Source organism: Sinomicrobium oceani (assembly GCF_900119185.1).
GTDB classification, from domain to species: domain Bacteria; phylum Bacteroidota; class Bacteroidia; order Flavobacteriales; family Flavobacteriaceae; genus Sinomicrobium; species Sinomicrobium oceani.
In genome coordinates, this window is sequence record NZ_FPJE01000007.1 from 115,343 (window position 1) to 222,556 (window position 107,214).

Consider the following 107,214-nt stretch of genomic DNA (forward strand, 5'->3'; position numbering starts at 1 on the left):
CTGTCCAGTGAAGATGTAGCTTCATCCAGAACGAGTATTTCCGGTTGTTTATACAAAGCCCTGGCAATGGCAATACGCTGTTTTTGTCCGCCCGAAAGTGTAGCCCCGTTCTCCCCGAGATAGGTAGCAAAACCATTGGGCAGGTTTTCTACAAAAGACAGTATCCCAATACTTTTACATATCTTCATGATCCGTTCCATATCGGGCTGGAATTCCCCTACCGCTATATTTTCGACCACATTACCTCCGAAAAGGTCTATTTTTTGGGGCACTACACCGACCAGGTCACGCAAACTGGAATTCTCGATATATTTCAGGTCATATTCACCGATAAGGATCTTTCCTTTCTGGATCGGATAAATATTTTGCAGCAAGGAGATCAGTGTCGATTTTCCCGAACCACTTTCTCCTATGACCGCAGTGATCTTTCCTTTCGGAATATCCAGAGAAAAATCTTTGAAGACCTCCACACGCGTACCATACCTGAAAAATACGTTCCGAAAAGCTATATCGCCTATATTTTCGCGGGTCAGTTTTATTTTATCATCCTGTTCTTCCCGTTCGAGGTCCATGATCTCAAACAAACGGTCTGCCGCTATCCAGGCATTCTGGATTTGCTTGTTGGCCTCCACCAATTGTGCTACCGGACCGGTAAAGTAACCAATGATCGCATAAAAGGACAGTAACTCCCCCGGAGTGATTTCCCGGTCTATGACAAAATAGGAACCACTCCACAACAGGATGATCGTAAACAACTGGGAGATAAACGTGGAGGATGTGCCGGAGAAAACGGTGTTCAATGCAGATTTATACCCTATATTCAGCAGGTTGATAAACCGGGCTTCGGTCTTGATATTGGCAAACGACTCCAGGCCGAAACGTTTGATCGTGCCTACGGAATTCAGGGATTCCACCAATTGGCTTTCAAGGTCCGCAGCCCTTTCCATAACCTTGCGCTCTGCTTTTTTATTGAGTTTGTTGGTAATAATATAAATCCCGATATAAAAAGGAATAATAGCCAGCATAATCAGCGCCAGCTTCCAGTAATAAAAAAACATCAGTGCAAAAGAAAATACGAGGATCAGTACATTTACGGTAAGACTCAGGGCTACACCGTTGATAAACGTCCGTATTTTAACCGCATCGTTGATCCGGGAAATGATCTCTCCCACCCTCATGGTATCAAAAAACTGCTGTGGTAGTTTGAGCAGGTGTTTATAATACCCCAGAATGAGCCGGGCATCAATCTGCTGTCCCGTTTTAATGAGAAAAGTATCCTTAAAAACACTGACCACTATTTGCAGCACCAGCAGTATCAGCATCACTACGCTCAGAAGGTTCAGGAGTTTCGTATTACTTCCGGTAAGAACATAGTCGGTGATCTTTCCGAGGTAAATCGAAGTGGAAAAACCGAGTAATGTCACGATCAGCGCCCCGAAAAAGGCCTGTAGCAGAACAAATTTGTGCGGCCGCAGCAAAAACCAGAAACGCCGTAATGAAGATACTTTTTCATTTCCGGAAGAAAAACTCTGGTCGGGCATAAGGATAACCAGCACACCTGTCCATTCTTCCTGGAATTCTTTATGGGTTTTCTTGTGCACCTTACCATCTCCGGGGTCCATAACCACGACATGGGTTTTCGTCACCTCATAGATAACCACGTAGTGGTGCAGTACCTCCCGGACGATAACATGTGCTATCGCCGGTTTCGGAATTTTAAAAAGACTGTTGAGATCTCCACGGACGCCCTTAGCTTCGAATCCCAGCTTCTGTGCAGCTTCTATAAGCCCCAGCACATTGGTCCCTTTCTTATCCGTACTGGCATACTGCCGTATTCGTGCAATGGGTATTTGAAGGTTGTAGTGTGCGGATATGGAGGCCAGGCAGGCTGCACCACAATCGGTAATATCGTGTTGTTTTATCAGAGTTTTCTTTTTCGGCATGGTAGTACATCAGGATTTGGGAGCGCAAAGTAAGTCTGAAAACTGCAAAAAACATGCAGAAAGCCTAAAATGACCGGAAATCGCCACATCCGGAAGCTTTCACTTACCGCTGTAAACTTCTGCAATCATGGAGTGCCAAAGTAAAAACACGAAGAGCCAATCCTGTAAAGGATCGGCCCTCGTTTTAGCGATGGTATAATCGGTTATGACTCTGCTGAAACCGATATACTTCCAAGAAGATCAGAGACCAGGGAAACAGCGCTTCCGATAGTGCCGGTTAAAAAACCGAGTACATTAGAAAGTGCTCCGGAAATACTCCCTATACCTATGCTGATAGTAAGTCCCCCGTTAGTGTTGTTCATCTCTGTAGTGTTCAATTCCTGAACTCCGTAATTTTCGAGATTTTTCATAATTGGATCTAAGTTAAGTTAATAAAACGTTGTACGGTGTAATGTATTCTGATAATTAGTTATGGTTGGACCCCGGTCTTCATCACCGGGATAATACGTTCAACGTATACAAGCGATACGTAAAATTTTATTTGCCGGCCGGATGACCCTGCGTACAACAGTACCTGTTGTTCTAAAGCTCGCTAAAAGCAACCGGGTAACCGGGCAGGGATTAAAGCCCGCCGAGGACTCCCGCTACGTATTCGGCAACGGCTGTGGCAGCATCCTGTACGGCATTGACCACTATATTGAGGACACCCAATGTAAGATCGAGAACCTGGCCAAGATTAAGAGTGACTCCTCCGTTAATTTCGTTCAGCTCAGTAGCATTCAACTCCTGAACATTATAGTCTTTTAAACACTTCATAACAATCGGGTTTTACGTTTGATGGATAAAACAAAAAGAGGGTGTTGTTTGCACCCCCCTTCTTTGTTTTCGAAGCCATTAAATACCTCCGAGAAGTCCTCCTAAAAGTCCGCTGACAACGTTTACAACGCTACCGACAACACCTGTTACGGTTCCTATAACTCCCGTTACAAGCTCCAAAACTCCGTCAAGACCTCCTAAAAGTCCTCCGTTTACTTCTTTCATTTCGTTTGCGTTCATTTCCTGAACTCCGTAATTGTTTAAATTTTTCATGGTAAAAATATTAGTTAATTATACAATTGATTTTAAGATGATAGTGATTTTAAAATTTCATGGAAAAAAATCCGAATCCGGACGTTTTCAAATCAGGAGTTTACACCTTGCAGAAAATTCCCGACATACATGCTCACGGCCTGTACGGCAGCATTCATATATCCGAGTACGATATTCAGGACCCCGCCAAGAAGAGTAAGGGTATCCCCGAGGGCTAATCCCCCGTTGGTTTCATGCAGTTCAAAACTATCCAATTCCCGAACGTCATAACAGTTCAGATCTTTCATAATAATCCAATTAGGTTAAATCAAAATTTGGGGTGGGGTTGATACGGGTTATTTGGATGACGCTAAATTAACAGTATTCACTGCACAAACCTTGCAGTTAAGGTCTTTTGTAATTTTTCAGAAATAAAAAACCGGATATTTTGGTATATCCGGCTTTTATTAAAGCAATCCGATGATCCGGATTATAATCCTCCGAGCAATCCTCCGAGAAGGCCCGTAACCGTATTTACTACTGTTCCTACAACCCCTACAACAGTGTTAACCACTCCGGTAACCAGGTTGAATACACCATCAAGACCGCCGAGCAAACCACCGTTGATCTCATTCATTTCTTTTGCGTTTAATTCCTCAACGCCATAATTGTTTAAATTTTTCATGATTTAGATTTAGATTATACGAATTAAGATTCCTGTAAACAGAAAAAAACATCCCTGCTTTGAAGGAGCGAAGATAGTTTCGTACAATGCATAAACCTTGCAGTTCTCCGGATAAACACACGTAAAACCATACGGATCAACTAAACCACTACATAGGTTTGACTTCGAAGGAGACTCCTAAAAACATGTACCGGTTTTTTAGCATCACAGGCAACGTAAGTTCCATACCGAAAGAAAGTATGCTTTCGGGCGTCTCCGGCCATCACCTTCGCAGCCCTCTCCGGCAATGGCAGGGAGCCGTTAAAAAGCGTTATACTTAACAGCGTTTAGGTGATTTAAAATACAAAAAGGTAAACGAACCATGGCCTGCGCATTCCTGACTGGCCCGGAGAGACCCCGGCATACGATTTACGTTATACCACAGATAGGCGACATCGCGGATCACTTCTGTAAACCCGGAGTTTACACGGGTATGTCATCGCTGTATGACGACCGGTTATCAAGCTATTCCGACAACGACTCCCGGACGCGATCCGTAATGTAACTTTTCCGGATGCTAAAGTAGTCACATCCAGGCACATGGGAATCCCGACTTCGGGCAAGATCATTAAAAACCGAAGAATCGCGCTGTTTTTCATTACACAGACCGTTTTCCCGAAACTCGGTCAAACGGGTGATCAGTACAATCACTTTGACAGCAGACCGGGTTAATAAGTCGCAAAGGCCACCCGGTCCGGTATTAAGGGATTTATGAAGTGAGATGTTGGAAACTGTATGCCTTCGCGGTACTTTACTTACAGGCCTAATGACTCGGACCGAACCCGGGTCAACTGTTATCTTTTCTCATGCACACCTCCGCATTGCCCGTTTTTTTTTCGGTTCAAGACACCTCTCTAAATGCATCAGGACAATATCGATCCCTGCAAAAAGCCCGGCGTCTGTATTTTACCACTGATAAAATAACTCCCCCCAAAAATTTCCGTAAGCTCGTTATCCTTCAGTACAGTGACAGAAACTGTTACCTGAAGGTCAAAATCGTCTTCATAAAAATAGGTCTTATGTGCTCTGCTATAGGATACCGGGGCTTCTATATCTTTTAACTGCTCGATAAGCTGATACACTTTTCGTTCGCTTATCTGCATGAGCCTGGCCAACTGGGGCGGAGACCCCGTTGCCTCTTTGACAATCAACCGATGTAATTGTTGTAATCGTTCCAGGTTTTTCAAATTATTCATTACCTAAGGGGTATTAGATGGTTATTATTCCAGCTAAAGGTTTATTATAATTGGTTTATGCTATGTATCAATCCTGATGTGCCCTGGACGGATTAAGCCAATCGTCTACTTTATCATAAAGTAAGTCAAAAAGCGACCGTTCCGTAAGTTTAAAGTTCGCGGTAAGTGTCATTCCCTTTTTCAGATTTCCTTTAAAGCCATTCTTCAGTTGCAGATAATTTTCATTGATACTGCATCTTACCTTAAAGGCGGCCGACTGCTCATCGATAGTTTCTATATCATTCCCTATGCTCACGATGCTACCGGAAGCAAAGCCCCATTGATTATAATTAAAGGCATCGATCTGGTAGGTTATGGACTGCGCTTCCTTTATCAGTCCGATATCTGTAGGAGGTACATAACATTCGATAAGCAATTTGGTGTCGGGTGATATCTCGCCGATCTTGACCCCGGAATTGATATATCCGCCCACATCGAGACCCGCAACGTTCAACAGCGTCCCGGATACGGGAGCTATCAGCACATGGTTCTTGTTATTCGTGTTATACTGGTTAAAATCCGAGCCGAGTTCTTTCAATGTGTTTCGCAAAGCGGTATGCTCCGATTCCCACTGGTAGTATTGCTGTGTTTTATAATTGTCAAGATCGTTCAGCGCCATGTCGTACTCCAGTTTTTTGGCTTCGAATTCCGAGTTGGAGATCACTTTCCGTTTATGAAGCTTTTCATGCCTTTCAAAATCTTTCCGGGTTGTTTCCAGCCGTGTTTTTAACTCTTTTATCTTCTGGTTATACTCCATATAACCTGCCTTGTATTTTGGAGAGTGCAGCCGGGAAGGCGAAATAGGCTTTCCCGAGGCCAGCAGGGAGAGATCGTGCATAAACGTCCTGTTTTCTCCCATTTGATGGCGATACAGCGATAGTTTGTCGCTCACCTGCTCGTTATTGAGTACCAGTAGCGTATCTCCTGCCTCAACCCTCTGGTTATTCATCATATTTTTATAAGCCACTTTACCCGAGTTGATCAGGGTAAGAACCGTACGTTCGTCTTCGGGTTTTATAATACCACGGGATGTCGTATATACATCTACATATATAAAAGGTAGCGAAAACAGGAATCCCATGATACTCAGCAAAACGACAGCATAAATAATCTTACTGCGGTTACGGAGCTTAAAATGGTGTGCTTCTACTGTACTATCAATTATTTCTTTGGGGAAAATATCCATGAGCACATTGAGATTTTGAAATATAAAAATAGACAATTTATCACTAACAACTCCATTGTTTGCGATAAATTAAAGCAAAAACATCGCAAACCGAGAACTAAATGTCTGAAAAAATCTCTGAGACCCAACAAAATAAGAGGTCATATTTGTGTAAAAAAAATCTTTTTTATGTAAAAAAGATTATTGATAAAAAAAGGGGGATGCCGAACGGCATCCCCCTTTTTACATCAAAATGATGTTAAATTATACTACGCCCTGGGCCAGCATAGCATCTGCTACTTTTACAAATCCTGCAATATTGGCTCCTTTGACATAATCTACATACCCGTCTTCCTGCTTTCCGTATTTAATACAGGAATCGTGGATATCCAGCATGATCTTTTTGAGTTTTTCATCGACTTCTTCCCTGGTCCAGCCTACCCTCAGGGCATTTTGTGACATTTCCAGTCCCGAAGTAGCTACGCCACCGGCATTGGAAGCTTTTCCGGGAGCAAATAATATTTTTGCCTCATGAAATACCTCTACAGCTTCTGCGGTAGAAGGCATGTTTGCTCCTTCCGCCACGCATATACAACCGTTAGCAATGAGTTTCCTGGCATCCTCATCGTTGAGTTCGTTCTGTGTTGCACAAGGTAATGCAATATCACATGGTTCTCCCCATGGTGTTTTTCCTTCTTCATATTTTGCATTCGGATATTTCTCCAGGTATTCCTTGATTCTCCCTCTTTTTACATTTTTCAGTTCCATGATATAGGCGAGCTTTTCCTCATCTATACCTTCGGCATCATAAATATATCCGGCAGAATCCGAAAGTGTCAGTATCCTGGCTCCGAGGCTTAAGGCTTTTTCGGCTGCATATTGAGCTACATTCCCGGAACCGGAAATCACCACCTTCTTGCCATGGAAGTCTTTTCCTTGGGTTTTCAACATACTTTCTGCAAAATAAACTGTTCCGTACCCGGTGGCTTCGGGACGGATAAGCGATCCTCCCCAGGAAAGGCCTTTTCCGGTAAGTACCCCGGTAAATTCGTTTTTAAGCTTTTTGTACTGCCCGAACATAAAGCCTATTTCGCGGGCCCCAACTCCTATATCACCCGCCGGGACATCGGTATTATGCCCGATATGACGAAAAAGCTCCGCCATAAAAGCATGGCAAAAACGCATGATTTCATTGTCGGATTTCCCTTTAGGATCGAAATCAGCCCCTCCTTTTCCACCACCCATAGGCAATGTGGTAAGACTGTTTTTGAACACCTGTTCGAAGGCGAGGAATTTCAATATACTCAGGTTTACCGAAGGGTGAAAACGCAGCCCCCCTTTATAGGGTCCTATAGCCGAGTTCATCTCGATCCTGTATCCGCGGTTCACCTGTATTTCCCCGTTGTCATCTACCCAGGGCACCCGGAACATGATTACCCGTTCCGGTTCTACCATCCGCAAAAGAATATTCTTTCCGTTATAGATATCCTGTGTCTTTATATATGGGATTACTGTTTCTGCAACTTCCTTAACGGCTTGCATAAACTCAGGCTCATGCCCGTTCCGCTCTTCAACGAGCGCTAAAAATTCTTCAATTGTTTGTTTCATAAATGTGTCGTATCAAAAGAGTGTAATTGGAAAATTCTTAAAATATTGATGCAAATATACGATATGCTTAAAATTCAGGTTTTATTTTTTTAAATTATTAACGATGCTTTAACCGAGAGCCTGTTTTAGATCATCGATAAGATCGTCAGCATCTTCTATGCCTACGCTCAACCGGATCAATGCATCGGTAATTCCGAGCTCCTTTCTTTTTTCCACAGGAACACTGGCATGGGTCATGCTTGCCGGGTGTCCTGCGAGCGACTCTACACCTCCCAGGGATTCCGCAAGTGTAAACAGTTTTAGCCGTTCTACCACCCGAACGGCGTCTTGCCCGTCCCTGCCTTTTACCGTAAAAGAAACCATTCCTCCGAAATCCCGCATCTGCTTTCTGGCCACATCATGATTCGGATGATCGGAAAAACCGGGCCAGTACACTTCCCCGACCCCGGAATGATCTCTTAGAAAAAAGGCCACGTCCTTTCCGTTCTCGCAATGTCGCTGCATCCTTACATGCAGTGTTTTTATTCCGCGAAGTACCAGAAAACTGTCCATAGGCCCACAGATGGCACCGCTGGCATTCTGTATAAAATACAGGCGATCTGCAATCGCTTTATCATTCACCACCAGAGCCCCCATAACCACATCGCTGTGTCCTCCGAGATATTTGGTCGCGGAATGCATCACAATATCTGCACCGAGGTCGAGTGGCTGTTGCAGGTACGGTGTCGCAAAAGTATTGTCTACGGCCAGTAACACTCCGTATTTACGGGTTATGCCCGCTACTTTCTCAATATCTATAATATTCATCATCGGATTGGTCGGGGTTTCCAGCCATACAAGTTTCGTTGCAGGAGTTATCATACCGTCCAGTTTCTCTGCATCGGACAGCTCCGCAAAGTGAAACCTAATCCCGATATTCTCATAGATCTTCGTAAAAAGCCGGTATGTACCTCCGTAGAGATCGCCTGTCGCGATCACTTCGTCACCGGGCTTCAGCAGCTTAAGAACAGCATCTATGGCAGCGAGTCCGCTGCCGAAAGCCATTCCGTACATACCGTTCTCCAGACTGGCAAACGCGTTTTCGAGCGCCGATCGCGTCGGGTTGTGCGTCCTGGAATATTCGAACCCCTTGTGCCCCCCGGGAGTAGTCTGGGCATAGGTTGTGGTCTGGTATATAGGAGGCATTACAGCACCGAAAGCCCTGTCGTGTTCCTGCCCCCCGTGAATTGTCTTGGTATTGAACTTCATTTCACCGTATTTGTTCCGAAAAAATGGTATTGCACTATAAACCTTTGTCATACTGTGTACAACATCCGCCGACTACCTCATATACTATACAAAAGTAGCATTTACTTTTTCGTATTCATAATAAAGAAGTATCTTTAGCTTATCATTCTCTGCCTTTGCAACACGGAAAACACGGCGCAGAACTTTTATCGCAAACGGGGGATACGGGCACATCACATCAATGTAAACATCTTAATAATTTTAAGCGGACACCATGAAAATGACAGTGAAAAACATATGGTTCAGAATCGGATTATTATCGGCTTTATTGCTATGGACAGTTACGGGCTGTACCGATAAGGAAGAGCTCTCCTATACTTCCCATAAAATTGCCACAGATTCCGGAGATTGTGGACAAAACCCCTGTGCCAAGGTAAAAATAAGCTTTCCGATAGCCGAGGCCTCCACAGCCATTGCCAACCAGATCAACAAAATTATCAACAATAAAATCATAGGATATTTTATCATAGACCCGGATGCCAAAAAAGAAGAGTCCATAGAAAAAGCTGTCGAGAATTTTAAAAGCGAATATCTCAAAGACAAGAAAATGCAGCCCGATTTTGCTTTTGGCTATGAAGCAGACATCCAGGGGGAAGTACTTTTCAAAGGAGAAAAACTGCACAGCCTGGCATTTTCCGCATTCATGTATACCGGGGGAGCACACGGATACTCCAGCCTCACCTACCTGAACCTCGATCCTAAAACGGGAAAACGCTATGAGAATTCCGAATTGTTCTCGGATACCGACGGTTTTAAGAAAATCGCCGAAAAGAAGTTCAGGGAACAAGAAAAAATCCCGGAAGACTCCAATATCAACAGCACCGGGTTCTGGTTTGAAAACGACACCTACCAGCTTCCGGAAAACATAGGCATCACCAAAGACAATGTCATCCTCCATTACAATGCTTACGATATCAGTTCGTATGCCGAAGGAGGAAAGACCGTGAAAATCCCGCTGGAAGAAGTGAGGCCGTATCTCGCTATCCTATAGCCCTTTTCAGTGCCAGGATATAACCGAGATGCAACCCCTCGTGCATCGTATTATAGGCAATAGCCATATCTATATCTGCCAGGGTAACGCCCGTACTGGTCGTGATGCCCTTGTATTGTTTAAAGGCGCCCTTACGATAATCCGCTCTTAGTTTTCCTGGGTTTTCCAGAAAAATGGCCCGGAGCTTACGAAAGGTTGTTTCGGTCATCGGGTGCTGCGGATCCGGAGCGGTACCTCTGATATAGCGGGCAATAATAGCTTCCTCTACATTACATTCCAGTCCCGATAGGCGGTAACAAAGTATTTGCTGCGACACTACGAGATGTGCAAAGTTCCACGCTATATTATTATTAAATCCCACGGGGATCGTGTTGAGCTGCTCCAGGGACAACTCCCCGATAACATTTACGAGGATACGCCGGGTCTGTTCCAGAATATCGATCTGCTTTTCCTGCATGTTTGAATTTTCGGGCAAAGCTACACCATGATCAGGAATTTTGTATAGGATACATTTAAGAAAAGTATGTTATTTTTGTCATAAACCATATATAACGATGAACAAGATCTATCATCTCAGTACATGCGACACCTGCAAGCGCATTATAAAACAGCTTGGGCTTCCCGATAATTTCACTTTTCAGGACATCAAATCGGAACCTATTACCGTAAAACAGCTCGAAGAAATGAAAAAACTTTCCGGTTCCTATGAAAGTCTTTTCAGCAGAAGGGCTAAACTGTACAAAGAGCGAAACCTGGCCGAAGAGGACCTGGCCGAAGAAGATTATAAGGGGTTTATACTCGAGCACTACACCTTCCTGAAGCGTCCTGTGATTATTACCGGAGGAAAGATATTTATCGGGAACAGTAAAAAAACCGTAGAGGCTGCCGCAGCGGCCATAGCCGGATCGTAACAGGAACCATAGCTAAAAAAACAAATCGGGATTCCCGGTAGTCTGACGACCAAAGGGAATCCCGATCTTAAAAAAAGTCTTCGCCTAAAATATTTCTATAATTCCAATGCCTTTTTAGCATTGCCGTCCATCAACAGTTCTTCCGGGCTTTCCAACGCTTCTTTGATGGCTACCAGGAAACCTACGGACTCCCGTCCGTCGATGATCCTGTGATCATAGGACAGTGCCAGGTACATCATGGGATGTATTTCTACTTTCCCGTCTACCGCTATAGGACGCTCTATAATGTTGTGCATGCCGAGAATTCCGGATTGCGGAGGATTGATGATCGGTGTAGACAACATACTTCCGAAGACTCCTCCGTTGGATATCGTAAAGGTTCCTCCGGTCATTTCATCTACGGTGATCTGTCCGTCACGAGCCCTTATGGCCAAGCGTTTGATCTCTGCTTCCACGCCCCTGAAACTCAGGTTTTCTGCATTTCGAACCACGGGAACCATAAGTCCCTTAGGACCGGATACCGCCACGGATATATCACAGAAATCGTATGATATTTTATAATCTCCGTCAATCATGGAGTTCACGTCAGGATACTGCTGTAATGCACGCACCACGGCCTTGGTAAAGAAACTCATGAAACCGAGTCCTACACCATGTCTGGACTTGAACTCTTCTTTATACTGGTTTCTGAGCTTAAAGATCGGCGTCATATTCACTTCGTTAAACGTCGTGAGCATTGCCGTTTCGTTCTTCGCGGAGACCAGTCGTTCAGCTACTTTTCTGCGGAGCATGGACAGTTTTTTACGTTCCTGCCCCCTGCTTCCCGGACCGGGAGTACCCATAGACGGTGTTGCTTTTACCGCATCGTCTTTGGTTATACGTCCGTCTTTTCCGGTGCCTTTGACCTCGTTTGCGGAAACACCTTTTTCCTCGAGTATTTTCTTCGCTGCCGGAGAAGCTGTTCCGGAAGCATACGTTTCCTTTTTCTGAGGCTGTTCTTGTTTAGCCTCTTCTTTAGGAGCTTCTTTCTTTTCTTCTTCTGGCGCTTCTTTTTTCTTTTCCTCTTTTTTAGCCGAAGCATCCCCGTCGGGCTTGGCTGCACCTGTGTCTATAAGACACACGACTTCACCTACGGCAACCGCATCACCTTCTTCCGCTTTCAGCGTAATGATACCGCTTGCTTCCGCAGGTAGTTCCAGGGTGGCTTTATCCGAATCCACTTCTGCAATAGCCTGGTCTTTCTCTACATAATCTCCGTCAGAAACCAACCATTCGGCTATTTCTACTTCTGTTATAGATTCCCCCGGCGAAGGAACTTTCATTTCTAAAATCATTGTTCTATAATTTTATTTGCGTATTCTTGGTTTATCTGCATTGCCCGGCAGGATACGATATCGGCCTTCCCGAACAGCACTTTTTTAATGTCCGTAACTATTTTTCGCCCGGAAATCCCGGATGTTGTTATCCTTACTCTCATCGAAAACATAGGTTATTACTTCCTGATGTCTTTTCCTGGACCTTACGGCACTTCCTGCCGCCGGTGAAGAGTAAAATCTTCTGGAACAAACCCGGAAACTCCTCGCTTCTTCCAGGTGCATCAACAAGTGACTCCAGGCTCCCATATTGCGGGGTTCTTCCTGTGCCCAGACAATATCTTCGGCATTTTTATATGTACTGATAACTTTTTTGATCTCATCGGAAGGTACAGGGAATAACTGCTCCAGTCGCACCAGGGCCACATCTTTTTCCCTTCCTTTTTCTTCGCGGGCCTCCAGCAGGTCGTAATAGAATTTGCCGGTACAGAAAACCAGTGTTTTTACCTCATCCGCTTTCACTCCCGTATCATCTATCACAGGCCTGAACGATCCGCTGACCAGTTCTTCCACACTGGAAACCGCCTTCGGATGACGCAACAGGCTTTTTGGTGTAAATACAATCAAGGGCTTCCTGAAGTCTACCTTCATCTGTCTTCGCAACAGGTGATAAAAGTTGGCCGGGGTCGTACAGTCCGCCACATACATATTATCCTTGGCACAAAGTTGCAGGTACCGCTCCATACGGGCGGAGGAGTGCTCTGCTCCCTGACCTTCATAACCGTGAGGCAATAACATCACCAGGCCGTTCTGTATCTTCCACTTATCTTCGGCTGCCGATACATACTGATCGATCATGATCTGGGCTCCGTTACTGAAGTCTCCGAACTGTGCCTCCCAGATGGTCAGTGTTTTCGGGCTTGCCATGGCGTATCCGTAGTCAAAGCCTACAACTCCGTATTCCGAGAGCAGGGAGTTGAAAGCATAGAAATTACCCTGTTTTTCATTGAGCTGGTTCAGCAATACCACCTCTTCCTCGCTGTCTTCTACTTTCAGGACCGCATGACGGTGCGAGAACGTTCCGCGTTCTACATCCTGTCCGCTCAACCGCACATTATAACCTTCATCGAGGAGTGTTCCGTAGGCGAGCAATTCGCCCATAGCCCAGTCGAGGGTGTCGGTCTCAAAGAACATTTTGTGGCGGTCACCTATCAGTCTTTCGATCTTACGAAGGAATTTTTTGTCTTCCGGAAGCCTGGTAATAACTTCTGCAATTCTGGTAAGTTTGTCTTTGGGATACCCGGTTTCTACCGGTTTCAGCATTACATCTTCCCTGACCAGTTCATACCCTTTCCATTCATCCTGCATAAAAGGAGTGATACGGGTCGTGCTTTCTTTTCGGGAATCTTCCAGTTCCTCTTCCAACAGTGTTTTATACCTGCTTTCCAGCTCACTGACATAATCCTCATTGATAACCCCTTCTTTGATAAGCTTCTCCGCATAGATATCGCGTGCATTGTTATGCTTGGCAATAGCTTTATACAGTTTGGGCTGTGTAAATCTGGGCTCATCTCCTTCGTTATGGCCGTATTTACGGTATCCCAGCAAATCTATAAACACGTCTCTTTCGAATGTCATACGGAAGTCGAGCGCAAACAAAGCCGCATGCACCACCGCTTCCACATCATCCGCATTGACATGAAGCACCGGCGACAGGGTTACTTTCCCCACATCGGTACAATAGATAGACGACCGGGCATCGAGATAGTTTGTCGTAAATCCGATCTGGTTGTTCACCACCATATGTATGGTGCCCCCTGTCTTATAACCGTCCAGTTTGGCCATCTGTACTACTTCATAAACTATGCCCTGTCCGGCAATAGCCGCATCTCCGTGTACTACGATAGGAAGTACTTTAGAGAAGTCGTCTTCGTAATGGTTGTCCTGTTTGGCACGGGTTATACCTTCTACTACGGCCCCGACAGTCTCCAGGTGAGACGGATTGGGAGCAATGTTCATTCTTATCTCCTTGCCCGTTTTGGTCTCCCGTTCGGAAGTCCAGCCCAGGTGATATTTCACATCCCCGTCAAACGCCGGGATCTCATAGTCTTTTCCGTCAAATTCACTGAATATATCCTTGGCTGATTTCCCGAAGATATTGGTCAGCACATTGAGGCGTCCGCGGTGAGCCATTCCCATGACAAACTGCTTAACACCGAGCTCCGCCGCTTTGTCGACTATAGCATCGAGAGCAGGGATAAGAGATTCTCCTCCTTCGAGGGAAAACCGTTTCTGTCCTACGTATTTGGTATGAAGAAAACTCTCAAATGATATGGCATCATTCAACCTGCTCAGGATATGTTTCTTTTCCTCGGCAGAATACGAAGGATGATTGTCGTTGATATTGAGTTTATTCTGAATCCATTGTACTTCTTCGGGCTGTCGGATATACATATATTCCACACCGATAGAATCGCAATAGATCGCTCTGAGGTGATCGATGATCTCCCGTAATGTCTTGGTTCCTATACCGAGGATCTCCCCGGCCTTGAACGCTACATCCATGTCTGCATCCGTAAGACCGAAATTCTCCTTTTCGAGGGTAGGAGCATATTGCCTCCTTTCCCGGACAGGGTTGGTCCTGGTAAACAAATGACCCCGTGTACGGTAAGCATCGATAAGCTCAACCACACGGAATTCCTTCACCACAATTTCCGGCACTTCTGCTTTACCGGAAGTTCCGGTAGAAGAAGTGATGTCCGAAACGGTTACATCACTACCATTGGAAGTAACAAAGTCGTCCGGTGCAACGCTTTCTACTCCAAAATCGAATCCCTGAAAAAAAGCCCTCCAGCTCGGTTCTATGCTGTCGGGATTTTGTAAATACTGATCGTACAGGTCTGCAAAAAATGCTGTATGCGCCGCATTCAAAAAAGAATACTTATCCATATTATCTTTTTCAACTGTCTCGTTATGACAAATTTTTTTCAAAAGTACAATATTTCAAATACATGGTGTTAAAGTTTTGATACATTTATAGATGCTATTAGCAAGATTTTAACAAGTCATAACGAAAACACAAGCGGCCTAACTATATCCCCTTGTTTTGTGGCATTCCTGCATTGCCGGATTGTCTGTAATCCTGATCGTAAAGACAGAAAAACAAACACCTTATCTCCTGTTTTTGAACCAGACTTTCTGCCACTCCCGCTTCAGGATAAGAAACGACACTTCCGCCGATATTTCCACCGTGTCCGCCACCTGTATCGCTCTGACCTCTGTCTCGGGAACATCAATGATATAAAGCAGGTTCAGGTAATCGTTAAAACGATCTCTCATGAGCAGAAATATCGCTTCGTGCAGTATTCCTACAAGTTTTTCGGGCATCATCTCCAGCTCCAGTTCTATATGGATATTCGCGGACGAAAAATCCTTCTGCAACTGCATCACCAGCTTCGCCCATAATTTTTCCCTGACCGCAATATCCATCAGGGACTCCGTATCCTTTACCTGTGGTACCAAAACATTCTATTTACCTGTTCATCACTTAGCAAAACAGCAAATACTGTTATGCATCCTCTAATTCATCCGGTATCTTCATACCTGTAAAACAGTCTTTCCTATATCGCGAAAATCAAGTTTTGCAACATCCCTGCTGCAAAGCCATCTTTTCATTGTAGTTCCTATCAGGCCTGTTCATTACAAAAACGCAAAACAGCCCCTTTCAGGAAAATCCCGCACAGGACTGTTTTTAATGATGATCTGTTTACACCCATGTATCCAAACTACGGCAACATATACAATGGTCTGTATTTTTCGATCCGGATTTTAGCTTCTGATCTTCTTTTCCCAGGCCCAGGCAGAGCGCATCGCTTCATCGAGCGTAGATTTAGCCTCCCATCCCAACTCCCTGTTGGCCTTGGTCGTATCGGCATAAGCTGCCGTAATATCGCCAGGTCTGCGATCTACTATTTTGTAATGGAGTTTTTCCCCCGAAACACTTTCAAAACTCTTAATAACTTCCAGTACGGAGCTTCCCGTTCCGGTACCTACGTTAAACACTTCGTAGTTTTCCTTATTATCGCCATGCAAAAGCCGTTGTAAGGCCACAACATGTGCCTTGGCCAGGTCTACAACGTGGATATAATCGCGTATCCCGGTACCATCCGGGGTCGGGTAATCTCCTCCGAAAACGGAGAGTTCCTTCCGGACTCCGGCGCCGGTCTGTGTTATAAAAGGGACCAGGTTTTGCGGCACCCCCAGAGGCAGTTCCCCGATTTCTACGGTAGGGTGCGCTCCGATAGGATTAAAATAACGCAGCGAAATCGCTTTAAGTCCGTGATGCACATTACAGGTATCCGCAATGATCTCTTCTCCTATCTGTTTGGTATTGCCGTAAGGCGATTCAGCTTTTTTCACCGGGGCACTCTCCGTAATCGGCAACTCATCGGCCTGCCCGTACACCGTACAGGAAGAACTGAAAATAAAACAGGACTCTCCTTTATCGCGGAGTTCCTGAAGTATATAAATAAGCGTATTGATATTGTTCTCGTAATACAACAAAGGCTGTTCCACACTTTCCCCCACAGCTTTCGATGCTGCAAAATGAATAACCCCCGAAACATCCGGATGATTGGCAAAAAAAGCACTCACCGCTGCTTTGTCCCGCAGATCCATCTTTTCAAAAGCGGGTGTTTTGCCGGTTATACGTGTTATACCTTCCAGAACTTCCAGGGAGGAGTTGGAAAGGTTGTCTATAATAACAACTTCAAATCCTTCGTGCTGTAATTCCACTACGGTATGGGAACCTATAAATCCCAGCCCCCCGGTAACCAGTATTTTTTTCTTTTCTGCCATTTTTCAAGTAGCCCCTACGGGTATTTATTTGTTTATAAACGCTTTTATTGTGGATGTGATATACGCTATCTGTTCGTCATCAAGTTCCGTATGCATCGGAAGGGAGATCACTTCCTCCACCAGTTTGTTGGTCACGGGAAAATCTTTTTCGTCATACCTTTTATCGAGATATGCCTTTTGCCGGTGCAGCGGTATGGGATAGTAAACACCACACGGAATGTCGTGTGCTCCGAGAAATGCTACCAAAGCATCCCTGTCTGCACCCTTTACCTTTAAGGTATACTGATGATAGACATGCGAGTCGGGCTCTCCTACCAAAACAGGGGTCACGATCTTGTCTTCGCCCTCAAAAGCAGCGGTGTATTTTGTCGCAGCTTCCTTTCTCCTTTCGTTGTAGGCATCCAGAAGAGGAAGTTTTGCACGGAGTACCGCAGCTTGGATGGAGTCCAGACGCGAATTCACCCCTACCACATCGTGATGGTAACGTTCGTACATTCCGTGGTTTACGATACCTCTTATCACGTGGGCAAGATCATCATCGTTGGTAAAAATAGCCCCCCCGTCACCATAACATCCGAGATTTTTTGAAGGGAAAAAAGAGGTAGCCGCTACATCACCTATGGCTCCTGTTTTTACTTTTTTACCATGTTCAAAGGTATAGGTAGCTCCGATACCCTGGGCGTTGTCTTCTATGACGTACAGGTTGTGTTCCCTGGCGATATCCATGATCGCATCCATATTGGCACACTGTCCGAACAGGTGTACGGGAACAATGGCTTTCGTTTTGGGGGTAATGGCTTTCCTGACCGCTTCGGGGTCGATATTAAAGGTATCGGGCTCCACATCGACAAGTACCGGGGTTAACTGGAGTAAAGCGATAACCTCTACGGTAGCGGCAAATGTAAAATCTGCCGTGATCACTTCATCACCGGGCTGTAAGCCGAGCCCCATCATGGCTATCTGTAATGCATCCGTACCATTGGCACAGGGAATAACGTGCCTGACCCCGAGATAAGTTTCCAGTTCCTTTTGAAAAGCTCTTACTTCCGGGCCATTGATAAATGAGGTCGTATCAATAACCTCTGCAATAGAACGATCCACAACCTCCCTGATAGCTTCGTACTGACCCTTAAGGTCAACCATTTGTATTTTTTTCACTATACTGTATTTAAAAAATTACACCGCACACAAAATTCCTCGCTACGCATTACAAGCTGTACTACAGGAAATCCGTCTTGACGCCATTCCAATGGCTGCGGCTGAAAACACGGGTAAAAAACCAAACAATATTACGAAATTAACGAACGTCCGCCAATGAAACGGGAATGAATTTATACGACCCTAAAAACAGTATATCTCCCGGAGGTTTACGGAAAGTAATGTATTTTAGCAGCGCAAACAGAATTGTTTTCCAGCTGATCAGGTTTACGTTATGGTATCTTTTATTTATAATATTCTCATTACAATTGCAGGTTTTGCACTGAGAGGCATTGCTTTATTCAACACCAAGATCCGGCTTTTTGTACAGGGCAGAAAAGATGTGTTTACCCATTTGAAACGTCAGATAGGACCGGGGGACCGGGTGATCTGGTTTCATACGGCTTCCTTGGGAGAATTTGAACAGGGCCTGCCCGTTATCGAAAAAATAAGATCCGAATATCCGGGACACAAGGTATTGGTTACTTTTTTCTCTCCGTCGGGATACGAAGTAAAAAAGCACAGCAAAGCCGCTGATATCATCACATATCTTCCGTTAGACACCCGCAGGAACGTAACGAAGTTCCTGGACATCGTCACTCCCGAGCTGGTTGTTTTTGTCAAATACGAATTCTGGCCCAATTATCTTGCCGGGTTAAAAAAACGAAAGATCAATACGGTACTTATTTCTGCCATATTCCGGAAAAACCAGGCTTTTTTCAGGCCTTACGGAGTGTTCATGCGCCGCTCACTGCAAACATTCACACATTTCTTCGTTCAGGATGAGTACTCCGGAAACCTGCTGCGCTCTATAGGTGTAGACAACGTTACCGTATCGGGCGACACCCGTCTCGACCGTGTAGCAGAGATTCTGCAGCGGGACAATACCCTGGAATTTATGGACAGGTTCAAAGACGGACAACAGTGTTTTGTAGCCGGAAGCACCTGGCCGGAAGACGAGGAATTGCTTACGGAACTGATCAATAAAGCTCCGGGGCACCTGAAGTTTGCCATTGCCCCGCACAACATAAAACCTACACATAACCAGGCACTCCGGAAGGCCATCGGCAAAAAAACAATATTGTACTCCGAGATCCGACAGCAGAACCTCAGCAACTACGACGTCCTCATCATAGATACCATAGGCTTGCTCACCAGAATTTATAATTATGCCGACATCGCGTATGTAGGAGGCGGTATGGGGAACACCGGCCTTCATAATATCCTGGAACCGGCAGTTTTCGGTATTCCGGTGATCATAGGAAAAAACTACAGCAAGTTCAGGGAAGCCAACGAACTCGTAAAACTCGGCGGCGTCATTTCTGTTTCGGACAAAAGCCAACTTTTAGAAAAAACAACTCAACTCATTAAAAAAGAAGAACTTATAAAAAAAACAGGGCAAATCAACGCCGATTATGTTAAAAAAAACACAGGTGCTGTAATCCAAATACTCCAATTTTTACGTATATTGTTATAACAGGCAAGTAAAGAAAGGCCCTGGAAATAATATTTCCCCGGTTTTTCCAATTATTAACTCGTAAAAAAACATTCAGATTATGAAAAAAGTATTTTTAAGCATGGTTGTATTAGCTTTATTTGCAATTTCCCTCACTTCTTGCAGGGACACCAAGAAAAAAGAAGACGCCGGAGATAAAATAGAAGAAACTATGGATGAAGCCGGAGACAAGGCAGAGAAAGCCTGGGACGACACTAAAGAAGCCACAGAAGAGGCCTGGGACGATACCAAGGACGCTGCTGAAGACGCCTGGGACGAAACTAAAAAAGCTGCAGATACGGTAAAGAAAAAGGTAAAGAAAGCCGGTGAAAAAGTAGAAGAAGAAGTGGATGGCAATAAATAATCCGCTTTAATATAGCTTTACAAACCCATTGTGCCTGCACAATGGGTTTTGTTTTTTTGTACCTTTCTGAGGTATTGGTAAATCCCGAACACCATATATATATTATGACGCAAAATAACCTGAACGAATCCGTAGCCTATCTGAAAGAAAGAGGGTTCCAGGACCCGGAAATCGGCATCGTCCTGGGCACCGGACTCGGCAAACTTGCCGACGATATCACCGACTCTGTAATTGCATATTACAGCCATATTCCCCATTTCCCACTGTCAACCCTCGAGTTTCATTCGGGAAAACTCATCTTCGGGATGCTCGAAGGCAGAAAAGTGGTAGTCATGCTGGGAAGGTTCCATCGCTACGAGGGCTATGATCCTACCGACATTACCTACCCTATCCGGGTGATGCATCAACTCGGTATAAAAAAATTGCTGATCTCCAATGCCGGCGGAGCTATAAATCTCAATTTCCGGAAAGGGGAAATCATGCTCATCGAGGATCATATCAATTTGCAGGGAGACTCCCCGCTCGCATTTAAGAATGTCGCCGAATTCGGAAAACGGTTTGTCGATATGAGCAATCCTTACGACAGTTCCATGCGCAGTTTACTGCAAGACATTGCGGCGGAACACCGCATTACACTGCAAAAGGGAGTATATGCATCCCTCATAGGCCCGCAACTCGAAACCCGTGCCGAATACCGGTACCTGAAAGTTATAGGCGCGGATGCCGTTGGCATGAGTACAGTGCCCGAGGTTATCGTAGCCAATCACCTGCAGCTCCCGGTCGTAGCGGTTACCGTACTCACGGACGAGTGCAACCCGGATGATCTTTCTCCGCTCGACGTCCAGGATATTATTGCCACGGCAGCCCGGACGGAACCGGATATGATTGTTCTTTTCAAGGCCCTGATCCGGCGAATATCTGTTTAAAATCGTAGCTGCAGGTAATAACCGCCTCCTATTATCGTTTAGCTTCATGTAGTAAGAAGAAATTCCATGCCAAAGGACCAGCCCAATTCCCTGATTTCAAAATAATACGGCGGCTATGCTGCGAAAAACAGCTAAAAAAAGATATTTTTCCGTCAATATCAAAAAAATGCGGATGCAAAAGATCCGGATCGGGCAATACGCTCGTATTTAATGGCAATAATCGTTCCGGCAAACGGTAGGTTTATCGAAAAAACAAAGAATCCGGAGAAATACCGGGCTTCCCGAATACACCGAAGCCGGATCAGAAAAAGACAAAGAAATTAAACCGATGTAAATCAACACTATAAACCCAAAAAGAATAGTGCCCGGAAATATTTCGGGAACCGCAAAAGATAGTATATTTGCCGCCATTAATTTTCGGGCATTCAAAATATTATAAAGTATATAAAACAATCCAAATGGTGCTAACACTTTCATACATTGCTATTGTTATTTACAGCATAGCTCTGTTACTTATTTTCTTTTACAGCCTGGCGCAGTTGAACCTGCTGGTCAACTATCTCGGGCATAAGAAAAAAAACAATGAAGCTCCCAAATTCAATTTACTGGACCCGAGAGAAATACCACATGTTACTATACAGCTCCCTATTTATAATGAGGAGTATGTGGTAGAAAGGCTCCTGGAGAACATTGCAAAAATAGAATATCCGCAAAACAAGCTGGAAATACAGGTATTGGACGATTCTACGGACGAATCGGTATCGGAAACTGCAAGGCACATTGAAAAACTCCGGGAAACCGGGCTGGATATCCGGCATATCCGCCGGGAAAACCGGCAAGGGTATAAGGCCGGGGCACTGAAAGAAGGGCTCCGCATAGCCAAAGGAGAATTTATCGCCATTTTCGACGCCGACTTTCTGCCCGACAGCGACTGGCTCAAAAAAACGGTCATCTATTTTAAAGATCCGGAAATCGGCGTGGTGCAGACCCGTTGGGGGCACCTTAACCGCGACTATTCCCTGCTTACCAAAATCCAGGCTTTTGCCCTGGACGCTCACTTTACACTGGAACAGGTGGGACGAAACAGCAAAGGCCATTTTATCAACTTCAACGGTACCGCCGGGATATGGCGCAAGGAGTGTATTATAGATGCCGGAAACTGGGAAGGAGATACCCTGACCGAAGATCTGGACCTGAGCTATAGGGCACAGCTCAAAAACTGGAAATTCAAATACCTGGAAGACGTGGAAACCCCTGCCGAACTTCCCGTAGTGATCAGTGCTGCCCGCTCACAACAGTTCCGATGGAACAAAGGTGGTGCCGAAAATTTCCGGAAGACGGTAACCCGGGTTCTCGCAGCCAAGAATATCCCGCTAAAGACCAAACTGCACGGCGTGCTTCACCTGCTCAACAGCTCCATGTTCCTGTGCGTGTTTGTCGTAGCCCTGCTAAGTATTCCGATGCTCTATATCAAAAACACTTTCGGACATCTGGACTGGATTTTTGAGGTAACCAGCTTTTTTATAGCCAGTACGATCATACTTTTCGTATGTTACTGGTTTACTTACAAGAACATTCAGGGCAGTGGTTTTGAGAACTTTATCGATTACATCAAGATGTTCTTTACCTTTTTCTCCGTCGCCATGGGATTCTCCCTGCATAATTCCGTTGCCGTACTGGAAGGGCACATGGGAAAACGAAGCGAATTTGTAAGAACTCCGAAATTCAACATAAAAAACCTGACGGACAGCTGGAAAGGCAACAAATACCTGCACCAGAAAATATCCCCGAACACCATGCTCGAGGCCATACTGGCATTTTATTTTCTGTTCGGGATGTACAGCGCCATATCGCTCAACGATTACGGGCTCTTCCCGTTCCACTTCATGCTGTTCCTCGGTTTCGGATTTGTATTTTTCAAATCCATGACCTCGAAAGCTTAAAAAAAATAAGTATAACAAATAAGGCCGCTCAAAAAGCGGCCTTATTTGTTATACTATGTGATAATCCTATCAGAGCATTTGCAGGTTGATCACCTCCTGTTTCGACAAAGGACGCCAATGTCCCCGCGGCAAATCTTTCTTCGTGAGACCCGCAAAAATAACCCGGTCCAGCTTGATCACCTCATAACCAAGATGCTCGAATATACGCCGGACGATACGGTTTCTTCCACTGTGTATCTTTAGACCTACTTCACGTTTAGGTGCGTTTTCTATATAACTCACTTCATCTACTTCGATAAGTCCGTCTTCGAGATGCAACCCTTGCTTTATCTTGACCAGGTCCTCCTGAGTGAGGTTTTTATCGAGCTCCACATGATATATTTTACGCACACCGTGCCTGGGGTGCGTCAGCTTTTTGGCCAGATCGCCATCGTTCGTAAACAATAATAATCCGGTAGTATTTCGGTCCAGTCGACCTACCGGCAATAATTTGGACTTCGAAGCTCCGGAGATCAGTTCCATAACCGTTCTCCTCCCCCTGTCGTCTTTGGTGGTCGTGATAAATCCTTTGGGCTTGTTAAGAAGCACGTACTCTCTTTTTTCCGGCCGGATAACCTTCCCGTCAAAACGAACTTCATCGGAAAGCTTTACTTTAAATCCCAATTCGGTTACGGGCTGCCCGTTGACACTCACACTTCCCGCGGTAATATAAATGTCCGCATCCCTTCTGGAACATATTCCCGCATTTGCGATAAACTTATTCAACCGCATTTCGTCCGGATTCGTGGCTACTGGTTTTTTACGTATGGGTGCATTCCCCCTGGAATAACTTTCCTTACGGCTTCCGCCCTGTCTCCCGGATGATTTTCCTCCCCTGTTCTTATCTGTTCTGCTCATGTCCAGTTTTTTGGCAAAGATATGATATTTTAATCCTTAATACCACATCCTCTTCCCGATCCCCGGGATTATAAAATGCGGTTCAGTACCAGGTCGATATCAATGAGCAGGATACTGAATACGCCGGCAACGATAATAAATTTCAGAATATTGTGCAGCACCAGGTAATCTTTTTTGGACGAGGCCCGCCACATCAGTATCAGAAAAACGAGAAGAAGCAGAAAACAGGCATAGAAAAAGACATCCATGTGCCCTATTTCGAAAGTTGCTATGAGGAGATAGGTGGGTATCCAGGTGAGAAAGGCCAGGAAGGTGATTATTTTCTTTGACGTACGTTCTCCGTACAGTATAGGAACGGTTTTATACCCTTGGGCCATATCGCCCTTTATATTTTCCAGGTCCTTGACCATATCCCGTACCAGGATAATAAGGAAGAGGAAGATCGCATGCACGAAAATGACCAGGGCAAAGTTCTTATAATAGATAAAAACAGCAAAGAAGGGTGTAATGGCCAGGACAGATGAAACGATATTTCCCACCAGCGGAATCCGTTTCAGTTTATGCGAATAGAACCACAGCGAAAAAATATAAAGCGAAAAGAACGCTACGGCCCGGAAGGAGACATAACTGGCAAAGATCACCGAAGCGAAATTGAGAATAAAATACGCCGTTAACTTGGTACGCTGACTGATCAGTCGGTCCAGCATGGTTTTCCGGGGACGGTTAATGAGGTCCTTTTCCGCATCGTAAAAGTTGTTGATAATATATCCGGCAGCAATAGCCAGGGCAGAAGCTACCACGATAGCAAACAGGTTATCGTCGAGAACAACCTGCATCAGCGGTTTTTCCGGCGCCAGAATATAAACGGAGGTGAGGTATTGTGCGATCACAATAACCAGCACATTATATCCCCGTACTACCGAAAATATGCTCAGGAGTTTTAATAAAAGCAGTTTATTTTTCCTGGATAGCTGCACAACGCTGACTTTTTTATGGGCTGATAAAAAATAAAACCGGAAACGATAAAGGTTTCCGGGTTTGGTACTGCTAATATACGGAAAGCAACAGGCCTGTCCTATTTTTTGCCTTCCGTAACTATATTATTTCAGAAGTTGTAAACGACTTCGAGATTGTAATCCTTTAACGACTTACGGGCCCTATCGATATCCTGTGTAAAACCGAGGATATATCCGCCACCACCGGACCCACATAACTTCAGATAATATTCGTTGGTCTCTATACCGTGCTTCCAGAGTTTGTGAAATTGTGCCGGTATCATGGGCTTGAAATTATCCAGAACCACATGCGACAACTGCTTGATATTACCGAAAAGAGACTTTACATCGCCCTTAAGAAAATCTTCCACACAGGCATCGGTATGTTTAATGAACTGCTCCTTCAGCATTTTCCGGAAACCTTCCTGCTTCATATTCTCCATAAAGATCTGGATCATAGGAGCGGTTTCCCCGACAATACCGCTATCGAGTAAAAAAACAGCACCCTTACCGTCCATTTTCTGGGAAGGTATTCCCGCAGGCTCTATATTATCCTTGGAATGGATGAGTATGGGAATACTCAGGTAACTGTTCAGCGGATCGAGTCCGGATGATTTTCCGTGGAAGAAAGATTCCATCGCACCGAAAATCTCCTTTAACTTCAGCAGCTTATCCCTGGTCAGGTTTTCCAGAACCGTGATCTTGTCCTGTGCATACTTATCATAGATAGCTGCCACGAGCGCACCACTGCTACCCACACCGTATCCCTGAGGGATACTACTGTCAAAATACATTCCACCTTCTATATCTGCTCTCAGTTTTTCGAGATCAAAAGTAACCCGTTGCGGATTTTCGGTCTGTAAAGTATCGAGATAGTCTGCAAAGCGCTTCAGGCTATGATTTGAAGCGGACGCTTCCTCGGAAAAATCGCTGGCCGTTTTCAGTGCCCCGTTATAAAAATTATAAGGAATGGATAACCCCTTAGAATCCTTAATAATCCCGTACTCTCCAAAGAGCAGGATTTTCGAATAAAACAATGGTCCCTTCATTCTTTTCTTAAAATTTCGGCCTAAGCTTTATTAAAGATACACAATTTTAACGGCGTTAACAATTTTTATTGTTCTGCCCCCCGGATTTTGTAAAAATCTACCTTGTTTTCCGGGACTGTTTTCTATCATTATGGTAAAGCTACAGCTCCTCCACCAATTCGGTCGCAAATATAGTGCCCCTTTTCACAATATGCAACCAACTCATTATTAATAAATTCCATAACCGCTTCTTTTTCTGATTCCGGATACAGTACATGCACATTGGCCCCTGCATCAAGGGTAAAGCAAACCGGAACCCCGGTTTCCTTGCGGAAACTCCAGATCTTACGGATAACGTCCAATGTCGCGGGGCTCATCAGAATAAAATAAGGCTTCCCTGTCATCATCATGGCGTGCAGTGTCAGCGCCTCACGCTCTACGATGGCTATAAATGCTTCCGTATCGCCGGTTTCCAGAACCTGCTGTAATGCAGAAAGGTTCTCCGAGGCCTGTGCAAACCGTCGTTCCGCAAAGGGATGTCCGTGCATCAGACCGTGTCCTGCCGTGCTGCTCACCTGCTTTTCTCCGCGGTCCACCAGCAGTATCGTATCCTGGTAAGTACGGAATACCGGGTGCACTTTTCCGGGATAAGCCACTCCGTACAGATCGGTACTTCCTGCAATTTCCGGGTGGCTTCCCCACACCACAAGTTCTCCCCTTATACTCCGACATGCACTTCCCGAACCCAAACGGGCTATAAAGGAGGCTTTACGGAAAAAATCTTCTTCTGTGATATTCCCGGATATTTCCTGCTCCAGGGACATCAGGCATAGTGCCAACGCACTCATCCCGCTTGCCGAAGATGCTATCCCGCTGCTGTGAGGAAAAGAATTGGACGTTTCTATGGTAAAGTGATAATGTTTCAGGAAAGGCATATATTTCCCGATCCGGTGAAAGAAATCATTGATCTTGGGCTTAAAACTATCCTTCACTGCTCCGTCGAGATACAGTTCAAAACCAAAATCGTCATCCGGATACTCCCGTTTTTTGTAACGCAGCGTCGTCGTTGTGGCACAGGCGTCCAGGGTAAAGCTTACCGATGGATTGGCCGGCAATTGTTCTCCGCGTTTTCCCCAGTACTTGACCAACGCAATATTACTCGGAGCACGCCAGGTAAAACTTCCCGATGTTGCCGTTGCCTCGTACCCGGAGGGTATAAAATCCTGTTCTGTCATCAATCCGTAAATTTGTGCAAAGATAATGGTTTCCACAGTTTATTTCGCCTCCCTGCACAGTTTACAAAACGGATATATGACGGCGTTAAGTTCCTGTTAAATCGCGAATAATTTTGTATGCCCTTCATAATTATTGTAGTTTGGACCCGTATAACACATTAAAATTCCTACAAATTATGAAGTTTACAGGTCAATTAAAAACTGCTTTGATATGCTTTCTGACTATGGGAGTGACTGCTATTGCACAGAATACGGAGCAGAAAAAAGTAGAAGTATCCGATGCGGAATTGGGTAAAATAGCCGCCGCCTTCCAAGGTGTGCAGGAAATTAATGTGAAAGCCCAGCAAAAGATGGTAAAAACCGTAGAAGACAAGGGTTTTGACATAGACCGTTTCAACGAGCTGTACCAGGCTTCACAAACTCCGGAACAGGACGTGGAGGCCAGTACGGATGAAAAAGAAAAGTTCGGTCAGGTGATGAATGAAATGCAGAAGATGCAATCGGGCTTTCAGAAAGAAATGGAAGATGCGATTACCAAAGAGGGAATTTCCCTGGACCGATACCAGGAGGTTGCCGTAGCATTGCAGACCGACACCGATCTGCAACAGCGCCTGCAGGCCCTGTTGGTACCGCAACAACCGTAAGCGGGTCTTTTATAGTATAACAACAATAAAACAAACTGTCTGAAAAATTTATCCGGCTACTTTCCCGGACACAGGTTCAACACACTTTCAGGCAGTTTTTTTATGGTGTTTCCCGAAGCTTGCTGCTAATGGCCCGGGCAGCCATATATCCGCCCGTCCAGGCATTCTGAAAATTAAATCCCCCGGTTACGGCATCTATATTCAACACTTCCCCGGCAAAAAACAGATTTTCCCTGATCCTGCTTTCAAACGTCCTGAAATCGATCTCCCTGAGGTCCACTCCACCGGCAGTGACGAATTCTTCTTTAAACGTACTTTTACCCTGGACGCGGAATACGCTCTTTGTAAGTTGTGCCGCGAGGTTTTCCAGCAATTCTTTACGCACTTCAGCCCAACGATCCTCATCGGCAATCCCCGCAGATGCTGCAAGTTTCACCCATAACCGTCTCGGCAGGTCAAAAGGGCCCGAAGTCATTATGTTTTTCTTGCCGCACACTTCCCGCTGTGTCCTGAGCACATCCAGTGCCTCCCCGAAGGTAACGGAATGCAGCCAGTTGACCTCGATCGGAAACCGGTAATTACGGTCGTATAACTCCCTGGCTTTCCAGGCCGACAGTTTTAAAACAGCCGGTCCGCTCATTCCCCAATGGGTAATAAGCAATGGTCCTTCGAAAATCATATGATCCTGCGCTGTACCGGAAAGCCGTACGGAAACCGTAGCGGAAAGCCCCATAAGCCCTGAAATACGCGGATCTTTGATATGAAAGGTAAACAGCGAGGGCACAGGCGGCACGATGGTGTGTCCCAACTGCCGGATAACATCCCACATTTTCGGACTGCTTCCGGTAGCTATCAGAAGCTTATCACAGGTCAGGCTTCCCTTGGCCGTAATCACTTCCCAACCCGTCCCGCGCACATTTATTTCGCGAATACCATAGCCGGTAAACACCCGGACCCCTCGTTGCGTAGTTTCCCGCAACAGGCAATCGATAATCGTTTGTGAAGCGTCGGTTTCCGGAAACATACGTCCGTCCTCTTCTGTTTTCAGGGCTACGCCCCGGTTTTCAAAGAATGCTATCGTATCGCCACTGCAAAACGAATGGAAAGGACCGAGTAATTCTTTCTGTCCCCTCGGGTAATACGAAGCCAGTTCACGGGGCACAAATTCGGCATGGGTAACATTACATCGCCCACCCCCGGAGACCCGTACTTTGGCCAATACTTCGGCACTCTTTTCCAATATGATCACCCTGGCACCGGGCGAGGCCTCTGCGATATGTGCCGCAGCAAAAAAACCGGCAGCACCTCCCCCGGCTATGATAACATCCGCGTGTTCTGACATCCTTGTTCTGACAAAAAGTTAATTGAGTTTATAGACCAGGTCTCTTTTGCTCAGCGCTGTCAGTAACTCATTGGATATTCTGACTTTCTTCTTACGGCTCGGCATATACAGCTTGAGTTTTTCATCCATTTTATAGACGGTAAAACTCAACGCATGGTCCCCGGTATGCTCCCGGATAATCTCCTTCAGCACTTCTATCCTGGAACTTTCCAGATCTTCTATATTGATATGTATGGTCAGTTTTCTCGCATAGGCTTCCATGACGTCCTGTAACAATTGCATGCTGTTGAACTGCAGCCTTGGGTCGCCACGCTGCCCGGTATCCCGGTTCACCCAGCCTTCACGGACAAAAACTTTCATATACACAAAAGAGTTTACCATAAGAAAATGTCTGAACTTCAGGTATTCCTCCCCGAAGATCTTAAACTCGTACGAATCGGTATAATCTTCTACGATAAAAGCGGCCCATCCTTTACCGTTTTTGGAGGTCCGGTGCTGCACATCTGCGATCACTCCGGCCAGCGAAAGTTCCCGGTTGGTATAATTTTCCATCTCATTGAGCAATCCTATACTGCCGTTACAGAAATATTTCATCTCCGTTTTAAAGTCGTCCAGCGGATGGCCGGATATATAAATCCCTACGACTTCTTTTTCCCTTCGGAGTTTTTCCATGGTCCCCCATTCTTCACAGGGCGGTACTACCGGTTCGGGGATCTGCACTTCACTGGCTTCCCCGAAAAGGCTGACCTGTGCAGAATTTTCATTTTCCTGGTATTTCGCCGCGTACCTCATCACCTTTTCAAGAAAAACGATCCCGTCACCTTCGTCGTGAAAATACTGGGCACGATGCGTTTCTTCAAAAGAGTCGAAGCCACCGGCAAGCGCAAGGTTTTCAAACGCCTTTTTGTTGGCGGCACGCAGGTCGACCCGTTTGGCCAGGTCGAATACGGAGCGATAAGGCCCCGATTCCCGGTTTTCCACGATGGTCTCTACAGCTCCGCGCCCCACACCTTTGATAGCTCCCATTCCGAAGCGTATGGCGTTGTCCTTGTTTACCGTAAACTTATAGTACGATTCGTTGACATCCGGCCCCAGTACATCGAGCCCCATCCGCTTACATTCTTCCAGAAAGAAGGAAACAGATTTGATATCGTTCATGTTATTGGAAAGCACTGCCGCCATATATTCTGCCGGGTAATTTGCTTTCAGATAAGCGGTCTGGTATCCGATCCAGGCATAGCAGGTAGAGTGACTCTTGTTAAAGGCATAACTCGCAAAGGCCTCCCAGTCTTTCCATACTTTCTCCAGTACCGTCCGGTCGTGACCGTTGTTTTCTCCACCGTCGAGAAACTTGGGCTTGAGTTGCTCCAGCAGTGCAAATATCTTTTTACCCATCGCTTTCCGCAACACATCAGCTTCACCTTTCGTAAACCCGGCCAGTTTTTGCGACAGGAGCATCACCTGCTCCTGGTAAACGGTGATACCGTAGGTTTCCTGGAGGTATTCTTCCATGGCTTCGAGATCATAGGTAATCTCTTCCTTACCGTGTTTACGGTTAATGAAGCTTGGAATATATTCCAGTGGCCCCGGACGATACAAAGCATTCATAGCAATGAGATCGGCAAATACCGTAGGCTTCAGTTCCTTCATGTATTTCTGCATCCCGGGCGATTCGTACTGGAATATCCCGACGGTCTCACCACGCTGAAAAAGCTCGTATGTCTTCTCGTCGTCCAGCGGAAAATCATCCGGGTTCAAGTCTATATCGTGCTTGTATTTGACGAGCTTTACCGTGTCTTTAATCAGGGTAAGCGTCTTCAGCCCCAGGAAGTCCATCTTGAGCAGGCCTGCACTTTCCACAACAGAGTTATCGAACTGTGTGACATACAGATCGGAATCTTTGGCAATAGATACAGGGACAAAATTCGTAATATCATCCGGGGTGATAATAACTCCACAGGCATGGATCCCGGTATTACGTACGGACCCCTCGAGTATCTGTGCCTGTTGTATGGTCTGGGCCTCCAGGTCTACGCCTTCGGCCAGGTTTTTCAGTTCGTTGACCTTGAGGAGTTCTTCCGCACGAAGGCTGGATTTCAGCTTATTGTCGTCGAGCGAGAAGATCTTGGCCAGCTTCATATTCGGGATAAGCTTGGCTATACGGTCAGCGTCTCCGAGGGGAAGATCCAGTACCCTGGCCGTATCCCGAATGGAAGACTTTGCAGCCATGGTACCGTAGGTAATGATCTGGGCTACCTGGTTGGCCCCGTACTTGTCAATCACATAGTCCATAACCCTGCTCCTTCCTTCATCATCAAAATCGATATCGATATCGGGCATAGACACCCGGTCAGGATTGAGAAAACGCTCAAACAGGAGATCGTAGGCTACCGGGTCGAGATTGGTAATCCCGAGACAATAGGCAACGGCCGATCCGGCAGCAGACCCACGTCCGGGCCCTACCGAAACCCCCATGTCGCGGGCAGCAGCGATAAAATCCTGAACAATAAGGAAGTATCCGGGATATCCCGTACGCTCGATAACGCTAAGCTCAAAGTCCAGACGCTCCCGTATCTCTTCTGTGATTTCCGGATATCTTTTTTTGGCACCTTCGTAAGTGAGGTGCCTTAGAAAGGCATTTTCACCTCGTTTACCGCCATCATCCAGGTCCTGTGCATCCTGAAACTGTTCCGGTATATCAAATTTAGGGAGGAGAACATCCCTGGCCAGTTCGTAGGGCTCTATTTTATCGACTACCTCCTGTATATTGGATATCGCTTCCGGCAGATCGGCAAAAAGCGTTTTCATCTCTTCGCCCGATTTAAAATAGTACTCCTGGTTGGGCAGTCCGTAACGATATCCCCGTCCCCGGCCTATCGGTGTAGCCTGTTTTTCTCCATCCTTTACGCAAAGCAGAATGTCGTGCGCATTTGCATCTTCTTTCGTGATGTAAAAAGTATTATTGGTGGCTACCATTTTCACATCGTGTTTCCTGGCAAGCTGTATGAGCACATCATTAACACGGTCCTCATCCTCCTGTCCGTGACGCATCAGTTCCACATACAGGTCTTCACCAAATTCTTCTTTCCACCATAGCAGCGCTTCCTCGGCCTGGTTCTCACCTACATTCAGTATCTTCCCGGGAACTTCCCCGTAAAGGTTACCGGTAAGCACAATAATATCTTCCTTGTATTTTCGGACCACTTCCTTGTCTATCCTCGGAACGTAATAAAATCCTTGTGTGTAGGCCACCGACGACATTTTGGCCAGATTGTGATAGCCTTTTTTATTCTTGGCCAGCATTACGATCTGGTAACCGTTGTCTTTACGGCTTTTGTCCAGATGGTTTTCACAGACGTAAAACTCGCACCCCACAATGGGTTTGATCTCCACGCCTGCAGGTTCTTCACCTTTTTCTGCGGCTTCGGCATTTTTGGCTTTTATCCCCTTGTTATAATTCCCGACTTCCTTGACAAAGTGAAAGGCTCCCATCATATTTCCGTGATCGGTCAGGGCTACCGCCGGCATTTTTTCCCGTCCGGCAGCTCCCACGAGGTCCGGCAGACTCGAGGTGGCCTGCAATACCGAAAACTGGGTGTGGTTGTGCAGGTGTACAAAATCGAGTTTTTTAAGTTCTTCCTTGTTTTCTTCCAGTTCTTTTCTGGAAATATCGCCACCCTGTGCCTTTTGTATCCGCTTGCGGATAGCGTCGGAAGCCGCTTTAAGATTGATATGTTCAAGTCCTATAAGCTCAATCTCCCTGGGGTTGGCCTCCCTGAACCGTTCGAAATATCCCGGAAGGGCATCCAGCTGTTCTTCGGTAAAGCCTTCGCCGATACGTATAAGCTCAAAAAAACACCGGGTTGTTGCCTCCACGTCGGCCGTAGCATTATGCGCCTCGGCAAAAGCCTCTCCGAACAGCTTTTCGTGAAGTTCTGTCAGCGTAGGTAATTTATATTTTCCTCCTCGCCCTCCGGGAATCTGACAAAATTCGGCAGTAACCTCGGTACAGGTATCGAGTACGGGAAGCGAGGTCAGGGACGATTCCATCCCGGCTCGGTAAAACTCACACCCCATGATATTCACATCAAACCCCACATTCTGGCCAACGATAAACTTGGTCTTGCCCAGGGCGACATTAAATTTTTCGAGCATTTCCCGAAGCGCTATACCTTCCTCTTCTGCGAGTTCCGTAGAAATACCATGCACCCGTTCGGCATCGAAAGGAATATTAAACCCTTCCGGTTTCACCAGGTAATCACCGTGTTCTACAAGGTTGCCCATATCGTCGTGCAATTGCCATGCAATCTGCACACAGCGCGGCCAGTTGTCCGTATCGGTTAACGGAGCGTCCCAGCGTTTTGGTAATCCGGTGGTTTCGGTATCGAAAATAAGGTACATAAGGGTTGCGGTTTGTGTGTGGACTGCCCGGGGCAGTGTTTATTTATGGTGTGGCGCGGCATCCCGGTTAAAAGCTCCGGAATATACAGAAACATCTGTCCGGCACCGCAGGGAACCCGATAAAAACAACGGTTCTTCCCAAAAAAAATACGGGGTAAAATTACGGAATATTTGGCACAGGTAAAAGCAGCCTCGGAAGGAGTTATCAACGGAAAGACAAATCGCTACCCGACGTACCCTTTGTCTTCATTAAACCGCCTTAACTGATCGCCGATCACCTGTTTTGCCTTGGCTTTCAGCCCCGCCCGGTCGTCTGCAGTGAGCCCTTCGGTATCCAGAAACCGATGTATTTTAACCCGCATAATCCCGGGACTACCACTCAGAAACGTATACGAAAACCGCTTTTTATTATCGGCAAAGGTCATAGGCACCACCGGGATCTGGTATGTTATAGCCAAACGGAACGCCCCGTCCTTAAACGCATCGAGAAAAATATCTTCTTCGGGAACTCCGCCTTCGGGAAAAATACATATACTCAACCCCTGAGCCAGTCGTTTTTTCGCCCGGTCATAGACCTCAGTCCTGCTCTTTACATTGTTCCGGTCTACCATAATACAGGCTCTTTTATAAAAGAAACCGAATATCGGTATTTTGGCGAGCTCTTTCTTCCCTACAAATACAAAAGGATTTTCGGATGCCCTCAGCATCAGCATGATGTCGGTCATACTGGTATGATTGGCGATGAGCACATAACTCTTTCCGTACTCCATCTCCTGCGCCCTTTCAATCACAGGAAAAAAACCCATTCCATATAAGATAACATTAGCCCAGACATTACGGACCAGCCAAAAAAAATGACGGTAATACCGATCAGATGAAGTAAGCACCAAAAACAATGGAGACAGCGGGATTATCGTGCACAGCATCAGTATATAAAACCACATTCTCCACAGAATGATCAAGGGATATTTCAGAAATTTCATCATGCCTCAAAGTTAATCTTTTAAAAAAAATTCATATATTTAATATAAACTTTTAAATATTCTACTATGTTATACGCAATAATTATCGGAGCCATAGCAGGATGGCTCGCCGGACTGATCATGAAAGGCGGAGGATTCGGAATCCTCTTCAACATTCTTCTGGGTATCCTCGGAAGTGTCGTGGGCCACTGGCTGTTCGGAGCTATGGATGTAAGTATAGGCTCAGGCGTCGTCGGAGACATTATTACCGGTGTCATAGGCGCCATCGTTGTACTCTTTATTGTCGGACTATTTAAAAGATAGCTCGCCCCGGAAAATTTTTATCTCAAATGACCTACCGCTTTTACACAATCGCAAAAGCGGTTTTTTTATACCTTGCCACAGCGTGTCAGCCCGCTTTAAAATTTATCTTCCTTTCTGCCGCAAATGTTCTTATTTTGTTTTTATTTTGCAACACCTTATTTCTGCCTACTCACAGCTACCGTTTTACATACAGGTCTGCCACAGCCTCACTCCCCCCGGAAAACCGGTAGCGATCCGAAAAACACTCGGGTGAGTTTGCAAAAAAATGAACTTTAAAAATATCCTGTCATGCGGCAACCGGAAGACAGGAGCAACATAAGAGACAAAAAATTATGGCAAGAATACTTACAGGCATACAGAGCACGGGAACCCCTCACCTCGGAAACATCCTCGGGGCCATACTTCCGGCCATACAAATGTCGCAGCAACCCGGAAACGACTCTTTCTTATTTATCGCAGACATGCACTCCCTCACCCAAATCAAAAACGGGGAGGAACTGCGCCAGAATACCTATAATGTCGCTGCTACCTGGCTGGCTTTCGGCCTGGATATCGAGAACGTCGTATTCTACAGGCAAAGCGATGTTCCCGAAACAGCGGAACTCGCCTGGTACCTGAGCTGCTTTTTTCCTTTTCAAAGGCTCACTCTTGCCCATTCGTTCAAAGACAAAGCGGACCGGCTGGACGATGTAAATGCAGGATTGTTCAGCTACCCCATGCTTATGGCTGCCGACATCCTTCTCTACGATGCCGAAATCGTTCCGGTAGGAAAAGACCAGATGCAACACCTCGAAATCACCAGGGATGTCGCTAACCGCTTCCATACCAAAATGGGAGAAACTTTTGTTATTCCGGAAGGAAAAGTACAGGAGAACACGCAGTACATCCCGGGAACCGACGGAGGTAAAATGAGTAAATCGCGTGGAAACACCATCAACCTCTTTCTGCCCGACAAACAGTTGCGCAAGCGTGTAATGAGCATCGAAACGGACAGCACACCGCTCGAAGAGCCTAAAAATCCGGATACCTGCAATGTCTTTGCCCTGTATAAAATACTCGGCACCCCGGAACAGACCGAAGCCATGCGGCAGAACTACCTGAACGGAGGTTACGGGTACGGACATGCCAAGCAAGCCCTGTACGAGCTGATCGCAGAAAAGTTTGCTACGGAACGAGAGCGCTTCCACTACTACATGAACCACCTGGACGAGGTCGACGAAGCACTCGCCTTCGGCGCGGAAAAAGCAAGAAAAGTAGCCGGGGAAGTCCTGAAAAGAGTACGCCATAAAATAGGATACTAAGACAGTACACAACGGGCTGAATACCAAAAACCCGGTCAAAAAATGAAATGATTACCCGTTATCGGGTTACAGGGTTATTCGGGTAACAACCTGACGCCCCCATCCGATTCGGATCATAATTTTTTCCAGAAACCAAGGCGAAATGTACTACAGCACACAGGTTTCACTTCGAACGAAGCTCCTAAACCGCCGGAGCGGGACATAAAGGTATCTACGAGATCACAGCTTCGAATAATTTACCCGGAAGGGGTCTCACCACCCCTTTCATTTCCATCGTAAGTAAAGCGGAAGACACTTTGTAAACCGGCATTTCGCAATGCAGCGCAATACTGTCGAGCAGCTCTTTACCCCGCTCAGATAAAAATCCGTATATTTTCTTTTCCGTATCGTCCATATCCGGAAACAAACGGGGTTGGACGACCCGGACACCTTCCTGACCGGTGCTTCCTTTCCCAGGCAGGTCCACATCCCTGTGCCATCCCAGCACGTAAACCAGGTCTTCTACCGAGGTAAACATATGAGCTTTCTGGCTTTTGATAAGGTCATTACACCCGGCACTGTATTTATCCCCTATCCTTCCCGGCAAGGCAAATACATCCCTGTCATAAGAATGTGCAATATCGGCGGTCACCAATCCTCCTCCTTTTTCGGCAGACTCTATAACGATTGTGGCTTCGGAAAGCCCGGCAATAATACGGTTACGTCTCAGAAAATTTTCCCGGTCCGGACCTTGATCACTCCAGAAATCCGTAAGAAACCCCCCGTGCAATTCCACCTGCTTTACATATTGCTTATGTGCCGCAGGATACATCCTGTTGAGCCCGTGGGCCAGACATCCCACAGTCTGCAACCCCCCGGAAATCGCAGCACGCTGTGCCGTAATATCCACTCCATAAGCAAAGCCACTGACGATGACCGGATCCCAGGGGGCCAGTTCGGCTATAAGACGCTCACAATGATATTTTCCGTAAGTCGTTATCCGGCGTGTCCCCACTACACTGACCATTCTTTTCTTTTTCAGGTCGATGGCCCCCGATCTGAATACCAGTACAGGCCCGTCCACACAATGCCTGAGTCCTTCCGGATAATCGCTGTCTTCAAAATACCACCAGCCCACACCGTTATCCTTCACAAAACGCAATTCGCGTTCCGCATCCCGGAGATTTGCAGCCTTGCGCAAATTATCGGTGACATAGGTCCCGATGCCGTGGATTTTCCGGAGACGATCCGGACGTTCTTCAAATACCGCGCGGGCGCTCCCGCAATGCGCAATAAGTTTTTTAGCTGTAATATCCCCTATCTTCGGTGCCCGTTGCAAAGCAAGCACATAGAGCAAGTCGGTTGACGTCATGACAATCTGGTTATCAGGCATTCTTCAACAGAACCGTTAAACAAGTCGGGAGGGTTTACCTTGTAAAAATAAGAATATTCCCGCAACATAAAAACCTCTTTACTGCAGTGTTGATAAATTTTTGAATTCCGCATTTCGAACAACGAAAAAAATCCCCATATTTGTTCTATGCAGTTAGAACACTACATCAGCGAGCTATTATACAGGTACTCATGCGTTACCATTCCTGACTTCGGGTCTTTTTTAACCCAGTTCAGGTCCGCACGGATACACCACCATACTTTTTTCCCGCCTTCGAAGGCTATTTCGTTTAATGCGCAACTCGTCTCCAACGACGGATTGCTTATCAAACACATTTCGCAAACGGAAAATTCCTCGTACGAAGAGGCTGCTATCCGTGTAAAAAAAGCTGCTTTCAACTGGAAGAATACCCTGGAACAAGGCGAAAAACTTCAGTTAAAGCACATCGGGCTCCTTTGGCTTAACAAGGAAGGCAACATCCAGTTTCAACCGCTTCCCGAAACCAATTACCTGACCGATGCTTTCGGACTCGGTTCCGTAACCTCACGCGAAATCACCCGGGAAACGTACAGGAAAGAGGTAGAAGGCCTCGAAGAAAAAGCGCCTATACTTTTCACTCCGGAAAGGCGTACCCGTAAGCGGTCTTACCTGAAATATGCTGCTATCCTGCTCTTATCGGTCTCTGCCGGAACGGTAGGTTATCAATCCCTGAAGATGGAGCAGCAAAAAGAACAGCTCCAGCTTCAGGTTGCCGAACAGGAAGCCCAGGAACAACTGCAAAAAACCATTCAACAGGCTACATTTTTTGACACTACACCCATGAACCTGCCTTCCATCACACTAAAGGCCACCAAAAAGCCTTTGTATTATGTCGTGGCAGGAGCGTTTCGCGTAGCGGAAAATGCCGATAAGAAAATGGACGAACTGTCTGCCAAAGGCTACAGTCCCGAGCGACTGGAACCTACCAGGTACGGGCTGCACCAGGTTACTTTCGGAAGCTACACCAATGCGAGGGATGCCATTAACTTCCTCAACAAGGTCAAAACATCGGAAGCCCCGGAAGCATGGCTTCTGGTATCCGAAGACTAATCCGAAAAAGCAGGGCTCATGTTATTATCCCGGACAACACTAAGGTGTCCGTAACATCGCTGTACCGGGTATTTTCAACCGTGCCCTTTTGCACATCACCCCTTTTGTCGCCGGGCCGGGCACACCCTGACCGCCGCACTACGGGCGATATATAATTTTCGTACCTTTGGCAAAAATTCATACACTACACACTAATGCAAGCAAAAACCCCGGGAGAATCCCGAACCATAATGACCGATCTGGTCTTACCCAGCGAAACCAATCCCCTTAACAATCTCTTCGGAGGAGAATTACTGGCCAGAATGGACAGGGCGGCCAGCATTGCTGCACGTCGGCACTCCAGGCGGATCGTGGTCACTGCTTCCGTAAACCACGTAGCCTTTAACAGGGCCGTTCCTCTCGGAAGTGTAGTCACCGTAGAAGCTGCGGTATCCAGGGCATTTAAAAGCTCTATGGAGGTTTTTATCGACGTATGGATCGAAGACCGCGAAAGCGGGTCCAGAACCAAAGCCAACGAAGCCATATACACCTTTGTTGCGGTAGACGAAACCGGAAGGCCTATCGAAGTCCCTCCGCTGAAGCCCGAAAGCGATATAGAAAAACTCCGGTTCGATGCCGCACTGCGGCGAAAACAACTCAGTCTTGTCCTGGCCGGAAAAATGAAACCGAACGATGCCACAGAATTAAAGGCCCTGTTCGTATAACTCAACAAGCCCATGGAAAGTTTTTCCGCTCCGGTCGTAAAAATTGATTCTCCCGTATGGACATTCGTTATCCGGGTGCCGGATGCCGTAGCGGAAAAACTTATCCCGAAAACCACAGATAAGCGGGTTATCTGTACCTTCAACAGCAAAATCAGCAAACCTTGTGCCTTAATGCCTTCCGGCGAAGGTTCTTATCACATCCTGATCAATAAAAAGGAACTCCGAGAACTCGGTACCGATATTGGCGAAACGCTTCGCGTGGCTCTGAAACCGGATACTTCGGCATACGGCATGCCCATGGATGAAGAATTCCGCGCGGTCCTGGACTCTGATCCGGAGGGAGAACGCCTGTTCGAAGCCCTTACCCCGGGCAAGAAAAGAACCCTGCTCTATATGGTTGGTAAGCTAAAGAGCACTCCACTGAAAATACAGCGTGCCGTGACGATCATCGATCATCTGAAAACCACCGGAGGCCAGGTCGATTACAAACTGCTCAACCGCGAGATCAGGGAACAAAAGCGCTAATTCCTCCCTTCCTCTCCGGGATATAGCTTCCAGACCGGGTCGCTCTGCCAGAATTCTTTGGTCACCGTATCCATAACAGTCAGCGGGCCTTTAAAAGCCGCCCCCGTGTCTACATTCCACACATTTGCCGCACTTACCGGAGTCGTTTCCCCGATCCGCGTAACCGGGGTATGCCCGATAAAGATCTCTTTGTAATGCGTAAGTCTCGAGGGATATCTGTACGACGCTTTATCCAGAGAAACATCAAAAGACAAAGCCATCTCCCAAAGGGTCCGGTCCCAATAGAACATTTCCGGAAAATACTCGTGTTCCACCCCTCGAAGATTGGTAAATCCCGCATGCAGAAACAACCTGTTGCCGGCATCAAGGTGGTAATTCTGCAAATTCCCCAAAAATTCCATGTGCCGTTTACGGGTAGCTTCTCCCAACCCTTTATAGGCATCTATCGTAGCCTGTCCGCCATGATACAGCCATTGATCGTTCCGGGTTCCGTCCCGGAGCCAGTCGTAGCAAAATTCATCGTGATTCCCCTGGATAAAAAGACAATTGCGTCTTTTCTCCAAACCGATCAGAAAATCGATAACCTGGGGAGATTCACTCCACCCGTCGACATAATCCCCGAGAAAGATAAGGGTATCGTCTTTTTCCGGTGCTACACGCTCCAATACCTGTTCCAGGGCACGAACCGCCCCGTGAATATCCCCGATAACAAATGTTTTACTCATTTTATACGTATTCTTTTTCAACGTCCCTAAAAGGATGTTTAATTGTATTTCACTTTGCGTAACACGCGCAACGATTCTTTAAGCGACTCATAGACGCTACGATCGTATTCCTTGATGATCCAGCGATAGTCATCCAGTTTCTCCTTAGCATCTTCAAATCCGTTCAACGCACATATCAGGTAGGTGGCAGGCAGGTTTACCATATCCTTTTTCTCCACAGTACTGAGCGGCACGCCCTTTTTAAGTTTATCGAGAAGGACATTGTTGGTGTTATAGACATGATGCAATAGTTTTTTGTCGTATTGCGGAGGCTCAAACAGGAGCGTACTGTCTATTTTATAGGAACCGTTATCGTTGAATGTTATGGTAACGGTTTCCAGCGGATAGTATTTCTGATGCTGATTGAGCCCCAGGTGCACATATTCGGTCATCGAAAAAGCACTGTCATCCGCGGTGATCTCCACCTCGTCCAATGCGGAGTAAAAAAGTCGTACCTGCTCGTTGATCAGTTCTATATCTACCCGGGAATAATATATTTTATCCCCGCCCTTATCCTCCGGCTGGCTTACCTTTTTTGCTACCCCGGCCCAGCACACTACAAACTGCTCTTTAAAAACCTTGTAATGAGATTCCAGGTCTTTGTGCTTGTTATTGATAAAGTCTATAACCCCGTTGAGTGTCAGCTCTATGTTGTTGCGCGCATGTTGCTCTATTTCAGCAACCACTTTGGAATTGGTATCCTTGATCTTAATATCAAAAACCTTGGGCATACTCATACTCCCGTCCCTGAAAAAAACAGACCCGCCGTAATACTTCCATATATTCCTCCTCAGCGAGCACAATTTCCCGTTGGAGCGTATGGTGACCAGCCCCACCACCTTACCTTCGGGCAAATGCGGAAAGGGTATATTTTCATAGGAGATAAACGGGGGATTATCGAGATATGCGTTGACGAGATTCTGGATCTTGCTGTCATCGAAAAAGTCGGTCCCCACAATCCTGTTATCCTCATCCTCTACCCCGACCACAATAAAAGAATTGTTTTCGGGATTGGAATTGGCCAGGGCGCAGACGTGCTTCAGAAACTTGGCCTTTCCTTCTTTTTCCCCGATATTGATAAACCGCTTTTTATCGTAAAAGCTGTTTTCATCGTTATGTGCCAGGAGACTTTTTACTAAAAGGCGTTTATTGATCATAGCTGTTTACAACACGAAAGGAAGCGTTTTTACATCATCTGCTTTCCGGACCCCGAAAGGAGCAGTCCCGGCTTCCGCTTTTCTTTTTCACATATTGGTTTTGTGTACCATGCCGCTACCGGCCTGGGCTGTGGGCAGCACCAGCAAATCGGCAATATTCACGTGGTAAGGCCTGGTTACCACAAAACGGATAACATCGGCTACATCTTCGGCCTGTAAGGGCTGGAAACCACGGTACACCGGATCGGCCCGCTCCGCATCTCCTTTAAATCTCACCTTGCTGAATTCCGTCTCTACCAGTCCGGGATGTACGGCCCCGACCCGTATTCCGCTACTGTGAAGATCGATCCGCATGCCTTCCGTAAGCGCATCGACAGCATGCTTACTCGCACAATACACATTTCCCCCGGCATAGACCTGCTTGGCGGCCATCGAACCGATATTTATGATATGCCCCTTGCGACGGCGGACCATCCCGGGAATTATAGCTTTGGAAACATAGAGCAGCCCTTTTACATTCCCGTCGATCATGGCATCCCAATCGTCCATATCACCGGACTGTACAGGATCGAGCCCATGCGCATTGCCGGCATTGTTGATCAGGATATCGATCTCGGCAAAATGTTCCGGAAGCGCTTCTATCGCTTCAAAAACCTCATTTCTTTTCCGCACATCAAAAAGCAGGACGCACACATCCGTCAGGCCGGATAATTCTATTTTGAGGTTTTCCAACCGCTCCTGCCTCCTGCCGCAAAGCACCAGCCGGATTCCTTCACGGGCAAAAGCCCTTGCCGTAGCTCTTCCGATGCCACTGCTCGCCCCGGTAATCAGTGCTGTCACCTGCTTTTTTTCCTGTGTTTCGTGTCTTTCTTCGTTCATGTTTTTTATAATTAATACGTACAACACCTCACGCATTACGGCACTTTATGTCCTTGCGCCGCAACGAGTAATGCAAACCAGTCCTCCTGTTCCATATCGATATCCGGAGCCTTTACGGCATTCGTTATCCGGTCGGGCGACGTCGTCCCGATCACGGGGCGTATACCGGCAGGATGCTTTAATATCCAGGCCAGTAACAGCTGGTCTGCCGAAACATGGTATTTTACCACAAGATCCATGAGCACCTGCTGTATCCTCCCGGTCTGCGCCGTCTTTTCACGGAAAGTTTTACCGAGGGGACTCCAGGCCATAGGCTGTATATCTTTGCGCATCATATAATCCAGAACACCATCGTACATGGCGCCGGGCTGTGTTACGGAAAACTCAATCTGATTGGCCCCGACCTCCAGCACACTGCCTATAAGCTCCATCTGGGGAGCAGTAAAATTCGACACCCCGAAACTCCTGATCTTACCCCCGAACCGCAGTTTCTCAACAGCTTGCGCAATTTCGGCCGGTTCCATAAGCGGGCTCGGCCGGTGCAACAGTAATAAATCCAGGTGATCGGTACGGAGATTACGGAGCGATTCCTCTACGGAAGTGATGATATAACCGGCAGTATGATCATAATGTTTTACCTTGTTCTCACGCTTTTCACACACATACTGTATCCCGCATTTGGAAATCAACCGGATATCTTCCCTTGCGATACCACTCTTTACGAAGGCCTTCCCGAATTCTTCTTCCGTCGTGTAGCCGCCGTAAATATCGGCATGATCAAAAGTATTGATCCCGTGATCGAGGCAATGCCGTATACGCAGCCCCATCTCCTTCTCCGACAACTTCTTTCCCCAGCTTCCCCAGTTCATCGTTCCTGCAATTATCCTGGAAAACTCCGTATGTACATCTTTCATAAAAATCCGGTTAATCTTAAAGTTGTTCAGGAAACAGACCTGCCTTTCGTGTATAAAAGTAACATTTTATTTCGGAGATGACAGGAACGGTTTATTAAAAAAACAGTACTTTCGGGCCTTACCGCTTTTTCCGGCGGCAGGCTCAACGGCTATACTTCCGACCAACGGAAACCAGGAGTGCCATACGACCTCCCTCCTGCGAGACGCTCCCGGAAGCATTCCTGTTTTTTAAGAAATTACACGCACGCGTTAATTTATCATAATTTTTTGCAAACAGTACGTTATTAATCCGCTACCGTTTTATTTTTTAACTATAAATTAACTGTGAGGTTTTAAATTAATTTTTCAATTTGCATCGTAATGGCTAGGTTTAGTATATTCACGGCGGAAAAATTATAATCAATGGAAGACAACAGAACTTCAGATATTGGTCTTATCAATGAAAAAATACAGCGGGAGAGTGCTTTTGTAGACCTGCTGACCCTTGAAATGAACAAGGTCATCGTAGGACAAAAACACATGGTAGAACGTTTACTGATAGGCCTTCTGGCCCAGGGACACATTCTCCTGGAAGGCGTACCCGGACTGGCAAAAACCCTATCTATCAACACTCTGGCAAAAGCCGTACACGGCAGCTTTAGCAGGATACAGTTTACACCCGACCTGCTTCCTGCAGATGTGGTGGGTACCATGATCTACAACATCAAGGAAAACGATTTTTCCATTAAGAAAGGGCCTATCTTCGCCAATTTCGTACTGGCAGATGAGATCAACAGGGCTCCGGCAAAAGTACAGTCGGCCCTTCTGGAGGCAATGCAGGAAAAGCAGGTAACTATCGGGGATGAAACCTTTCCGCTGGACAAACCGTTCCTGGTTATGGCAACGCAAAACCCGGTAGAACAGGAAGGAACCTATCCGCTTCCGGAAGCTCAGGTAGACCGTTTCATGCTGAAAACCGTAATAGATTACCCGAAACTCGATGAGGAACAGCTCATCATCCGTGCCAATCTCAAGGGAGCTTACGAACAGGTAAATCCCGTAGTTACCCTCGACCAGATCCGTAGCGCCCAACAGGCCGTACGTGAGGTTTACATGGACGAGAAGATCGAAAAATACATCCTGGATATTATTTTTGCGACACGTTACCCGGAAAAATACAAACTATCCGACATCAAACCCCTGATCAATTTCGGTGCTTCACCAAGGGGTAGTATCAACCTGGCGAGCGCGGCAAAATGTTATGCTTTTATCAAGCGCAGAGGCTATGTGATACCCGAAGATGTCCGGGCCATCGTACACGATGTACTTCGTCACAGAATAGGTATAACCTATGAGGCCGAAGCCGAGAACATCACTTCCGTAGACATTATCAACAAAATCGTAAACGAAGTCGAAGTACCTTAGCCCTTACGGCCTGGTGCCGGGTAAGGAGTACAATATGGCTTCGAAAGCAATACTAACAGATCAATCCGTCTCATGCCTTGGCTTTAGATGACGGACCCCCCTCCCCCGGGAGGAAACAGGAAGGGCCAGTATGGATACCAAAGAACTACTTAAAAAAGTCAGGAAAATAGAGATCAAGACACGCCGGTTGTCCGATCACATCTTTGGAGGCGAATATCACTCTACCTTCAAGGGCAGGGGTATGACATTCAGCGAGGTCCGGCAATACCAGTTCGGGGATGACGTAAGGAGTATCGACTGGAACGTAACGGCCCGCTATAACGAGCCGTATGTCAAGGTCTTCGAAGAAGAACGTGAACTCACGATGATGCTTGTGGCCGATGTGAGCGGAAGCCAGTTTTTCGGGACTACGGCACAGTTCAAGAACGAGATCATCACAGAGATCTCCGCTACTCTTGCTTTTTCTGCCCTTCAGAATAACGACAAGATAGGCCTGATCCTTTTTTCCGACCAGATCGAACTGTATATCCCTCCGAAAAAAGGAAAATCGCATGTACTCCGCATCATACGTGAATTGCTGGAGTTTAAATCCGAAAGCAAAAAAACCGATATTGCGGGAGCGCTCAAGTTTCTGTCGAACGTCATGAAAAAGAAAGCCATTGTTTTTGTGCTTTCAGACTTTATGGCCGAAGATTATAACCACACCCTGAAAATCGTAGGTAAAAAACACGATATTACCGGTATCAGGGTTTACGACAAACACGAAGAAAGCCTTCCCAACCTGGGGCTTATCATGGCAGAAGACGAAGAGACCGGCGAGTTGATCGCCGTTAATACGGGGTCCGGAAAAGTCCGGAAAAACTATACCGCCTATCACCGGGAACGGGTAGATTATTTCCAGAATTCGTTTACCAAAAACGGGGCGGGAATACTGCATAACCGGGTAGACGAAAGCTATGTAAAAAAATTATTGGGTTATTTTAAAAGAAGAGCGTAAAGCCGTAAACCCGGAACTTGTAATGATAAGAGATCTTTTGCATAACAAAAAAAGACTTTCCCTCCCGAAGGGAACAGGCATACTGTTTGCCATGATGTTCCTCATGGCGCCCGTGCAGATCGTGGCCCAGGATACTCCCCGGGTGACTTCAAAGATCGACTCCACTCATATACGCATCGGGGAGCAGGTTCAGTTTGAGATCTCCGTCGAAGCCGATACGACTACACTGGTCGTATTCCCGGAAGGACAGACTTTTGCACCGCTCGAAATGGTGCGTGCTTCAGACATCGATACCTTCCGCAATAAAGACCGTATGAACCTCATCAGGACATACGCCCTGACACAGTTCGATTCCGGTCATTATACCCTGCCCCGGCAAAAGATCATCGTTAACAATAAAGAATTATACACGGATTCCCTACAGGTCCTCGTCAACGATATTGCCGTAGACACCACTACGCAGAAGATGTACGATATCAAACCCCTGGCCGAGGTTTCCAGAAACTATTCGGACTGGGTCCGTTATCTCATTTGGGGTATTGTTTTTCTGGCTGTTGCAGGGGCACTGATCTATTGGTTTTTTCTGCGGAAGAAGCCGCTTACCCAGGAAGAAAAAGAGGCATTGCTCCCTCCTTTCGACAGGGCGCTCCTCGGGCTTAAACAGCTGGAAGAATCGCGCTACCTCATCCAGTCGCAATACAAGGAGTACTATTCGGAACTCACTAACATCGTAAGAGCCTACCTGGAAGAAGAAGTGCATATTTCCGCCATGGAAAGTACGACCGAAGAGCTGGTTGCCAAGCTCGAAATGATGCAACAGGCCGGAAAACTCAACCTGGAAAAGGACACGATAACCAATTTTAAAAGCGTCCTGCAAAAGGCCGACCTGGTAAAATTCGCCCGGTCGCGACCCGACACCCATGGTGCAGAGGAAGACCGGAAAGTCATAGAAAACGTGGTCGTACGAACCAAGGAAGCGATTCCCGAGCCCACCGAAGAAGAACTTTTGCAACGCGAAGAGTATATCGCCGAAATGGCGCGGAAAAAACGAAAGAAAAAGAGAATTACCACAATCATCATTGCAGCGGCCGTACTGGTTGTTGCCCTGGGAGGTGCGGTTACCTATTACGGGTTTACCAAGGTCAAGGACACTGTTTTCGGGCATCCCACCCGCGAATTGCTGCATGGCGAATGGGTAAACAGCGAATACGGCTACCCTGCCATAGTCCTGGAAACCCCACAGGTACTGAAGCGAACCGCAATAGAACTTCCGGAATCCCTGAAACAGGTTATAAGCACAAACCAGACTTTTACGTACGGCGGGCTCCTGGGCGATTTTCACATATCGGCCAGTGTCACTACGTTCCGCGAGGGTGTGGAATTTAATATGGAAGATGCCATACAGGGTTCTGTGAAAACCATGGAGCAGCAAGGCGCTAAAAATATCATTGTAAAACAGGATGAGTTTACCACACCTTCGGGTAAAAAAGGAATTAAAGTCCACGGCAGTATGGATATTACACTTCCGGGTACCGAAAAAAGCGAAAAAGGAGAATACATTATACTGAATTTTAATGAAAAAGGAGCTTTCCAGCAGGTTATCATCATTCACAGACAGGATGACCGGTATGCGAAAGACATCGAAAACAGGATCGTGAATTCCATCGATTTTAAAAACCAATAACCATGCTGGAGAATATTCAATTTGCCAATCCGCAGTTCTTCTGGTTGCTCTTATTGCTTCCTCTGGCTATCGTATGGTATGTACTAAAGCGAAAAAAGGAAACGGCACCCTTAAAGATATCGACGATCAAAGGTTTTAAAGCCGGGGGGTCGGTGCTACCCCGTTTAAAACCGATACTTTTTGTAATGCGCTTGCTGGCAATGGCCGCCCTGATCACGGCAATGGCAAGACCGCAAACGCTCGATATTTCTTCGAGAACCAAGACCACCAGGGGTATCGACATTGTAATGGCACTCGACTTTTCATCGAGTATGCTCGCCAAAGACCTCAAGCCCAACCGCCTCATCGCCCTCAAAGAAGTGGTTGCCGAATTTATAAAAAACAGGCCCAATGACAGGATAGGCCTCGTGGCCTATGCGGGCGAAAGCTATACGCCCATACCCGTAACGAGCGATAAGGCACTGGTACTAAACACACTAAAACAACTGGATTTCGAAACCCTCAGAGACGGTACCGCTATAGGTATGGGACTGGCCACCGCCGTTAACCGGCTCAAAGACAGCAAGGCCGAAAGCAAAGTCATTATACTGCTTACCGACGGGGTAAACAATACCGGGGTTATAGAACCGCTTACCGCAACAGAGCTGGCCAAGGAATACCACATCAAGACATACACCATAGGACTGGGGACCAACGGAATGGCCATGACTCCCGTAGCCTATAATCCGGACGGTTCTTTCCGTTACGGTATGCAAAAAGTAGAGATCGACGAAAAATTACTGAAAGATATTGCCCAGGAAACCGGGGGAAAATATTTCAGGGCCACCAACAACAGGAAACTGGAAGAGATCTACGAAGAGATCAATCAACTGGAGACCACGGAAATAGAAGAATTTAAATATTACAATTACGACGAAAAATTCCGCCCCCTGGCCTTACTCGCCGGAGCACTGCTCTTCATAGAGCTTATGCTTCGGTACACCGTATTCCGGAGCTTCGTATAACAGGCCGGAATGGACCGTATGTTTTAAAAAAACCTATGAAAACCGGGAGCTTATTAAGGCCCTTGTAAAACCATAAAAGAATACATGTACGTACTGGAAGAAAAAATATATTTTTATTTGCTCGCCATATTACCGTTGGTCGTGCTGCTTTTTCTTTTCCTGCAATTGTGGAAAAAAAGGACGCAAAAGAAATTTGCCGATGCGCCCTTATTGAAAAGATTAAGCCCGGATACGTCCACGTTCAAACCTGTACTCAAACTCGTCACCCTCCTGCTCGCCTTTACCTGCCTTGCATTTGCACTGGTAAATCCGAAGATTGGCACGAAGCTTGAGACCGTGAAACGTGAAGGTGTGGATATCGTATTTGCCGTAGACGTGTCTAAAAGTATGCTTGCCGAAGATATTACGCCAAACAGGCTGGAGAAGGCCAAAAGGCTTATTTCCGAGATCCTCGATCAGCTTGCCGGCGACCGCATCGGTATTATCGCATACGCAGGAGAAGCTTACCCCCAGCTGCCGATTACGACCGATTATGCTGCGGCCAAAATGTTCCTTCAGGGTATGAATACCGATATGTTGTCTTCGCAGGGAACAGCCATCGGAGATGCCATTAACATGGCTTCCGGATATTTCAACGATGAGGAACAGACCAATAAAATACTGGTTATCGTATCGGACGGGGAAGACCACGAAAAAAATATTGAAGGCCCTATCGAGGAACTTACGCAGAAAGGAATCCGTATTGTTACCATCGGGGTCGGAACGCCCAAAGGAGGCCCTATCCCCATAAAACGAAGCGGCATTACGGAAACCTTCAAAAAAGACCGGCAGGGCGAAGTAGTGATCACCCAACTGGACGAAACCACCCTGAAGGACATCGCCGGGGAGAGCAACGGAGCTTACATCAACGGGCAAAATACCTCCGAAGTCGTCTCTTTTATGAAGGACTACCTCGGGAAACTGGACAAAAAAGAATACGAGACCAAACAATTTGCGGACTATAAGAGTCAGTTTCAATGGTTTTTGGGAGCTGCTATTTTATTTTTAATTTTAGACCTCCTCTTTTTGGAGCGAAAGACCGCATGGGTGCGGAAGCTCAACCTGTTTAACGAAAAAAATGAGAAATAACGCACAGATATCCGGACTTGCGAACTTCTAAAACAACTGAAAAATGACTGTTTTTTCTATACATAGCAGCATCACCGGGAACAGGGATCAACATCAAATGATCATCCCTGCATACCTGCTTACGGCGGTACTGTTTTTCTCTTGTCTTTCATCAAAAGCTCAGGACAAAGGGAAAGATGCCGAAGCCGAAAAAACGATCAAAGCTTCGGAAAACCTGACTTACGAAGCCAACAAACAACTGGCTGGCGATGATTTTGAGGATGCGGAAGTCAGTTACCGGAAAGCTATTGCCAAAAACCCGGAGAACGCCACTGCAAAGTACAACCTCGGTAATGCATACTATCGCAGAGAGGACCTCGGAGAAGCCTTTTCCCGATACAAACAAGCCGGAGAAACGGCAACAGATCAGGCAGCAAAACACAGGGCCTATCACAACCTGGGGAATGTATTCATGAAAAACAAGGAATACCAGAAAGCCGTCGAAGCCTATAAAGAGGCCCTGCGAAACGATCCTACCGACGAAGAAACCCGTTACAACCTCGCTCTTGCCAAGGAAATGCTCGAGAAAAATCCGCCGCAGAACAACGACGACAATAAAGACGATAAAAACCAGGACCAGAATAAAGACAAAGACCAGCAGGATCAGGACAAGCAAGACCAGAACCAGGGTGGCGAGGATAATAAAGACCAGGATCAGAAAGATCAGGGAGATCAAGGTGACAAGGGCGATCAACCCGAGGATAACAAAGACAAGGGCAACGACGACAAAGGTGGTCAGGATCAGAAAGACCAGGGAGAAGACGGACAACCCGAAGACGGAGAAGGACAACCGCAACCCGGACAAAGCGAATTATCTCCGCAACAGATACAGGCGCTGCTCGAAGCCATGGGCCGTGAAGAAAAACGAGTACAGGATAAAATAAATGCCAAAAAGGCCAAAGGCGCAAAAACGTCCACGGAAAAAGACTGGTAACCCGGACGGTTCTTCCGGAACATAATGCCATTTAGAATACCATGATATTGAAAAAAAACATATTTATATTATCCGCATTACTACTGCTGTTTTCCCTGGCATTCGCCCAGGAAGATGCGGTACAGTTCGAAGCTAACGTCAGCAAAGAAAAGCTGGGGGTTAACGAGCGGCTCCGTGTGGATTTTAAAATGAACAAAGACGGCGATAACTTTACACCACCGGATTTCGAAGGGTTTACCGTAGTTATGGGCCCAAACCAGTCCGTCAGTCATTCGTGGATAAACGGGAAACGCAGTTTTTCCAAAACCTATTCCTACATACTCTCTCCCGTAGGGCGGGGAAAATTTACTATTAAACAGGCCACGATCGAGATCGATGGCAATACCTACAAGACCTTACCGGTCCATATCGAAGTCACTGCCGCAGTAGACAATCCCGGAGAGGAAAATCCGGCGGCCATTGCCGAAGACAAGCTACACCTGGTTGCCGAGGTGTCCAAGGGCAATCCGTACCTTAACGAGGCGATTACCGTGGTGTATAAGCTTTATGTAAGTCCGGATACCAACGTGTCGGATTTTCGTCCGCTGGACAACCCTAAATACAATAACTTCTGGAGCCAGGAAATCGAAATACAACGTTTTGAAGTAAAGAACGGCACGTACCAGGGCAAGCCGTATCGTTATGTAGTCCTCAAACAGGTTGTGCTCTATCCGCAGAAGGAAGGCGAACTCAGCCTGGAACCACTTTCCCTTGACGTCACTGTCGATGTCCCTACGAACAAGAGAGATATTTTCGGGGGGCGCCTGTACACCCAGGCACACCGAACGGTTTCTGCCGGGAAGAGAACCATCAATGTCAAATCGTTACCTGCACAGGGAAGGCCCGCCGATTTCAGCGGAGCCGTTGGTAAATTCTCCTTTAAGGTCACTTCTTCCAAAAACACCCTGAAATCTTCGGAATCCTTTCAGCTGAAAGTAGCCGTACAGGGTAAAGGAAACTTTAAACTTTTCTCCCTGCCCAAGATGGAACTGCCCAGCGCTATGGAGGTCTATAACCCCGAGTTTAAAGAAAACATATCAACATCGCTGTCGGGCATGTCCGGGTCCGTATCCGACAATTACACCGTAGTTCCCCAGTTTAAGGGGCAATATACTATTCCGGATATCACATTTTCTTACTTCGATCCCGAAACCGCATCGTACAAGACCCTGCATTCCGAACAGGCTACCGTAAATGTAACGCAGGGACCCCAGCAGGCTGTGGCCTCCGGCGGCGAAACCCCGGGTACGGCCAAACAAAATGTCGTTGCAGCAGGAAGCCAGTTCCGGTTTATCAAACTATCACCCGGACTGACATCCATGGAATCGGATGATTTTTTCGGCTCCGGGTTGTTCTATATGCTACTGGCACTGCCTTTCCTCTTTATCCCCTTAGCCATTTTTGCCATAAAAAGGAAACAGAAGATCTCGGCAGACGTACAGGGCAACAAGATCCGCAAGGCCAACAGGCTGGCCAGGAAATACCTTTCCGAAGCCAGAAAGGCCCTGGGCAAAAAAGAAGATTTTTACATCGCCCTGGAAAAAGCATTACACAATTATCTCAAGGCCAAACTCCATATCGAAACCTCGGAGTTCAGCAAAGAGAAAATCACGGCTTTACTTCAGGAAAAAGAAGTGGACACACCGAGTATCGAAGGCTTTATAGGCCTGCTGCAAAGCTGCGAACTGGCCAGGTACACCCCGGCATCGGAAGTGGCCATGCAACAGGATTACGACAAAGCGGTTACGGTGATCTCACAAATGGACAAGCAGATCTGAAGTTGAACAATTTAGGACACCATATAAGAACGTATATCATGAGAATTGCGATTTTAGCTATATTATTTCTCCTTCACCTTCCGGGCTTCTCCCAGGAGACACCGGCGGCGTCTCCTGAAAAGCTCTTTGAAGAAGCCACATCGTTGTACAATGAGGGGAACTATGAAGAAGCTGCCGGGAATTACCAGGCCATTCTCAAAAGCGGACAGCATTCCGCAGCCGTTTACTACAATCTCGGCAATGCGTATTACAAACTGAACCGTATCCCGGAGAGTATATACTATTACGAAAAGGCCCTGCAACGTACCCCGGAAGATAAGGATATACAAAACAATCTTGCTTTTGCCAGAAATATGACCATAGATGCCATAGAGCCACTTCCGCAAACCGGTTTTTCCCGGTTCTGGAACAACTTTACGGGAAGTTTCCACTACAATACCTGGGCGGGAATAGCCGTTGCCTTTGCATTCCTCACCGCCCTATTGTTCCTGTTTTATTATTACCTGCAGTCTTCGTTCAAGAAAAGGATATTTTTTGTAGGCAGTATCTTTTCCGTGGCTTGCCTGACGGCCTGTCTTTATGTCTCCTATCTGCAGTATTACAAAAGCATCAACACCAATTATGCCATTATTTTTGCCAAGGAAGCCCCGATAAAATCCGAACCCAACTCCAGGAGCGAACAGGTTTTTCTCCTTCACAGCGGCACCAAAGTACAGGTACTCGAAACACTGGACGACTGGAAGCAGATCAGGCTGGCTGACGGGAAGACAGGATGGGTACAAAAAGACGCACTCAAAACGCTGTAAGCAGTTGTCAATAGGTTATCCCTGATGTTCCTTTTGGCGGACAGCGGACACCACTTCTTCATCAAAAGGTTCTACATGGATAAGCACATGCTCCGTATCGGGCATATCCGCCTGCAGGGCATCTTTGAGATCGTGAGCCAGTTTATGGCCTTCTTTCACCGAAATGTCCGCATCGACAATAGCATGCAGGTCTATATGGTATTTCATCCCCGTTTTGCGGATATAGCATTTTTCCGTTGTAATGATACCATCCACCTCTTCGGCTATTTCCCTGACCCGCTCAATCCGATCGTCATACCGGTGTTCGTCCATTACCTCCCCGAGGGCAGGCCTGAAAATAAGATAACTGTTGTATATAATAAAACCGGAAGCAAACAGCGCCGCCCAGTCGTCGGCAGACTCATATCCTTCTCCCATGACCAGGGCTACGGATATCCCTATAAATGCCGCTACAGAAGTTACCGCATCACTCCGGTGATGCCAGGCATCGGCCTTCAGGGAACTGCTTCCCGTTTCACGACTTCTCCGTAGGACGATGCGATAGGAAATCTCCTTCCACAAAATAATAGCTCCGAGAATAATAAGGGTGTATGCCCGCGGAGACTCATGGGGCGTCCTGATATTCTGAATACTCTCATATGCGATCACCGTAGCCGAGATGACGAGAAAACCCACGACGACAAAAGTGAGTAAGGGTTCTGCCCGCCCATGCCCGTAAGGATGGTTGTCGTCCGCCGGCCGCGAAGCATACCTCAACCCTATCAAAACCAGAAAAGAAGAGAAAACATCGGTCGTAGATTCTATGGCATCGGCAATCAGGGCATAAGAATTCCCCAAAAACCCGGTAATACCTTTAATCATTGCAAGTGCGGCATTACTGAGTAAGCTGAAGTAAATGGCCTTTACCGCTGCTTTTTCCTTTGTCATCGCATTTCTTTCTGCAAATTTACAACATACATCATTAAAAACTAAGACCATTTAACATCCTTCCCTCCTGTTGTTATAATGTTCATCGCTTCTGTATTTCCGAAAGACCTGACACAAAAATAAAACCGGATGCCGAAGCTTCACAAAAAAACACCTAACTTACTGAAATAAAAAAAATTACACCGAAATCCCTTGTATCCTTACCTATGGGTTTTACCACGTATCTAACGTCTTTTAAACCTTCCTTAACACAACATTAAAAAATTCCTGCTATTTTTGTATGTATTAGATGTTACACAACATAAGGCCGTTGATATTCAGAAAGTCTACATACAAGACCATAGCTGTTTCCCTGTTGGTACTGTTCGGGATGTTTATTATAACGCCCACTATAGTCACCATCGTGGAGAAAAATGCCGATGTCTCCCTGTTCTATTCCGCTACGGAGGAAGAGAGCAAAGAGACGATCAAGGTTATTGATGACCGTCTGATAAAAAGCATGTACGAAACTTCCTTTGCGCTTTCTTCCGCGCTTTATGAAAACAGCACCACCGGCTACGTGGAAAACCTCCACAACTCTTTCCGGGCAGATAAGTTTTGCCCGCCTCCCGAAATGGTATAACCCTTCTTTTTTGATATACCCCTTTAACGGCATCGTATACCAAACACATATTTATGTCCGCATTTCCTGCGCAATACGCCTGTTCCCGATCGGAGATCGGTCCATGGTACTATTTCGTAAAAAAATGTAATTAAAGGGGTCCGGCCAGTATCTGCTCTTGTTTTCTGCAGGTACTTCATCGACTATTTCATTTTGTAAAATTCACTCTCATGAAAGAGAAAACACCTTTATTCGCTAATCTGAAATCAGATTTCGCGGCAGGTCTGGTGGTCTTTCTGGTTGCCCTGCCACTTTGCCTGGGAATAGCCATGGCTTCCGGCGCACCCCTCTTTTCCGGTATCATATCGGGTATTGTAGGCGGAATCGTCGTGGGCTACCTCAGCCAGTCCCACGTCAGTGTATCGGGACCTGCAGCGGGTCTCACCGCCATCGTACTGGTAGCCCTTACCGATCTCGGGGCCTTCGAAGTATTTCTTACCGCTGTCGTTCTTGCCGGTCTAATGCAGGTCGTCCTCGGTTTTATCAAGGCCGGTACCATATCCAATTATTTCCCGAATAATGTTATCGAAGGTATGCTGGCCGGTATTGGGGCTATCATATTTATCAAGCAGATCCCCAAAGCGCTCGGATCGGACGTCGAAATCGGTTCGGGACTGGATATATTCACCGATCTCATCGCAGCCTTCGGTGACATTCGTCCCGGCGTTATCATGATTACCCTGGTCTCTCTGGGTATCCTGATCGCCTGGAGCAAAGTCGATGCCCTGAAACGGTTAAAACTCATCCCCGGAGCCCTGGTGGCCGTACTTTGCGGTACACTCATCAATGAAACCTTTATCCTTTCCGGAAGTGAGTTTGCCGTAACAGGAAACTCCCTCGTCAACCTGCCCGTACCGGGAAGTGCGGAAGAGTTCAAAGCCATGATATCGCTACCGAGTTTTGCATCTGTCGGTAATCCGGATGTATGGATCGCCGCCGCAACAATCGCTATAGTGGCATCGATCGAGTCCCTGCTGAATCTCGAGGCCTCTGTACGTCTCGACCCTTTTAAACGCTACGCCAGTGCCAACCGCGAACTGAAAGCTCAAGGTATAGGAAATGTGGTCTGCGGACTGCTCGGAGGTCTGCCGTTAACCACGGTTATCGTACGCACTTCCACCAATATCAGTGCAGGCGGCAGAAGCAAAGCTTCGGCCATCCTTCATGGCTTTATGTTATTGGTCTGTGTACTTACCATTCCGTTTCTGCTCAACCGTATTCCCCTGGCTACGCTCGCAGCCGTACTGCTCATTATCGGGTACAAACTGGCCAACCCGGCTACATTCCGGCATTTCTGGCAGAAAGGCAAATACCAGTTTATCCCCTTTGTTGCCACCTTCGGGGCCGTAGTGTTTACCGATCTTCTCAAAGGTGTTGCCCTCGGGATGATTATAAGCGTGGCATTTATTCTAAGGGGAAATATCAAAAGGGCTTATTTCTTCAGAAAAGAAGCATATGAGAACGGGGATATCATACACATGGATCTTGCCCAGGAAGTTTCTTTCCTGAACAAAGCTGCCATAAAACTTACCCTGAATCACCTTCCGGAAAACTCCAAAATAGTGATCGATGCTTCCGATACCGTCTATATAGCACACGATATCCAGGACCTCATCCAGGAATTCAAAACCGTAACTGCCCCGGAAAAAGGCATCGAAGTGGTCCTTACAGGTTTTAAAGATGCCTACCATCTCGACAATGACGAGGAAATATCCAACCACGTATCCGTAGCGCATGATCATGTAATTTCTTATCGTAAAAACGGCAGTACATCACATAAAAAGGTAATTTCCGAACTGATCAATGATAAATAACACTATAACACGGGATACGTTTAACCCACATAAGAATAGCTCTATGAAAGCACATACCGCAGAAACTCAGGCCACGGTTACGCCGTCCAAAGCTTTGGAATTTTTGAAAGAAGGTAATCAACGATTTATACGAAATCTCAGGGCAAACAGGGACCTGCTGGAACAGGTCAATGCCACCAAAGACGGACAGTTTCCGTTTGCTATTATTCTGAGCTGTATCGATAGCCGTACTTCTGCCGAATTGATCTTCGACCAGGGGCTGGGTGATATTTTCAGTGCCAGGGTTGCCGGAAATGTCATTAACGAAGATATCCTGGGCAGCATGGAATATTCCTGCAAAGTCGCCGGATCAAAACTTATCGTCGTCCTCGGACACAGCAAATGCGGAGCGGTAACCAGCGCCTGCAAAGGTGTGAAAATGGGAAATATCACCACCCTGCTCAGCAAAATGCAATCGAGTGTAGACGAAGTCCATAACCAAAAACCGGACCTGGACCATACCTGTTCCGAATTCGTGGAAGCCGTCGCACACCATAATGTAGTGCATACCATGGATGAAATACTAAAGCGAAGCCCCGTACTTAATGAAATGTTCGAGGCCGGCGAAATCGGTATTGCAGGATGTTATTACGATGTCGAATCGGGAGCCGTGGAGTTTGTCAAGGAGATTATTCACCGCTAATTGCCCTGCGACAGAAAATAAAACCGTCATGCGTTTGAACGTAATCTAACCGGGGCGGTTTTATTTTTTTACTCCAGACCATCAATAGTAACAGAAACCTTGCCTTTGAGCTTTATAAAAGCAATCATAGCGGTGGCCGATAATTGAATTTTATCCAGTTTTATCTCCTGGACGGACCCGTTTACAAAAACACCTTTTACAGGAGAATAGTTCCCAAGATAATGCTCTACGCTTTCTTTGCCCTCCTTGAGGTTAGGCGCTATGGAATACCTGCATTTTTCCTGCAACTGGAGTAATATACGGTTACCGACCAGCCATTGCGCCGACTTTATCAGGGCATTCCTGGTGTCCAGTACGTAATCCAGCTTATCAAAATACACTTCTTCGGTGGCTTCGTTGTACTGCGGGTATCCTGTTAAATAGAGCGTACCGTCAACACTCCCCGCCACATCCAACGCTATAATGATCTTCTTTTCCTTTTGCCAGATTTCCACAGCGTTGACCATTATTTTCTTTCTGCCCTCTCCAAACTCATAACCCTTAAAATTTCTGGTGAGGATTCTTGATGCATCTTTATAAGACGAGATGGCCGCTATACTGGCCGTGACAGCTTCGGGAATTTTACGTACCGGTTTTAAGACGATATTGTCCCTGTCGAACTTTGACCCGGGCTTCTCTCCGATAATGGTCTCCATAGCACATTTCATCCCCATTTTAAAAGTTATGGCCTGGTCTGCCAGGGATGCATCTGTCGTATACAGCTCTTCCGGAATAATCCGCAACCAACTCTCATACGTTTCACTCATTTGAAAAGGGGTACATATTTTTTCCAGGGCATCCAATACATTGGGCTTAAAATCCAGGGACTCTTTTATGGCATGATCTATGTTGCCCTCAATAACAGATTTTAACAAAACTACCGCCGAATTAACCAGGCCGGTAACCGGTATTTTTTGTCCCATGACATTCATCGTCGGTTCTTCATTCCATACCAGGGATTTTAATTTTGTATTGGTTCTCAACTCCCAATTGACCAATCCTACCTCGCTGATAAGGGTCACGGTGCCGTCCAGCGAAATGTCCCTGACATCTTCGAGAGGCAAGCCGAAGGTATTGGCATTAAACCGATAGTTGATCAGTGCTTTTAACGGCAGTACGGTTTTTAGCTTTCCGTTCTCGTTGGTTATAGTAATCTCCCGGTCCTTCCAGACTTTCATCTTCAGGTCGTCGTCCTTAAAATCGGTATCCTCATAGATCAATCCTTCGAGCGAAGTATTTGTCATGCGCTCCACATCTTTTAGTTTTATGGTCACCGGAAGGTTGATAAACGAATATGTGTTTTCATAAACCAGGGGAGCTACACTTCCCGGCTCCGGTTTCAGGGTCTCTATTTTTTTTGATGAAGAACAGCCCGAAAGGCTCGAAAATACTAATAAAAGACATGAAAAAAATACTCCTGTACGCTTGAAATTTTTCATTGACAGATACAATTGGGATGATTTGGACACGACCTGAATTTTGTTTCTAAAGATAGAAAAATCGACATAAACCTATCCCACTATGTCTGAAGTAATAGCCCGGTAATTATCCGTAGAAATTCTCGGATATCAAGAGACTGTCTACGTGGTATCCCTTCGGCTAAGGACCTCGTCTTCGGTTCTTTTATGTGTCTTTCCCAGCCGGGTTTTTGAGTTTCCCGTATGGCGAAACCGGGAGCAGTGGGGTTGGCCAAGGAGGTTATGCTCCGGCAACCACCAACAGCCCTGATCAAAAAAAGCCGGGTAAAGATATTCCCGGCGATTTTTATCCTGTTTCTTTGTCTCCTATAATTCTGCTATCCTGAGGTTGCTTATATACAGCCGGGCACTATTCCGCATCCTGTCTGTACTGATATAGAAGTACTTTGCGGTTTCCGGATCGAACATTCGGGTATCCAACACTTTAGACCTATTCAAATACACCCGCATGTGTTGTCCTTCGACAGCCATGGAAATATGTATAACACTGTTCGAGAAATTATGTAACGGGTATTCCAGCCTGTTGTTCGTATCGGTATCGTAACTGGTACTGTTTACGGTATTGTAATAAAACGCCAGTTCGGTAGCTGCGCTGACATCGCCCGAACTCACATTGTAAATATACGATTTGGTACTGTTGTTCCTGCTGAATCCAAAATGTATATCCCGGAGGTCTTCTGCCTTATCCGAACGGGTCAGCAGGTCGAATTCGAGCGTAAAATTCTCCGGCATAGCCAAAAGGGTATCCAACTGGTAAGAGGCTTCCCCTTCCATCTTTAACCATTTTCCAGGCACCCCCGGTACTGTGGTAACGGAACCACTGCTATTGGTTTTCCAGCGTCGTGGCATCATTCCCTCCCTGTCACCCGAGAGATCATCTTCATAATACAGCATGCCGCCCGGCACAAATGAGAACACTTCTTCTACATAAGGTATGTCCTCTTCCGTATCGCGGGTATCTCTTGTCCCGGTATCTTTATCTTTAGTACCGAGAACATTATCTATTTTATCTTCTGCCTTTTTCTCGAGTTTCTGTGTTACCTTTTTCCAGAATTGCGCGTGGCCCTGCGTGGGAAAAACGGCTAACATCAACACCACTATCCATCCTTTAAAAAAACTGTTCATCGCCTGGTTTGTTTTTGAGTTTTTACCAGGTAAAGTTAAATGATGCATTCTACAAAAACCGTGTACCACAAAATCCTTTAGTATTTGACGGTAACCGACGAGTATTTCACCCTAACCATTGAGTTTCCGCACGTCAAAGTGTATTGAAATACGCCATAACCTGGCTTTTTCTGCTTTGCGATACCGGGATTTCTACCGATCCGCAAAGCACCAGGCAATCCTGTTTTTTGCGATATGCCGTGAGGTAGGCCAGGTTCACCAGGTAGGATTGATGCACCCTCATAAATCCCAGTGGGTTAAGCTTCAACTCAAAAGATTTAACGGGTTGCGAAGCTATGAGTTGCTTTTCATCACAAAGGATAAATCTCGTATAGTTATTGTCGGCACGGGCATACAGAAGATCCCCGGTTTTCACCACATGTATCTGTTCGGTATTCTTCAATACGATCTTCTGATCGGCATGATTTTTACGGTCGAGTGCGTAGTTGTGAAAAAAAGTCTCCAGCTTCAGATAATACGATTGCTGTTTCAGGTTGTCCAAAACTTTGGTCATGGCCGATACCAGGTCGCCGGGCGCAATAGGTTTCAGTAAAAAATCGAGGGCACTGTAACGGAAAGCTTCCAGGGCATAACCGGCGTGAGCCGTAATAAAAATCACTTCAAAATCCCTTTTACGATTACGGTACCATTTTTCAAGGAGTTCAAAAGAATTGCCATCGGGAAGATTGATATCCAGCAGCAGTATCCGGGGTTGCAGCTCCGGAAATATTCTGGCCGCCTGTCCGAGGGTTTCTGCTTCTGCAATATGCAGCGTATCAAATTCTTTTCGTAAAATCTCCGCAATCCATGTTCTGGAACGTTTATCATCTTCCAGAACAAGACATGTTACCATTGATGTACTGGTGTTTATCACCATTTCTCTGTTTTGAAGTTATCTGTTTTATATGTCACCGGAGATTCCTCCGGGCCTTGCTATTCCATAATACCCATATACCATCCCCGATTTTCTGTGGGCTATTATAAAACCGGGACTCGGATGACCACCCGGGTACCCGGGTATTCCTGTTCCGGGTGAGCGGGACTGATCTCTACTGTGATATCCCGTTTATGTTCACTGTTGAATTCCCTGATGCGCCCTTTCTGTATATCCATTCCCATAGACCGGTGCATGGCATTTGCTTTCCCTTTTTCCTGCGGGAAAAATCCGCTTCCGTTATCCTCGATCTCCACACACATGGTCTTCTCGTCCGCAGCGCGAAATGTCACCTTTATATGGCCTCCGGGTACATCCTGGATGCCATGTATGACCGCATTTTCCACAAAAGGCTGTACCAGCATCACCGGAATACGGATCGTTTCGGCTTCCGTTTCGTAATCGGAAGACACCGCATAGGTAAAACTATTGTCGTAATGCAGTTGCTGAAGATAGAGAAAATTACGGAGCATTTCCATCTCTTCTTCCAGTGCGATGGTATCCCTGTCGGAGCTTTCCAGTACAAAACGTATCAGTTTCCCAAAACTCCCGAGATAAGAAGCAGAAGTTTCCGCATCCTTCATATAGATAAAATTCTGTACGGTCTGCAAGGCGTTAAAAATAAAATGGGGGTTGAGCTGGGCGAGAAGAAAACGCTGCCGCAGTTTTGATTTTTCCAGGGCCTGCCGGGTCCGGTTCTGTGTATTCCATACATAGACCAACACCCCGAACAGTACTAAAAGCGTGAGTGAAACGATGGTTAAGATCCGCTGTCTGCCTATAAGCTTATCCTGTAGCTGCCCTTCGGCCTGGAGATATTCTATCTTTGCCTGTTTTTGTTCGGATTCGTATTTTTCCGTAAGCTCGGCCACTTTGCCTTTATAGTCCAGGGCCTGGAGCGAATCCCGGAGGACGTCTCTTGCTTCGGCATATTCCAGTGCAGCAGCATAATTTTTTTGCCTTTTGGCTACACTTTTAAGGTTTTGCAAGACCAGGGCCCTGTCTTCTCCGGTAGCCTGTTGGAGCGCTTTTTTATAATACGTTCCGGCAGGAGTGTATCGCCCCGACATTTCGTAGGCCCGCCCCAGGTTGTTGTAGGCAGCTACCGTGTTTCCCACCTGCAGGCTGTCCTTGATATCCAGGGCCAGTTCTCCGGCAGAAATTGCCTGCGCCCAATCTTCCCTGTCCGAATAGATCTTGCTGAGATTGGTGTAGAGCACGGAAAGGACATAATCCTGTCCCAATTTCTCCGCAAGCGGAATAGCGCTTAAGGCCATTTCTTCGCTGGCCACGGGCTCATCGTTATCCAGGTACATCGCCGCCAGGTTTCCCATAACATGTAACCTCAGCACACTTTCATCGTCGAGTATTTTCAGGGCATTCTCCAGATATTCCCGGCCGTTGTCAAAATCCTTTAATGCCCCGTAAAGGGCGCCCAGGTTTACATAAGCCTTGGCAACATCGGATGTGTTTCTGTGCTCATCGAGATATTTCAATCCCTCATGATAGTGCTCCAGGGCTTTGTCGTAGGCCTTACGAATCTGCCATACCGACCCCAGGCCGTTATAAAAACGTCCGATGTATGCCGAATCTCCGAGCTCACGGGCCAGGGAAAGGCCTTTTGTATATTGCCGTGCTGCGGAATCCGGCACGCTTTGTCTCATATAAGCTGCCCCTGAGCGAAAAAGACTGTCCAGTATGCCCGTACCTGCTTTTTGTTGCTGTGGAAAAAACATACCCGACGCCGGTACCCCGGGGGCTACGAAAATAATTATGAGCAGAAAAATCGTGCACCTGAGTCCCGGATAAAAAGTATATCGTCGTGTTTTCATGATATAAGTAAACTGCCTCGGCGCAAGCACACGAGGCATTCATACAAAACTGAATTTTAATTTCCAGACAAGCCTCGGGGCATTAAACCCTTTGACGGTGCCAATAATAAAAGATGATTAGGGGACAGCAACTGCGGTTCCGGTGCTTACAGGGTTATTTCCGTGCTATCGTACCTATCCGGCAGCTCTTCCTCACTTTTCCGAAGCACGAAAAAGAACACGGTTTCTCCAAGGTTTTTTACCGGTTCATACAGCAGGGACGTTCTCTTTTTTTGTGCATCCACAAAACTCATCACATTATCCGTCGCTTCAAAAAACACCAGCAACGCCCCGAGTATCACAGCAACTTTCAATCCGCCGAAAAGCCCGCCAAGCATCCTGTTCAGGAGGCCGAGCGCCGCAAAATCGGCCATTTTTGTCAGCATTTTCCCTGCGAGGGAAACCAGGATGATAACCACACAGAAAACCAATATAAAAGCTATGAGGTTCACATAACGGGGTTCCCAGTCGACATGTTTTTCCATATACGACCCTACTTCATAAGAAAAATGCATGGCACAATATATGCCGAGTACCAGGGCCACCAGAGAGGCTACTTCCACAAACAGCCCTTTGTAAAGCCCCCGGAAGATCCCAAATACGATGAGTACGCCTATGGCTATGTCTAAATAATTCATTATTCCTTTTAATAATGTTTTCAAATATATGCAAATAATTAGTTGGGCCGGGCCATCACGGTGTTAAGACCTTAAAAGGGGGTATTGATTTGTCTCGCCCTTTGTCGGGAACCGACGAATCTTTGTAACTTTACCCCGCATATAACAGAAAAAATGTCCAGAGACGAAAAACTAAAAGAAAGATGGGAGGTCCTGATACAGCGATTATCAGGGCGGTTTGCAGACGGGGACACCCTCGATCTCGATGCGATTATATATCTTATCGGTGTGCAGGAACTCGGGCAATTGGACAGAAAGTTCAAAAAAGACGACAAGATAAACCTCATGCACATTGCGATATGCCGTTTGCTGGAGCCTTACGGATATTACGAATTTGATTATGTAGACCAGGAAGGATGGCCTCATTATACAACGAAGGAACAGTTACCTTTTTTGAAATCCGGCGAACAATCGGTACTGATGAAGGAAGCCATTGTACAGTATTTTATCGAGAAAGAATTTATAGAATAAGCAAAAAAAAGTAAATTTGCCTCTCTGTTAAGACCGGTGGCAGATTTTCCGTATTGGGGTTAACGTTACTACCTAAGTGGCAGGGAAGTCTTACTTCCGCACTTACGGGAACGGATACGTCCCCGGGATCACGAAAATTTCCCTCATCCAAAAAAATTGCTTCGATGATAGATCATATTAAGGAACACATAGCCCGGGTAGAACAATTCAGTTCGTCCGACATCAATGAAATAGAAGCTTTCCGGATAGCATATCTCGGAAAGAAAGGGGTACTCAATGATTTTTTTGCAGCCTTCAAAAGTGTTCCGAATGAAGATAAAAAAGAATTCGGGCAGGTCGTCAACCAGCTCAAGAATGCCGCACAGGACAAAGTCAATGCTTTAAAAGAAGCTATCGAAAGCAAAGCCGGCACCAAAAATGCCTATGGAGACCTGACCAGGCCTGCAGAACCTCTGGCCCTGGGTGCACGGCATCCTATATCTATTGTAAAGAACCAGATCATAGACATTTTTTCCCGTATAGGATTTAACGTATCGGAAGGACCTGAAATAGAGGACGACTGGCATAACTTTACGGCGCTGAACCTCCCGGAGTATCACCCGGCACGGGATATGCAGGATACTTTTTTCATCCAGACCGACCCGGATATCCTGTTGCGCACGCACACGTCTTCGGTACAGGTACGCTATATGGAGTCTCACAAACCGCCGATAAGGACCATCTCCCCCGGAAGAGTGTACAGAAACGAAGCGATATCCGCCCGTTCGCACTGCTTTTTTCACCAGGTAGAAGGTTTGTATATAGACAAAGGGGTTTCGTTTGCCGACCTGAAACAGACCCTGCAGTACTTTACCACGGAAATGTTCGGAAAATCCAGGATAAGGCTCCGTCCTTCCTATTTCCCGTTCACCGAACCCAGTGCGGAAGTAGACGTGTATTGGGGACTGGAAACCGAAACGGATTACAAAATGACCAAAGGCACGGGATGGCTGGAAATCATGGGCTGCGGAATGGTAGACCCCAACGTACTCCAAAACTGCGGAATAGACCCCAAGGAATATTCCGGTTTTGCATTTGGTATGGGTATTGACCGCATCGCGCTTTTGTTGCACCAGATCCCGGATATCCGTATGCTCAGTGAGAATGACGTCCGTTTTTTAAGTCAGTTCAAATCCGCTTTATAATCGGGGGAAATACTGTCATATAATGTTCAGGATATATGAGGAAAGATATTGAAATTCCCGTTGTTAAAGACGTGTATATAGCTATGGTACGCGAATGGAACGAAGAATTCCTTTCGCAGGACTGGAATGCTTATATCATCAATAACCGCAAAACCCCTATCGAGATGGTCATGGTCGTATCCAAAGGCTTTGACAATGCGATCAGGACCTCCGTCATGCGGCATGGTATCGGGGTCGTAGGGGCACGGGATTACGCCAAAGTAGAGCTCGTTCAGGAGGATGTCCTGAAGCTTCACAACGAATTTTCAGTGACCTTCTTTGCCGAAGGCAAGCTGTACGACAAAAAGTACTGCTTTCCGAAATACAGTATCAAAGAAGATGCCCTCCGGGATATTCCGGTGATGGAAGCCCGGGGTATCCTTGCCGAATAACCCGCAATATCAATATCCCGCATTTTACGGTAAAACAACAGTTATCGCTGTAAACCGGCAGCGTTACCTATAGTTGCCGCTCCTTTTTTAATCAGCTGTTATCTAACCCCTTTACGCAACAAGGCATCTGTGTTGTTTTTCTGTTACGGAAAACTACAGTGCTATGATATGATATAAACTATAATTATGAACAAAAGATTGCTTTCCCTGGCTATCGGGGGTTTTGGTATCGGAATGACGGAATTTGTGATGATGGGTATTTTACCCGACATCGCCTCTTCACTGGACATCAGCATTCCCAAAGCGGGTCATTTTATATCTTCTTATGCCCTCGGCGTTGTGGTGGGAGCACCATTGATGATCGCGATTGCAGGAAAATATCCTCCGAAAAAGGTACTGATGGCCTTAATGCTTTTTTTTACGATAGGCAACGGACTTTCGGCATTTGCCGGAGATTATTACACGCTTATGGCTACGCGGTTTTTGTCCGGTTTACCTCACGGCGCATTTTTCGGGGTCGGGGCCGTAGTTGCGGGGCGCCTTGCCGGGAAAGGGCGGGAAGCCCGGGCCGTTTCCATGATGTTTGCCGGGCTTACGATAGCCAATATCATAGGGGTTCCGCTCGGCACGTATATCGGGCATCATATCAACTGGAGGTACACTTTTGTCATCGTCACCGGGATCGGCGTTACTACGGTTACCGCCCTGCATTTCTGGCTGCCTTTCCTGTCGGCCGCCGGGTCTTCCGGTTTTCTCAACGAATTAAAGCTGTTTAAGCGACTGAAACCCTGGCTTATCGTATGGCTTACCACTATAGGTACCGGGGGGTTCTTTGCCTGGTACAGCTATATTGCCCCGTTACTGACCGAGGTCAGCGGGTTTAACAGCAATTCCATTACCTACCTGCTCGTTATCGCAGGGGTGGGGATGACGCTCGGAAATATTGCCGGAGGACGCCTGGCAGACCGTTTTTCTCCGGCCTATGCCACCTCCGGGTTACTGCTCATCATGTCGCTCGCCCTGATGACACTGACTTTCGTAGCGCCCTATAAGGTTCCTGCAGCACTGATGACCTTTACCATAGGTGCACTGGCCTTCTCCATAGCATCACCTATTCAAATGATGATGATCCGGGCGGCAAAGGGGTCGGAAATGCTGGCTTCCTCGATAACACAGGGAGCTTTTAACATGGGGAATGCCATAGGGGCATATCTCGGGGGGCTTCCTTTAGAGCAGGGGTATAGCTATACATCGTCGGACTGGGTAGGATCCGGGCTGGCCGCATGCGGTTTTATCATTGCGCTTGTCATCCTCGTACTGGACCGTAAAAATGCGCGACGGCACAACGTTGAGGCTACCGTATAAAATGTTTGTCTTGCCCGTACAAAAACTACGGATCACATCCGATAGATCCAGTCTTCCGGGTTTAAACGGTTGGTATCGCGGTACAGGAAGAACTTGAGTTCGGTTTTACCGCTGGACGGACTGGTAAAGATCTCCCCAAGTGGTGTTTTGGCGGTAACCTTCTGTCCTTTTTTTACGTAGATCCTTCCCAGGTTATAGTACGTGGTAATATAGTTACCGTGTCGCAACTGTACCGCCTTATTGGCTCCCGGAACTGCAATGATGGCAGAGACTTCCCCGTCAAAGACCGCACGGGCCTTTTCGCCCTCCTGAGTGGCGATAAGCACCCCGTTATTGAAATTCTTAACGGCAGGATAAACCGGGTCCGAATATTCGCCGTAGCCTTTGCTTTTCACCCCTTTTTCCACGGGCCATATCAGCTTGCCTTTGTTGGCTGCAAAATTATTCGCAATCACCTTGGCTTCCGGGGTCAGGGCAAACGTAGCATTATTGGTACTTTTCCCGGCCTTTTTGTTGGACTCCACAATAGCTTCCCGTATCAGTTTTTCGATCTGCCGGTCTATGGCCTGTGTTTCCTTTCGTTTCTGCGTGATCTGCGAATTGTACTGCGACTCCTTTTTGCGGATACTGGCTATGAGGGACTGTTGCTCCCGTCTTTCCTTCTCCAGGGCGGCCTGCTCTTTTTTATTCTCGGAAATCAACGTTTCCTTTTCCTTGCGCTGCACGATCAGCTCCTTATTCAGGTTTTGAAGCTCCAGGGTTTTTGCTTCTATAGACTCTCCCTGTTGCTTTCTGTAATCGGCATACTGCTTCATATACTGCAACCTTTTATAGGCCTGGAAAAAGTTTTCGGATGAAAGCAGAAACATCACCCGGTTTTGCCGGGAACGACTTTTGTAGGTCTGCCGTATGGTCTCGGCATAATCTTCTTTAAGATCTTCGAGTTCCTTACGCAGATCGCCAATCTTTTTCATGTTGTTGTTCACCTGGCGATTGAGCAGATTCGCCTGGCGGTTAGTTACCTGTATAAGTTCCTGCCTTACCCTGATCTTCTGGTTGAGGTCTTCTACTTCGGTAACCACATTCTGCCGTTCCTTTTGCTGGGTGGACAGCAGGCTGTTGATCTGTTTTATTTCCTGTTGTAACCGCGCACGCCTGGCTTCCAGTTCTTTCTGTTCCCTGGTTTGGGCGTGTGCCGTACCAAGGGTAAGAAAAATGATCAGCAGTAAAAAAATACGTTCTTTCATGATCCGGCCTACTGTTTTGCGCATCGTATGCTACCTGGCATCCTCCAGTGTTAATTCTTTATATCCCCTGGGAACGCTGTAAGGGAAACTGAGATCCCTGTTAAACTCCACGTTCCTGTATCTTATATCTATATTCGTCTCCCGGCTTCCCTCCTGCACCGATATCCCGATCTCATCCGGAAACACCTCTTTATCTACCAGCTGGTACGACTTATATTCGATCCGGAGCATCCTGCCTTTTGCCGGGTCGGAAAGCATTTGCCCGGCCATCCTGAAATTAGCGGGTTCCACACGGAAAAGCACTTTCAGCAAAGCCATGCTTTCCGTCGGTTTCAGTTCGTAACTATTCGCTACGACACGGCTCGTATACGCGCTTCCGTTAAGATCATAAATAGCTCCCCCGAGCAGCAGGTTCTGTACTTTTTCAAAATCGAGTTCTGTACCGAGTACCGAACTCAGATAAGAAAAATCACCATCAAAATAGGTATTGTCGAGCTTATTGTAAAAACTCACCCGCTCCGGGGTGATGTACACCTTGGCCATGTTCATGGTTGCCGCCAGCCAGATCGCCTTATCTTTTTCCATCCGGAAACTGAGATTTACCCCTTGCGACATGTCACCGTTATCATAATCTACCTTCATACGCCCGACAACCGTTTTAAACTCCGGGGCATTCCTGTAGTGTCTTTTAATCACCTGTTTTGCGGACAGGCCCGGAGATGCTTCTCCTTCCGCTATCGTCTTTGTACTTTTACACGATTGTAATGCAAAGAACAGCACTACGGGTAACCATCCGAATATTTTTAGCTTCTGCTTCATTTCGCTCTGCTTGTTTCTCCTGTCCATACCAGGTTAGGTTCAGTCCTTAATTTTTCCGGCATACTCCCCGGCTTTCCGGTGATCTCCCATGCCATTATACGCAATAACGAATTCCCGGTAAATATTGTTTTCCAGCGCTTTGTCGTCTATCAGGTAGTCCAGGGCTTCCTGCAGGGAAGCAATCGCCTCTTTATACCGTTTCATCCGGTTCAGGGCATAACCACGATGGTAGTACAATCCCGGTTGGGAGGGATAAATCTCCAGGGCTTCCGTAGCACTTTCGAGCACTTCGGGATGATTGCGTTGCTGACGGGCATTTTCTATATTCCTGTAAATCCCTTCAAGATCTCCGGCACCTTCCGTCGAAGGGTCATTCTTTTCATCCTCTCCGGTGTTACCGAACGCTGCGGACTCGCCGGGGCTCATTCTGCTCTCTATCCATAGCTTCTGTTGCTCCCGCTCTCCCGAACTGCCCAAACGGGCGTCGAGCTCTTCGATGAGCTCAAGAGCCTCTTCGTATCGTCTGCTATCGATATATATCCGAACGAGGTTCTCTTTGTACGTACTGTTGGATTCCGCCAGTTTCAGGGCCACCGCAATGGCTTTATCCGTTTCTCCGCGCGATTCGTACACTCCGAAAAGGGCATCGAGATACCACAGTTCCGGCTTTTTTTCTACCGCCGCAAGTAAACTGGCCTCGGCCTTGTCATACGCCTTAAGTTCCTTGTAGTTGCGACCCAGCTCATAGTCGACCACATCATTGTCCGGTTCCAGTTTTTTACACTTCAGCAGCTCGTCTACCGCCTTGTCGTAATTCTCTATCCCTTTTTGCTTCAGGGCCTCAAAAAAGTGTTCCTGGAATTCATCGGAATACGACTCCGTAGCCATATCGGCATTTTCCACAGGAATAACAGGCTCCTGTGCCAGGCATACCTGCCCGAGAAACCACCCGGAAATAACCACTATGGCACTTTTTGTTCTCACATCTCAAATTTATGGATTCCCCGGAACTGTACCAGCACTTTGGCACTTATTTATTCCAGGACCGAATAATCTCCGATGCTCACACTGGTAAATGAACCGTCGAACCTGGCATGATTACCGATCATGGCATTGTCCAGATCTGCATTTTTGATGATCGCCCTGGTTTGCACCAGGCTGTTCCTGATCACCGTATTTTCCACAAAGCATCCGTCTCCCAGGGACACATAAGGGCCGACCTTTGTATTCTTCAGCACCACATTTTCGCCGATATAACAAGGGGGGATGATCTCCGAATTCTCCAGGGTCACCGTATCGGAAACCAGGTTTTTACCGTCTTCATGCAGAAAACCCAGCATTCTGGCATTGGTATCTACGGTTACTTCCTTGTTTCCGCAATCCATCCACTCATCGACCTTACCGGGCACAAACTTCATGCCTTTTTCCATCATGCCCTTGATACCGTCATTGATCTGGTATTCTCCTCCATGAATGATATTTTCGTCGAGTACGCGCTGTAATTCTGTCTTCAGCACACCGCCCTCTTTAAAATAATAGATACCGATCACGGCCAGGTCGGAGACAAATGCGGCTGGTTTTTCGACCAGGCCTGCAATTTCCCGCTTTTCACCGAGCTCTACTACACCATAGGCCTGCGGGTTATCTACCTGCTTTACCCAGATCACGCTGTCTGCGCTTTCATCGAGCGTAAAATCGGCTTTAAAAAGAGTATCTGCATAGGCAATGACGCAGGGCCCGGAGAGGGAGTCTGCCGCGCACATGATGGCGTGGCCGGTTCCCAGCGGTTTGTCCTGGTAATATATGGTTCCCCGGGCTCCGAGGTTATCGGCTATCCCCAACAGGGTTTTCTCTATTTCACGGCCAAAATCATCTTTGATAATAAAAGCCACCTCTTCTACCTCCTGTTTCAGGACACCGGCGATATCTTCTACCAGCCGTTGTACGATGGGTTTCCCCGCAATAGGTATCAGTGGTTTGGGCACCGTAAGGGTGTGCGGACGCAGGCGCGATCCGCGGCCAGCCATGGGTACGATTATTTTCATGTGTGTGGTGTTTTTCAAAAAGGGAATATACTGATCGGCTCCCTGTGGGTCCAAAAAATATAGTCCCGGTATTTATGATATCATTCGTTCGTATAGTGTTTTGTGCTGTGCAATATTCCGGGGCCTGTTACCTGACCCCCGTACTCCCGAAACCTCCTTCGCCCCGGATCGTTTCGGAAAGGCTTTCTACGGTCTCCCATCCGGCCCTCTCGTGTTTTGCGATAACCAATTGTGCAATACGCTCCCCGTCTTCCACTACAAAATCGGTGTCGGACAAATTTACGAGTATCACCCCGATCTCCCCGCGGTAATCCGCATCTATGGTACCCGGAGCGTTAAGAACGGTTACTCCCTTTTTGGCGGCCAGACCGCTACGCGGACGTACCTGGGCCTCGAACCCTACGGGCAATTCGATAAACAGCCCTGTTTTTACTATAGCCCTTTGCAGGGGTTTCAACACTACAGGTTCCGTAAGGTCAGCCCTGAGATCCATGCCTGCCGAAGCAACAGTTTCATAGTTAGGTAACGCATGTTTGGACCTGTTCATTATTTTTATTGTCATTTTTTTGTGTTTTTTTTATTTAAAAGTATGCCGTCCTAACGATTTTCCGGCCCCCTGCCCCAACCGTGCAGGTATCTTATCGCTTCAGAAACACCCTGCTGAGTTCTTTCCGTTCCAGGTAGAACACCATGGCCAAAAATATTAAAAGTAACACACTACCTATAAGGATGTTACTATCCAGTACATAGAAAGAAACAAAGGAGAAAAGAACAGAAACCGAAAGGTATGCTCCTATCTTTTTAAGGTCATAGGGTACGGGATAATGTTTTTGCCCCAGAAAATAAGACAGTACCATCATACTGCCGTAAGCGGCCAGCGTGGTGATCGCCGCTCCTTTATAGCCTATGGCAGGAATCAGTATAAAATTGAGCACCAGGGTGATCACCGCCCCGGTTACCGATATATAAGCCCCGTACCGGGTTTTATCCGTAATCTTATACCATACCGAAAGGTTGTGATAAATACCCAGGCACAGGTTGCCCAGAATAATCATCGGCACGACACTGAGAGCTTCCCAATAGGAAGGGTTGCGGATGAGCAAGACCTTCAGCACATCTATATACACCATAACCCCGAGCAATATACATGCTCCGAAGATCACGAAGTACTGGGTAACCAATGCATAGGTTTCGGGGGCATTCTTGTGCTTGGCATAACTAAAGAAAAAAGGTTCTACCCCGAGGCGGAATGCCGTGGCATACAGCGTCATAAACGTAGCGATCTTAATACAAGCTGCATATTCCCCCACTTCGCCTTTGGCGATATCATCGGGCAACAGGAAGTCGAGCAGCAAACGGTCGAAAACTTCGTTGACCGTGTAGGCAAGCCCGGCGATCAGTACCGGCCAGGCATACCGCATCATCCTTTTCCACAGCGCCTTGTCGAAATGCCACCGGATATGACGGAATCCGGGGACCAGGACCAGGAAAGTCAGCCCGCTGGCCACCAGGTTGGAAATAAAAATATAAGCGATCTCAAAGTCCCGTATGTAAAGACGGTCCCATAGCCCGCCTTCTTCTTCTGCGGCAAGCCGGGGTAATAACACCAGGAAAAAGACATTAAGCCCGAGGTTAACGGCCACATTACCGATCTTGATATACGTGTAAACCAACGGTTTTTGTATGGCGCGAAGCCTCGCAAAGGGAATGATGGCAAAAGCGTCCAGCGCCAGTATCCATATCGTATAGACGATATACCGGGTATCGATATCGGCCCATTGTGCCAACGTATCCCGCATGGACAGCGCAGCAAACAAAAAGACCAGGGTAGTCAGGATAATAGATGTAAATGAAGTGCTGGTTACCTTCTCCTTATCTTCCTCCGCATTGAAAAAACGAAAAAAAGCAGTCTCCATACCGTAAGCGAGGATCACATTAAATAGCGCTATCCAGGAGTACACAATACTCAGTTCGCCATATTCTTCTTTGGGCAGAATATCAGTATAGAGGGGCACCAGGATAAAATTGAGCATCCTGGGCAGAACGGTAGCCAGTCCGTAAATAAATGTATGCTTGAAAAGTCTTTGAAGTGCACCCAACAGTTCACCGGATTTCTGGAGGATAAAAGTATGGAAAAGTACTGAAAATCCCTAACAAACCGTTTTTTATAACACTCCGTACTTCTTCTGCAAAGCAGGAATCACCTTCGGTCCCCGTTAATTTCTTCCCGGGTTGACCACCGTTTTTTCCTCGGTGATCCCGGAAACCTTGAAATACCGGGTTTTCCCCCTGGCGACATAGCTTACCACAGCTTCGTCATCCTCCAGCTCAAAAGGCGATGGCCCGGGCAACTCAGGCGGGCGGTTTCCCACTTCTTTTTTCGGGTCGGCATGCATAATGATATCCTGTTTCGGTTTATGGACAAACCAGCCGATGTACACCAGGTAATTTCCGCGCTGCACTTTCTCCAGCTTTGCCCCTTTCCCCCGATAGTACACACTATCCAGCAAGACATCACTTTCTGAGGTCACCGGGATAAAGATGGTCGTTCCGGAACCCGGCTTTGCCCCGTTGCGCCAGTTTTCCGTAACCACATTACCCAGTTCGAGCCCTTCCGGACGGGCCGTAACCTGTTTTCGCGAGCCCGCACAGCTCAACAGGACCGACATCAGGAGCAGTCCCGAACATCTGTATACGAATCTTTTCATAAGCCTTATATTTAAAATGGTCATCCCGATACCGGGAAAATCCCTGCTTTTATAATTCTTTGACAAATTTAATGCCAGTCTTATCATTGTTCCCCCGGTTCCGCCGGACAACGTCATAAAAAAACCCGCAGGAACAGGTCCTGCGGGTCTTATACATGTATTTTTTATCAAGCTTCCGGAAATCTCCGGACTTGTGCTTAACCGTTCAATGCTTCCGCTCCACCTACGATTTCCAATATTTCATTGGTAATAGCGGCCTGACGGGCCTTGTTATAGGTAAGTTTCAACTGATCTCTCAGTTCTTTGGCGTTGTCGGTAGCCTTGTGCATTGCCGTCATCCGGGCCCCGTGCTCGGAGGCAAATGAATCGCGAATAGCTTTGTAAAGCTGTGTTTTCAGCGACTTGGGGATCAATGTTTCGACGATCTCCTCCCTGGACGGCTCAAAAATATAATCGGAAGCCGGTTCTTTCTCTTCTGCTACGGGAACGATAGGCAAAAACTGTTCGGTCCTCACTTCCTGCGTAGCGGCGTTTTTGAAGTGATTGTACAACAATACAATCTTATCGTAAGCACCGTCGACATACAAAGACATCAATCGTTCTGCGATATCCGATACATGGTCGAAAGTAAGATCATCAAAAATCTCGTTATGATTTTCAATCACCGCACCTGATTTCCGAAGTACATCATCACCTTTTTTACCGATGGTCATAAAATCCACCTGCTTACCGGTGAAGGTTGTCGCAGCTACCTGCCTGGCCTCTTTGATCACATTGGTATTAAAAGCTCCGCAAAGTCCACGGTTGGAAGTAATAACCACAGCAAGCACTTTTTTCACCTCACGCTGCGCTGCATAAGCACTGCCGGAGTCTCCTTCGAGTGAAGCGCTGAGCCCCTGCAGCAACTCCGTGAGTTTCTCTGCATAAGGCCGCATGGCTGTGATGGCATCCTGCGCTTTTTTCAACTTTGCAGCAGACACCATTTTCATGGCGCTGGTAATCTGCATCGTAGAGGATACCGACACTATTCTTCCGCGTATTTCTTTTAAGTTTGCCATATTTTTAATTCGCTAATTCGGCCGTATGTCCATCGAAGCGTTTATCATCGACGTGACAGCCCGGCTAATTATCCCGTTAGTTGTACTTCCCTGAAAGCTCCTTAGCCACTGAAGTCAGTGTATCCGTAACTTCATCGGTAAGTTTTCCCTGCTTTAACAGATCCAGGATGTTCCTGTGTTTGGCATTCAGGTATTCCAGGTAATCTTTCTCGAATTCTTTCACCTTGTCTACCGGTACGTTTCTCAGGAGGTTTTTAGACCCTGCATAGATAATGGCTACCTGATCTTCTACCGTAAACGGATCGTTCTGTGCCTGTTTCAGGATCTCCACGTTTCTCCTCCCTTTCTCAATAACGCTGAGTGTAGCGGCATCAAGGTCGGAACCGAACTTGGCGAATGCTTCGAGTTCGCGGAATTGTGCCTGGTCGAGTTTCAGCGTACCGGCCACTTTTTTCATGGACTTGATCTGTGCCGAACCTCCGACACGGGATACGGAGATCCCCACGTTGATCGCAGGACGAACACCGGAGTTGAACAGGTCGGACTCCAGGAATATCTGTCCGTCGGTAATCGAAATCACGTTGGTCGGGATGTAAGCGGAAACGTCTCCTGCCTGTGTTTCGATGATCGGGAGTGCCGTAAGCGATCCTCCTCCTTTAACCACGGGTTTCAGGGATTCCGGAAGGTCGTTCATATCTTTTGCGATACTGTCATCCGCGATAACCTTTGCAGCACGCTCCAGCAATCTGGAGTGCAGGAAGAATACGTCCCCGGGGTACGCCTCACGTCCCGGCGGACGACGAAGCAACAGGGAAACCTCACGATATGCAACGGCCTGCTTGGAAAGATCATCATAGATAATCAGTGCCGGTCTTCCGGTATCCCGGAAGTACTCCCCGATAGCAGCCCCTGCAAAAGGAGCATACACCTGCATAGGAGCAGGGTCGGAAGCGTTTGCCGCAACGATAGTGGTATATGCCAGAGCGCCTTTGTCTTCGAGCGTCTTGGCAATGGCAGCAACGGTAGAGGCTTTTTGTCCTACCGCTACATATATACAGTACACGGGTTGTCCCGCGTCATAAAATTCTTTCTGATTGAGGATGGTATCGATACAAACCGTTGTTTTACCGGTCTGACGGTCGCCGATAACAAGCTCCCGCTGCCCACGTCCTACGGGGATCATGGCATCTATAGCTTTTACACCCGTCTGCAACGGCTCATTTACCGGCTGACGGAAGATTACTCCGGGGGCTTTACGCTCCAGGGGCATCTCATAAAGTTCTCCCTGGATACCTCCTTTTCCGTCGATAGGGTTACCGAGGGTATCCACGACACGACCTACAATTCCCTCACCAACATTGATAGAAGCGATCCTTTGCGTACGTTTTACGGTCGCACCTTCACGGATCTCTTTAGAAGGGCCCAACAATACTACCCCTACGTTATCTTCTTCAAGGTTAAGTACAATACCTTCCAGGCCGGACTCAAACTCCACTAATTCCCCATACTGGGCATTAGAAAGTCCGTAAACCCTTGCGATACCGTCTCCAACCTGCAGGACCGTTCCCACTTCATCCAGAGAAGCTCCCGCTTCAAACCCGGATAACTGCTTCTTTAATATTGCTGATACTTCAGCCGGATTAACTTCTGCCATCTTTATTCTTGGTGTTTAGCGACCGGACACCGGGCCTGCAGGTAAGCAGGGAATATCCAGCCTCATTTTTAATTGTACTATATTCTAATTAATTATAGGAAAACTTTCTCTTCAAATCATTGAACCTGTTGGCGAGGCTTGCATTGTACTGCAAATCACCGATACGGAGTATAAATCCTCCGATGATGCTTTCGTCAACGATATTCTTCAACGTCGCATCCTTACCGGTCAGTTCTTTTACTTTTTGCAAAACTCCTGCCTTCAGACGATCTGTCAGCGGCACTGCCGTAGTTACTACGGCGAGTTGCTTTCCGTGACGCTCGTCATAAAGCACTACATACTGCCGCGCTACTTCACCCAGCAGGTTTATTCTGTTGTTTTCGGCCAGCACACTGATCAGGTCTGACGAAATTTTATGGACGGATGCAAATATTTCCTGTAGGGCAGCCTTTTTGACTTCTGCTTTTACCACCGGGCTTTTAAGCACAAGCTGAAGGTCCCTGCTTTGGGATACCGTATTTTTCACCAGCTCCATATCCGCGTACACGGTTTTTACCGCATCCTGTTCTCTGGCCAGTGCCAGGACGGCTTTCGCATAACGTATTGCTGCTCTCGTTCCTGCCATGGTCGATTAGTTTAACGTAGTATCTACTTCCCCGAGCATATTTCCTACCAGCTCCAGTTGTTTGTCTTTATCGGAGAACTCCTGCTTCACCACTTTTTCGGCGATCTCTACGGAAAGGCTTGCCACCTGGTTTTTCAACTCGGCGAGGGCCGCTCTTTTTTCTCCTTCGATTGCCGCTTTGGCCTGGGCAATGATCTTACTCCCCTGCTCCTGGGCTTCTTCCTTGGCATCGGCTATGATCTTCTCTTTCATTTCACGGGCCTCTTTGAGCAGGCTGTCGCGCTCCGCACGTGCTTCTTTGAGAATACGCTCGTTATCTGCTTTCAGGTTCTGCATTTCCTTACGGGCTTCTTCAGCTGCCGCAAGTGCATCATTAATGGAGGTCTCCCGGCTCTTTACAGCCCCGAGGATCGGCTTCCACGCATATTTGCGCAATAATACCAGCAGGATAACAAATACCAGTACCGTCCAAAATATCAAACTTTCAGGATGCGTAATATTCATTTTCTATATATAATTTAAGTCCTTCCGTACAAATAAACAAAAAACCACCCCGTAACCAACCGTTACGGAGTGTGTTTCTTTACATTAACCTTTCATCAGTGCAACAACTACTGCAAACAGGGCAACACCTTCGATAAGGGCTGCAGCAATAATCATAGCAGTCTGAATTTTTGAAGCCGCTTCGGGTTGACGCGCAATAGCGTCCATCGCAGATCCACCGATCTTTCCGATACCAATACCTGCAGCAATCGCAGCCAATCCGGCTCCTATTCCAGCTAAAATCATAGTTAAAAATTTTATATAGTTACTCAATTAAACTCTAAACAAAAACTCCGCTCCTAATGGTGATCTTCTACAGCCTGACCAATAAACAGGGCAGAAAGCAACGTGAACACATAGGCCTGTAAAGCGGCTACCAGCAACTCCAGCACAAACATAAACAACGCAAAGGCGATGGACACGGGCGCTACGGCGGCAGTCTTAAAAATAAATATCAGTGAAAAAAGACTCAGGATCACGATATGCCCTGCCGTAATGTTGGCAAAAAGACGCACCATCAACGCAAAAGGCTTGGTAAACATCCCCAGCACTTCCACGGGGATCATGATCAGGAGTAAGGGTTTCGGTACTCCCGGCGTGGCAAATATATGCCCCCAGTACTGCTTGTTCCCGCTAAACGTGGTAATCAGGAACGTAATGACAGCCAGTACGCCCGTAAACACGATATCATTGGTCAGGGTCCCGGAAAACGGGAAGAACGGGATCAGTCCGAAAAGGTTACCCAACCAGATCAGGAAAAATACGGTCAGCAGGTATGGCATATACCGCTCGTATTTCTTCTTCCCGATATTGGGTATGGCAATCTCGTTGCGCACAAAGAGAATAAGCGGCTCCATAAAACCGGCCAGCCCCCTGGGTGCACCCTGGTGTTTTTTGTAAGACCGGGCTACGGGTATAAATATAAGCAGCATGAGTGCCGCAGCTAAAAACAAGGTAAAAACGTTTTTCGTAATCGAAAAATTCAACGGCCTGTCATTGGCCGGATGATGCTCCGCATCAAAATCGAGAGCGCCGTTTGCCCCGGCATAGTAAATCTCATCGTGATAGCGCACAAACTTCATTCCCTTTTTGTCTACGACGACCTCCCCGGCCTCATCGTGATGAAACTCGGAAGACATAAAGGTCACCAGCCCGTTGTCCGTCCAGAGGATCACCGGAAGCGGGAGGGACAAATTGCCCGCGATGTGGAAATCATGCGAATCACTGATGTGGTGCATAATCACCTCGGTAGGATCAAAGGCCTCCTCCGAACCATCCTCGGAATGGTTATTGTGATGTTCCTGGGAAAACACTGATATGGAGAACAACAGTGTTAAAAAAGCTATAAATTTGACAGATTCTCGTGCTATCGACATATCTTTATTTCTAAAAAATACTGGTCTCGAAATTTTGGCGCAAAGGTAGAAATTTAATTAACAATTCCCTGTTTATAAATAAAGATTTTTTGGGATTTTTCAATTCTGCGCTTCCTGAACGAATTTTACCACATAATAAACTTCGATCGTTAAAAAAATAAAATACGGAATAAAGAATGCCAGTACATCCCCGACAAAGCTACCTTCCCGATCGATCAGCGGCCATAAAAAAACCACCGAAGCCATCATTCTCAGGAAACTACATCCCATAAAAGCATATCCTGTTTTATCCGGTGAAATGTTCTTAACATACAGCAAGAACAGGTAGATGAGAAAACTCACTGCAAAATGAAAGACATAGATCGCTATGGTAGAAAGTTGAAAATCATAACCGGTAATAACCCTGGTAATCACGGCATATTGCAGCGCACAAAGTGCCACCGTGAGGGGTAAAAGCAATTTTAAAAAAGCGACGATGTGATCTTTCATCAAGGTTACGGCATTGGATACAGCCTGCAAATATAGAAGAATCTTCCGTTTTCGGGTTCGGATTAAAAAAGTCCTTTCCGTCCCACTGCCTGCAAAGACAGGAAAGAACCCGGTCATCGTGTTGGTTCACGCCCTCCCGGAGGAGCACTACGCTGTTTTGCCGGCCTTCTGAGGTTCGGCATTTTTACCGAGCGGTTTCAGCTCACCGCCTTTCATGTTACAACTTGCGTTGAAAGCAGCTCCCGGCTCTACGGATAAACGGGATACGACCACGTCTCCTTCGATAACCGCAGAGGATTTTAACGACAATTGTTCGGCTACGGTCAGGTCTCCGGTAAATTTACCTTCGATATCGGCATTCACACATTCTATTTTTCCTTTGATAAAGCCGTCTTTTCCGATCACGATACGTCCGGAGGATTTGACATTTCCCTCCACTTTGCCATCGATACGGATATCGGCTTCGGAGACAATATCACCGGTAATACGGGTATTCTTTTCAATACGGTTTGCCTGCGGAAAAGTTTCGGTAATGACTTTTCCCTTTCTGGATTCTGAAAACATTCTGGGGTACGTTTATGATTATAATTAAAGTATTTACGGTTTCTGCACCCCTTTACTCCGGAACGCTTCTACATTCTTATGCACCTGGACGGTCCTGTAATCGGGGCTCAAAATAAGGAAATTTTCCACGTCTATTTTACATTCTTCATCATGATTGACCAGTTCCCGGAATGCTTTCGCATCGTTATCGTTCTTCAGGCCGTGTACCACTACAAAAACAGTATCTTCATCATATACGTCGCGGGACACTTCTATAGTTTTGTAATACGGATATTTCAGGGCGAAAAACTCCATATTCTCCACCAGTTCCCGCATTTTCACTTCGGCTTGCTTACGCATCGGAAAGATGAGCTTCCAGCGTCCCTTTTCGGCCTGCTCTCCTGCAAACATGGCTTTTTCCAGGGCCACGGTTTCGTCGAGCCTTTTCTGCGCCTCCCGGCCCACCTCATCATTGGGATAATTCAGGGCAATGGTATTGAGTTCTTTTTTAAAGCGGTCCAGTCCGTACAACCTTCCGAGACTGGTGGCCCTGAGCATTTCCATCTTGGGGATGATCTCCTCGCCGTTGTGTTGCTTTATATACCGCTCCGACTCCCGGACCACAGCTTCGTATTGCTGGGCTTCGAACCTGCGGTACAGCGTTGCAAAATACACTTCCGGATCGTCTGCTTCCCCGGCGAGTACGGCTTCCGGATTTTCGAGGATCTCCGCATACCGCGATCCGGGGTGGTTTTTTATAATATCTGCCTTCACCGATGCCATCTTTTCCGACCCTACAGTTTCATACAGGCGAAAAAGGTGATACTTGGCCGGCAGCACGAGCTTTTCTTCCGGATCGCTGTCCAGCAGGGTTTCCAGTTTGGTTATGGCCAGCGGATATTCCCCGAATTTTTCTTTGTAAATGAGTCCGAGCTGATAATTGGCAAAATCGCGATCCACCTTCAGGCTGTCCAGGATTTCCGCGTCCAGGGGCAGGCGGTCGAGATAAAAATTCACATCATATCTCTCGTCCGGTGTCATCGCCACCTGTTCCTGTGCTCCTCGCGCAACGTCGTCCTGCCGTGGCATCGTTCCTTTATCGGACAGTCTCCAGTTATCCCCGAGCTCCCGTTCTCCCCATATCCTCCGGAAAGACGTTTTTCCGTGCCCCAGGGTGATCGGGTTATAAAAATAGAATTTGCCGCCTTCGGCCTGCTGCCCTACAGCATTGCCCGGACTGGCAAAAGGATCGTAGTTTCCCTGCGCTTCCGCTCTTTCCTCCGCCGCTTTCAATCGCTCATCTTCCGCGCGGATCTCTTCGATATAGGCTTCGAAATACGCTACCCGCTCCGCTTCCGGGAGTGCGGCAAGGCGCAGTATGCTGTCATTTACATGCACGATGTCTTCATAACGAATAACATCCTCGAGATTGTCCAGCTTTTTCCGGATCGCCCTGATCTTCCGGCGATCGTCCTTCAGCTGGGTCAGGGTACTGTCGTAATAGGCTCCTGCATTTTTGTATTCGTTCCGGTCGAAATTGATCTCGGCAAGCTCTTCATAGCACATGGCCTTTAATCTCCAATCGCCCTGGCTGGCGCTCAGGGATTTATTGAGATACGTTTCGGCAAGGCCTATGGAATCGGCCTCTTGGTGAAAACCGGCGATATAGTGGTATATTTTATCCAGGAAAGGGCGGTTTTCCCTGTTTTTTTCCATTTCCGCCAGAAATTCCAGACGTTCCTCACGTTCCAGACTGTCGGCAGGTTGGGTATTTCGCATTTGCTGTAATTGCGCATTAATCCGATAGGATCTCGAGGTTTTCCGCTTCAGGGCCACCACCTTGTCGTAAGCTGCATTCGCACTGTCTTTATGGTCCATCCTGTCATACAGTTGCCCTATGATATAGTAGTACCTGCCGCGTTCTTCATTGATCCTGGTGACGGCAGCGGCTATTTTGAGTTTACGGATGGCACTGTCCGGGTACTGCAGGTTCATATAAGCCTGGGCCATGGCAGCGCTGGCATCGGCATACTCCTGGTCTTTAAGCTCGGTACCATACACAAAATCCTTCAGGTTTTCGAGGGCGAGTTCTTCGCTTTCGAGCCGGATGTTGGTCTTCTCCCTCCAGATCCTGGCCTGGTGATACTTATCGCTGTCCGGATACTTATCCAGTACATAATTGAACGCCTCCATCGCCGGGATAAACCGCTGATCGTAGTACCTGCCGATACCGAGCAGGAGGTATGCCTCATCCATTTGCGGATTGCGTTCCCTGCCGCGGATATTCATACCGTGTTTCTGAATGGCCTTTGCAGCCTTCTCTTCGGCCCTTTCAAAACTGGGATTTTTGGCTCCGCCGGAGAGCGCTTTCTCCTCCACGACCTCCATACGTTCTACCGGAAGCACCTCCCAGAAATTGTCGGTGTAGGTTTCTATAAGCCCTTCCCGGCCTTCTTCAAGGGCATTCTTACCGTTGTAAAGAATGTTGTTCCTGGCGGTAAGGGCGTGAAAATTCCGATTGAGAAAGGCATCCTTTTTAGTCGAGCATCCTGCGGCAAATACCAGAGACGCGACCACCGTCAGGCGGACTAAGCAGGATATGTTAACGAAGGGCTTCAAATCTCAAATTGTTTTTCTTTCCTACCCGGTATAAGCGTTCTGCCGTATCCGGAATCCGGCTGACAGCCGGCATACCTCCCCGGGGTTTAGTCAGGTAAAAATACATTTCTTTTTCGATCTGAGTAAAAATTGTATGCTTTTATTGTACTTCCCTGTCCGTACGGATCATCAGCCTGCAAAAATCCCCTCCAGTTCTCTCAGGGTCTCCGGAGTGGTCTGCATATCCCTGATCACTTCTCCTTTATCGAGCACGACGATGCGCTTACACACCTCGGTAACATGTATGAGATCGTGACTGGAGATCAGCACGGTCACCCCGTTATCTTCCGCAAGTTCACGTACGATCTCTTTCAGGCGTATCTGGGTAGTCGGATCGAGATTGGCAAAGGGTTCGTCCAGGATGACGACCTTCGGGTTTCCTATAAGTGCGGCAATAATCCCCACTTTTTTCTGATTCCCTTTGGACAGATCGCGCAGATACTTGTTTTTCCGCAGGATCTCCCCGTTAAAAAAGGTTTCGTATTTCTGCAGGAACACTTCCACATCGGCACGGTTCCATCCGCGAAGTTCCCCGGTAAAATAGAAATACTCTTCGGGCGTGAGGTATCCTATTAAAAAGCTCTCGTCGATAAAAGCCGAGGTAAAAGGCTTCCAGGCTTCACTCTTATTGACCATGATATCATGGTTGGCAATATAGCCCGAGGTGGGCCGGATCAGGTCGAGCAGGAGGCTGAAAAACGTAGTTTTCCCCGCACCGTTATTTCCCACGAGCCCGAGGCTCTGCCCGGAAGGGATCTCCAGTTCTTCTATGTAAAGCACGGTGGTTTCCCCGTATGTTTTTGTCAGATCGCTTACCGTTATCATCTGTTGTATTTTTTATCTGTTGTTTTGCATTGTTGTTTTGCATTGTTGTTTTGCATTGTTGTTTCCGGGGGTTAGGATTCTCTTTGCTTAAACCCGTTTATCGCTACGTACTTTCGCTTTTTATACAGCTTCGCCATAGCGTTGAGCATGGGCTCCCTGAGCATGATCCCCGTTATCCCGAGCAGGGCAAGGGCCGAAGAGGCTGCATCGAAAGACACGAACTGCCGGACGATAAGCCACAGGATCACCGGAAACACGATCAGCGGCAGGATCACGACAAACTGTGCCGCTCCTGTCCCCTGGTAATTCAGGAAAGGGCTTTTGTCGAGTTCTACCCGTTTTTTGTTGTACGCTCCCGCATACAGCAATACCGGGATATTCACCCCTATGTTATAGAGTGCACAAGCGGTATTGAGCACCAGGATCTCCCACCCGAAATATACATAAGGAACACTCAGCAGGTACAAGACCACCACGCTGAACCCCATAAGTCCGTACTTGGAGGCCAGGTATTTTTTCAGCGGAATGTTCTGAGCCATCATCATCCCGTAATAAGGGCTGTCCCATGAAGGAATAAACTGTCCGAAGTTGATCATAAAAGCGCCCGAGATAAATATACCTACAAAGACATACCACACCGGCGTATCCCTGTAGGCGGGATTGGTATAGCACATCAATCCGTAAGCCAGGAAAAAAAGGGAAAGCCACACCGTACTTTTCGGGCGTTTGTTCCGCCAGATCAGTTTCAGGTCGAGTTGCAGGAACGGGGCGATATCGCCAAACTTCCGCACCCATCCCATATCGGCAGTGCTACCCTGCACACCTTTGCGCCCGATCGAAGCATCCAGGTAAAAATGTTTTTTGAGCGTCGCATAATTCACCATATACAATAACACCGGCAACAGTAATAGCACGCACAGCAGTACGGGGTATGCCGTGACCGCCCCGAGCAGGCTTCCGAAAAGCGCACTTAAGGGCAAGACCTCAAAATACTCGCACAAGGCCAGGGCCAGGACGACAAGCAGGAAAGGAAAAAATGTTTTCATAGTTCCGGCAAGCTTCTTCTTCAACAGGAAATTCAGGAAATTCACCGAGAGTACCAGGCCGCATACAGCAACGATCCAGACGAACATAACCCGGGGCTCATACCCGCCTTTAGCGGCACCGTATATGGCAAAAGGTATGGCAACCAGTAACGGGAACAGGTTGAACAGGGAAAAAACACTTTTCAGCAAAAGGTAATGTATGGCCTTGCCTTTCTTTACCGGGAGCAACAGCAGGGGCCTGATATCCATAACCGGAAGGGTCTGTATAAAAAACCGGCACACCAGTTCGGCAGCAATCCAGTACAGCACCAGGCTGTTTGCTGTGGAAAGCTGGTCTTCCCCCGGATACAGTTCGGTAAGCACGGGATACAGCGCAATTCCCAACAACAGGAACGATCCCATAAAATACAAGGCCAGAAAGCCCATAAAAATCCGGACGCCCAGATCCTTTCCCAGGCTGGCCGAACGAAAAAACGACTTCCATTGCAAGGTTATAAAGTGTTTTATCATGCTCTTCATCGGTTTTCGATACATAAGTAGCGCCAACCCCGTTTTTGTTACACCAACCCTGATCTTTCGGGCAAACAGCTACCGGAGGTAAGCGTATATACTGTTGATTTTCAAAAAACAGCCTGCCTAAGGTACTAAAAGAAAAACTAATGTCGCTTTTGACCAGGGCAATTCCTCCCTGCCGATACCGGTTTCCGGGGAAAACACTTTAGCTGTTCCGGCAAATAACCATGTAACTATTTTATGTACATTTGCCGAAAATTTTGTGTTATGTTGCATTTTCACCCGCTACGTGTCAGCGAAATAGAAAGAAATACCCCTTCATCGGTCACCATTACTTTTGATGTTCCGGAAACACTCCGGGAAGCTTTTTCATATAAAGCGGGACAACATATCACGATACGGAAAGAATTTGACGGCAAGGAAATCCGCCGTTCGTATTCTATCTGTACTTCTCCCGGCGAAGAAAAACTGTCCGTAGGGGTCAAGGAGATCCCGGGCGGCACATTTTCCGGCTATGCCAACAACGTATTAAAGGAAGGGGACATCCTGGAGGTCCACCCTCCCGAGGGGCACTTTGCCTTTACCCCGGATCACTCAAAAGCACGGGCTATTGCAGCTTTTGCCGCCGGAAGCGGTATAACCCCGATTATAAGCATCCTGAAAACGCTACTGGAAGAGGAGCCGGAGAGCAGGTTTGTCCTGGTATACGGAAACCGGAACACGGGAGAAACCATGTTCCTCAAAGATATTACCACCCTTATCGCCGGATATCCTGAGCGGCTCACCGTGTACTTCACCTATTCCCGAGCGGAGGAGGACAATGCCCTTTTCGGAAGGATAGAACACGCCACGGTAAATTACGTCCTGAAGAACAAGCAGAAAAATACGGTTTTTGATGCGTTTTACCTTTGCGGGCCGGAAGAAATGGTACAAACCGTATCGGAAACCCTCAAAGAGAACACCATCGCGGAAGAAAAAATACACTTCGAGCTCTTTACGTCCTCCAGCGAAGAAAAAGAACTGGACGAAAACCTTGACGGACAGACCAGGATTAAAATCATTGTAGACGACGAAGAATTCGAGTTTACCATGCCGCAATCCGAAAAAGTACTGGATGCCGCACTGAAACACGATATCGACGCCCCGTATTCATGCCAGGGTGGTGTTTGCAGCAGTTGCCTCGCGCGTGTTACGGAAGGAGAGGTAAAAATGGTCAAAAACCAGATCCTCACCGACGGAGAAATCGCGGAAGGCCTGGTCCTTACCTGCCAGTCGCATCCCGTAACGCCCACGCTTACCATCGACTATGACGATGTGTAAATGTGGTGAACCGCGTGATTTAAGTACCGAATATCCCCGCCAGCACCCCGAAAAATGCAACTGCTCCGCTAAGACCGTAAAAGATCTTTGCCGGACCAGACCGGAGCTTGTCCGTACGCATCAGGGCATATATGCCTAACGGGAACAGGATAAAGATCAGCACATCGACCAGCATCTCATTATCGTACCATGCTTTCTTCGTGTCGTATAGCGTTTTTTCCATCATCTTTTTTTTAGCGGATCAGGGTACGAAGCGGTAAACTATCGCCCCTCCGGAGCACCCAAGCTACAATATAGCAAAAAAAAATGATATGCCAGCACGCCACGGACAGCGCAAGGTATCAGTTACCGGTTCCGGTTACCTGTAGAATTTTGGACACGACCGCGTCGGGGGCAATGGTACGCATGGCATTTTCGTAGCCTTCCGGGAATTTTTTCCCGTAAACGGAAGTCGGGATCAGCGGATATTTTTGCCGGTCGGACAGCAGGGCAAAACCGGGTTCCTGCCCCAGGGGATAAAACCCTGCATACGGGTGGGTCACCCCCCAGAGCGTGATGGTCCTTACCCCGAATATGGCCGCAAGGTGGGCATTACCACTATCCATGGCCACCATGGTATCCAGATTGGAGATCAGGCTCAATTCGTCCCCGAACGTAAGTTTTCCGGCCATATTAAAAACGCGGGAATACCGGGATTGTAAACGTTCCAGTACTTCTTTTTCTTCCGTTCCCCCTCCGAACAGGTATAGCACATACCGTCCGTCTTCGCTGAGTTTACGGATAACGTCTTCCATAAGGTCTGCCGGGTACATCTTTCCGTCGAAAGCTGCAAAAGGCGCTATCCCTATTTTTTTCAACGGGCGGCCGGCGGCTCCTTCGGGTTGTTCCACGCCTTCGGGGAAGGCTCTTTTCCGGGTAAACACGGGGCGGGACATGTCTATACCATATCCCAGTTCGCCAAACACATCGGCATAACGTTGATGGGTGGTTTTCAGCGGGCGGAATATCCTGTTTGTGGCACGGGTGAGGGCCCTTTTCTCTTTTCGTCCCTTATCGATCTGTACAACACGGAATCCGCCGAGCCGGAAAAAAAATTTCAGCACGTTACTGCGCAGTACATGATGCAGATCGGCTACCGCATCGATATCCAGCGTCTTCAACGCGCCGTATAACCGGTACAGCCCCAGGATTCCCCGATGTGCTCCCCTGATATCGGCGGCATAGAAGGAAACTCCCGGAATACCCTCGAACATCGGTTTGAAGAAAGCCCTGGAAAGCACGGTAATCCGCAGGCAAGGATGTTGTTTTACCAGGGTCTGTAAGACCGGAACGGTCATAGCCACATCGCCCATAGCAGAAAGGCGGATCACCAGCAGGTGCGCTCCAGAGGGCCTGTCTTCTGCTGTAGTCATGCCCGCTGTGGCGCCCGTATTTGTTTCTAATGGTTCTATCACAAGCAATTTGCCCCGGCTTATCCGGATGAAATAGGTTACTTTTTGTTCTGGTAAAGTACCGGGTTCAGGTCTTCGTCATTATACATTTTCATCTGCTTGTACACTTTCATGTACTTATCTCCGGCAGCGATATCTTCGAGGAGCTGATCTATGGCTATAGAGAGGTCCTTTTTCTGCTCCAGCAAGATACCGAGCTTTTCCTTGCATTTGGCCTGGTGCTCTATGGTGGCCCCCTGCCGGCCTGCTTCCTCTTCCATGTGGTATATTTTCAGGGCCAGGATGGAAAGCCGGTCTATGGCCCAGGCCGGGCTTTCCGAATTGATCGTCGCTTCCGGTTTTGGGGTTACTTCCTTGTATTTATCGAGAAAATAACTGTCTATGAATTCTACCGTATCGGTACGGTCCTGGTTGGACGCATCTATCTTGCGCTTCAGGTCCAGGGCATCTGCCGGATCGATATCCGGATCGCGGATAATGTCTTCGTAATGCCACTGTACGGTGTCTATCCAGTTTTTCCGGTACAGCAAATGTTCTACCTTCTCTTTGGGATACGGGTTCTCAAAAGGCTGGTATACATCATCCGTCTCATGATACTTCGCAATACTCTCTTCAAATACGCTATAGGCCAGTTCACTAAACATCATATTCGCTATTTTTTTATTTTTTTCTGCCGTTAACGGCTTTAACATCTCCACATCCAAGATAACTGCCGCTACCTTTTACGGTCTTACAAAGATAATACAGTACGATTTAATATGCTTTTTCTTCTCCGCGGACCGCATTGATCACGGTCTGCCCTACAATTTTAATATCCAGGGCCAGTGACCAGTTCTCGATATAGAAAATATCGAACTTTACCCGGTTGATAATATCCGATTCGGCCTCTATTTCCCCGCGGTACCCGCGTGTCTGTGCCAGGCCCGTAATCCCAGGTTTTACAAAATGCCGGACCATATACTTGTCGATCTGCTGACCGTACAGATTGGTATGTTTCACCATGTGGGGCCTCGGACCGACTACCGACATCTGTCCCAAAAAAACATTGTAGAACTGCGGCAATTCGTCGATACTGGTTTTCCGGATAAATTTACCGATCCTGGTTATACGCATATCGCCTTTGGTTGCCTGTTTTTGATCCGCATCCGACGTCATGGCCATAGAACGGAATTTGTAACAGTAAAATTCCCTCGAATTCATCCCGTGCCTGCGCTGGCGGAAAAACACAGGGCCATCGGACTCCAGTTTAATGATCAGGGCAATAAGCGGGGTTAGCCAGGACAGCAGAAAGACGATGACCAGCAAGGAAAACAGCAGGTCGAAAAAACGCTTCATAAAGGCATTCAGCGGATCGTCGAGCGGAATGTCCCGGAGCGACAAGATGGGAATATAATCGTAATATTCGAATTTCAGTTTTTTGGAAAAGATATTCTTGTTATCCGGAATAAACTTTACCTGTTTCATGTTGTTGTCCGCAAAATCGATCAGTTCGGACAGTTCATGGTCTTTCATATCGGCCACCGAACAGTAGATCTCATCGATATCGTGTTCCACAATATAGCGGAAGCACTCCCCGGGTTCGTATTTGTCATGTAACGAAAACTGTTTCCTGAAATCATAACCAAACTCCAGGCGGGTATTAAAGACATCGATAAGCTGCTGTATTTTCTTATTGTCGCCCAGGACCACCACCCTGCGGATATTTCCTTTAAAAAAGGCGCGATAGCGCAACAGCAATACGTAGGTGAAGATCTTCATGGAGGATATCAGTACAAAGGTCGCCGCAAAAAATTCGGCCAGTGCAAGCCGGCTCATATTGGGTTGCTTAAAAAAACCGATAAAGGCGTACAGCACCAGGAAAAAGAACACAAACTGCTGGAATATCAAAGTGAGTACCCGCGTAAATTTGGCATAACGCTGTACTTCATAGAATTCGGTTTTAAACGAGATGATCACCCATGCTACGGAAAGGTATGCCAGGAACAGGTAGGGCTGAACAAAGTTTATGGGTAGCAGCAGGGCCAGGGTATTGATAATACACAAATCGATGACGTAGTTCATCGGTTTGATATATTTGGAATATCTGCCTGCCTTGTATTTCATTTTTCGTAGTTTAGCTAACAATCTCCTGCTCTTTTTGTCATGACCGGGACTGAGGAAACCGACATCTTCTGCCTGTTCAGATGCAGCAACTCCATATAGGTTGCACCGGAAATTTACCGTTTAATGTGTGAGGAAAAATCTTTATGTTCTTTTTTGTTCAGCTCTTCGGGCGGAAGGTTTTTGAAGTATTCATAGGTTTTCCGCATCCCTTCGCTCCGGTTCACCTTCGGTTCCCACCCCAGTATTTCCCGGGCTTTGGCGATATCGGGCTGGCGCTGCATCGGGTCGTCCTGCGGCAATGGCTTATAAATGATCTTCTGGTCGGTACCGGTAAGCTTTATCACTTCCCCGGCAAAGTCCCTGATACTTATTTCTTCGGGGTTGCCGATATTTACCGGGTCGGTATAGTCACTGAACAGCAACCGGTACAGTCCTTCTACCTGGTCTTCGATATAACAGAACGAACGGGTCTGCGATCCGTCGCCGAAAACGGTGAGATCTTCGCCCCGTAAGGCCTGTCCTATAAAGGCCGGGATCACCCTTCCGTCGTTGAGCCGCATCCGGGGCCCGTAGGTATTGAATATTCTCGCAATACGGGTTTCCATACCGTGAAACCTGTGGTAGGCCATGGTCATCGACTCCTGGAAACGCTTGGCTTCGTCATAGACGCCCCGCGGACTTATGGTATTGACATTACCGTAATAGTCCTCGGATTGCGGGTGTACCAGCGGATCGCCGTACACCTCGGAGGTGGAAGCGATAAGCAACCTGGCCTTTTTATCCTTGGCAAGCCCCAGGAGGTTGTGTATGCCCAGTGAACTGACTTTCAGCGTCTGTATCGGGATTTTCAGATAGTCTATGGGACTGGCCGGAGAGGCAAAATGCAGGATGTAATCGAGTTCTCCGGAGATATGGACAAACTTGGTTACATCGTGATGATGAAATTCGAAGTTATCCCGCGGAAGCAAGTGATCTATGTTTCGCATATCGCCGGTAATCAGGTTGTCCATGCCTATGACATAAAAACCTTCGTTCGCAAAACGATCGCACAGGTGCGATCCGATGAACCCGGCGGCTCCGGTAATAAGTATTCTATCCATGATATTCAGATTCTCCGGAAATCAGGCTCCTGCCCGTGCGGGACAGCGACGTTTCCGAGGGCTTAAAGATAGTATATTTTTAAGGATTACATAACCCGGGAGCCACGAGCTCCCGCGGACCGGCCAAGCAGCGTTTTATATCGTACCACAGGTGCACTCCCCGTTTTTTTTGTACATTCGGAATTCCAATACACACGTTATTCCCGTTATGGCTACAAAACTCCTTGTGCTGTGCTTCGCCCTGTGCGGTGTATGGCAAGTCAGCGCACAACACCCTGCAGTACCGGAAATGGTCTCGCACCGGGTAGATTCTATAATGACCGAAGGTATCCGTGCCCATGCCTTTCCCGGTGCGGAATTGCTGGTAGCCCGGAAAGGCCGGGTTATTTTTCATCGTGCTTATGGCTACCATACCTATGACAGCCTGGTAAAAAACCGGAACGGCGACCTGTACGATCTGGCCTCGGTAACCAAAATCACCGCCGCCCTGCCCGCTATTATGAAACTGGTAGACGAAGGAAAGATCGTACTGGATGAAAAATTCAGCACCTACTGGAAACCCTGGCGAAGGCGTAAGGACAAAAGAGACCTTACGGTGCGGGAAATTCTTGCCCACCAGGCCGGACTGGAGCCTTATATCGTTTTTATGAACGATGTTCTTAAAAAGAACGGGAAATTCAAGAGGCGCTTCGTACGCCGTGCTCCCTCCAGCAGGTTTTCTCTCCCGGCTTATGACAGCCTGTATATCAACAAACGGTTTATCCGCAAAATGTACCGCAAGATCAACCGGTCTGCGGTATCGGATGTAAAAAAATACAACTATTCCGGACTTACCTTTCTGCTTTATCCGAAAATCGTGGAAAACCTCACCGGGGAGGCTTTTGACACCTATGTCACCGAAAACTTTTACCGTCCTCTCGGGGCGGACAGCCTGGTCTTTACCCCGGAGCTGCATCATTTCCCCCTGCAACGCATTGTCCCTACCGAGCAGGACACCCTTTTCCGCAAGCACTTTGTACAGGGCTGGGTACACGATGAAAATGCCAGTCTTATGGGGGGTATTTCGGGTAATGCCGGTTTGTTCGGCACTGCCGAAGACCTGTTCCGGCTCCTGCAGATGTATATGAATATGGGAACTTTCGGGGGCAAAAGATATATCAGCGAGGCTACCCTGAAAGAGTTTACGCGGGTACAGTACCCGGATAACGACAACAAGCGCGGCCTGGGATTTGACAAACCTCTCCTCAATAATCCCGAACTGGATATTGCCAGGGCCAGCCCGGCGCCCCAGGTGAGCATGAACAGTTTCGGGCATGGCGGATTTACGGGGACCTATGTCTGGGCGGATCCGGACCACGAACTGGTTTTTATCTTTCTCTCCAACCGCGTCTATCCCACCCGGAACAACGGGGCCTTGTACAGCATGCATATCCGGCCTTCGCTCATGGCGGTATTTTATGAGGCCTTCGGGGACGGCGCCCTGTGAGCCGACGGATTTTTTAACAGTTCCTGTAAGCCGGGATCAAAAATATGCCATCAGCGTACGGAATCGCGTTCGCGGATCAGTTTCCGGACAAATTCCATTTGGGTATCTTTGTGTTCCAGGTAATCATCGTACGATTGCGACACGGAATAGTCGGGGATAATCCCGCGATGGTACGGCTGGCCGTCCCGTTGCGGTACATCCTGTTCCAGGTTGACCAGGGAGAAAAAAGTAGTTATTTTCGATTTGGGCAGGACATATCCCCAGGGGGTATGGCCGTTATGCCCGTAGTACCCTCCCATGGTCTCCTCCCCGACCGTTACGGTATTGGAATTCCCGGCGACCATAGCGGCAAAAAGACTGCCTGCCGAGGCCACCCTCGGGCTGATCAGCAGGTAGATGTTCCCGGTAAAGGCATTTTCGGCCGGGGTACGCACCTGGTGGTCTTCACTGGTTTCGTCTTCATAAAAACGGCCGTCTTTTTCTATGGGGAACTCTTCCCGAAGCATGCGATGATATTTCCCTGCGCCAAGAGGTCTCAGAAAAGCCGGGACCTTACTGTATGCATAGCGCAGGTAGGGCACTTTACGAAAACTCACCCAGGCCTGCCTGTTCTCCTGAAAATTCCTGTCGGTAAGATACGAGTACGTCACCAGGTCGTTGGGGTCTGTGCCCCCGCCGTTATTCCGGATATCCACAATGAGATTACGGAGCCCCTGTTGCTGCACGGCGCTAAACACGCTGTCCAGGAAATGCACATACCTCAGGTGTTTCTCACTGTGTTTTCCGCCCAGTGAAAAGGAGTTTACCGTCAGCAGACCGGTCTGCCCGTCCGGCACCCGGAAGGTATAGATCTCCTCTTCTTCCCAGTCTTTTTGCTCCCCTTCATCAAAAGGCCGGGAATACCTGTGCTTCACATTGTTATAATAGTTCTTATATCCTGTACTGCGTATATGCCTGCATTGCTTTTCTACCGCGCCATGAGGTATAAAGCAAACCTCAAAATCTGCTTCGGGGCCGTAGTGCAAGCGGTAATATCTACTGAAATGATAGCGCAACCCGATGGTTTTTCCCGTGGTGTTGGTTCCGTCCGTGGTATAGTATTTCCCCAGGTTTGCTATAATCTCTGCTATGGGACGACCATTTACGGAAACGATACGGGCGCCCAGGGGAATGTCTGCACTTGTGGTATTCATCACCCAGGTTCCGGCCACCAGGGTCAGCGGGTACGGAAAATAACCCGAAGGTTCCGCAGCCATCGATTTCCGGTATTTGTCCGGAAGCCTGGTGTCGTTGTGCAGGCTCCCTTCAAAATCGGTGAGCTTTACGATGATATTGTAGAAATCCCTGTAGGTGGAAGACCGTTCTATCTGTGTTTCCGCCCAGGCATAGATACTGTCTGTCTGCTCCGGAGTACGGTATTTGTACAACCCGGAATTGGCCCGGAGGCGGATGTTCCTGAAGACCTCGAGGTCTTTTCGCATCTTATCCCTGGAAAATGTGTCATCAACAGCTTGTGTATTTCCCCGGCCGTAGCCCAGCAGCAGGATCAACAAAAGCCCATAGTGCAGTTTTTTCGTTTTCATAAGGACAAATGTAGCCCGGCAATCGTATATAGACTTGTACAATCTTGGCTATTTCACTACAGCCCGGAAAGCTGCTTCTGGTAGGTACGCGGCGACACACCGATGAAGCGCTTAAAGGTCCGGGAAAAGTGAGACAGGTCCGTAAACCCGTATTTATAGGCCACCTGGGTGAGTTCCGTATACGGGGTAATCTCCTGCTTGCCGGAAAAGATCTTTTTCATCAGCACATAATGCATGGGGGACATCCCGGTAGATGCACGAAATTTCTTGGCAAACCCGTACTTGTTACAGTGGGCTACGTGGGCCAGGATATCCAGGTCGAGATTTTCGGTAAGGTGTTCGCGGATATACAGTATGGTTTCCCGAAGGCCGGAGGGGGTGAGCTCGGCATATTCGTCGTCTTTTTTCCAGGTGTAGGGTTGCAGGGAGGCTGCAAAACGGGACAGGCATACTTCCCGGCGGGCCGTATCTGTCCGGGCAAGGGTATGACTGAGTTCCTGAAAATGCCTGACTACCCCGGCATCCCTGATACTGCGCTCCCTGAACATCACATTGTTACCTCCGAAAAGTGTTTTCATCCGGGAACCGGGTATATAGATGGTATCGAAATCGAGCTTTATCGCCGTATCGGCCAACGGATTGGCATGCACTTCATACGGATTGGTAATGGTGATGCTGCCTGCTTCCCCGTATAACAGCTTCCCTTCCATGGCAATGGTCTCCGTCCCGCTATAGATCAGGGAAATACAAAACGTATCGTGGTAGTGCTCCGGGAAAGCAGCCGCCTGGTTACGGATGGATATATGTTCGAGGTCGTTCACCGTGGTTTTGTTTCGGACAGCAATTTAAAAAATTTATGACTCCCTGCCTCAAAAACGGGAAAAACTACGCGCCGCACCGGTCACAGCACAAAATATCCGCAAATCTTTTCTCCGAAAAGCTGACAACAGTCATACTTTGCCGGTTTTTCCAGCACTATTTTTGGCCTGATATTTAAAACAACTTTCTATGAAAAATTTTATGTTGAGTGTCCTCATGTTTGCCGGTTTCGTAAGCTTCGTTTCCGCACAGGACCGTAATGATGCCGATTTCAGTCCGTGGCAATTCCGGCTTCGCGGGGTGGTCGTTGCTCCCGCGGAAAGCGCCAGTATCGGAACCATCGGTGGAGATGTGGATATTTCCACTACGGTGATCCCCGAACTGGACATTTCCTACTTTTTTAACCGGAACTGGTCTCTCGAGCTTATTCTCGGCACCACCAAACACGACGTCAAAGCCGTGAATACTGCCGCAGGAGATATCGATCTCGGCCATGTATGGCTGCTTCCCCCGACGCTTACCTTACAATATCATCTTACGACATCAGAAAAATTCATTCCCTATATAGGTGCCGGGATCAATTACACCATTTTCTACAGCGCCGACGAAGGCCCCGTAGCCGATAAGGTCGACTATGACGACACGTTCGGGTTTGCGACACAGATAGGCCTGGATTATATGCTATCGGACAAGTGGTTTATAAACATCGATCTAAAAAAGATATTCCTGCAAACCGACGTTACCGTCAATGCCAATACCGCACTCGGGGCCAGCGTCCCTGCGGATGTGGATATCAACCCCTGGCTGATCGGCTTCGGGATCGGGGTAAAACTGTAAGCACACCCGCTGCAACGGACAACCCTACATACGTTAATACTTGTTTTTTAGAGTCCTTAACCGGACATCAGGGAGGCTTATTCTTTGGTTTACTTGTCCCTGTGTTCCCCCGCTTTCTGCCGGAAAGCGGGGGAACTTTTTTTATCGGGACCATGAGCCGGAAACCAACCGCTCTTCAAGTACGGAACCCTGCCCCATCCCCTGCTTTCGAATCCCCAAACGGTTAATAAGCCAGGGCCGAAGCCAGTATCTCGTATATATCAAACGCCATTTCATCCAGGTAACACCGGGTAGTTTCCATGAACAAGACCAGGCTCATGGTAAAAACAGCAGCTTTTACCGACGCGGACGTAAATATGCTGCAGGTCATATACAGCAGTAAGGCTCCTATATCCTGTGGAAGGGCCCCGGGTATAAAATTCACCCCGGTATAGTCCGGATGACGGGTATACCTATACGGCCGAAACACCTTTACTTAACGAGAAAAACGGATAGTGCCAAGTCATCTCCAAAAAAAACATAACGCAAAACAAATCATACCGTTACTGTAAAAAGCGAATTGTTTTTGTATCTTTTCATCATTAAAACAAGAATTATTTTGTTAATGTTTAACTGCCCCAACATCATCTACCATGCAAACAACCTACCCCGTGGGATCACATCCCACATTCCCCGGTTTGTTCCGGGACGCTGTGGTCCGAAACCGCACACGTAAAGCACTGATTTTCGAAGAGGTTTCCTACACCTACGAAGCCCTGGACCGCATGACCGACCGGCTGGCCCGCCATCTCCTGTCGCGATGTACCGGAAAATCCGGGATCATCGCCGTATGTATGCAACAATCCCCGGAGCGGGTTATGGCTTTTCTGGCTGTACTGAAATCGGGCGCGGCCTATCTGCCCATAGATCCGGACCTGCCCGAAGCCCGTATTCGTGCCATGCTCGACGATGCACGTGTGCAACACCTTCTTACCGATGGCCCGGTGCCTGTAGCCTCCCATCTGGAACACACCGACATTCCCGCACTGATACGGTCTCCCGACTTTGACCGTGTGCCCGATTCCGCACCGGAAAACGGTGTCGCTCCCGGGCAGGATGCCTACATTATCTTTACTTCCGGAAGTACCGGCAAGCCCAAGGGGGTGGTCATCACCCACCGGTCCCTGGCTCTTTTTATACAGGCCCAGGCCGGATTTTTACAGCTACAAAGCGGACAGCGGACCTTACAGTTTGCCTCCCCGAGTTTTGATGCCGCGGTGCTGGACCTCTGGGTCCCCCTGTCTTCGGGGGCGACGGTCTACCTCTATCCCGATAACAAAATGGTAGGTCCCGACCTGCTGTCCTTTATCGTACAACACCAGGTAGAGGTTATTCCTATCCTGCCTCCTGCCGTACTGGCCAGTCTGCCTCCGGACCAGCCCATCGGAAAACTTTCGGTGATAGCCATCGGCGGGGAAGCCGGAAATGTACAAACCGTAAAACACTGGAGCAAAAAGGTAAGGCTGATCAATAGCTACGGCCCTACGGAGGCTACCGTTGCCGTGACGAACCATATCCTTTCCGAAGTCCCGGACCCCCGGATCATCGGTAAGCCCCTTCCCACGGTCTCCCTCCATATCCTGGACGAGCAACAGCAGGACGTCCGCCCCGGAGAAGCAGGAGAGCTATACATCGGCGGAATGCAGCTCGCTTCGGGTTACCTGCACGATCCGGAACGCTCCGGCAAGGTTTTTACCGAACTGGCCACAGGTACCTCTGCGCGGAAAAAAACCATCAGGGTTTACAGAACAGGCGATCTGGTACGCTTACGGCCCGATGGCAACCTGGAGTTCCTGGGCAGAAAAGACCAGCAAGTAAAGCTAAGGGGCTATCGTATCGAGACCGGGGAAATCGAGTATCACCTGCACGCCTTCCCGGAAATCGCTTCGGCCGCCGTGAAGGTCCATCACCCGGAAGAAGAGCCGCTACCCTATCTCCTGGCCTTTGTACTGCTGCATGGCCCCGAACAGGAAGCAACTGCCGACGTCCTGCACAGGGTCAGGAAAGCACTCGCAGCGAAACTGCCTGCCTATATGGTTCCGGATGCCCTGATCCCGGTGAGCGCTATGCCCCTTACCCATGCCGGTAAAGTGGACAAGAACAAACTGCGTCCTCCCGAAAACATGTTCGGAAAAACCCGGAGCCTGCATCACCAGGGCGGCAGCGTAAAGGATATCATGGCCCATACCTGGTCTTATTATCTGAATACGGACAAGGTAAAGGATACGGACAATTTCTTTGAGCTCGGCGGGCACTCCATGATGCTTGCCAGCCTTTATAACGGCCTGCCCGATCCGTGGAAAGATCTTCTGAGCATCGGCGACTTCTACCATTTTCCGACCCTGGGAGCGATCTCCCGTGAAATCGAAGACCGCCTACACCATAAACAACCGGAAGAAGCCGAAAGAGTGGCCGGCATCAAAAAGCAACTCCTCCATGATGCCCGTCTCGACCCGGCCTTTGCGGTAAGCGGCCCTGCTCCCGACCCCGCTGTTTTAAGAAACCCGGAGCACATCTTTCTTACCGGGGCCACCGGTTTTGTAGGGTCTCACCTGCTGCGGGAGCTGCTCGAACACTCCCGTGCCACGATCCATTGCCTGGTCCGCACCCTCCCGGATAAGGACGGGATGGAACGGCTACAACACACTTTTAAACGCTTTATGCTGCCGTGGAAAACAGCTTATGAAAACCGGATCGAAATCGTGCCGGGCGACCTCACCCGGGACAAGCTCGGCACGGAAGAAACGGTGTACGCCAGCCTGACCTCACGGATCGACGTCATTTACCATTGCGGAAGTTCGGTGAGCTACCTGGAACCCTACCCGGTAATCCGCAGGCCCAACATCGACGGTCTCCACAGCATTTTGCATTTTGCCGCAGCCCGGAAAACCAAGTTTCTCGTACTGATGAGCTCCATGGGTGTCTTCAGCTGGGGCAGCCCCTTTACCCAAAAGACGTGGATGGATGAAAACGACGATATCGATCAGAACCTCGAAGCTATCTGCCGCGACCTGGGCTATATACGTACCAAATGGGTCATGGAAAAACTCGCCGGACAGGCCGGAAAAAAGGGATTGCCCATGATCAACCTTCGTCTCGGGTTTGCCGTATGCAATAGTACCACAGGAGCTACGGTACTCAACCAATGGTGGGGCGCACTGATAAAAAGCTGTGCAAGTATGAAAGCCTTCCCCCTGGTGATGGGACTCAAAGACGAACTCACCACCGTAGATTATATGGCTGCGGCCATCCGGCACATCGGCATGTCTCCGGAGGCCATAGGCCGTGATTTTCACCTTTCCCCGCAACCCGAAAATGATGTTTCCCTGACCGATTTCTGTGCAAAAGCCAACGAATATTTCAACCTCGGGATGAAAGGGGTACGGTTCGACACCTGGGTAGCTATGCTCCGGAAAAATCCCGACCTGCCCATATACCCCCTGCTCGGCCTGTTTACGGAAAAAGTACACGGACAGAAAACGCTGGTGGAATCTTATGAAAATACCTATTACTACCGGAGGGACCACACAGAACTCATGCTGAAAAACAGCGGGATCGCACCCCCGAGGTTTGATAAAAAGGTGATGGAGCCCTACCTGAAATTCATGGGAGTCCTCTAAGCCCCCGCCTTTTATGCTCTTGTTATATGTCCCGGGGCAGTGCCGTACCGCCATGACAGGTCTCCCCGGGATCGTTTTTATCCAAATTTTACAGCCATGATCTTCCGGGAAATAATCACCGTACAACGGGAAAAAAGTCATCATATCATGGGTTTTGGTATGGCCTGTACCGACAGGGTAACCGATACCGAACTCCGCACTTTTCTGCACGGGCAGGAAAAAGCCCGTTACGATACCTTCCGTTATCCCGGCAGAAAGCAAAGCTTCGTACTCGGGAGGATCGCGGCAAAAACAGCTATAGCCGGGCTGTCGTCCCGTGAGTTCAACCTTTCCTCTTTACACATTGCCACCGGAGTCTTCGGTTTTCCCGTTGTAAAAAACTATCCCGGAAACGGGGTACAGGTGAGCATCAGCCATTGCGGGCCTATGGCCCTGGCCCTGGCCTTTGACGAAGGACACCCGGCGGGGATCGATACCGAAAAGATCAGGGCATATCCCGCAGCACTTGTAAAAGCTGCATTGACCCCCGGGGAAATCGACCTGCTCCATAAGCACAATATCCCGCTCTCCCCCGGCTGTACCTTGTTCTGGACCATGAAAGAAAGCCTGTCGAAGATCCTGAAAACAGGACTCACGCTCCCCCTGTCCCTGCTGGAAATTACGGAGCTGGAGCAAAACGGGGATACGTATACCGCACACTACCGGAATTTTTCGCAGTACAAAGCTCATGCTTTTCACCGCGGAGATTATATCACCGCCATAAGCCTCCCGCTACGTTCTTCTGCCGATTTCACCACGTTCAGAGCGCTGTGGAGCAACGTTCAGGACCGTAACCCCAACACCCCGCTTTAGCAAAACAAACCGGAAAAGACAGCCGTGTTATCTTTCCGTTCCCGTAAGATCTCTTAGGGCTGCGGTGCCACAATACAAAACTGTAAGACAGACACTATAAAAAAATATTTTATTATTTTGTATCAGATTTCAGACAACCAACAACCAACCCATGAACACCGTTACAGCATGCATTGAAAACAGCATGGCGTATTTTTGGATCAGCGAAGGTATCCTGTATGTCAAATACAAGGCCGGCACCTTCCTCGGGCTCGACAATGCCAGGGAGCTTACCGCCGAACGTTTGCGCCTGCAACGCGAAAAACCCTATCCGGTCTTCGTGGATATGCGCAAAGTGAAAAATATCGACAGGGCCGCACGGTGTTATTTTGCCCGTGAAGGATCGATACTCATCAGTGCCATGGCCATATATACCCCCTCACCGCAGACCAAAGCCATTGCCGATTTTTACCTGCTTACCAACATTCCTGTGGTTCCCACACAGCTATTCGAAAATAAACACAGCGCCATCAATTACCTGAAAAGCTTTCTACAACCCGGTTATTGAACTTATGGGAACCAACCTGGCTCCATACGTATTTTTGATCTTTAGCTTTTTTTATAGCTAAAAAAGCAGAAAAATCTTATTTTTAAGAGGAGTTCATTAAATTACACCTATATGCTGAAATCGCTGAACATCTTTTTTAAGCTACTGAAAAAATCATTGGCCCGTTGGAACACCAACGATCCGTTCCCCAAGGGCGCTACCATAGCCTATTACACCCTGTTTTCGCTGCCGTCCCTGCTTATTATCGTTATCACCATAGCCAGTATGTTCTTCGAACGCGAAGCGGTACAGGGCAGGATTACCGCACAGATCGGGGATTTCGTGGGGCAGGACTCCGCCAGGGCCGTAGAGAACATGATCGTCAATGTATCGGCTTCGAAAGAGTCGGCCTGGGCGATCATCATCAGTATAGGCATGGTACTCTTTGCCGCCACGGGCGTATTCCTGCAACTCAAAAGGGCGATGAACGATATCTGGAGCGTAGCTGCCAAAAAAGCGAATTTCCGCACCATGATCATCGACCGGCTGATCTCCTTCGGGATGGTACTGGTCATCGGCTTCCTGCTGCTGGTCTCGCTGGTGATCTCTGCCTTACTCAACGTACTGAAAGATCATATCGAAGAGATTACAGGCAGTCTTACCGCCAGCCTGGTACACCTGCTGAACTTCGGCATCTCTTTTGTAATCATCACCTTACTATTCGCCGCGCTGTTCAAGTTATTACCCGATGTAAAGCTACGGTGGAAAACGACTTTTATCGGGGCTGCACTGACCACGGTATTGTTCCTGATCGGGGAATCGCTCATCAGCTTCTATTTCGGAAAAAGCGAACCGGCATCGGTTTACGGGGCCGCAGGATCCTTGGTTATCATCCTGTTATGGGTCAACTACATCTGCCTGATCCTGTTTTTCGGGGCCGAGTTTACCGTACAGTATGCCACCTTCAAAAGAGAACGCGTACGCCCCAATCATTTCGCCGAACCGGCGATCTACCAGGAAATCAAAAAACTCAGCACCCGCCACCTCAACCCGGAAGAAGAAAAACGCATACTCGCTCAGCTCCGGGCCAACCTGGAGATCACGGAAAAAGAATAACCGGTAGTTTCTCCCTTACGGGCAATCCGGTTGCCCCATGGGATTTTACCCGGAACAGGAACCCGGGTAAGCCCCTTATTTTTCACGATGATTGCAACAGTGAAGTATATATCCCGGTTTTTTCACCCCCCGGAGAAACGTTTTATCGCTATAAAACTAAGGTGAATAACCTGCATATCACCATCGGTGCGCTTGCCGGCAAGCATGAAAATTTTAAAAAGAATATTTGGTTTTATCACAACCATACTCGTTTTAAACGTATTGTTCACCTGGATATTTATAAGAAAGAATCCGGGAGAAGATTACATAAAACAGTCTGAACAGGTAAAAGTTCATGTCGATGGATCTGCTCAGCACGAGAAGTTTTCCAACGACTCCTTTTTAAATATTCTATTTTTTTCAAAGGAGTTTACGGAAAAATATGGGGGTACACCTTTAGGGATACTTTATCCGGAACGTATTTTAATATCCTCAGATTCGATAAATACGGAGCTATGTTCCGGCACCCTCAAACCTACGGGATCGATAATAAAAACTTATTTGTACTGGTAGACCCGGGGCAATATGATACTCCTGCCTCACTCTTGAGCATCCGATCCTCGTGTTTTCATACCGGGGCATACATAAAGAACGTACCACAGAAATCATGACCGAGGAAAAAGGTAGCGACGGAAGATATAGCAACAAAAAAGTACCATGGGCTCCACCCGAAGCGGAATACCGCTACAATGTGGAGCAGTACCTGACGTATGTTATGACCAAAAAACAGTTTAAAGCCCGGTTCGGAAAGATGTAAATCCGGACGATGCGTTTCCTGGTTTATCCTGCTTTCTTTTCCCAGCGCTGCTCTTCACCTATGATATCGGTACGGATATTCCAGGTAAACGAGAAGGCGCCGGAGCCAAACCGGACCGTGAGTCGCCAGACATCCTTTTCCACCGGCGTGGCATACGCTTTATACCCGGCTATCCAGGATTTTATAAATTGGATATTATCCACAGGACCTTCGGACAATCGTACCTGGACGTGATTCAGTATATTCTGATACCCGAACTCGGAGATCGACATGGATTCGGACAGGCGATAGGCTCCCTCACCTGTTCGTTCCACAGGCAAAAAAAGGTCGTCGATAATCGGGGCTTCCTTCCGGACGTATTGTTCCTCCCAGTCTTCGGGTAACCGGGGGAGCTTGCCGATACGTTGGTCACGCAGTGTGGCATAGCGGTCCCTGTTGGCTTCCAGAAATCCTAAAGCACTTTCACAACCGGTGTCCGTATGGTGGTGTTTACGGTCATAAAGCGACCACAGACAGGCGCTTACATCCCGCATAAGTTCCTGTTGGGGGGTATCGGCCCTAAAGGTGGCGTCGCTGAGCCAGCCGGCTGACCGTATTTCGCCGTCACTAACCCACACCTTTACCTCGTCTACAACATTCGTAGCTATATTCCACCGGTAACGGGTGATATAGACCCGGTTTACCCAGGTTACCTGCCAGTGCTCCCGGTCTTGTTTTTCGGTACATATAAGATGCCCGTAAGAATAGCCTTCCATAAACCCGGAGAGGGGCACCCCGTAGTTATCCTGCAGGTATTTAAACACCGACCCGAGCAGGACATACTGCACCGTTGCACTCTCCTCGACGTCGAGTGTCCGGATATTGGCCATTTGCTGTACTAAAGTTCCTATTCTATCCAGTTCTGTCTGATCTATATCCAGTTGCGATATGGAGAGCTGTTCGTATCCCGGAAACGTATCGGGAGGCGCCGGGTAGCGCTTCAGGCTATTCAGGCGCAACTTGTTGTATGTCTTCCGGTTCCTGGTATGGAAAGCGTTGATGGCCATATAGGTGCTGTCGTCTTCGGGCAGGGATTGCTCGGCCTCTATCCGCATCAGCAAGCGTTGCAGTGCCTCTTCCTTACCGGAACGGTACGGCTGCATAAACGCATCGATCCTGGCCTGGAAGCGTTCCTTTTCCGTTTCGTATTTTTTCTGGGCCGTGCTGCTGTTGACCAACAGCAGAAAAAACAAGCCGCATAGATATCCCTGTCTGATCATTCTTTTGGGTTTACCCGGCAAAGGTAAGCTTTCGGGCAAAACCATAATATCGCGGAAATCCGGTACTTCGACAGGCCAGCAACCTATGCCGGAACACGCAGCCGACTCCATGCTATCCAAAACAGAGGGTTTATGCTGTACATCCATTTAACTACGAACTAAAGCATTGAGTTCATGGGTTACTTTGATCTAACCAAACCCGCTCAGCGAAGAGTTTGCAACTTTGCTGCCCAAATCTTCAATAAAAAGAAAAAACGAAAAACGCCTCTCCGGGGTGTATCCCGGTTACTCATAAGTCTTACTTTATTTATCGCTGCAATGGTCTGGTTAATGAAAAGGTTGAAACAAGTTACAAAATATGATTCAACCTTATGAAACACCGTTTTGGAAGCCCCTCAGAGACCTGTACGGAGCACTTGCCAAAGTAGGAGCACGAGGTATTGGCCTGTCCTTGATGTGCAGTGAGCTGCGAAGTCGGAGACCTTCGCAGAGCTCGGAACACTTCGTAGAGCGGGGAGACCTTCGCAGAGCACAGAACACTTCGTAGAGCGGGGGATCAAATCTTTGTTGTTGTACATCTCTTTCTTTAGTCAACGAATCGCCTTCTCTGTTCGCTTTGTAGATACCCCGATCTTTAGGACAGGTTTTCTATGTAGATACCCCCAACTGTCAGATCAAATAGTGGCTATTACACCTGAGCATATGTCAGGCGATTTTTATTTTTTCTTGTGTTAAATATACGTCCTTGTAGTTTTCAACCACATAAATGTTAACATCTTCAAAACTCGATGCCACTTTATGGATAATCAACTTAACTTTATTCCAATCTGCTCCTCCCAAACCTGCACCTATCCGTGGTAATGCTACATGATAAATCTTTTTTCTTACACATAATTCTAGCATATTGTTAAGAGATTTTTCTATAGCTTTATAGTCTGCTTTTGTTCTCCAAGTTTTTTGAGTGCCTAAATTAAAAACAACACCATCTTCATAATCATAAGCAAATACATCCCCAAGATTAAAGTCATTTTGCCTGCATAAAGCTTTATAAGCATCATACATTTTAGGAAATTTGCTTTTAAATTCAAGTGCAATACCTCTTCCCATTGCTCCAGCACAATTGCATCCGTGGGCATAATTTGATACTCCTTCTAATTTAAAAATATTACCAAAACCTATAAACCTAATCATTATGTAATTTCCAAACTTTATTAAATTCTTCCTCTCCAATATAATCAAGCTTATCTATTTCTAAATCGGAGAGCTTTTGGTCATAAAGAATACTATCTCCCTTAATTGGTTTATCATCTGAAAGAAATGTATATTCTCCCAGATGATTTATTTCAATTTGCCTAACAGCATAATCATTTAAAAAATGTAAGTAATAAAGAATGTTTTCTTCTTCCCATTTTTTCTTTATATAAATCTCTTTATTAAAATCCTGATTTACCACCACTTATAATCCTATTTGAAATATTTAAACTTGATGTGTTATTTATTAAATAAATATGATTGTTAGTTTGTATAACTTTTAATCCTTTTGTTTCAATTTGTATAAAATGTTGAAGTTTTCTACCGTTCCATGGAACTCCAAAGAGTCTTCTAGAAACCTGACCTACAGTAAAGCCTGACCCAGGTGCTATATCTGTTAAATATTGTCCAGTTCCATATCTAGCATTTTTTGCTCCTGTTGATGCCTTTAAAAGTCCTGATTCCATAATAGCATTATATCCAGCTTCATCGGTATAATGATATAATCCAGCACTTGCCCTTGCTGTACCTAGAAACTTGCTAGCTAAACCAAAAGCTCCTGCAAAAAACGGAGAGTCTATTCCCATAGGTATAGCATGTCCATTTGCTTTAGGAACCTGCCCTCCATAATAGTCATAAGCTTGAACTGCCCATGATGCCATGGCAAATAGCATTTCATCAGTAAAGCCATAATTATTTAGAGTTTCTATCGAAGCTTGACCTTGTCCTATTTTCCTAATATGGCTTCTAAATTTCTCAAAATATTGCTCTTCAAAATACCATTTATCATCTGCTTTGTGATAGTACTTTTTTGCATCAACCGCAAACGAATGAGCTCCAGAACCAACAACTTTTTTTGAATCTTTAGATTCCCCTTCTTTAGGACAATCATCACAAAAACCACCTTCTCCATCAGCATTCCACGTGGTGCTTTCTCCTTCTGGAGTAGCATCCCACATTTCTTGTATTGAATTTACAGTTGTAGTTCCTGAAGGGTCTGCAAAATAAATAGGGTTATTATCAAACGCAGTATAAGTAGATTGTTGAAAATGAGTAATTGGGTCAATCGTTGTCCATCTTGCAATTGCAGGGTCATAATTCCTTGTTCCAAAATCATGCCAATCTAGGTCTAATTCATCCTGCTCCTCTTTATTACCAAAGCCATACTTATGGTCAGTCCCATTAATCACGTTGTTGTAACCCTTATGTTTAAGCCCAAAGGGATAATAGTTATTCTCCTCTACAATTTCCAGTTGCGGTGCACTTGCTGTCCCCGTATTGGTGTAGGACAATCGTACATTCCCCAGGTGGTCCTTATACTGGTACACATACTTGAATGTATTATTTTCCTTCGTTACATACCCCTCGGGATGGCTGAAAAACTGCAATTGCCCGTTCTCATAAATGTAATTCCCAGCATACTCCGTCCGTGTCACAGAACTTCCCTGGGTAACCTCCTTCTTTAATTTGGTTCCCGAGGCATCGTAAATATAAGCAATTTTATTGCTTCCGAAACTGACCTGGGTAGGAAGATTTAAATGATTATAGCTAATCCCGGTGATCCCCTTATTGGCGTCCGTCAGTAAATTGCCGTTGGCATCATAGGTATAATCGTTGCCCGTATTGGTCCCGTCCTTAAATCCGTAGGTCTTGTTACCACTGTCCGTTACTTTTAAAAGCTTGTTACCCGTATCATAGGCATAAGCCAGGTTGTCCATCACCCCGAAAGAAGTGGCGCCACTGTTCACGCGTCCCCTGCGGGTTAAGTGTTCTATATTCCCGTTCTTATCATAGGTAATGCCTTCTACCGTATAACGGTCCGTCTGCCCGCCACCG

At 47.3% G+C, this 107,214-nt stretch carries 100 protein-coding genes (1 of these 100 running past the window's edge); 36 read left to right on the forward strand and 64 right to left on the reverse strand.

Translation table 11 applies throughout. From position 1 onward, the window contains the following. The 10 genes from BT112_RS07910 to BT112_RS07955 all read right to left on the reverse strand — a co-directional run. Window positions 1–1,943 carry the 5' portion of a peptidase domain-containing ABC transporter gene (locus tag BT112_RS07910; protein WP_072316822.1) on the reverse strand. It extends 223 nt beyond the left edge of the window, so 1,943 of the gene's 2,166 nt are visible here — the first part of the coding sequence; the start codon lies at window positions 1,941–1,943; the stop codon falls past the left edge of the window. 203 nt (window positions 1,944–2,146) lie between these two features. Then, a complete protein-coding gene (locus BT112_RS07915) occupies window positions 2,147–2,353 on the reverse strand; it encodes a hypothetical protein (protein WP_072316823.1) in 207 nt (68 codons plus the stop codon). A gap of 211 nt (window positions 2,354–2,564) precedes the next feature. Beyond that, window positions 2,565–2,759: a hypothetical protein gene (locus tag BT112_RS07920; protein ID WP_072316824.1), complete on the reverse strand. Its 195-nt coding sequence runs from the start codon at window positions 2,757–2,759 to the stop codon at window positions 2,565–2,567. Window positions 2,760–2,837: 78 nt separating this feature from the next. Next, the gene (locus tag BT112_RS07925; protein ID WP_072316825.1) at window positions 2,838–3,032 is read right to left on the reverse strand and encodes a hypothetical protein; all 195 of its coding nucleotides are present in this window, start codon (window positions 3,030–3,032) and stop codon (window positions 2,838–2,840) included. 92 nt (window positions 3,033–3,124) lie between these two features. Next, on the reverse strand, window positions 3,125–3,319 hold the full coding sequence (locus tag BT112_RS07930; RefSeq protein WP_072316826.1) for a hypothetical protein: 195 nt from the start codon (window positions 3,317–3,319) through the stop codon (window positions 3,125–3,127). 182 nt (window positions 3,320–3,501) lie between these two features. Beyond that, window positions 3,502–3,696, reverse strand: a complete 195-nt coding sequence (locus BT112_RS07935; RefSeq protein WP_175545764.1) for a bacteriocin — start codon at window positions 3,694–3,696, stop codon at window positions 3,502–3,504. 902 nt (window positions 3,697–4,598) lie between these two features. Continuing rightward, window positions 4,599–4,931 carry a DNA-binding protein gene (locus tag BT112_RS07940; RefSeq protein ID WP_072316828.1) on the reverse strand — a complete coding sequence of 111 codons (333 nt, stop codon included), beginning with the start codon at window positions 4,929–4,931 and terminating at the stop codon, window positions 4,599–4,601. Between the two features lie 67 nt (window positions 4,932–4,998). Further along, complete coding sequence (locus BT112_RS07945; protein WP_072316829.1) at window positions 4,999–6,156, reverse strand: HlyD family secretion protein; 1,158 nt, start codon at window positions 6,154–6,156, stop codon at window positions 4,999–5,001. A 243-nt stretch (window positions 6,157–6,399) separates the two neighbouring features. Then, entirely contained in the window at window positions 6,400–7,743 is a 1,344-nt protein-coding gene (gene gdhA / locus BT112_RS07950; protein WP_072316830.1) for an NADP-specific glutamate dehydrogenase, read from the reverse strand. A gap of 108 nt (window positions 7,744–7,851) precedes the next feature. Then, a complete protein-coding gene (locus tag BT112_RS07955; RefSeq protein WP_072316831.1) occupies window positions 7,852–8,991 on the reverse strand; it encodes a cystathionine gamma-synthase in 1,140 nt (379 codons plus the stop codon). Between the two features lie 259 nt (window positions 8,992–9,250). Between BT112_RS07955 and BT112_RS07960 the strand changes: the two genes are divergently transcribed. Continuing rightward, window positions 9,251–10,021: a DUF3298 and DUF4163 domain-containing protein gene (locus tag BT112_RS07960; RefSeq protein ID WP_217652343.1), complete on the forward strand. Its 771-nt coding sequence runs from the start codon at window positions 9,251–9,253 to the stop codon at window positions 10,019–10,021. Here the strand turns inward: BT112_RS07960 and BT112_RS07965 are convergent. After that, entirely contained in the window at window positions 10,011–10,478 is a 468-nt protein-coding gene (locus BT112_RS07965) for a DinB family protein (protein ID WP_072316833.1), read from the reverse strand. The two genes, BT112_RS07960 and BT112_RS07965, sit on opposite strands and share 11 nt — an antisense overlap. 97 nt (window positions 10,479–10,575) lie before the next feature. On the opposite strand from BT112_RS07965, the gene BT112_RS07970 reads away from it, so the two are divergent. Further along, the gene (locus tag BT112_RS07970) at window positions 10,576–10,932 is read left to right on the forward strand and encodes an arsenate reductase family protein (RefSeq protein WP_072316834.1); all 357 of its coding nucleotides are present in this window, start codon (window positions 10,576–10,578) and stop codon (window positions 10,930–10,932) included. A 95-nt stretch (window positions 10,933–11,027) separates the two neighbouring features. Here BT112_RS07970 and odhB read toward each other — a convergent pair whose 3' ends face one another. The 5 genes from odhB to BT112_RS07995 all read right to left on the reverse strand — a co-directional run bounded on the left by odhB (window position 11,028) and on the right by BT112_RS07995 (window position 18,260). Then, complete coding sequence (odhB, locus tag BT112_RS07975; protein ID WP_072316835.1) at window positions 11,028–12,266, reverse strand: 2-oxoglutarate dehydrogenase complex dihydrolipoyllysine-residue succinyltransferase; 1,239 nt, start codon at window positions 12,264–12,266, stop codon at window positions 11,028–11,030. Between the two features lie 84 nt (window positions 12,267–12,350). After that, complete coding sequence (locus tag BT112_RS07980) at window positions 12,351–15,194, reverse strand: 2-oxoglutarate dehydrogenase E1 component (protein ID WP_072316836.1); 2,844 nt, start codon at window positions 15,192–15,194, stop codon at window positions 12,351–12,353. A gap of 222 nt (window positions 15,195–15,416) precedes the next feature. Beyond that, the gene (locus BT112_RS07985; RefSeq protein ID WP_245776998.1) at window positions 15,417–15,767 is read right to left on the reverse strand and encodes a hypothetical protein; all 351 of its coding nucleotides are present in this window, start codon (window positions 15,765–15,767) and stop codon (window positions 15,417–15,419) included. 306 nt (window positions 15,768–16,073) lie between these two features. Next, window positions 16,074–17,102, reverse strand: coding sequence for a UDP-glucose 4-epimerase GalE (gene galE / locus BT112_RS07990; protein WP_072316837.1), 1,029 nt, complete (start codon window positions 17,100–17,102; stop codon window positions 16,074–16,076). A gap of 24 nt (window positions 17,103–17,126) precedes the next feature. Then, window positions 17,127–18,260, reverse strand: coding sequence for a DegT/DnrJ/EryC1/StrS family aminotransferase (locus tag BT112_RS07995; protein ID WP_072316838.1), 1,134 nt, complete (start codon window positions 18,258–18,260; stop codon window positions 17,127–17,129). 274 nt (window positions 18,261–18,534) lie between these two features. Between BT112_RS07995 and BT112_RS08000 the strand changes: the two genes are divergently transcribed. The 4 genes from BT112_RS08000 to BT112_RS08020 all read left to right on the forward strand — a co-directional run bounded on the left by BT112_RS08000 (window position 18,535) and on the right by BT112_RS08020 (window position 23,027). Further along, a complete protein-coding gene (locus BT112_RS08000; protein ID WP_072316839.1) occupies window positions 18,535–19,776 on the forward strand; it encodes a 3-deoxy-D-manno-octulosonic acid transferase in 1,242 nt (413 codons plus the stop codon). A gap of 79 nt (window positions 19,777–19,855) precedes the next feature. Next, window positions 19,856–20,158, forward strand: coding sequence for a hypothetical protein (locus BT112_RS08005; protein ID WP_072316840.1), 303 nt, complete (start codon window positions 19,856–19,858; stop codon window positions 20,156–20,158). A 104-nt stretch (window positions 20,159–20,262) separates the two neighbouring features. After that, window positions 20,263–21,084 carry a purine-nucleoside phosphorylase gene (locus tag BT112_RS08010; protein WP_072316923.1) on the forward strand — a complete coding sequence of 274 codons (822 nt, stop codon included), beginning with the start codon at window positions 20,263–20,265 and terminating at the stop codon, window positions 21,082–21,084. A 458-nt stretch (window positions 21,085–21,542) separates the two neighbouring features. Beyond that, window positions 21,543–23,027, forward strand: coding sequence for a cellulose synthase family protein (locus BT112_RS08020; protein ID WP_072316842.1), 1,485 nt, complete (start codon window positions 21,543–21,545; stop codon window positions 23,025–23,027). A gap of 69 nt (window positions 23,028–23,096) precedes the next feature. On the opposite strand, the gene BT112_RS08025 is transcribed toward BT112_RS08020, so the two are convergent. From BT112_RS08025 to BT112_RS08040, 4 genes are all read right to left on the reverse strand, one after another. Beyond that, window positions 23,097–23,924: a pseudouridine synthase gene (locus tag BT112_RS08025; RefSeq protein ID WP_072316843.1), complete on the reverse strand. Its 828-nt coding sequence runs from the start codon at window positions 23,922–23,924 to the stop codon at window positions 23,097–23,099. Window positions 23,925–23,992: 68 nt separating this feature from the next. Next, window positions 23,993–24,901, reverse strand: a complete 909-nt coding sequence (locus BT112_RS08030; RefSeq protein ID WP_072316844.1) for a geranylgeranylglycerol-phosphate geranylgeranyltransferase — start codon at window positions 24,899–24,901, stop codon at window positions 23,993–23,995. Between the two features lie 128 nt (window positions 24,902–25,029). Continuing rightward, window positions 25,030–25,968 (reverse strand): mevalonate kinase family protein, encoded by a 939-nt coding sequence (locus BT112_RS08035; protein WP_072316845.1) that lies wholly within the window; start codon window positions 25,966–25,968, stop codon window positions 25,030–25,032. Window positions 25,969–26,096: 128 nt separating this feature from the next. After that, entirely contained in the window at window positions 26,097–27,182 is a 1,086-nt protein-coding gene (locus BT112_RS08040) for a diphosphomevalonate decarboxylase (RefSeq protein ID WP_072316924.1), read from the reverse strand. Window positions 27,183–27,358: 176 nt separating this feature from the next. Here BT112_RS08040 and BT112_RS08045 point away from each other — a divergent pair, with 176 nt between their 5' ends. Next, window positions 27,359–27,826 carry a DUF4168 domain-containing protein gene (locus BT112_RS08045; RefSeq protein ID WP_072316846.1) on the forward strand — a complete coding sequence of 156 codons (468 nt, stop codon included), beginning with the start codon at window positions 27,359–27,361 and terminating at the stop codon, window positions 27,824–27,826. A 100-nt stretch (window positions 27,827–27,926) separates the two neighbouring features. Here BT112_RS08045 and BT112_RS08050 read toward each other — a convergent pair whose 3' ends face one another. From BT112_RS08050 to BT112_RS08060, 3 genes are all read right to left on the reverse strand, one after another. Continuing rightward, a complete protein-coding gene (locus BT112_RS08050) occupies window positions 27,927–29,168 on the reverse strand; it encodes a BaiN/RdsA family NAD(P)/FAD-dependent oxidoreductase (RefSeq protein ID WP_072316847.1) in 1,242 nt (413 codons plus the stop codon). Window positions 29,169–29,186: 18 nt separating this feature from the next. Then, window positions 29,187–33,569: a DNA polymerase III subunit alpha gene (gene dnaE / locus BT112_RS08055; RefSeq protein ID WP_072316848.1), complete on the reverse strand. Its 4,383-nt coding sequence runs from the start codon at window positions 33,567–33,569 to the stop codon at window positions 29,187–29,189. Between the two features lie 224 nt (window positions 33,570–33,793). Beyond that, window positions 33,794–34,555: a lysophospholipid acyltransferase family protein gene (locus BT112_RS08060; protein ID WP_072316849.1), complete on the reverse strand. Its 762-nt coding sequence runs from the start codon at window positions 34,553–34,555 to the stop codon at window positions 33,794–33,796. 63 nt (window positions 34,556–34,618) lie between these two features. On the opposite strand from BT112_RS08060, the gene BT112_RS08065 reads away from it, so the two are divergent. Then, window positions 34,619–34,855 (forward strand): GlsB/YeaQ/YmgE family stress response membrane protein, encoded by a 237-nt coding sequence (locus BT112_RS08065; protein ID WP_072316850.1) that lies wholly within the window; start codon window positions 34,619–34,621, stop codon window positions 34,853–34,855. Between the two features lie 332 nt (window positions 34,856–35,187). Next, a complete protein-coding gene (gene trpS, locus BT112_RS08070; protein WP_072316851.1) occupies window positions 35,188–36,156 on the forward strand; it encodes a tryptophan--tRNA ligase in 969 nt (322 codons plus the stop codon). Window positions 36,157–36,367: 211 nt separating this feature from the next. On the opposite strand, the gene dprA is transcribed toward trpS, so the two are convergent. Continuing rightward, window positions 36,368–37,507, reverse strand: a complete 1,140-nt coding sequence (dprA, locus tag BT112_RS08075; RefSeq protein WP_072316925.1) for a DNA-processing protein DprA — start codon at window positions 37,505–37,507, stop codon at window positions 36,368–36,370. Window positions 37,508–37,675: 168 nt separating this feature from the next. Between dprA and BT112_RS08080 the strand changes: the two genes are divergently transcribed. From BT112_RS08080 to BT112_RS08090, 3 genes are all read left to right on the forward strand, one after another. After that, window positions 37,676–38,617 carry an HU domain-containing protein gene (locus BT112_RS08080; RefSeq protein ID WP_072316852.1) on the forward strand — a complete coding sequence of 314 codons (942 nt, stop codon included), beginning with the start codon at window positions 37,676–37,678 and terminating at the stop codon, window positions 38,615–38,617. A gap of 194 nt (window positions 38,618–38,811) precedes the next feature. Next, window positions 38,812–39,321 carry an acyl-CoA thioesterase gene (locus tag BT112_RS08085; RefSeq protein WP_072316853.1) on the forward strand — a complete coding sequence of 170 codons (510 nt, stop codon included), beginning with the start codon at window positions 38,812–38,814 and terminating at the stop codon, window positions 39,319–39,321. Between the two features lie 12 nt (window positions 39,322–39,333). Continuing rightward, window positions 39,334–39,846 (forward strand): YdeI/OmpD-associated family protein, encoded by a 513-nt coding sequence (locus BT112_RS08090; RefSeq protein ID WP_072316854.1) that lies wholly within the window; start codon window positions 39,334–39,336, stop codon window positions 39,844–39,846. Here the strand turns inward: BT112_RS08090 and BT112_RS08095 are convergent. The 4 genes from BT112_RS08095 to BT112_RS08110 form a co-directional block, all read right to left on the reverse strand. Next, the gene (locus tag BT112_RS08095; RefSeq protein ID WP_072316855.1) at window positions 39,843–40,571 is read right to left on the reverse strand and encodes a metallophosphoesterase; all 729 of its coding nucleotides are present in this window, start codon (window positions 40,569–40,571) and stop codon (window positions 39,843–39,845) included. The genes BT112_RS08090 and BT112_RS08095 overlap by 4 nt on opposite strands. A 38-nt stretch (window positions 40,572–40,609) precedes the next feature. Then, window positions 40,610–41,767 carry an ATP-binding protein gene (locus BT112_RS08100; protein ID WP_072316856.1) on the reverse strand — a complete coding sequence of 386 codons (1,158 nt, stop codon included), beginning with the start codon at window positions 41,765–41,767 and terminating at the stop codon, window positions 40,610–40,612. Between the two features lie 87 nt (window positions 41,768–41,854). After that, on the reverse strand, window positions 41,855–42,646 hold the full coding sequence (locus BT112_RS08105) for an SDR family NAD(P)-dependent oxidoreductase (protein WP_072316857.1): 792 nt from the start codon (window positions 42,644–42,646) through the stop codon (window positions 41,855–41,857). Between the two features lie 35 nt (window positions 42,647–42,681). After that, on the reverse strand, window positions 42,682–43,560 hold the full coding sequence (locus tag BT112_RS08110; RefSeq protein ID WP_072316858.1) for an aldo/keto reductase: 879 nt from the start codon (window positions 43,558–43,560) through the stop codon (window positions 42,682–42,684). A gap of 402 nt (window positions 43,561–43,962) precedes the next feature. On the opposite strand from BT112_RS08110, the gene BT112_RS08120 reads away from it, so the two are divergent. From BT112_RS08120 to BT112_RS08155, 8 genes are all read left to right on the forward strand, one after another. Continuing rightward, on the forward strand, window positions 43,963–44,964 hold the full coding sequence (locus tag BT112_RS08120) for an AAA family ATPase (protein WP_072316860.1): 1,002 nt from the start codon (window positions 43,963–43,965) through the stop codon (window positions 44,962–44,964). 130 nt (window positions 44,965–45,094) lie between these two features. Continuing rightward, window positions 45,095–45,961, forward strand: coding sequence for a DUF58 domain-containing protein (locus BT112_RS08125; RefSeq protein WP_072316861.1), 867 nt, complete (start codon window positions 45,095–45,097; stop codon window positions 45,959–45,961). A 22-nt stretch (window positions 45,962–45,983) separates the two neighbouring features. Beyond that, window positions 45,984–47,645, forward strand: coding sequence for a hypothetical protein (locus BT112_RS08130; RefSeq protein ID WP_072316862.1), 1,662 nt, complete (start codon window positions 45,984–45,986; stop codon window positions 47,643–47,645). A 2-nt stretch (window positions 47,646–47,647) separates the two neighbouring features. Continuing rightward, window positions 47,648–48,649 (forward strand): vWA domain-containing protein, encoded by a 1,002-nt coding sequence (locus BT112_RS08135; RefSeq protein ID WP_072316863.1) that lies wholly within the window; start codon window positions 47,648–47,650, stop codon window positions 48,647–48,649. 84 nt (window positions 48,650–48,733) lie between these two features. Continuing rightward, window positions 48,734–49,777, forward strand: coding sequence for a VWA domain-containing protein (locus BT112_RS08140; RefSeq protein WP_072316864.1), 1,044 nt, complete (start codon window positions 48,734–48,736; stop codon window positions 49,775–49,777). Window positions 49,778–49,820: 43 nt separating this feature from the next. Beyond that, the gene (locus tag BT112_RS08145) at window positions 49,821–50,750 is read left to right on the forward strand and encodes a tetratricopeptide repeat protein (protein WP_245776999.1); all 930 of its coding nucleotides are present in this window, start codon (window positions 49,821–49,823) and stop codon (window positions 50,748–50,750) included. A gap of 41 nt (window positions 50,751–50,791) precedes the next feature. Next, window positions 50,792–52,567 carry a BatD family protein gene (locus BT112_RS08150; RefSeq protein WP_072316865.1) on the forward strand — a complete coding sequence of 592 codons (1,776 nt, stop codon included), beginning with the start codon at window positions 50,792–50,794 and terminating at the stop codon, window positions 52,565–52,567. Window positions 52,568–52,605: 38 nt separating this feature from the next. Beyond that, window positions 52,606–53,373: an SH3 domain-containing protein gene (locus tag BT112_RS08155; protein ID WP_072316866.1), complete on the forward strand. Its 768-nt coding sequence runs from the start codon at window positions 52,606–52,608 to the stop codon at window positions 53,371–53,373. A gap of 15 nt (window positions 53,374–53,388) precedes the next feature. Here BT112_RS08155 and BT112_RS08160 read toward each other — a convergent pair whose 3' ends face one another. Next, a complete protein-coding gene (locus tag BT112_RS08160; protein ID WP_072316867.1) occupies window positions 53,389–54,300 on the reverse strand; it encodes a cation diffusion facilitator family transporter in 912 nt (303 codons plus the stop codon). Between the two features lie 310 nt (window positions 54,301–54,610). Between BT112_RS08160 and BT112_RS08165 the strand changes: the two genes are divergently transcribed. From BT112_RS08165 to BT112_RS08175, 3 genes are all read left to right on the forward strand, one after another. Then, window positions 54,611–54,922 carry a hypothetical protein gene (locus BT112_RS08165; protein ID WP_139276063.1) on the forward strand — a complete coding sequence of 104 codons (312 nt, stop codon included), beginning with the start codon at window positions 54,611–54,613 and terminating at the stop codon, window positions 54,920–54,922. Between the two features lie 209 nt (window positions 54,923–55,131). Further along, the gene (locus BT112_RS08170; RefSeq protein ID WP_072316869.1) at window positions 55,132–56,775 is read left to right on the forward strand and encodes a SulP family inorganic anion transporter; all 1,644 of its coding nucleotides are present in this window, start codon (window positions 55,132–55,134) and stop codon (window positions 56,773–56,775) included. Between the two features lie 43 nt (window positions 56,776–56,818). After that, window positions 56,819–57,457: a carbonic anhydrase family protein gene (locus tag BT112_RS08175; protein WP_072316927.1), complete on the forward strand. Its 639-nt coding sequence runs from the start codon at window positions 56,819–56,821 to the stop codon at window positions 57,455–57,457. A 68-nt stretch (window positions 57,458–57,525) separates the two neighbouring features. On the opposite strand, the gene BT112_RS08180 is transcribed toward BT112_RS08175, so the two are convergent. The 5 genes from BT112_RS08180 to BT112_RS08200 form a co-directional block, all read right to left on the reverse strand. Next, the gene (locus BT112_RS08180; protein ID WP_072316870.1) at window positions 57,526–58,935 is read right to left on the reverse strand and encodes a DUF4403 family protein; all 1,410 of its coding nucleotides are present in this window, start codon (window positions 58,933–58,935) and stop codon (window positions 57,526–57,528) included. 345 nt (window positions 58,936–59,280) lie between these two features. Next, on the reverse strand, window positions 59,281–60,099 hold the full coding sequence (locus tag BT112_RS08185; protein WP_072316871.1) for a hypothetical protein: 819 nt from the start codon (window positions 60,097–60,099) through the stop codon (window positions 59,281–59,283). 133 nt (window positions 60,100–60,232) lie between these two features. Next, a complete protein-coding gene (locus BT112_RS08190) occupies window positions 60,233–60,991 on the reverse strand; it encodes a LytR/AlgR family response regulator transcription factor (RefSeq protein ID WP_072316872.1) in 759 nt (252 codons plus the stop codon). A 125-nt stretch (window positions 60,992–61,116) separates the two neighbouring features. Next, window positions 61,117–62,904 carry a tetratricopeptide repeat-containing sensor histidine kinase gene (locus BT112_RS08195; protein WP_175545765.1) on the reverse strand — a complete coding sequence of 596 codons (1,788 nt, stop codon included), beginning with the start codon at window positions 62,902–62,904 and terminating at the stop codon, window positions 61,117–61,119. A gap of 146 nt (window positions 62,905–63,050) precedes the next feature. Next, a complete protein-coding gene (locus BT112_RS08200; RefSeq protein ID WP_072316874.1) occupies window positions 63,051–63,581 on the reverse strand; it encodes a CvpA family protein in 531 nt (176 codons plus the stop codon). Between the two features lie 153 nt (window positions 63,582–63,734). On the opposite strand from BT112_RS08200, the gene BT112_RS08205 reads away from it, so the two are divergent. From BT112_RS08205 to BT112_RS08220, 4 genes are all read left to right on the forward strand, one after another. Further along, the gene (locus BT112_RS08205) at window positions 63,735–64,091 is read left to right on the forward strand and encodes a hypothetical protein (protein WP_072316875.1); all 357 of its coding nucleotides are present in this window, start codon (window positions 63,735–63,737) and stop codon (window positions 64,089–64,091) included. Window positions 64,092–64,255: 164 nt separating this feature from the next. Beyond that, complete coding sequence (gene pheS, locus BT112_RS08210; RefSeq protein WP_072316876.1) at window positions 64,256–65,275, forward strand: phenylalanine--tRNA ligase subunit alpha; 1,020 nt, start codon at window positions 64,256–64,258, stop codon at window positions 65,273–65,275. A 35-nt stretch (window positions 65,276–65,310) separates the two neighbouring features. Further along, window positions 65,311–65,706 (forward strand): hypothetical protein, encoded by a 396-nt coding sequence (locus tag BT112_RS08215; RefSeq protein ID WP_072316877.1) that lies wholly within the window; start codon window positions 65,311–65,313, stop codon window positions 65,704–65,706. 186 nt (window positions 65,707–65,892) lie between these two features. Further along, the gene (locus BT112_RS08220; protein ID WP_072316878.1) at window positions 65,893–67,071 is read left to right on the forward strand and encodes an MFS transporter; all 1,179 of its coding nucleotides are present in this window, start codon (window positions 65,893–65,895) and stop codon (window positions 67,069–67,071) included. A gap of 32 nt (window positions 67,072–67,103) precedes the next feature. On the opposite strand, the gene BT112_RS08225 is transcribed toward BT112_RS08220, so the two are convergent. From BT112_RS08225 to BT112_RS08310, 18 genes are all read right to left on the reverse strand, one after another. After that, window positions 67,104–68,318, reverse strand: a complete 1,215-nt coding sequence (locus BT112_RS08225; RefSeq protein ID WP_072316879.1) for a murein hydrolase activator EnvC family protein — start codon at window positions 68,316–68,318, stop codon at window positions 67,104–67,106. Window positions 68,319–68,348: 30 nt separating this feature from the next. Next, entirely contained in the window at window positions 68,349–69,164 is an 816-nt protein-coding gene (locus BT112_RS08230; protein WP_245777000.1) for a lipoprotein insertase outer membrane protein LolB1, read from the reverse strand. Between the two features lie 12 nt (window positions 69,165–69,176). Continuing rightward, the gene (locus BT112_RS08235; protein ID WP_139276065.1) at window positions 69,177–70,121 is read right to left on the reverse strand and encodes a tetratricopeptide repeat protein; all 945 of its coding nucleotides are present in this window, start codon (window positions 70,119–70,121) and stop codon (window positions 69,177–69,179) included. 50 nt (window positions 70,122–70,171) lie between these two features. Then, window positions 70,172–71,182 (reverse strand): sugar phosphate nucleotidyltransferase, encoded by a 1,011-nt coding sequence (locus BT112_RS08240; protein WP_072316881.1) that lies wholly within the window; start codon window positions 71,180–71,182, stop codon window positions 70,172–70,174. A gap of 127 nt (window positions 71,183–71,309) precedes the next feature. Beyond that, on the reverse strand, window positions 71,310–71,744 hold the full coding sequence (gene dut / locus BT112_RS08245) for a dUTP diphosphatase (RefSeq protein ID WP_072316882.1): 435 nt from the start codon (window positions 71,742–71,744) through the stop codon (window positions 71,310–71,312). A gap of 76 nt (window positions 71,745–71,820) precedes the next feature. Next, window positions 71,821–73,281 carry an oligosaccharide flippase family protein gene (locus tag BT112_RS08250; RefSeq protein WP_072316883.1) on the reverse strand — a complete coding sequence of 487 codons (1,461 nt, stop codon included), beginning with the start codon at window positions 73,279–73,281 and terminating at the stop codon, window positions 71,821–71,823. A 117-nt stretch (window positions 73,282–73,398) separates the two neighbouring features. Next, window positions 73,399–73,890 (reverse strand): hypothetical protein, encoded by a 492-nt coding sequence (locus BT112_RS08255; RefSeq protein ID WP_072316929.1) that lies wholly within the window; start codon window positions 73,888–73,890, stop codon window positions 73,399–73,401. A gap of 197 nt (window positions 73,891–74,087) precedes the next feature. Next, window positions 74,088–74,948, reverse strand: coding sequence for an ATP synthase F1 subunit gamma (gene atpG / locus BT112_RS08260; RefSeq protein ID WP_072316884.1), 861 nt, complete (start codon window positions 74,946–74,948; stop codon window positions 74,088–74,090). Window positions 74,949–75,024: 76 nt separating this feature from the next. Then, window positions 75,025–76,602, reverse strand: a complete 1,578-nt coding sequence (atpA, locus tag BT112_RS08265; protein WP_072316885.1) for a F0F1 ATP synthase subunit alpha — start codon at window positions 76,600–76,602, stop codon at window positions 75,025–75,027. Window positions 76,603–76,690: 88 nt separating this feature from the next. Then, a complete protein-coding gene (gene atpH / locus BT112_RS08270) occupies window positions 76,691–77,227 on the reverse strand; it encodes an ATP synthase F1 subunit delta (protein WP_072316886.1) in 537 nt (178 codons plus the stop codon). Between the two features lie 6 nt (window positions 77,228–77,233). Further along, window positions 77,234–77,731, reverse strand: a complete 498-nt coding sequence (locus tag BT112_RS08275) for a F0F1 ATP synthase subunit B (protein WP_072316887.1) — start codon at window positions 77,729–77,731, stop codon at window positions 77,234–77,236. Between the two features lie 84 nt (window positions 77,732–77,815). Next, a complete protein-coding gene (atpE, locus tag BT112_RS08280; protein ID WP_072316888.1) occupies window positions 77,816–78,016 on the reverse strand; it encodes an ATP synthase F0 subunit C in 201 nt (66 codons plus the stop codon). A gap of 53 nt (window positions 78,017–78,069) precedes the next feature. Next, entirely contained in the window at window positions 78,070–79,146 is a 1,077-nt protein-coding gene (gene atpB / locus BT112_RS08285) for a F0F1 ATP synthase subunit A (protein WP_072316889.1), read from the reverse strand. A 99-nt stretch (window positions 79,147–79,245) separates the two neighbouring features. Further along, a complete protein-coding gene (locus tag BT112_RS08290; protein WP_072316930.1) occupies window positions 79,246–79,635 on the reverse strand; it encodes a hypothetical protein in 390 nt (129 codons plus the stop codon). 147 nt (window positions 79,636–79,782) lie between these two features. After that, window positions 79,783–80,199, reverse strand: coding sequence for a bactofilin family protein (locus tag BT112_RS08295; RefSeq protein ID WP_072316890.1), 417 nt, complete (start codon window positions 80,197–80,199; stop codon window positions 79,783–79,785). Window positions 80,200–80,232: 33 nt separating this feature from the next. Continuing rightward, window positions 80,233–82,797 carry a type IX secretion system periplasmic lipoprotein PorW/SprE gene (gene porW / locus BT112_RS08300; RefSeq protein WP_245777001.1) on the reverse strand — a complete coding sequence of 855 codons (2,565 nt, stop codon included), beginning with the start codon at window positions 82,795–82,797 and terminating at the stop codon, window positions 80,233–80,235. A 168-nt stretch (window positions 82,798–82,965) separates the two neighbouring features. Next, complete coding sequence (locus tag BT112_RS08305; protein WP_072316891.1) at window positions 82,966–83,661, reverse strand: ABC transporter ATP-binding protein; 696 nt, start codon at window positions 83,659–83,661, stop codon at window positions 82,966–82,968. Window positions 83,662–83,732: 71 nt separating this feature from the next. Beyond that, window positions 83,733–85,217: a DUF5687 family protein gene (locus BT112_RS08310; RefSeq protein WP_072316892.1), complete on the reverse strand. Its 1,485-nt coding sequence runs from the start codon at window positions 85,215–85,217 to the stop codon at window positions 83,733–83,735. 270 nt (window positions 85,218–85,487) lie between these two features. Between BT112_RS08310 and BT112_RS08315 the strand changes: the two genes are divergently transcribed. After that, the gene (locus BT112_RS08315) at window positions 85,488–86,540 is read left to right on the forward strand and encodes a ferredoxin--NADP reductase (protein WP_072316893.1); all 1,053 of its coding nucleotides are present in this window, start codon (window positions 85,488–85,490) and stop codon (window positions 86,538–86,540) included. Window positions 86,541–86,559: 19 nt separating this feature from the next. Here the strand turns inward: BT112_RS08315 and BT112_RS08320 are convergent, their stop codons facing one another. The 5 genes from BT112_RS08320 to BT112_RS08340 all read right to left on the reverse strand — a co-directional run bounded on the left by BT112_RS08320 (window position 86,560) and on the right by BT112_RS08340 (window position 91,194). Continuing rightward, a complete protein-coding gene (locus BT112_RS08320; protein WP_072316894.1) occupies window positions 86,560–86,763 on the reverse strand; it encodes a hypothetical protein in 204 nt (67 codons plus the stop codon). 118 nt (window positions 86,764–86,881) lie between these two features. After that, entirely contained in the window at window positions 86,882–87,994 is a 1,113-nt protein-coding gene (locus tag BT112_RS08325; protein ID WP_317039583.1) for a glycosyltransferase family 9 protein, read from the reverse strand. Between the two features lie 35 nt (window positions 87,995–88,029). After that, window positions 88,030–88,635 (reverse strand): DUF4254 domain-containing protein, encoded by a 606-nt coding sequence (locus BT112_RS08330; protein ID WP_072316933.1) that lies wholly within the window; start codon window positions 88,633–88,635, stop codon window positions 88,030–88,032. A gap of 109 nt (window positions 88,636–88,744) precedes the next feature. Beyond that, window positions 88,745–90,094 carry an undecaprenyl-phosphate glucose phosphotransferase gene (locus BT112_RS08335; RefSeq protein ID WP_072316895.1) on the reverse strand — a complete coding sequence of 450 codons (1,350 nt, stop codon included), beginning with the start codon at window positions 90,092–90,094 and terminating at the stop codon, window positions 88,745–88,747. 113 nt (window positions 90,095–90,207) lie between these two features. After that, window positions 90,208–91,194 carry a UDP-glucuronic acid decarboxylase family protein gene (locus tag BT112_RS08340; protein WP_072316896.1) on the reverse strand — a complete coding sequence of 329 codons (987 nt, stop codon included), beginning with the start codon at window positions 91,192–91,194 and terminating at the stop codon, window positions 90,208–90,210. 208 nt (window positions 91,195–91,402) lie between these two features. Between BT112_RS08340 and BT112_RS08345 the strand changes: the two genes are divergently transcribed. Beyond that, window positions 91,403–92,680: a serine hydrolase domain-containing protein gene (locus BT112_RS08345; protein ID WP_072316897.1), complete on the forward strand. Its 1,278-nt coding sequence runs from the start codon at window positions 91,403–91,405 to the stop codon at window positions 92,678–92,680. Window positions 92,681–92,730: 50 nt separating this feature from the next. Here the strand turns inward: BT112_RS08345 and BT112_RS08350 are convergent, their stop codons facing one another. Both BT112_RS08350 and BT112_RS08355 read right to left on the reverse strand, forming a co-directional pair. Then, window positions 92,731–94,263 (reverse strand): S41 family peptidase, encoded by a 1,533-nt coding sequence (locus BT112_RS08350; protein ID WP_072316898.1) that lies wholly within the window; start codon window positions 94,261–94,263, stop codon window positions 92,731–92,733. Window positions 94,264–94,319: 56 nt separating this feature from the next. Further along, complete coding sequence (locus BT112_RS08355; RefSeq protein ID WP_072316899.1) at window positions 94,320–95,084, reverse strand: AraC family transcriptional regulator; 765 nt, start codon at window positions 95,082–95,084, stop codon at window positions 94,320–94,322. Window positions 95,085–95,271: 187 nt separating this feature from the next. Here BT112_RS08355 and BT112_RS08360 point away from each other — a divergent pair, with 187 nt between their 5' ends. Next, on the forward strand, window positions 95,272–95,919 hold the full coding sequence (locus tag BT112_RS08360) for an OmpW/AlkL family protein (protein ID WP_072316900.1): 648 nt from the start codon (window positions 95,272–95,274) through the stop codon (window positions 95,917–95,919). A 223-nt stretch (window positions 95,920–96,142) separates the two neighbouring features. On the opposite strand, the gene BT112_RS08365 is transcribed toward BT112_RS08360, so the two are convergent. Beyond that, complete coding sequence (locus tag BT112_RS08365; protein WP_139276067.1) at window positions 96,143–96,343, reverse strand: hypothetical protein; 201 nt, start codon at window positions 96,341–96,343, stop codon at window positions 96,143–96,145. A gap of 208 nt (window positions 96,344–96,551) precedes the next feature. Here BT112_RS08365 and BT112_RS08370 point away from each other — a divergent pair, with 208 nt between their 5' ends. The 5 genes from BT112_RS08370 (at window position 96,552) to BT112_RS21800 (ending at window position 102,868) form a co-directional block, all read left to right on the forward strand. Further along, window positions 96,552–99,578, forward strand: a complete 3,027-nt coding sequence (locus BT112_RS08370; RefSeq protein ID WP_072316902.1) for an amino acid adenylation domain-containing protein — start codon at window positions 96,552–96,554, stop codon at window positions 99,576–99,578. A gap of 96 nt (window positions 99,579–99,674) precedes the next feature. Beyond that, window positions 99,675–100,430 carry a 4'-phosphopantetheinyl transferase family protein gene (locus BT112_RS08375; RefSeq protein WP_083564840.1) on the forward strand — a complete coding sequence of 252 codons (756 nt, stop codon included), beginning with the start codon at window positions 99,675–99,677 and terminating at the stop codon, window positions 100,428–100,430. A 151-nt stretch (window positions 100,431–100,581) separates the two neighbouring features. Then, on the forward strand, window positions 100,582–100,977 hold the full coding sequence (locus BT112_RS08380) for a DUF7793 family protein (RefSeq protein WP_072316904.1): 396 nt from the start codon (window positions 100,582–100,584) through the stop codon (window positions 100,975–100,977). Between the two features lie 111 nt (window positions 100,978–101,088). Further along, the gene (locus BT112_RS08385) at window positions 101,089–102,072 is read left to right on the forward strand and encodes a YihY/virulence factor BrkB family protein (RefSeq protein ID WP_072316905.1); all 984 of its coding nucleotides are present in this window, start codon (window positions 101,089–101,091) and stop codon (window positions 102,070–102,072) included. Between the two features lie 646 nt (window positions 102,073–102,718). Then, window positions 102,719–102,868 (forward strand): DUF8188 family protein, encoded by a 150-nt coding sequence (locus BT112_RS21800; RefSeq protein WP_175545766.1) that lies wholly within the window; start codon window positions 102,719–102,721, stop codon window positions 102,866–102,868. A 23-nt stretch (window positions 102,869–102,891) separates the two neighbouring features. Here BT112_RS21800 and BT112_RS08395 read toward each other — a convergent pair whose 3' ends face one another. Then, a complete protein-coding gene (locus BT112_RS08395) occupies window positions 102,892–104,247 on the reverse strand; it encodes a hypothetical protein (protein ID WP_139276069.1) in 1,356 nt (451 codons plus the stop codon). A 238-nt stretch (window positions 104,248–104,485) separates the two neighbouring features. Between BT112_RS08395 and BT112_RS21615 the strand changes: the two genes are divergently transcribed. After that, window positions 104,486–104,674: a hypothetical protein gene (locus tag BT112_RS21615; RefSeq protein WP_139276071.1), complete on the forward strand. Its 189-nt coding sequence runs from the start codon at window positions 104,486–104,488 to the stop codon at window positions 104,672–104,674. Window positions 104,675–104,832: 158 nt separating this feature from the next. On the opposite strand, the gene BT112_RS08405 is transcribed toward BT112_RS21615, so the two are convergent. The 3 genes from BT112_RS08405 to BT112_RS08415 all read right to left on the reverse strand — a co-directional run. Beyond that, window positions 104,833–105,318, reverse strand: coding sequence for a macro domain-containing protein (locus BT112_RS08405; protein ID WP_072316909.1), 486 nt, complete (start codon window positions 105,316–105,318; stop codon window positions 104,833–104,835). Then, entirely contained in the window at window positions 105,311–105,580 is a 270-nt protein-coding gene (locus BT112_RS08410) for a hypothetical protein (protein ID WP_072316910.1), read from the reverse strand. The genes BT112_RS08405 and BT112_RS08410 overlap by 8 nt, the downstream gene beginning before the upstream one ends. Further along, on the reverse strand, window positions 105,561–107,214 hold a 1,654-nt coding region (locus tag BT112_RS08415; protein WP_317039584.1), incomplete at its 5' end, for an HYD1 signature containing ADP-ribosyltransferase family protein. The genes BT112_RS08410 and BT112_RS08415, both read right to left, overlap by 20 nt.

Excerpts from the sequence above, each read along its gene's own strand:
- BT112_RS08025 (WP_072316843.1), bottom strand. The coding sequence starts at position 23,924 with ATGAGCAGAACAGATAAGAACAGGGGAGGAAAATCATCCGGGAGACAG.
- odhB (WP_072316835.1), bottom strand. The coding sequence starts at position 12,266 with ATGATTTTAGAAATGAAAGTTCCTTCGCCGGGGGAATCTATAACAGAA.
- BT112_RS08305 (WP_072316891.1), bottom strand. The coding sequence starts at position 83,661 with ATGATAACGGTAAGCGATCTGACAAAAACATACGGGGAAACCACCGTG.
- BT112_RS08255 (WP_072316929.1), bottom strand. The coding sequence starts at position 73,890 with ATGAAAAGATTCGTATACAGATGTTCGGGACTGCTCCTGATGTCGGTC.
- BT112_RS08085 (WP_072316853.1), top strand. The coding sequence starts at position 38,812 with ATGCAAGCAAAAACCCCGGGAGAATCCCGAACCATAATGACCGATCTG.
- BT112_RS08135 (WP_072316863.1), top strand. The coding sequence starts at position 47,648 with ATGCTGGAGAATATTCAATTTGCCAATCCGCAGTTCTTCTGGTTGCTC.
- BT112_RS08385 (WP_072316905.1), top strand. The coding sequence starts at position 101,089 with ATGCTGAAATCGCTGAACATCTTTTTTAAGCTACTGAAAAAATCATTG.
- trpS (WP_072316851.1), top strand. The coding sequence starts at position 35,188 with ATGGCAAGAATACTTACAGGCATACAGAGCACGGGAACCCCTCACCTC.
- BT112_RS08105 (WP_072316857.1), bottom strand. The coding sequence starts at position 42,646 with ATGAACGAAGAAAGACACGAAACACAGGAAAAAAAGCAGGTGACAGCA.
- BT112_RS08145 (WP_245776999.1), top strand. The coding sequence starts at position 49,821 with ATGACTGTTTTTTCTATACATAGCAGCATCACCGGGAACAGGGATCAA.
- atpG (WP_072316884.1), bottom strand. The coding sequence starts at position 74,948 with ATGGCAAACTTAAAAGAAATACGCGGAAGAATAGTGTCGGTATCCTCT.
- BT112_RS08335 (WP_072316895.1), bottom strand. The coding sequence starts at position 90,094 with ATGAAATACAAGGCAGGCAGATATTCCAAATATATCAAACCGATGAAC.
- BT112_RS08295 (WP_072316890.1), bottom strand. The coding sequence starts at position 80,199 with ATGTTTTCAGAATCCAGAAAGGGAAAAGTCATTACCGAAACTTTTCCG.
- BT112_RS08095 (WP_072316855.1), bottom strand. The coding sequence starts at position 40,571 with ATGAGTAAAACATTTGTTATCGGGGATATTCACGGGGCGGTTCGTGCC.
- BT112_RS08200 (WP_072316874.1), bottom strand. The coding sequence starts at position 63,581 with ATGAATTATTTAGACATAGCCATAGGCGTACTCATCGTATTTGGGATC.
- BT112_RS07945 (WP_072316829.1), bottom strand. The coding sequence starts at position 6,156 with ATGGATATTTTCCCCAAAGAAATAATTGATAGTACAGTAGAAGCACAC.
- BT112_RS07935 (WP_175545764.1), bottom strand. The coding sequence starts at position 3,696 with ATGAAAAATTTAAACAATTATGGCGTTGAGGAATTAAACGCAAAAGAA.
- BT112_RS08375 (WP_083564840.1), top strand. The coding sequence starts at position 99,675 with ATGATCTTCCGGGAAATAATCACCGTACAACGGGAAAAAAGTCATCAT.
- BT112_RS08405 (WP_072316909.1), bottom strand. The coding sequence starts at position 105,318 with ATGATTAGGTTTATAGGTTTTGGTAATATTTTTAAATTAGAAGGAGTA.
- BT112_RS08090 (WP_072316854.1), top strand. The coding sequence starts at position 39,334 with ATGGAAAGTTTTTCCGCTCCGGTCGTAAAAATTGATTCTCCCGTATGG.
- BT112_RS08050 (WP_072316847.1), bottom strand. The coding sequence starts at position 29,168 with ATGTCAGAACACGCGGATGTTATCATAGCCGGGGGAGGTGCTGCCGGT.
- BT112_RS08040 (WP_072316924.1), bottom strand. The coding sequence starts at position 27,182 with ATGACAGAACAGGATTTTATACCCTCCGGGTACGAGGCAACGGCAACA.
- BT112_RS07960 (WP_217652343.1), top strand. The coding sequence starts at position 9,251 with ATGACAGTGAAAAACATATGGTTCAGAATCGGATTATTATCGGCTTTA.
- BT112_RS08360 (WP_072316900.1), top strand. The coding sequence starts at position 95,272 with ATGAAAAATTTTATGTTGAGTGTCCTCATGTTTGCCGGTTTCGTAAGC.
- BT112_RS08160 (WP_072316867.1), bottom strand. The coding sequence starts at position 54,300 with ATGACAAAGGAAAAAGCAGCGGTAAAGGCCATTTACTTCAGCTTACTC.
- gdhA (WP_072316830.1), bottom strand. The coding sequence starts at position 7,743 with ATGAAACAAACAATTGAAGAATTTTTAGCGCTCGTTGAAGAGCGGAAC.
- BT112_RS08045 (WP_072316846.1), top strand. The coding sequence starts at position 27,359 with ATGAAGTTTACAGGTCAATTAAAAACTGCTTTGATATGCTTTCTGACT.
- BT112_RS08155 (WP_072316866.1), top strand. The coding sequence starts at position 52,606 with ATGAGAATTGCGATTTTAGCTATATTATTTCTCCTTCACCTTCCGGGC.
- BT112_RS08230 (WP_245777000.1), bottom strand. The coding sequence starts at position 69,164 with ATGGACAGGAGAAACAAGCAGAGCGAAATGAAGCAGAAGCTAAAAATA.
- BT112_RS21800 (WP_175545766.1), top strand. The coding sequence starts at position 102,719 with ATGACCGAGGAAAAAGGTAGCGACGGAAGATATAGCAACAAAAAAGTA.
- BT112_RS07915 (WP_072316823.1), bottom strand. The coding sequence starts at position 2,353 with ATGAAAAATCTCGAAAATTACGGAGTTCAGGAATTGAACACTACAGAG.
- BT112_RS08175 (WP_072316927.1), top strand. The coding sequence starts at position 56,819 with ATGAAAGCACATACCGCAGAAACTCAGGCCACGGTTACGCCGTCCAAA.
- BT112_RS08035 (WP_072316845.1), bottom strand. The coding sequence starts at position 25,968 with ATGAAGGGACCATTGTTTTATTCGAAAATCCTGCTCTTTGGAGAGTAC.
- BT112_RS08140 (WP_072316864.1), top strand. The coding sequence starts at position 48,734 with ATGTACGTACTGGAAGAAAAAATATATTTTTATTTGCTCGCCATATTA.
- dut (WP_072316882.1), bottom strand. The coding sequence starts at position 71,744 with ATGACAATAAAAATAATGAACAGGTCCAAACATGCGTTACCTAACTAT.
- BT112_RS07930 (WP_072316826.1), bottom strand. The coding sequence starts at position 3,319 with ATGAAAGATCTGAACTGTTATGACGTTCGGGAATTGGATAGTTTTGAA.
- pheS (WP_072316876.1), top strand. The coding sequence starts at position 64,256 with ATGATAGATCATATTAAGGAACACATAGCCCGGGTAGAACAATTCAGT.
- BT112_RS08290 (WP_072316930.1), bottom strand. The coding sequence starts at position 79,635 with ATGAAAGATCACATCGTCGCTTTTTTAAAATTGCTTTTACCCCTCACG.
- BT112_RS07980 (WP_072316836.1), bottom strand. The coding sequence starts at position 15,194 with ATGGATAAGTATTCTTTTTTGAATGCGGCGCATACAGCATTTTTTGCA.
- BT112_RS08370 (WP_072316902.1), top strand. The coding sequence starts at position 96,552 with ATGCAAACAACCTACCCCGTGGGATCACATCCCACATTCCCCGGTTTG.
- BT112_RS08195 (WP_175545765.1), bottom strand. The coding sequence starts at position 62,904 with ATGAAAACACGACGATATACTTTTTATCCGGGACTCAGGTGCACGATT.
- BT112_RS08185 (WP_072316871.1), bottom strand. The coding sequence starts at position 60,099 with ATGAACAGTTTTTTTAAAGGATGGATAGTGGTGTTGATGTTAGCCGTT.
- BT112_RS08110 (WP_072316858.1), bottom strand. The coding sequence starts at position 43,560 with ATGAAAGATGTACATACGGAGTTTTCCAGGATAATTGCAGGAACGATG.
- BT112_RS08180 (WP_072316870.1), bottom strand. The coding sequence starts at position 58,935 with ATGAAAAATTTCAAGCGTACAGGAGTATTTTTTTCATGTCTTTTATTA.
- BT112_RS08225 (WP_072316879.1), bottom strand. The coding sequence starts at position 68,318 with ATGAAAGAACGTATTTTTTTACTGCTGATCATTTTTCTTACCCTTGGT.
- BT112_RS08170 (WP_072316869.1), top strand. The coding sequence starts at position 55,132 with ATGAAAGAGAAAACACCTTTATTCGCTAATCTGAAATCAGATTTCGCG.
- BT112_RS07925 (WP_072316825.1), bottom strand. The coding sequence starts at position 3,032 with ATGAAAAATTTAAACAATTACGGAGTTCAGGAAATGAACGCAAACGAA.
- BT112_RS08010 (WP_072316923.1), top strand. The coding sequence starts at position 20,263 with ATGACGCAAAATAACCTGAACGAATCCGTAGCCTATCTGAAAGAAAGA.
- BT112_RS08065 (WP_072316850.1), top strand. The coding sequence starts at position 34,619 with ATGTTATACGCAATAATTATCGGAGCCATAGCAGGATGGCTCGCCGGA.
- BT112_RS08320 (WP_072316894.1), bottom strand. The coding sequence starts at position 86,763 with ATGGAAAAAACGCTATACGACACGAAGAAAGCATGGTACGATAATGAG.
- galE (WP_072316837.1), bottom strand. The coding sequence starts at position 17,102 with ATGGCAGAAAAGAAAAAAATACTGGTTACCGGGGGGCTGGGATTTATA.
- BT112_RS08000 (WP_072316839.1), top strand. The coding sequence starts at position 18,535 with ATGGTATCTTTTATTTATAATATTCTCATTACAATTGCAGGTTTTGCA.
- dprA (WP_072316925.1), bottom strand. The coding sequence starts at position 37,507 with ATGACGTCAACCGACTTGCTCTATGTGCTTGCTTTGCAACGGGCACCG.
- BT112_RS08310 (WP_072316892.1), bottom strand. The coding sequence starts at position 85,217 with ATGATAAAACACTTTATAACCTTGCAATGGAAGTCGTTTTTTCGTTCG.
- BT112_RS08220 (WP_072316878.1), top strand. The coding sequence starts at position 65,893 with ATGAACAAAAGATTGCTTTCCCTGGCTATCGGGGGTTTTGGTATCGGA.
- BT112_RS08130 (WP_072316862.1), top strand. The coding sequence starts at position 45,984 with ATGATAAGAGATCTTTTGCATAACAAAAAAAGACTTTCCCTCCCGAAG.
- BT112_RS08005 (WP_072316840.1), top strand. The coding sequence starts at position 19,856 with ATGAAAAAAGTATTTTTAAGCATGGTTGTATTAGCTTTATTTGCAATT.
- BT112_RS08100 (WP_072316856.1), bottom strand. The coding sequence starts at position 41,767 with ATGATCAATAAACGCCTTTTAGTAAAAAGTCTCCTGGCACATAACGAT.
- BT112_RS08120 (WP_072316860.1), top strand. The coding sequence starts at position 43,963 with ATGGAAGACAACAGAACTTCAGATATTGGTCTTATCAATGAAAAAATA.
- BT112_RS08060 (WP_072316849.1), bottom strand. The coding sequence starts at position 34,555 with ATGATGAAATTTCTGAAATATCCCTTGATCATTCTGTGGAGAATGTGG.
- BT112_RS08080 (WP_072316852.1), top strand. The coding sequence starts at position 37,676 with ATGCAGTTAGAACACTACATCAGCGAGCTATTATACAGGTACTCATGC.
- BT112_RS08275 (WP_072316887.1), bottom strand. The coding sequence starts at position 77,731 with ATGAATATTACGCATCCTGAAAGTTTGATATTTTGGACGGTACTGGTA.
- BT112_RS08190 (WP_072316872.1), bottom strand. The coding sequence starts at position 60,991 with ATGGTAACATGTCTTGTTCTGGAAGATGATAAACGTTCCAGAACATGG.
- BT112_RS07940 (WP_072316828.1), bottom strand. The coding sequence starts at position 4,931 with ATGAATAATTTGAAAAACCTGGAACGATTACAACAATTACATCGGTTG.
- BT112_RS07965 (WP_072316833.1), bottom strand. The coding sequence starts at position 10,478 with ATGCAGGAAAAGCAGATCGATATTCTGGAACAGACCCGGCGTATCCTC.
- BT112_RS08215 (WP_072316877.1), top strand. The coding sequence starts at position 65,311 with ATGAGGAAAGATATTGAAATTCCCGTTGTTAAAGACGTGTATATAGCT.
- BT112_RS21615 (WP_139276071.1), top strand. The coding sequence starts at position 104,486 with ATGATTCAACCTTATGAAACACCGTTTTGGAAGCCCCTCAGAGACCTG.
- dnaE (WP_072316848.1), bottom strand. The coding sequence starts at position 33,569 with ATGTACCTTATTTTCGATACCGAAACCACCGGATTACCAAAACGCTGG.
- BT112_RS08150 (WP_072316865.1), top strand. The coding sequence starts at position 50,792 with ATGATATTGAAAAAAAACATATTTATATTATCCGCATTACTACTGCTG.
- BT112_RS08380 (WP_072316904.1), top strand. The coding sequence starts at position 100,582 with ATGAACACCGTTACAGCATGCATTGAAAACAGCATGGCGTATTTTTGG.
- BT112_RS08205 (WP_072316875.1), top strand. The coding sequence starts at position 63,735 with ATGTCCAGAGACGAAAAACTAAAAGAAAGATGGGAGGTCCTGATACAG.
- BT112_RS08315 (WP_072316893.1), top strand. The coding sequence starts at position 85,488 with ATGTTGCATTTTCACCCGCTACGTGTCAGCGAAATAGAAAGAAATACC.
- BT112_RS07920 (WP_072316824.1), bottom strand. The coding sequence starts at position 2,759 with ATGAAGTGTTTAAAAGACTATAATGTTCAGGAGTTGAATGCTACTGAG.
- BT112_RS08330 (WP_072316933.1), bottom strand. The coding sequence starts at position 88,635 with ATGTTTAGTGAACTGGCCTATAGCGTATTTGAAGAGAGTATTGCGAAG.
- atpH (WP_072316886.1), bottom strand. The coding sequence starts at position 77,227 with ATGGCAGGAACGAGAGCAGCAATACGTTATGCGAAAGCCGTCCTGGCA.
- BT112_RS08240 (WP_072316881.1), bottom strand. The coding sequence starts at position 71,182 with ATGAAAATAATCGTACCCATGGCTGGCCGCGGATCGCGCCTGCGTCCG.
- atpA (WP_072316885.1), bottom strand. The coding sequence starts at position 76,602 with ATGGCAGAAGTTAATCCGGCTGAAGTATCAGCAATATTAAAGAAGCAG.
- BT112_RS08350 (WP_072316898.1), bottom strand. The coding sequence starts at position 94,263 with ATGAAAACGAAAAAACTGCACTATGGGCTTTTGTTGATCCTGCTGCTG.
- BT112_RS08125 (WP_072316861.1), top strand. The coding sequence starts at position 45,095 with ATGGATACCAAAGAACTACTTAAAAAAGTCAGGAAAATAGAGATCAAG.
- BT112_RS07955 (WP_072316831.1), bottom strand. The coding sequence starts at position 8,991 with ATGAAGTTCAATACCAAGACAATTCACGGGGGGCAGGAACACGACAGG.
- atpB (WP_072316889.1), bottom strand. The coding sequence starts at position 79,146 with ATGTCGATAGCACGAGAATCTGTCAAATTTATAGCTTTTTTAACACTG.
- BT112_RS08020 (WP_072316842.1), top strand. The coding sequence starts at position 21,543 with ATGGTGCTAACACTTTCATACATTGCTATTGTTATTTACAGCATAGCT.
- atpE (WP_072316888.1), bottom strand. The coding sequence starts at position 78,016 with ATGATTTTAGCTGGAATAGGAGCCGGATTGGCTGCGATTGCTGCAGGT.
- BT112_RS08340 (WP_072316896.1), bottom strand. The coding sequence starts at position 91,194 with ATGGATAGAATACTTATTACCGGAGCCGCCGGGTTCATCGGATCGCAC.
- BT112_RS07970 (WP_072316834.1), top strand. The coding sequence starts at position 10,576 with ATGAACAAGATCTATCATCTCAGTACATGCGACACCTGCAAGCGCATT.
- BT112_RS08345 (WP_072316897.1), top strand. The coding sequence starts at position 91,403 with ATGGCTACAAAACTCCTTGTGCTGTGCTTCGCCCTGTGCGGTGTATGG.